Here is a 115,343-nt window from a genome sequence, read left to right on the forward strand (position 1 = left end):
TGCTACAGAGAACCGCATTAGCCCGGTGTCTGGTGTTAAGACCAACACTCCGGACCAAGTTCCTCAGGCGATGCCCCAAACCTTGAAAACAAATGCATATTCGAGTGCTACGTCACGCAATCCCTGGTATCGACCGCTCATCCCGCCATGCCCAGCGCCCAATTCGGTCTTGAGCAGGAGAGGGTGGGTGTCGGTTTTGGTCGCGCGTAATTTCGCCACCCACTTGGCCGCTTCCCAGTACTGCACGCGACTGTCGTTGTAGCCGGCGATCACCAACGTGGGCGGATACGCTTGCGCGGTGACGTTTTCGTACGGGGCGTAGGCCTTGATCCGATCATAAACGTCCGGCTCTTCAGGATTGCCCCACTCGTCGTATTCGGTGACGGTCAGCGGCAGGTCCGGGTCGAGCATGGTATTGAGCACGTCGACGAACGGCACTTCGGCTATCGCGGCGCCGAACAGCTCCGGCCGCATGTTGAGCACTGCGCCGATCAGCAGACCGCCGGCGCTACCGCCGCTGATCGCCAATTGCGACGGCGTGGTAAAGCCATTGGCAATCAGGTATTCGGCGCAGGCGATGAAATCGCTGAAGGTGTTGTGTTTGTGTTCCTGCTTGCCGGCGCGATACCAGGCTTCGCCCAGTTCACCACCGCCACGCACGTGAGCGATGGCAAACGCCACGCCGCGGTCGAGCAGGCTGAGGCGAGCGTGAGAGAACCACGGGTCGAGGCTTTCTCCGTAGGCGCCGTAGCCGTACAGATACAGCGGTACAGGTTTTCCGAGTGCTTCGCGTTTGACCACGAGGCTGATCGGCACTCGCGTACCGTCAGGCGCCGTCGCCCACAGGCGCTGGCTGACGTAGGCGTCGGCGTCGAAAGGACCGAGCACCGGGGTTTCCTTGAGGATTTTTTGCGCGCCGCTCCCCAGCTCAAGCTGGCGGATTTGCGCCGGACGGTTCAATGCCTCGTAGCGCAGACGGATTTTATCGCTGACAAATTCCAGGCTGTTCTGTACATGCAGGCTGTAAGCCGCATCTGGAAGTTGCACGCGGTAGCTCGGCAGGTCGTGAGGATGGACTTCGATGATGGGCAAGCCACCCTCGCGCAAACTCAGGGTCATGGCCCCGGCATTCAGGCTCATGCCGTCGATCATCACGGTGTCGCTGTGCGGGATCAGGTTCTGCCAGTCGGCTTCGGTTGGCGCCACGCCCGCGTCGATGGCGTGGTACAGCGCAAAGTTGATGCCGTCGCGGTTGGTCCGTATGAACCAGGCCCATTGGCCGTCGAGCGCGCCATGATCGACATCGTATTCATGGTCTTCAACGCGTGGCGCCAGGCAGGTAAAGACCTGCTGCGGCTGGTTCGCGTCGAGGACCCAGACTTCGCTGGTGGTCTTGCTGCCCAGGGACAGCAGCAATTGCTGCTCGGAGCTGGAGCGGTAGCAATGCAAGAAGAATCGACCGTCTGGCTCATGGAAGACTTCTTCGGCCGCGGTGCCGTCCAGTCGATAGCGCAACAGTTTGTGCGGGCGATGGGTATCGTCCAGCTCGCCGAAGAATAGCGTCAGGCTGTCGTTGGCCCAGGTCATGCTGCCGTCGCAGTCCTGAAACTCCAGTTCGCTGACGCGGCCGTCGGATAATTCCTTCACGAATAGCGTGTAAATCTCATCGCCGGTGGTGTCGAGGCTGTAGGCCAGGCGCTGATGATCGGGGCTGACGCTGAACGCGCCGAGGGAGAAGAAGCCGCCATTGGCCAGTACGTTCGGGTCCAGCAGCAGTTCTTCCCGACTTTCGTCGAGCTGCAGGCTGTCATCGGCTGGACGTGGGCAGCGGTAATGGCGGGCGTATTCGTCACCCGCCGTGGTGCGCGTGTAATACAGGTACGGGCCCCAAGGGGAGGGCAAGGACAAGTCCGTCTCGAGAATCCGGCCCTTGATCTCTTCGAACAGGGTTGCACGCAGCTTGGCCTGGTCGGCGGTTTGTGCCTCTTGATAGCTGTTTTCAGCCTTCAGGTAGTCGAGCACCGCATCGGTGTCACGCTCTTGCAGCCAGGCATACGGGTCATCGCCGTCGGCCTTTCGGGCAATCGGAGCGTCGGAAACATTGGCGGATAGGGGCATGGAGGGCTCTCGAACAATGTACTGAATAGGAAGTGATACTTGTGGGAGCGAGCCTGCTCGCGAAGGGGTCAGCACATTAAACAACACTGTTGACTGACACACCGCTTTCGCGAGCAGGCTCACTCCCACATGGATTGCGCTTAGGGCAAGCCTGATGTGCGAAAAGTCGTTACTATAAGCGCCTCTTTGCCTGCCTTGCCATGGACACCATGACCGAGAACGACTATCTGATCGCTTGGGGCCTCTACGCCTTTGCCGCTTTAGGCTGCTTGTTAGTGTGGATGCGGATGACCCGTTGGATGTGGCGCTGGCTGCGCGAGCCACTGCGGCTGCTGATGGCCGTGTTGCTGTTCAGCCCGACCATCATCGACCCGGTGAAGGATAAGGTCGCGCCGGCCATCGCCATCACCGCCCTGGACCTCGCCTTCAAGGTGGGTAACAACGTCTGGCGGGCGATTTCCGATCTGTTCATGTACGGCATGATCGTCTTCGGCATCTACCTGGTTTTCGTGGTGATCCGCTTCCCCATCGAACGCGCGTCCAAGGCTCGCAAGGAACGGGCGGCCGCCGCGCAAGCTGCGCAAAAGGCTGACGAGCCGGAAGATGACCAGCCTTTCGGCGGTGCCGGCGATGATCGTTACGGTCGTCCGCCCGTCCCGAGCAACCCTCAGCGGTTACGGGTCGAACCGCGTTTGTAACCTTGCCCCCGCCTTGAAGCGAGAGTCCGAGCATGTGTGAGTTATTGGGCATGAGCGCCAATGTGCCGACCGATATCGTGTTCAGCTTCACCGGGCTGATGCAACGTGGCGGCCGTACCGGGCCGCACCGTGACGGTTGGGGCATCGCTTTCTACGAAGGCCGTGGCCTGCGACTGTTCCAGGACCCGGCGGCAAGTTGCGAGTCCGAAGTGGCGAACCTTGTGCAGCGCTATCCCATCAAGAGCGAAGTGGTGATCGGGCATATTCGCCAGGCCAACGTCGGCAAGGTCTGCCTGTCCAACACCCATCCTTTTGTGCGCGAACTGTGGGGGCGCAACTGGTGTTTCGCCCACAACGGCCAGCTCGCGGACTTTCAACCGACCGCCAGTTTCTATCGCCCCGTTGGCGATACCGACAGCGAAGCGGCGTTCTGCGATTTGCTCAACCGCGTGCGGGCGGCGTTCCCGGAACCGGTCGAGGTCGAAGCACTGCTGCCGGACCTGGTGGCCGCCTGCGCCGAGTACCGCAGCAAGGGCGTGTTCAATTGCTTGCTCAGTGATGGCGACTGGTTGTTCTGTTACTGCTCGACCAAACTGGCGCAGATTACCCGTCGTGCACCCTTCGGCCCGGCACGTTTGAAGGATGTCGATGTGATCGTCGATTTCCAGGCCGAAACCACTCCCAACGACGTGGTTACGGTGATCGCCACCGAACCCCTGACCGAAAACGAAACCTGGACCCGCTATGAACCGGGCCAATGGAGCCTCTGGCGACGCGGCGAATGCGTCAGCCAAGGCAAGACCGAATAAGGATCTCTCCCCCATGTTGCTCAGTTATCTACGGCTGGTGTTGTTTGCGGCGGGCCTGTTGATTGGCGTCCAGGTGCCGGGGTTTCTCAGCGATTACACCAAGCGGGTTGAAGCGCATTTGATTGAGGCGCAGACCGCTTTAAGCGGTTTTCAGGGCACAGCCAATCAGTTTTTCAAGGGTGACATGCAGGATCTGGTTGCCCATTACCGCGCCAGCGAAGACCCGGTTTTCCGCAGCGATGCCGAGAGCCTGAGCACCTTGCTGTCCCGCCAGTTGGCACTGGATAAGCAGTTCCAGGCCATGCAGGGCCCATGGTACATCCGCGTGTTGCAAGTGGCGTTGGCGGCTGACCCGGACATTCGCAAGGAAACCTGGAATGGCTACAGCTACCAGATTCTGCTGACACCGGAAGCGATGATCTGGGGCATGAGTGGCGCGCTGCTGTTGTCGTTCGGGATCGAATGTCTGTTCCGGTTGATCGACTGGGTGGTGCTGGGCGGAAAACGCCTGCGCCAGAGCCGGCCGATTGAAGATCGGGATGTGCGGGGCCTCTAAGCCATTCACTGGCTCCTGTAGCCGCTGGCGAAGCCTGCGTCCGCCCCGGTAGGAGCGAGCTTGCTCCGGGCGGCGTTCCGACGATAAACCTGAAGGCGACGCATTTTCCTACAGCACGCTTCATCGTTCACGTCCATCGCGAGCAAGTTCGCTCCTACAGGGACGGACGCCAGCTACAAAAGCTTAGTCAGCCAGGACGATGTAATCGTCACCCACCTTGCGCGCATACGCCTCCAGCACCTGCTGACACAACGCAACAATCTCCTCGACCCATTCCACGCCAATCCGCCATGACACCACGACCGGCAAATTCGGTGGTCGTTGTTCAATGGCCAGCAACGTCAATTCCCCCCGCGCCAGTTCCTCGGTCACCAGTACAGGCGGCAGTGCGCCAATGCCAAATCCGTCGCGCAGCAACCGGGTAATCGCCGACACCGAATTCACGCAGTTCAGCCGTGGCGCCATGACGCCGTTGGCCTGCATCAGACTCAAGACATCCTGATGGGGATGGGAGTTTTTCGAGTAAGTAATGACCCGTTCCCGGGCCAGATCGGCGATGCCCGAATACTCGCGGTTGTAAATCGAGTTAGTGGCCACAATCCAGCCCATGGGGTGGCTGGCCAGCTCCAGGCTGCGCACGCTTTCCTGGCGCAGCAAGTCGGTTTGCAGGATCAGGTCGAGGAAGCCTTTTTGCAGCTGATCGCAGAGGTTGAGCGAGGTATCAGCCACCAGCTCGATTTCCACCAGTGGATAGTGATCCGTCATCTGCGCCACTAACGGGCTGAGCCAAGTATGGATGACCGTGTCCATGACGCCGATCCGCACGCGTCCGACCTTGCTCGAACGCGTCTCGATCGACTGCTTGAGGGCTTGCATGGTGTCCATCATCTGCTCGGCATATTCGAGCACTTTCAAACCTTCGGGTGTCAGGCTCACGCCGCGCGAATCACGCAAAAACAATTTCACCCCGAGCTCGCCTTCGAGCACGGCGATGCGGCTGGAAATCGACGCTTGGGTGGTAAAGAGCTTGTCAGCCGTCAGGCGGAAACTTTTGAGTCGGGCGACCCAGACGAAGGTCTCGAGAAACTTCAGGTTCATGGGGACAACTCGTGGATAAAGATTTCTTATGTCTAAGGCGGGGTTTTATTAGTTGGACTTGGCAGGGCCTGGCGCCCAAAAATCGGCGCATCCGGTTCCCACGATAGGCGTCGTCGGGGCTCAGAACAATACCAATAAAATTAGCGCGGAGATTTGCCATGAGTGCGCCCGACACGCTCGACATCCCCAAGGCGACGGCTCGACCGGGACCTTTCGACTGGTACCGCAACATCAATCAACAAGAGCGCCGCACTTTCTGGAGCTGCAAGATCGGCTACGGTCTGGACGGCATGGACACCCAGATGCTCAGCTTCGTGGTGCCGACCCTGATTGCGATGTGGGGCATCAGCACCGGGCAGGCCGGGCTGATTCACACCAGCACGCTCATCGCCTCGGCTATCGGCGGTTGGGTGGCGGGGATTCTGTCCGACCGCATCGGTCGCGTACGCACCTTGCAACTCACAGTGCTGTGGTTTGCCTTCTTTACTTTTCTCTGCGGCTTCGCCCAGAACTACGAACAACTGCTGATCAGCCGCACCTTGATGGGCTTCGGTTTCGGTGGTGAATGGACCGCCGGTGCAGTGCTGATGGGGGAAGTGATTCGCGCCAAGGACCGTGGTAAAGCGGTGGGCATGGTGCAATCGGGTTGGGCATTGGGTTGGGGACTGACGGCGATTCTGTATGCGCTACTGTTCTCGGTTTTGCCGCCGGAAGACGCCTGGCGCGCACTGTTTATCCTTGGCATAGTGCCAGCGATTTTCGTGATCTTTGTCCGCCGGCTGGTCAAGGACCCGGAGATTTATCGCCAAGCCAAAGCCAGGCAAGAGCCGAGCAACCCGGCGAAGTTCTACGAGATTTTCGCGCCAGGTATCCTCTTCACTACGATTCGCGCTTCCGTGCTGACCACCGGTGCACTGGGCGGTTACTACGCGATTACCTCCTGGCTGCCGACTTTTCTGAAGAACGAGCGCGGTTTGAGCGTACTCGGCACGGGTGGATATCTGGCGATGGTGATCGTCGGTTCCTACGTCGGTTATGTCATCAGCGCGTATTTGACTGACATCCTCGGTCGCAAAAAGAACTTCATTCTGTTCGCGGTCGGCTCGTTCACCATCGTTCTGCTCTATACCCAATTGCCCGTCAGTAACGGTGTGATGCTCTGGTTGGGTTTTCCGCTGGGGTTCTTCGCCTCAGGAATTTTCAGCGGCATGGGTGCGTTTTTGACCGAATTGTTTCCGACGCGGATTCGCGGTTCTGGGCAGGGCTTTTGCTACAACATTGGCCGGGCGCTGGCGGCGTTGTTCCCGTTGTTGATTGGATTGCTTAGCCAAACGGTGCCACTAAGTGTAGGCATCGGGGCTTTCGCGGCGGTGTCCTACGGGGTGGTGATACTCGCGGCACTAAGTTTGCCGGAAACCCGTGGCAAGCAACTGGATGCGCAGTAATCTGCCTACATCTGAAGAGAATAATACCTACAGGAGTGTTCACCGTGAGCCGCCTGCTATTGAACTGTGACATTGGCGAGAGTTTCGGCAACTGGACCATGGGTCTGGACGCCGAGGTCATGCCTTTCATTGATTGTGCCAACATCGCCTGCGGCTTCCACGCCGGCGACCCGAGCATCATGCGCAAAACGGTCAGCCTGGCCCTGAGCCACGGCGTGCAGATCGGTGCTCATCCGGCCTATCAGGATCTGGTGGGGTTCGGACGACGTTCCATGGCCTACACCGCCCAGGAACTTCAAGACATTCTGCATTATCAGATCGGCGCACTCGATGGCATCTGCCGGGCGCAGGGCGGGAGCCTGAGTTACGTCAAGCCCCATGGGGCGATGTACAACGACATGATGGCCAACCCGGCGCAATTGCGCGCGGTGCTTCAGGCTGTTGCGTCCTACGACCGGCAGTTGCCGCTGATGCTGATGGCCACTCGCGACAACAGCGCCGCCCGGCAAATGGGCGATGAATACGGCGTAACGCTGTGGTTCGAGGCCTTCGCCGATCGCGCTTACGACAGCGCGGGCATGCTGGTGTCGCGGCAATTGCCGGGGGCGGTGCATCACGATCCCGAGAAAATCATCGAACAGGCACTGATCATTGCCCGTGGCGGTGCCCTCACCGCCAGCGATGGCAGCGCCTTGCACCTGCAGGCCAACACCCTTTGCGTGCACGGCGACAACGCCAGTTCGGTAGCCGCCGTGCGGCGTATTCGTGCCGCCTTAGATCAGCAGAGCGCGCCATGAAACTTCGCGTGGAGGTGGTGGCGCTGGATTGCTTGATGGTGCGTCTGTTCGATGAAATCGCTGAAGCCAACATGCCGTGGATGCTCGCGGCCAGCGAAAGCCTGCGTTCGGCGTTCGGGGAGTGTTTGATCGATCTCGTGCCGTCCTATACCACAGTAATGGTGCATTACGACCTGACGGCGCTGAATCCATCTCAGGCCCGGGAACTGATCGCCGAAGCCTTGATCGACCTGTCGCCCAATGCTCACACCCGCGGCAAATGTCATGTGCTGCCGGTCTGGTATGACCTGAGCGTTGGCCCGGAATTGAATCTGTTGTCCAAGCGCAGCGGGTTGGCGGTGGCAGAGGTGATCCGCCGCCACAGCGAGCACGAGTATCAGGTGTTTGCGCTGGGCTTTGCACCGGGCTTCGCTTTCATGGGGCTGGTGGAGGAAGTGCTCGCCGCGCCGCGTCTGAACACTCCGCGCAAAAAGGTCGCCGCCGGCAGTGTCGGTATCGCCGAACGGCAAACCGCTGCTTATCCGGTGGTTTCTCCCGGCGGCTGGAACCTGATCGGCCGTACCTCGGCCAAATTGTTCGACCGTGAGCGCGACGGCTACAGCCTGATGCAACCGGGCGACACGGTGCGTTTCGAGGCGGTCGGCCATGCCGAGTTCATCAGCCTGGGCGGTGACGACACGCCGTTGGAGGCGCAGGCATGAGCCGTCTATCGATTGAAGCGAGTACACCACTGTGCCTGTTGCAGGACGCGGGCCGATTCGGCGTGCGACACCTGGGCGTTACTCAGGGCGGCGGGCTGGATTGGCGATCGATGTCCTGGGCCAATTGGCTGCTGGGCAATGGATTGGATGCACCGGTGATCGAAATCACCCTTGGCGGGTTCACCGTGGTGGCCGAAGAAGATTGCGTGCTGGCGTTGGCCGGGGCGGATCTGGGCGCACAGGTGGATGGCGAGGCGTTGGCGCCGTGGCGCAGTTTCAGGCTGAACAAAGGTCAGCGATTGCAGTTCACGCAACCGCTGCTTGGGGCGCGAGCCTATCTGGCGGCACCCGGCGGGTTTGATGCACCGAAGGTGTTGGGCAGCAGTGCGACGGTGGTCCGTGAGGCACTCGGTGGCCTGGATGGAATGGGCAGGGCGTTAGCCAAAGGCGCGCCGTTGAGTTACTCCGGGAGTGGCTTGTTACTGCTGCGGGAACTACCGGTAGAACATCGGCCGGACTTCAACGTCAATTTGCCGTTGGATTTGGTGCTGGGTGCACAGATCGGCAAATTCAGCGGACAAAGTACGTTCGACGCGTTCAACAGCGTCTGGACCCTCGATAGCCGTGCCGATCGCATGGGCATACGCCTGCTGGGAACGGCGTTGCAGTACGAGGGCAAACCGATGATTTCTGAAGGTATCCCGCTGGGTGCAGTCCAGGTGCCACCGGACGGGCAGCCGATCGTGCTGCTCAATGATCGGCAGACCATTGGCGGGTATCCGCGATTGGGGGCGTTGACGCCGTTGGCGTTGGCGCGGCTGGCGCAGTGTTTGCCGGGGGCTAAGGTGCGGTTGCGACCGGTGGTGCAGGAGGTGGCGCATCGGGAGCACATCGAATATCTACAGCGCTTTCTAAAGAGCTAAAAGCATCGCGAGCAAGCTCGCTCCCACATTGGATCGGTATTGCTCACACATTTTGTGAACGACACATACTCCTGTGGGAGCGAGCTTGCTCGCGATAGCGCCCGAACAGACAGTGAAGATTACTTGGAAAGAAACCGCATCCCTTCTTCAAGCCCCCGCAACGTCAGGGGGTACATCTGGTCATCAATCAAATCGCGCACGATATTGGTCGAAGATGTATAGCCCCACGTATCTTTTGGATACGGATTGATCCAGATGAGCTTCTTGAACTTCTCCTTGAAGCGCTGCATCCACACGTAACCTGCTTCTTCGTTCCAGTGCTCGACGCTGCCTCCGGCCTGGGTGATTTCATAAGGCGCCATGGCGGCATCGCCGATGAAGATCACTTTGTAGTCGGCGCCGTACTTGTGCAACAAATCCTGGGTCGACGTGCGCTCGGAGGTGCGGCGCATGTTGTTCTTCCACACTGATTCATAAATGAAGTTGTGGAAATAGTAGTACTCCAAATGCTTGAACTCGGTCTTGCAGGCCGAAAACAGCTCTTCGCAGATCTTCACATGGGCGTCCATCGAGCCGCCGATGTCAAACAACAGCAACAGCTTGACGGTGTTACGCCGCTCCGGACGCATCTGGATGTTCAGCAGGCCGGCATCGCGCGCGGTGTGGTCGATGGTGCCATCGATGTCGAGCTCTTCCGCCGCGCCTTGACGGGCGAATTTGCGCAACCGCCGCAGGGCAACCTTAATGTTGCGCGTGCCCAACTCCACCGAATCGTCGAGGTTCTTGTACTCGCGCTGATCCCAGACCTTGACCGCTTTGCCCTGGCGCTTGCCAGCATCACCGACCCGAATACCTTCCGGGTTGAAACCACCGGAACCGAAGGGGCTGGTGCCGCCGGTGCCGATCCATTTGTTGCCGCCGGCATGGCGTTCTTTCTGTTCTTCGAGGCGTTTCTTGAACTCTTCAATCAGCTTGTCCAGGCCGCCGAGGGACTGGATCGCTGCCCGCTCTTCGTCGGTCAGGGAACGTTCGAATTCCTTGCGCAGCCAGTCTTCAGGAATCAACGCCTGAAGGTGATCGTCGAGTTTTTCCAGGCCATTGAAGTAGGCGCCGAAGGCCCGGTCGAACTTGTCGAAATGCTTTTCGTCCTTCACCAGAATCGCCCGTGACAAGTAATAAAACTCGTCCATGTCGGCGAAGGTCACGCGCTGTTTCAGCGCGTTGATCAGGTCCAGCAGTTCGCGCACCGAGACCGGCACTTTGGCTGCACGCATTTCATTGAACAGGTTAAGCAGCATGGCTATTGCCCTCTATCTTGTTAAACAGAGGGATCAGCGAGTGCCGCGACGGCTCATGAACGCCAGGCGCTCAAGCAATTGCACGTCCTGTTCGTTCTTCACCAGCGCGCCGGCCAGCGGTGGAATGGCCTTGGTCGGGTCGCGCTCGCGCAGCACCGCTTCGCCGATGTTGTCCGCCATCAGCAGCTTCAGCCAGTCCACCAGTTCGGAGGTCGATGGCTTTTTCTTCAGGCCCGGTACCTTGCGCACGTCGAAGAACACGTCCAGCGCTTCGCTGACCAGGTCTTTCTTGATGTTGGGGTAGTGCACGTCAACGATCTTCTGCAGCGTGACGCGGTCGGGGAAGGCGATGTAGTGAAAGAAGCAGCGGCGCAGGAAGGCGTCCGGCAGTTCTTTCTCGTTGTTGGAGGTAATGATGATGATCGGGCGTTTCTTGGCCTTGATGGTTTCGTCGATCTCGTAAACGTAGAACTCCATCTTGTCGAGTTCTTGCAGCAGGTCGTTAGGGAACTCGATGTCGGCCTTGTCGATTTCGTCGATCAGCAGGATCACCCGCTCTTCGGATTCGAAGGCTTCCCAGAGCTTGCCCTTTTTCAGGTAGTTGCGAACGTCGTGGACCTTGTCGGTGCCCAGCTGCGAGTCCCGCAGGCGGCTGACCGCGTCGTACTCGTACAGGCCCTGATGTGCCTTGGTGGTGGACTTGATGTGCCAGGTGATCAGCTTGGCGCCGAAGGACTCGGCCAGTTGCTCGGCGAGCATGGTCTTGCCGGTGCCCGGTTCACCCTTGACCAGCAGCGGCCGCTCCAGGGTGATGGCGGCATTGACCGCGAGTTTCAGGTCATCGGTGGCGACATAGGCCTGGGTGCCTTCGAACTTCATCTGCTAATCCTCGATCAGTAATGCCGACCTGAACGAAGCAGGGCGGTGCGCAATAGTTGTAGTACCCGACTATAACGCGGCGCCCGGTCGACTGTGAACGCAGACGGCCTATTCAGTCTCTGAATAGAGCGTCACATCTTGACTCAGTCTCGGCGGCTGGCCAGTATTGTGCTATCGCCATCTTGGCGATAGCTTGCGGTGCATGTCTACTAAATATCGATTTCGCGATACGTACCGCATTCAGTTGCGGGAGAAGGATCACCCGCCACCCCATGTGCACCTGACGGGTGGTGGACTCGACGTGATGCTTAGCCTGCAAACCGTCGAAGTGATGGTCGGCAAGGCGCCGCCGCTGATAATCAAGGAAGCGCTGGAATGGGTCAGGGCCCATCAAGTGCAACTACTGGAGGATTGGAAACGATGTTACCCATGAAACGACCACGGCTGGCGTCGGTGAAGGCCTTGACGGATTACCGCCTGGCGCTGAGCTTTATCGACGGCCGGCAACTGACCCTCGATTTGAGCCGTGACCTGCGCACCTTTCCAGGTTTGCAGCCATTGCTGGAGGCGGGTGCATTCGAGCGTGCGACCCTGGGCGATGAGGGCTGGAGCGCCGAGTGGCCTGAGCAGGACATCCAGATTGGCGCCGATACGCTCTATCTGGACGCGCTCGCGCAAAACGCGTCCGACGAAAACACGCGGATCTTCATCGATTGGCGTGCCCGTAGTGGTTTGCCCCTGAATCAGGCGGCTGAAGCACTGGGGGTCAGTGCTCGCACCATCACTCGCTACAGCAGCGGTCGTGAAGCGGTGCCTCGATCGTTGGCACTGGCCTGTCTGGGCTGGGATTTCTTGCAGCAACAATCGAGGCCGGCGCGGGCCGCTGAAGAAAGCGGTCGCTACACCATCACTCGAAAACCTTAGCCTGCATCCGGCTTCGGTCGCTCATACTGGGCAGTGAATGCCTGAATGAAACCATTACGTAAAATCTGCAAAAACGCCTGGAACGCGCTGACATCTTGTCGATGTACACTGCCGCTGAGCTCAACGCGAGTCGCAAACTGATTCTTGGCCTGGTTTTTCAGCACCGTTTCGGAGCCCCCGACGATGGCCTCCCAAATCGATCGGAAAATCCCTTTGTCTTTGTTTTCAACGTCCTGATGCCAATTGAACACTTCTACGTCCTTCAGTAGCGGTTTGATGTAGCCGCTCAATTGGGCTTTTTTGGCCTGGGCTTCGATCACCACATCTCCGTGGCCGGCGTTGAAGTCGAATTTGCCGTAGGCCGAGGCGAAGTCGTTCAGGCGTTTGAGTTCGATGTTCTTGACCCGCAGGCGGAATTCGAAGTCTTCGAAGTTGCTCATCGGGTCGAACGTGGCGGTGGTTTCCAATGGCGCCTGCCCCAATAGCAGCGCCTTGCCTTCGAAGCGGGCATCTCGCTTGCCTTTGGTATCGACCACGTTGGTCAGGTTAAAAATGCTGGCATTGACCTGGGTGGCGTTCAGATTGACGGGGGGCTTGGAATTGAAGTTGCGGAAGCTGATCTTGCCGTCGTAGATGCGCACTTCGTTTAACGTGATAGGGAGCAACTTGCCCAGTTGAGCTCGCCAGTCGGTGCCCTGACCCGTTTGCGAGTTTTGCTTATTGGCGCCGCCATCGACGAAATTCACTTCAGGATTGAAGAACTGTACCTCGGCCATCACCGCGTGGTCGTACCAAAGTGAATGCCAGCTGACGGAGAGGTCAATCAGCGGCGCATTGACGAAGGGCACCGGGACTTTGCCGTCGACTTTTACGATCTTCAGTCCATTGATTTTATAAGCACCGCGCCACAGGGCCAGGTCGACGTCGGTGACCTGGCCTCGGTAGGCGTCCATGTCTGCCAATTTGTCGTTCAGGTAATTGCGCACCATGTAGGTCAAGGCGATGTGCAGGGCAATCAGCAGCACAACGACACCGGCGAGGGTCCACAGGGGCCAGCTGTATTGGCGTTTCATGATGGCAAATCTCTGGCGTTATAAAGCCATTGACTGTTGCGGTGCCCGGACGTTCGCCTGAACTGGACGACTACCGGCAAGAAGCATACCTTTGGCAGTTAATTCAACGCTGTACAAGGACCCAGCCATGAGCCGTATTTTCGCTGACAACGCCCATTCCATCGGCAATACGCCACTGGTGCAGATCAACCGCATCGCCCCGCGTGGCGTGACAATCCTGGCCAAGATCGAAGGGCGCAACCCTGGTTACTCCGTCAAATGCCGGATCGGTGCGAATATGATCTGGGATGCCGAAAGCACTGGCAAACTCAAGCCGGGCATGACCATTGTCGAACCGACCTCGGGTAACACTGGCATCGGCCTGGCGTTCGTTGCCGCTGCCCGTGGTTACAAATTGATGCTGACCATGCCGGCCTCCATGAGCATCGAGCGACGCAAGGTGCTCAAAGCACTCGGCGCTGATCTGGTGTTGACCGAGCCCGCCAAAGGCATGAAGGGTGCGATCGAAAAAGCAGGCGAAATCGTTGCCAGTGACCCGGCCAAGTACTTTATGCCTTCGCAGTTCGATAACCCTGCCAACCCCGCCATCCACGAAAAAACCACGGGTCCGGAAATCTGGAACGACACCGACGGTGCGGTCGATGTCCTGGTGGCAGGCGTTGGAACAGGTGGAACCATTACCGGGGTTTCGCGGTATATCAAGAATACCCAGGGCAAACCGATTATCTCGGTGGCGGTGGAGCCCGTATCGTCCCCGGTCATCACCCAAGCGTTGGCTGGTCAGGAAATCAAACCGAGCCCGCACAAGATCCAGGGCATCGGTGCCGGTTTTGTGCCGAAGAACCTTGATCTGTCGATCGTCGATCGGGTCGAGCTGGTGACTGACGACGAATCCAAGGCCATGGCGCTGCGCTTGATGCAAGAAGAAGGGATTTTGTGCGGGATCTCCTGCGGCGCCGCCATGGCAGTAGCGGTTCGCCTGGCGGAAACTCCGGAAATGCAAGGCAAAACCATCGTCGTGATCCTGCCGGACTCGGGTGAGCGCTACTTGTCGAGCATGTTGTTCAGCGATCTGTTCACCGAACAGGAGAATCAGCAGTAGAAGCGGCCGCAGGTTCGGGCCGCGTTCGGACTATCTTTTGACTTCTGGCAGGGCTGATTCAGATCAGCCCCCGTTCAGGAGCCATATGTTAATTAAGTGCTTTATTGCACAATCCTTAACACTGAATGTTGGCTTTTGCGGGTGTTTCCCGTTGCCGGGAATGTTTATCATGCCCGGCTGTCACGTCGGGTAAATGGCGTTGCGCAAAGTTGCCTATTTTTCAGGAGTTGTTGATGACCTTTTCTTTTGCCGCAAAGACTTCTGTGTTGCTGCTGTTTCTCGGCAGCATCCTCTATGTGCATTTGCGCGGTAAGGCGCGCCTGCCGGTCCTGCGTCAGTTCGTCAACCACTCGGCGCTGTTCGCGCCCTACAACGCCTTGATGTACTTGTTCTCCGGCGTTCCGTCCAAACCGTATCTGGATCGCAGCAAGTTCCCGGAACTGGATGTGCTCAAGGACAACTGGGAAGTCATTCGCGATGAAGCGATGCACCTGTTCGACGAGGGTTACATCCGTGCCGCCGAAAAGAACAACGATGCCGGTTTTGGCTCGTTCTTCAAGAAAGGCTGGAAGCGCTTCTACCTCAAGTGGTACGACAAACCCCTGCCATCCGCCGAAGCCCTGTGCCCGAAAACAGTGGCATTGGTCAGCAATATTCCGAACGTCAAAGGCGCCATGTTCGCGTTGCTGCCCGGTGGCAGTCACCTCAATCCGCACCGCGATCCGTTTGCCGGTTCCCTGCGCTATCACCTGGGGCTGTCGACACCGAACTCCGATGACTGCCGAATCTTTGTCGACGGTCAGGTCTACGCCTGGCGCGATGGCGAAGACGTGATGTTCGATGAGACCTACGTGCACTGGGTCAAAAACGAAACCGAGAAGACTCGCGTGATCCTGTTCTGCGACATTGAACGACCGCTGAGCAACCGTGTCATGACCCGCATCAACCGCTTCATCAGCGGCTGGCTGGGTCGCGCGACTGCGCCGCAGAACCTCGACGACGAACACGTGGGCGGTATCAATCGAGCCTATGCGTGGAGCAAGAACTCCAGTGACAAGTTCAGTGGTGTGGTCAAAAAGTGGAAGCGTCGCAATCCAAAGGCCTACCGCGTAATGCGGCCGGTGTTGGCGGTGGTGGTGCTGACGTTGTTGGGGTATTGGCTGTTTGGGTGATTCCGGTCCCGGAATGAAAAACTGCCCGTAACGCGGCCCGAACCGAACGCAGGCTTCGCCAGCTGCTACAGGTCGCGTAGGGAATTGAGCGAGCGGTCCCTACGGCTGCTTTGTCCAGGTCATTGCAATCCGTGCCGGCCGCTGGTTATAGTCGGCGCTCGGTGATTTCCAACTCACCGTCCACTTCATCAAAAAAGATCAGCCCATGCCTGCTTCCCTCATCAACGCGGTAGTCGATTCAGCGGTCAACGCTGGCGTCGTGCCGTGCGGGAATCAGCAGCCTGTGCAGATCAGTCATTACCCCCCACCTGTCCGTAGCACGCCGGTGTACGCAGTCGTATCACCGCCGGGCGTTGGCGTTTCGGGCTGATCAGCTGCTCTTTGCTGCTCCCATGCCCTTCTGAAAAACCCTCGCCTGAAAAACTATTGGATTTCAGCTTCGGCTGAGTTGGCTTTTTGCCTGACTACAGGTGGTATTCATGTTTGTCCTTTCGAAAAAGTCCGCGCTCGCGGCGGCGTCTACGAGCCTGTTCGTTTTGCTGTGGAGCAGCGGGGCGATCTTCTCCAAATGGGGGTTGGCCCACGCGTCGCCCTTTGCCTTTCTGCTGTCTCGTTTTGCCATTGCGCTGTGCGGTCTGGTGCTGCTGGTACCGTTGCTCAAGCTGAAACTGCCCAAGGGCGGCAAGCCGATGCTGTATGCCATGGCCACGGGCGTGGTGTTGCTGGGGGCTTATCAGATTTTCTATCTGCTGGCCCTGGACCTGAAAGTCACGCCGGGCGTGATGGCCACGATCATGGGGGTGCAGCCCATTCTCACGGTGGTGATCATCGAGCGTCAGCGATCAACCAGCAGAATGTTCGGCCTGACACTGGGGCTGGCCGGGTTGATCATGGTGGTGTATCAGGGGATCGGCTTGGCCGGCATGTCGCTGGCCGGCATGCTCTTCGGTTTGCTGGCGCTGGCGAGCATGACGTTCGGTTCGATCATGCAGAAGCGCATCACCGACAATCCGCTCGGTACGCTGCCCGTGCAGTACTTGGCGGGACTGTTGCTCTGCGGGATATTCGTGCCATTCCAGCCGTTTCATGTCGAACACAGCAGCGGTTTCATCGTGCCAGTGTTGTGGATGGGATTGGTGGTATCGGTACTGGCGACCTTGCTGTTGTACCGTTTGATCGCCCGGGGCAATCTGGTGAATGTCACCAGCCTGTTTTACCTGGTGCCGGCGGTGACGGCGATAATGGACTACCTGTTTTTCGGCAACAAACTGGCGACATTGAGCATGCTCGGCATGCTGCTGATCATTGTTGGACTGGTGTTTGTGTTCCGTAAAGACGCGTCAATCCGCTAGAACCCTAAAAGGCCTGGAGCATTGCTCCGGGCCTTTTTCAGTTGGCCAACGCGTGCGATGGGTGAATGGCGAAACGAGTGAAGCAGCATTGTAGTTTGCGCTGATCGAACCTGCGCCTTCGCGAGCAGGTTCGCTCCCACATATGACCTAAGTGTTCACAATGATTGTGCTCACAATCTATCCATTGTGGGAGCGAGCCTGCTCGCGAAGGCGTCACCGCAAAACTAACTGGAAGCCACCTCAACAGACTTCACCACCGCCGGCTTCAACACCAGCCACAACGCCGCTGCAATCAACACCCCGCCATAAATGTGCGCCATCGACAGCGGCTCATCCAGCAACATTGCCCCCCACAACACCCCGAACGGCGGAATCATGAACGTCACGGTCATCGACTTCACCGGCCCGATGGAGGTGAGCAAACGGAAGTAAATGATGTACGCAAACGCCGTGCAGCCCAGCCCCAACCCCAGCAACGATAGCCAGACACTCCAGCCGCCCCAGCTTGCTGGTGGCTGGCTGAGCACGCTGTACCCGAACAGCGGCAATAGAAACAGTGTCGCTCCGAGCATGCTGCCCAGTGCCGATAGACGACTGTCGAGACCGCCGGCCTGATCGAGCCAGCGGCGGGCGAGGAATCCGGCGAAACCGTAGCAGGTCGTGGCGAGCAGGCAGGCGAGGGCGCCCATCAGCAGTTCCATGTCGAATGCCACCGGGCCGGCACGGGTCAGGATGCCGACGCCGAACAGCCCGAGGAATACGCCGCCAAGCTTGGCGGCGGTGAGTCTTTCATTGAAGAACAAACCGCCGATCAACACGCCCATCAATGGCGTGGTGGCATTGAAAATGGCCGAGTAACCGGCCGGCAGTACTTGCGCGGCGACCGAATAAAGAGTCGCCGGAATCCCGGAGTTGATCACCCCGAGCAGCATCACAGTCTTGAGTTTGCCTTTGAAGTCCCAGCTGATACGCATCAATCCGAGGATCACCAACAGCCCGGCAGCGGCAATCGATACACGGAAAAACGCCGTCGGAACGGTGCCGATCACTGGGGCAATGATGCGCATGAACAAGAAGCTCGCGCCCCAAATGGCCGCCAGCGACAGCAAACGAAAAATATCGACGGGGCTCACGACGTACTCCTTCCTTGATGGGGGCGAGAGTGTTGCCGAGAGCCCTCCCTATGGCAACCGAAAAACGGGCATCAAATTACGAAGCGAAAATTACGCTTCTCCTGCACCCGGTTCACTGGCTAAGCTCAGCCCTTCCGAATTCCCGCAGAGGTCTCACCATGCCGCAGCAATGGCCAGCCGCCGACATCGCCCGAATGATCCTCGATGGCTTTGACGATTACCGCGAGCATTTCCGTCAGATCACCGACGGTGCCCGAGCCCGATTCGAACAGGCCAAGTGGCAGGAGACGCAATCGGCATCGGCAGCGCGGATCAATCTGTATGAAGAAAAAGTCGACGAAACGGTGGAGCGGTTGCGCATTGCGTTTGACGCTGACACGCTGGACGTTAGTTGCTGGCCGCTGGTCAAAAGCGCTTACATCACCTTGATCGACCTGCGTTTCGACGATGAGCTGTCCGAGACCTGGTACAACTCGATCTTCTGCGGGCTGTTCAGCCATGACCTGATCAGCGACGGCTGCATGTTCATCCACACCACGCGCCCAAGCCTGCGCCGGGCCCGCGCCGCACAAACCCGCACCTACAAACCTGAAGGTCAGTTGTCCGGCATGCTCTCGAGCATTTTTGCCGACTACCGCTTCAGCGAGGATTACGCTGACTTGGCCGGCGACCTGCGCCGTCTCGAAGCACAACTGCGCGAGAACCTGCCGGACTGGGTCTGCAAGGATCCCGAATTGAGTGTCGAACTGTTTTCCTCGGTGCTTTACCGCAACAAGGGTGCCTACCTGGTCGGGCGCATTTACACGCAGGACGAGCAATGGCCGCTGGTGATTCCGCTGCTTCACCGCGAAGGGCGTGGGATTCAGATCGATGCGTTGATCACCGATGAAGCGGACGTGTCGATCATCTTCTCGTTCACCCGGTCGTATTTCATGGTGGACGTGCCGGTGCCGGCGGAGTTCATCGGCTTCCTCAAGCGCATCCTGCCGGGCAAGCACATCGCTGAGCTGTACACCTCGATCGGTTTCTACAAACACGGCAAGTCCGAGTTCTACCGGGCACTGATCAACCACCTGGCCAACACCGATGACCAGTTCATCATGGCGCCCGGCGTGCGCGGCATGGTGATGAGCGTGTTTACCCTGCCGGGATTCAACACCGTATTCAAAATCATCAAGGACCGTTTTTCGCCGTCGAAAAACGTCGACCGCGCGACGGTGATCGAAAAGTATCGTTTGGTGAAAAGCGTCGATCGGGTCGGGCGCATGGCCGATACCCAGGAATTCGCCGACTTCCGTTTCCCGTTGAGCAAATTCGATCCGGCGTGCCTGGAAGAACTGCTGCAAGTGGCCGCGTCCACCGTGTCTATGGAGGGCGACACCGTGCTGATCCGCCACTGCTGGACCGAGCGGCGGATGACGCCGTTGAATCTTTACCTGGAAAACGCCAACGAAGCACAGGTGCGCGAGGCGCTGGAGGATTACGGTCTGGCGATCAAGCAACTGGCGGCGGCGAATATCTTTCCGGGTGACATGCTGCTGAAGAACTTCGGCGTCACGCGTCACGGTCGGGTGGTGTTTTATGATTACGACGAGATTTGCTTCTTGACGGAGGCCAACTTCAGGCATATCCCGCAACCGCGTACGCCGGAAGACGAGATGGCGTCGGAGCCCTGGTATTCGATTGGGCCGCTGGATGTGTTTCCTGAGGAGTTTCCACCGTTTTTGTTTGCTGATTCGGGGCAGCGCAAGTTGTTCGATCAACTACATGGCGAGTTGTACAACGCTGATTACTGGAAAAGCCTGCAGGAGGCGATTCGGGCGGGGAAGATCATCGATGTGTTCCCGTATCGGCGCAAAGGCTTCGATAACGAGTAGTTCTCTGCGATTGCTGCGCAATCGATCGCGAGCAGGCTCGCTCCCACATTTGACCGTGGTGCCCCCGATTTTGTGGTCGCTATAGATCCAATGTGGGAGCGAGCCTGCTCGCGATCGGCCGCGCAGCGGTCGTAAAATCTGCGACAATCGCCCCCCTGCGCCACTAGACAACTTATTGCGTACCTGATGACTGACGAATCGCCTTCCATCGACAAACTGCTGAAAAACCTCGATCACGCCATGCTCGCCGACCGCCACCGACTGCGGCGGCAGTTGCTTGAGCTGCGCAAGAAACCCGACGAAGCCAAACTGGCGCAGTGGGTAACGCGTACGCAGGCGTCTTGTGATCAGGTGTTGGCGCGACGTGCCAGCCTGCCGGTGATTCGTTACGACGACAGTCTGCCGATCGCCGCCAAGCGCGACGAAATCAAAGAGGCGCTGCTCAAGCATCAGGTGCTGATCATTGCCGGCGAAACCGGTTCGGGTAAAACCACCCAGTTGCCGAAAATCTGCCTGGAAATCGGTCGCGGCCAGCATGGCCTGATCGGTCACACCCAGCCGCGCCGAATCGCCGCTCGCAGCGTCGCCAGTCGCGTTGCCGAAGAACTGGCGACGCCGTTGGGTGCGCTGGTCGGTTATCAGGTGCGGTTCGAGGACCAGAGCGATTCCAACACCCTGATCAAACTGATGACCGACGGTATCCTGCTGGCGGAAACCCAGAACGACCGCTACCTGGAACGCTACGACACAATCATCGTCGACGAAGCCCACGAACGCAGCCTCAACATCGACTTCCTGCTGGGTTACCTGAAAACCCTGCTGCCCCGTCGTCCGGACCTGAAAGTCATCATTACCTCGGCGACCATCGACCTGGAACGCTTCTCCAAGCACTTCGACGATGCACCGATTGTCGAGGTGTCAGGTCGCACCTTTGCGGTAGAAACCTGGTATCGCCCGCTGACGCTGGAACAGGACGAAGAGGGCAACCGCGTCGAGGACGACTTGACCGTGGATCAGGCGATTCTCGCCACCCTCGACGAAATCGCCGCGTTCGAACGCAGCGAGCGCAAGAGCCCCGGTGACGTGCTGGTGTTCCTGCCCGGCGAGCGCGAGATTCGCGACGCCGCCGACATGCTGCGCAAGGCCCAGCTCAAACACACCGAAATCCTGCCGTTGTACGCGCGGCTTTCGCCGGCCGAGCAGCAGCGGATTTTCCAGTCGCACCCGGGCCGCCGCGTCGTTCTGGCAACCAACGTCGCCGAAACCTCGTTGACCGTGCCGGGCATTCGTTACGTGATCGACAGCGGCACCGCGCGCATCAGCCGCTACAGCTACCGCGCGAAGGTCCAGCGCCTGCCCATCGAAGCCATTTCCCAGGCCAGCGCCAACCAGCGTAAAGGCCGATGCGGCCGGGTCGAGCCGGGCATTTGCATCCGCCTCTACAGCGAAGAAGATTTCATTGGGCGACCGGAATTTACCGACCCGGAAATCCTGCGGACCAACCTCGCCGCCGTGATCCTGCAGATGCTGCATCTGCGCCTCGGCGAGATCACCGACTTCCCGTTTATCGAGCCGCCGGATGGCAAAGCCATCAGTGATGGTTTCAACCTGCTGCAAGAACTTTCGGCAGTGGACCGCAACAGCCAGCTGACCCCGCTCGGCCGCCAATTGGCGCGGCTGCCGGTGGACCCGCGCATGGGCCGCATGCTGCTCGAAGCGGCGAAACTCGGCAGCTTGCAAGAGGTGTTGATTGTCGCCAGCGCAATGTCGATTCAAGACCCGCGCGAGCGTCCGCCGGAGCGTCAACAAGCGGCGGATCAGGCCCATGCACAATGGAAGGACGTGGATTCGGACTTCGCCGGGTTGGTCAATCTGTGGCGTGGTTTTGAAGAACAACGCCAGGCGCTGACAGCGAGTCCGTTGCGTAACTGGTGCCGCAAAAATTTCCTGAATTACCTGCGCCTGCGCGAATGGCGCGACTCGCACCGTCAGTTGAGCCTGATCTGCCGCGACATGCAGTTGAGCATCAACAAAGAGCCAGCGGACTATCCGAAACTGCACAAAGCCGTGCTTTCAGGTCTGCTCAGTCAGATCGGTCAGAAAACCGATGAGGGCGATTACCTTGGTGCCCGCCAACGGCGCTTCTGGATTCATCCCTCATCCGGTCTGGGCAAGAAGCGTCCGCAATGGCTGATGACCGCCGAGCTGGTGGAAACCACCAAGCTTTACGCGCGGATGGTCGCCAAGATCGACGCCGACTGGATAGAACCGCTGGCCGGGCACTTGATCAAGAAAAACCACTTCGAACCCCATTGGGAGAAGAAGCGCGGGCAGGTTGTGGCGTTCGAGCAGATCACCTTGTTCGGGTTGATCGTGGTCGGTCGCCGGCCGGTGCATTACGGCCCAATCGACCCTGTCACGTCCCGTGAGCTGTTCATTCGTGAAGGCCTGGTGCGCGGCGAAATTCAATCCAGGGCCAAGTGTCTTACGGCCAATGCGCAACTGCTGGAACAGCTCGACGAACTGGAAGCCAAGGCTCGCCGTCGTGACATTCTGGCCGACGAGGAAACCCTGTTCGCCTTCTACGATGCGCGACTGCCGGCGGAGATCCACCAGACTGCGACCTTTGACAGCTGGTATCGCGTCAACAGCCAGAAAGATCCGCAGCTGCTGATCATGCGCGAGGAAGACGTGCTGGCTCGCGAGGCGAGCGAAGTCACGGCCCTGCATTACCCGGACACCTTGCACATCGGCGATCTGGAGCTGGCGCTGAATTATCACTTTGAGCCAAACCATCCGCGCGACGGTGTGACCCTGCGCGTGCCGGCGCCGCTGTTGCCGATGCTGCCGCCGGAGCGTCTGGAATGGCTGGTGCCGGGCGTGATCGAGGCCAAGTGCATTGCGCTGGTTCGCAACCTGCCCAAGGCGCTGCGCAAGAATTTCGTGCCGGTGCCGGACTTCGTCAAAGCCGCATTGCAGCGCATGAGCTTCGCTGAGGGCTCGCTGCCTCAGGCGTTGGGCCGAGAACTGCTGCGTATGACGGGGGCACGGGTCAGTGATGAGGCTTGGGCCGAAGCCGCGCAACAAGTCGAAAGTCATCTGCGAATGAACCTGGAAATCGTCGACGGCCAAGGCCAGTTCCTGGGCGAAGGGCGAGATCTGGCAGAACTGACCGCTCGTTTTGCCGAAGCGAGCCAGGCGGCATTGGCCGTGCCGCACACCGCGAAAAGCCAGCAACCCGTCGAGGCTAAAGTGTTCGCCGCGGTGGCGCAAAAGACTCAACAGAAAATTGCCGGGCTGTCGATGACGGTCTATCCGGCGCTGGTGGAAGAAGCCGGAACCGTGAAGGAAGGGCGTTTCTCGACGCCGGCCGAAGCCGAGTTCCAGCATCGCCGCGCCTTGCAGCGTTTGCTGATGCAGCAACTGGCGGAGCCTGCGAAATTTCTGCGTGGCAAGTTGCCGGGGTTGACCGAGTTGGGTCTGATGTACCGCGATATGGGGCGCATCGACAGCCTGGTCGAAGACATTCTGCTGGCCAGCCTCGACAGCTGCATTCTCGACGGCGAAGACCCATTGCCGCGTGATGGCGCAGGGCTCGCGGCGCTGGCCGAGCGCAAGCGCGGTGCGTGGACCGAGCACGCTGAGCGTTTGGCGAAGCTGACGCTGGAAATCCTTAAGCACTGGCACGGCCTGCAAAAGCGCTTCAAGGGCAAAATCGACCTGGCGCAAGCCGTGGCCCTGAACGACATCAAGCAGCAGCTCAGTCATCTGGTGTACCCGGGCTTTGTCCGTGAAACCCCGATGCAATGGCTCAAGGAATTGCCGCGCTACCTGAAAGCGGTCGAGCAGCGCTTCGAAAAAATCGGTGCTCAGGTGCAGAGGGATCGGGTCTGGAGCGGAGAGTTGTCCGGCCTCTGGGCTCAATACCAGACCCGCGCCAACAAGCACGTCCAGGAAGGCAAACGCGATCCGCAGCTGGAACTGTATCGCTGGTGGCTGGAAGAATATCGGGTTTCGCTGTTCGCTCAGCAACTGGGGACCAAGGTACCGATTTCCGACAAACGCCTGAACAAGCAATGGAGCCAGGTCGAGCCCTGACACCTGAACCCTGTGGGAGCGAGCCTGCTCGCGAAAGCGGTGTGTCAGTCAATGTAGAGGTTGAAACTGACGGCCTCTTCGCGAGCAGGCTCACTCCCACATGAGGTCGGTGCATCGTTCTGCAAAAAGGGGCCAAACCCCAGCGTTTATGGCAAACTTCGCGCCTATAAACGCCGGCCCCGCGGTTTCAAGCCTTCACCGGCACTGGCGGAGTGGAATAAAGCGATGCCAGGTTTGTTTCCCATGACGGGAACAGACTCTTTGTGTGTTGGTACGTTGGTGCCAACGCTTTCTGCCTGAACAGTATTAGAGAAACGACCATGCATAACGTCGTCATCAGCGGTACCGGCCTGTACACCCCTGCCAACAGCATCTCCAATGAAGAGCTGGTGCAGTCTTTCAACGCTTACGTCGCGCAGTTCAACGCCGACAACGCAGACGCCATCGCCCGTGGCGAAGTCGACGCCTTGACCGAATCCAGCGTAGCGTTTATCGAAAAAGCGTCCGGCATCAAGAGTCGCTTTGTCATGGACAAGGACGGCATCCTTGATCCGAATCGCATGGCCCCACGCTTGCCAGAGCGCTCGAATGACGAGTGGTCTGTGCTCTGTCAAATGGCCATCGGCGCCGCCGAACAGGCCTTGCAGCGCGCTGGCAAAACCGCCGCTGACATCGACGGCGTGATTGTCGCCTGCTCCAACCTGCAGCGGGCCTACCCGGCCATTGCCATCGAAGTTCAGGAAGCGTTGGGTATCCAGGGTTTCGGTTTCGACATGAACGTCGCCTGCTCCTCGGCGACCTTCGGTATTCAGGCCGCTGCCAACAGCGTGCAGCTGGGCCAGGCCCGGGCGATCCTGATGGTTAACCCGGAAGTCTGCACCGGTCACCTGAACTTTCGCGATCGCGACAGCCACTTTATCTTCGGTGACGCCGCCACAGCGGTGATCATCGAGCGTGCAGACCTTGCAACGTCCAAGCACCAGTTCGACGTGGTCAGCACCAAGCTTTTGACCAAGTTCTCCAATAACATCCGCAACAACTTCGGCTTCCTCAACCGCGCAGCGGAGGAGGGCATCGGTGCCAGGGACAAACTGTTCGTGCAGGAAGGCCGCAAGGTGTTCCGCGATGTGTGCCCGATGGTGGCTGAGCTGATCGCTACACACCTGGAAGAGAACACGCTGAACATCAGCGATGTGAAGCGTTTTTGGCTGCACCAGGCCAACCTCAGCATGAACCACTTGATCGTCAAGAAACTGCTGGGTCGCGAAGCCACTGAAGCAGAAGCGCCGGTGATTCTCGACACTTACGCCAACACCAGCTCTGCAGGCTCGGTGATTGCGTTTCACAAGTATCAGGATGATCTGGCAGCCGGTTCGCTGGCGGTCCTCAGCTCGTTCGGTGCCGGTTACTCAATTGGTAGCGTAATTCTGCGCAAACTGTAGGAGCGAGCTTGCTCGCGATAAACCTGAGAGCGCCGCGGGGTGTCAGGTTTGCAGCGTTATCGTTGATGACCATCGCGAGCAAGGGGTTAACAACAAAACAGCCTGGCGTTGGTGTATCGGACGGATGATGGGGCCGATACACCAACGCCAGGCTGTAACAGCAGCTCAGGCGTCCTTGCCTGCGCCGTGTTGCGGGAATCAGAACTTCGCTTCGGCATCCAGTTGCAGGGTGTTGATGTCGGAGTTTTTTTGTTGATGTTGGCATTGGCAGGCTGCCGATATCCAGCTGACCAAAGCCTTCGTACCGTTTGAGCACGTTCTATTCCGGGCTTTGTCGGCGAATCACGGGTGTGGATTGCGCCCCGATAAGCGATACTCGCGGGGCTCAGACGCAAAGAAGTGGAGAGGTGGTTGATGCCGTTGCAACGTCTGGAAAGTCTGTCCGAAATCGCGCCTCAGACGTGGGATGCCCTCGTGCCTGAGCGTCAGCCGTTTCTAAGGCATGCCTTTCTCGGGGCCTTGGAAGACAGCGGCAGCCTCGGCCCACATTCCGGCTGGCAACCCGAGCACTTGCTGCATATAGAAGGTGATCGGCTCATCGCCGCGCTGCCCAGTTACCGCAAATGGCACTCCTACGGCGAGTACGTGTTTGATCACGCCTGGGCCGATGCCTGCGAGCGTGCCGGCATCGATTATTACCCCAAGCTTTTAACTGCCGTGCCGTTCAGCCCGGTCAGCGGGCCACGGTTGTTGGCGGCTAATGTCGAGGATGGCTTCGAGTTACTGAAGAGCCTGCCGGGCTACCTTGAAATTGAAGAACTCTCCAGCGCCCACATCAACTTCACCGATCCGTTTACCGATGCCGCATTAGCCGAACAGCCGGGTTGGTTGCAGCGAATCGGCTGCCAGTACCACTGGCAGAACCGCGGGTATCGGGACTTTCAGGACTTCCTCGACGTGCTCAGTTCGCGCAAGCGCAAGCAGATGCGCAAGGAGCGCGAGCAAGTGGCGGGGCAGGGCATTGAGTTCGAATGGCTGGAAGGTCGGCAATTGGCCGAGGCACAGTGGGACTTTGTCTATGCCTGCTATGCCAATACCTACGCGGTGCGTCGGCAAACGCCGTACCTGACGCGGGAGTTTTTCAGTCTGTTGGCCGAGCGCATGCCGGAGTCGATTCGCGTGGTGTTGGCCAAACAAGGCTCACGCCCGGTCGCGATGGCGTTCAGCCTGGTGGGGGGCGACAGTTTTTATGGTCGTTACTGGGGATGCCTGGCGGAGTTCGACCGTCTGCATTTCGAGACCTGCTTTTACCAGGGCATGGATTACGCGATTGCCCATGGCTTTCAGCGTTTCGATGCCGGTGCTCAAGGTGAGCACAAGTTGATTCGCGGGTTTGAACCTGTGATCACGCATTCCTGGCATTACTTGCGCCATGCGGGGCTGAAGGCGGCAGTCAAGGCATTCCTTGAAGAGGAGCGAGCCGGCGTTTTGGTCTACGCCGAGCAAGCAAGTGCCGCATTACCCTATCGGCAGTCTTGAAAACTATGTTCATTAAAAAAGGCCCTTCACGGAAGAGCCTTTTTGATGGGAAGTCTATGTATTAGTCATTACCACCACGCTGCCTGACAGTTATGAAGTTTTTTACCCGTCTCTGAGTTTTTGAATCTTTCGAGCGTGGGTTCGTTCGACCAATATGGGTAAGTTATATTGTTGGAGAGTGGTATGTTTTTGTTTCCTGGGAGGAAACATGCATATTCATACTTTGGTCTTACACAACTTACGGGAGTGGGGCTGTCCAGAGCTTCAGTGAGTTCTTGGGCGACTTGTTGCGGGTCTCGGATTTTGGTAATGAAACCGCTTTCCTTGCCGTTGATCGTGCAGTTGTACTCGTACTCGATTTTCGCCGATTCGATTTTTATATGTTCATCGATGCTCATTGCGTTGGCATTCACTTGAAAAAGACCGAGTCCGAAGAAAGTAACAGTTACGAATAATTTTAGAGGCTTCATGCAGCAATCCTTTGCTGGTTGGGTTAGTTGTTTTGTTTGGTGTTCCGAGTTGCGTTGTTGCTCGGGAAGAGTAACTTTCTTTCTATTAAGGAGTAAGGGCGGGGTTGTATCTGTTTGTGCGTGTTTTAGGTATGTCCAATTAGCATATTCAGGTTGTCTTGTACCCTTTGTGGGAGCGAGCCTGCTCGCGAAGGCGGTGGGTCAGACACAATCATGTCGACTGACACACCGCTTTCGCGAGCAGGCTCGCTCCCACAGGGGAGGTTGGTGTTTCGTATTAGTCGATGCCGACAAACCCGCCCGTCTGGTGTTGCCACAACCGCGCATACAACCCGCCATGGGCCAGCAGTTCAGCATGGCTGCCGGTTTCGGCGATCTTGCCGTTTTCCAGCACCACCAAGCGGTCCATCCGGGCGATAGTCGAAAGCCGGTGGGCGATGGCGATCACGGTTTTGCCCTGCATCAGGGTTTCCAGGCTTTCCTGGATCGCCGCTTCAACTTCCGAATCCAGCGCCGAGGTGGCCTCGTCCATGATCAGTATCGGCGCGTCCTTGAGCAGCACCCGGGCGATGGCAATCCGCTGACGCTGGCCGCCGGAGAGTTTCACCCCGCGCTCACCTACATGGGCGTCAAAACCGGTACGACCTTCAGCGTCCGACAGCAACGGGATGAACTCGTCGGCACGGGCCTTGTGCGCCGCTTCCCAGAGTTCGGCGTCGCAGGCATCGGGTTTGCCGTACAGCAAATTGTCGCGAATCGAACGGTGTAGCAGGGACGTGTCCTGGGTAATCATGCCGATGCGCTCGCGCAGGCTTTCCTGACCGACCTCGGCGATGTTCTGGCCGTCGATGAGGATGCGCCCACCTTCCACGTCGTAGAGGCGCAGCAGCAGGTTGACCAGGGTCGACTTGCCTGCACCGGAGGGCCCGATCAGGCCGATTTTCTCGCCGGGTTTGATCGTCAGGTTAAGGCCGCCAATGATTCCGCTCTTCTTGCCATAGTGGAAATCCACGTGCTCGAAACGTACTTCACCACGGGCCACGCTCAGCGGTTTGGCCTGGTCGCGGTCGGTGACGCTGACCGGTTGAGCGATGGTCTGCAACCCGTCCTGAACCATGCCGATGTTTTCGAAGATGCCGTTGACGACCCACATGATCCAGCCGGACATATTGACGATGCGGATCACCAGGCCAGTGGCCAGGGCAATGGCCCCCACGGAGATCAGTGACTGTGTCCACAGCCACAGGGCGAGGCCGGTGGTGCCGACGATCAGCAAGCCGTTCATGCTGGTGATGACCACATCCATACTGGTGACCACGCGTCCGGCCAGTTGGGCTTTTTCAGTCTGCTCTTCGATGGCTTCCTTGGCGTATTGCTGTTCAAAGTTGGTGTGCGCGAACAGCTTCAGGGTGGTGATGTTGGTGTAGCCGTCGACAATCCGCCCCATGAGTTTGGAGCGCGCATCGGACGACACCACCGAGCGTTCCTTGACCCGCGGCACGAAGTAGCAGAGTGCGCCGATGTAGGCGGCGATCCAGGTCAGCAGCGGGATCATCAGGCGCCAGTCGGCTTCGGCGAACAGCACCAGCGAACTGATCGCGTAGATCAGCACATGCCACAGCGCGTCCACCGCCTGCACGGCCGAATCGCGCAGCGAATTGCCGGTCTGCATGATGCGTTGGGCGATGCGCCCGGCGAAGTCGTTCTGGAAAAAATTCAGGCTCTGTTTGAGCACGTAACTATGGTTTTGCCAGCGGATCATGCTGGTCATGCCGGGGCTCAGGGTCTGGTGCACCAGCAGGTCATGCAAGCCAACGAACACCGGGCGCAGAATCAGCGCAACCACGGCCATCCAGGCCAGTTCGACGCCGTGTTCCTGGAAAAAATTGACGTTGGGTGTGCCTTGGGCGAGATCGATGATGCGGCTCAGGTAGCTGAACAGCGCCACTTCGATCAGCGCGCCGAACAGGCCGACGATCAGCAGGGCGACGAAACTCGGCCAGACCTGCTTCAAGTAATAGGTATAAAAAGGGAGAACCCGATCCGGAGGAGCCGCCGTCGGTGCATCGCGAAAAATGTCGATCAGTTTTTCAAAACGGCGATAAAGCATCAGTTCTCCGCCCGCGCACGGGCTCTCCTTTGAACAGTACGAGCGGCGCACTCCGGCAGCCGCTCAAGACGTCCTGTGTAGCTTAGTCGATGCGCTTGGCCGACTTGATGTACACAGGGTCGGCCGGCACATCTTTCATGCCGCCGCGGGTGGTGGTTGGCGCGTTGACGATAATGTCCACCACGTCCATGCCTTTGACGACTTTACCGAAAACGGCGTAACCGTCGCCGTTGTCGAGGAAGTCGTTGTCTTTGACGTTGACGAAGAACTGGCTGGTGGCCGAATCAGGAGCGGAAGTGCGGGCCATCGACAAAGTGCCACGGACGTTTTTCAGGCCGTTGTTGTGCTCGTTCTTGATCGGCTCCTTGGTTTCTTTTTGCTGCATTTGTTGAGTGAAGCCGCCGCCCTGGATCATGAAGCCTGGGATCACCCGGTGGAAAATCGTGTTGTTATAGAAGCCGCTGTCCACGTACTTGAGGAAGTTCTCGGTGCTTTTCGGCGCCTTGACCGGGTCCAGTTCGATTTCGATCTGGCCGTTGGTGGTGTCCAGCAGCACATGCGGCGCCTTGGCGGGCGTTGCAGCCATCAGGTTGGCGGCAAACAGAACGGAGCCAGCGACGAGGGCGATTTTTTTCAACATGGGTCAGTGATCCTGAGTGAGGTGGTGTCGACTGCGGTGAGAAACTCGAGCAGGGTTTGGTTGAAGCGTTCGGGTTGATCCAGCGGGGTGGCATGGCGCGAATCGGCGATGACCACCAGCCGCGCATCGGGCAGCAATTTTACATAGGTCTCTTTCAGCGAGACCGGGGTGTAGTCGTGGTCGGCGCTGACGATGAGGGTTGGACAGGTAACCTTCGACAGTCGTTCCTGAACGCCCCAACCCACGATCGCGTCGAAGCTGGCGAGATAAGCATGTTTGTCGTTTTTTGCCCAGCGCTCGGCCATTTTTTGGCGTAAATCAGCCTGTTCCGCCTTGGGGAACAGCTTGCTGCCCAAGGCCTTGCCGATGGTGCCCAGACTGAGCGCACGCATCAGGCTCCAGCGTTTGAACCACTGCCAATAGTCGTCGCGGCTGCGCAGCTTGACCTCGGGCGCGCTGTTGACGATGCACAGGCTTTTGAGCAATTGCGGGTGATCAACCGCTAGTTGAAAGCCGATCATGCCCCCCATCGACAGGCCCACATAGTGCGTCGGGCCCAGGTTCAAGTGTTCGATCAGGGCGATCAGGTCGGCACTGAACCCGGCGATGCTGTAGCGCTCACGGGGTTTATCGGAGCGGCCATGGCCGCGCACGTCCGGGACGATCACTCGGTAGTGCGTGGCCAGGGCCGGGATCTGTTTTTCCCAGTCCAGCGTGCTCGACCCCAAACCGTGGACCAACAGCAACGGCGTGCCGTGGCCATATTCCTCGTAGTGCAGGTTGCAACCTTCGTGTTCGAAATAGGCCATGCAATCACTCCATGTCAGGCTTGTTCAGGGGCGGCGAAAGGCACATCCAGCGGCGCGGTGTCGAACGTGCGCAGCAGGTCGATGAGAATCTGCGTTGCCGGGCCCAGCGGTTTGTCCTTGTTCGAATACAGATAAAAGCTTGGGTTGCGACTGCCACCCTGATCCAACGGTAGCAGCTTGAGCGTGCCTTCCTTGAGTTCCCGCTCGATCATGTGCCTAGGCAACCAGGCAAAGCCCAGGCCGCTGCTGACGAATGTCGCGGCGGTGGCCAGGCTGCCGACGGTCCAGCGCTGTTCGGCGCCGAGCCAGCCAACATCCCGTGGCTGCTGCCGACCGGAGTCGCGGATCACCACTTGCATCTGGGATTCCAGATCCTGGAAGTTAAGTTCGCGGTTCAGACGATGCAAAGGGTGTTCGGGGTGGGCAACGGCCACAAACTCTACGTCGCTCAATTCTGCGCCAAGGTAACCGGGAATGCTGAGGCCGGTGATGGCCAGGTCGGCCACACCTTCGAGCAACACTTCTTCTACACCCGATAACACCTCTTCGCGCAGACGCACGCGACAACCACGGCTTTGCGGCATGAACGCGGTCAAGGCGCGGACGAGGCGGGCGCTGGGGTAAGCGGCATCGACCACCAACCGCACTTCCGCCTCCCAACCTTGTTCCATGTGATGGGCCAGGTCTTCCAGCTGACTGGCCTGCTTCACCAGTTGCCGGGAGCGGCGCAGCAGCACGCCGCCCGCTTCGGTCAGCACCGCTTTGCGACCGTCGATGCGCAACAGCGGCACACCCAGTTGGTCCTGCATGCGCGCCACGGTGTAGCTCACTGATGACTGCGAACGATGCAGCGCTTCGGCGGCCTGGGCGAAGCCGCCGTGGTCGACCACGGCCTGAAGCGTTCGCCATTGATCAAGGGTCACGCGGGGCGCTTTCATGTATAGCTCCTCTTGTCCTAAGCTGGCGGCCCTTATTGGAGACTGCCGAATGAAAAAAATCTGTTGTATGGTGTTGGCGATGTTGCCGCTGACGGCGTTTGCTTATTCGATCGACGTGCAAAAGCAGTTGAACGGGTTGAGCATCGACTACAACGCATCTGCCACCGACAACGACATGGCCTCCATTCAGGTGAACAACTTCGGCCACACCGATGCAGTCTGCAAGGTGGTGTTCAACAATGGCCCGGAGGCGCCGCGCACCCGTAAAATCGTAGTGCTCGCCGGCAAACACAGCTATGCCACCGCCAAGTTCACCCGCAGCATCATCAAAATGCGCATCGACCTGACCTGCACTCCGAAATAGCATCAAACCCCCACAGGATCTCCCACTAGGTATGCTCCGCTTATAAACGAATTTATTGATGGTTTATAGCAGTTATTTGCGCTTTTACATCGATATGACTCTGTTTAACCTTTACTCCATCGACCTACAGCATTCTCAGATGGAGCCTACATCCCATGTCACGCGTTCTGATCATCGAAAGCAGTGCCCGTCAGCAAGACTCGGTCTCCCGTCAACTGACCCAGACTTTTATCAGCCAGTGGAAAGCGGCTCACCCGAACGACCAAATCACCGTTCGTGACCTGGCCGTCAACCCGGTCCCGCACCTGGACATCAACCTGTTGGGCGGCTGGATGAAACCTGCCGAACAGCGTAACGACATCGAACAGGCTTCCCTGGAACGCTCCAATCAGTTGACCGACGAGCTGCTGGCCGCTGACGTGCTGGTCATGGCGGCGCCAATGTACAACTTCGCCATCCCTAGCACCCTCAAGGCCTGGCTCGACCATGTGCTGCGTGCCGGCGTGACGTTCAAATACACCGACACCGGTCCTCAAGGATTGCTCAGCGGCAAGCGCGCCTACGTGCTGACGGCTCGCGGCGGGATCTACGCCGGAAGTACTGCGGATCATCAGGAACCCTACCTGCGTCAGGTCATGGGCTTCATCGGGATTCACGATGTGACCTTCATCCATGCCGAGGGCATGAACCTGGGCGGCGACTTCCAGGAAAAGGGCTTGAACCAGGCCAATGCCAAGCTTGCCCAGGTGGCCTGAACCGTTAATCGCCAGATAATCGCTGGATGGTCTAGTGACCTGGCGCAACCGCTTAAAGCCTTACGCGCATCGAACCTCCCTTTGCACTTGTTGCTCCTGAGTGCTGTAGCCCGATTGAACGCATTGGCGAGATCGGGCTTTTTTTTGCCTGCGATTTAATGACCGAACACACAAAACCCAATGTAGGAGCGAGCTTGCTCGCGATGGAGTGTCATTCGACACAATGTTGCCTGACACTCCATCGCGAGCAAGCTCGCTCCTACACAGGGTTTTGTGTGTTGGCTGACTGTTCGCGATATCGAGTAAAAACCGCTATCGTCGCCGCCATTCGAAACGAGGCGAGCATGGGCTATCTACTTTTTGTCACGCTGATTCAAGCGTTTTCCTTCAGCCTGATCGGTGAATACCTGGCCGGTCATGTCGACAGTTACTTCGCGGTTCTGGTGCGGGTGGTGCTGGCGGGGCTGGTGTTTATTCCGCTGACGCGCTGGCGCCAGGTCGAACCGGCGTTCATGCGCGGCATGTTGTTGATCGGTGCGTTGCAGTTTGGCGTGACCTACGTCTGCCTGTACCTGAGCTTTCGGGTGCTGACGGTGCCGGAAGTGTTGCTTTTCACCATCCTCACACCGCTGCACGTGACGCTGATCGAAGACGCGCTGAATCGCCGCTTCAATCCGTGGGCATTGGTCGCAGCACTGGTGGCGGTCGCGGGCGCGGCGGTGATTCGCTACGACCGGATCAACCCGGACTTCTTCATGGGTTTCCTGCTGCTGCAACTGGCCAACTTCACCTATGCCGCCGGGCAGGTGCTTTATAAGCATTTGGTGGCGCGCCACCCAAGCGATCTGCCGCATTACCGGCGCTTCGGCTATTTCTACCTCGGCGCATTGGCGGTGGCATTGCCAGCGTTTTTGCTGTTCGGCAAACACAACTTTCTGCCTGACGCGCCGCTGCAATGGGGCGTGCTGGTGTTTCTGGGCCTGGTCTCGACCGCGCTTGGCCTGTACTGGTGGAACAAGGGGGCCTGCCTGGTGAATGGCGGGACGCTCGCGGTGATGAACAACCTGCATGTACCCGTGGGGTTGTTGATCAATTTGCTGATCTGGAATCAGCATGAGGAACTGGGGCGGTTGCTGCTCGGTGGGTCAGTGATTCTGATGGCGGTGTGGATCAGTCGGTTGGGTCTACGCCAATCAGCAGTCGCGCGCTGAACCTGTGGGAGATTCCATGTTTCAGGGAAAACTTGCAGGCTCAAATTGGGTTGATACTCACTCTGGTTTTTCATGAGGGTGAATGCCACCCGTCCGAGGACCAAAGCAATCACCAGCAACACCATCAACACCAGACTGGAATGCAGGAGCGGATGCTGATCTAAGGCACCCCATAGGTCTTGGGCGTTGAGCCAGAGCTGTTTGATATCCATGGGCGGAAATGATTCTTCTATAGGACGCGACAGGCCGATCAGAGCGTTTAAGACGCTTTGTATTACGCTCGAGGACAAATCAGGCAACAAAAACGCGACTGTTTATTGCCGATTGCATAAAGAAACTCGGCCTGAGCGCCCGAAACCGGTACCCTATGCAGCTGTTTTTTTGTATTTCTTCGAGGTAGCACCCGTGTTTTCCCAATTCGCCCTGCACGAACGCCTGCTCAAAGCCGTGGCCGAGCTTAAATTTGTCGAGCCAACGCCAGTGCAAGCAGCGGCTATTCCGCTGGCGCTCCAAGGGCGTGACCTGCGGGTGACAGCGCAAACCGGTAGCGGCAAAACCGCAGCCTTCGTTTTGCCGATCCTCAACCGTCTGATCGGCCCGGCAAAAGTCCGCGTCAGCATCAAGACCCTGATTCTGTTGCCGACCCGCGAGTTGGCCCAGCAGACCATCAAGGAAGTTGAACGCTTCGCCCAGTTCACGTTCATCAAGTCCGGCCTGATCACCGGCGGTGAAGACTTCAAGGTCCAGGCCGCCATGCTGCGCAAGGTGCCAGACATCCTGATCGGTACGCCGGGCCGGATGATCGAGCAACTGAACGCCGGCAACCTCGACTTGAAAGAAGTCGAAGTGCTGGTCCTCGACGAAGCGGATCGTATGCTCGACATGGGCTTTGCCGAAGACGTCCAGCGTCTGGTAGAAGAGTGCACCAATCGCCAGCAGACCATGCTGTTCTCCGCCACCACCGGCGGTTCGGGCCTGCGCGAGATGGTTGCCAAGGTGCTGAACAATCCAGAGCACCTGCAGCTCAACAACGTCAGCGACCTGAACGCGACGACCCGTCAGCAAATCATCACCGCTGACCACAACCAGCACAAAGAACAAATTGTGAACTGGCTGCTGGCCAACGAGACCTATCAGAAAGCCATCGTGTTCACCAACACCCGGGCCATGGCCGACCGTATCTACGGCCGCCTGGTGGCGCAGGACTACAAGGCGTTCGTTCTGCACGGTGACAAAGACCAGAAAGACCGCAAACTGGCGATCGATCGCCTGAAGCAGGGCGGCGTGAAGATCCTGGTCGCCACCGACGTCGCCGCTCGCGGCCTCGACGTGGAAGGCCTGGACCTGGTGATCAACTTCGACATGCCGCGCAGCGGCGACGAATACGTTCACCGCATCGGTCGCACCGGCCGTGCCGGTAACGATGGCCTTGCCATCTCGCTGATCTGCCACGGCGACTGGAACCTGATGTCGAGCGTCGAGCGCTACCTCAAGCAGAGCTTCGAGCGCCGCACCATCAAGGAAGTCAAAGGCACCTACGGCGGACCGAAAAAGGTCAAGGCCTCGGGCAAAGCCGTTGGCGTGAAGAAGAAAAAGGTCGACGCCAAAGGCGACAAGAAGAAAACCGGCGCCAAGGCCCCGACCAAGCGCAAAATCGCCAACCGCCCGAAGACCGACGCCCTGTCGCTGGTCAGCAAGGACGGCATGGCGCCGCTCAAGCGCCGCAAGCCGGAAGCGCCGGCTGCTGAATAAAGCTGTGTCGCGACCCATAAAAAAACCGGACTAATGTCCGGTTTTTTTACGTCGAGAGATCTGCTACTAACCCTCGGCTTTTTTATCTGCCGTCTTCAACTCCTTCATGCGCTGATCGATCAACTGGCACTTGTCCGGCAAATCCGCGCTGGCCGTCCTCAAATCCATTTTCTGCAACTCGTCGTTGATCTCCTTGGCCTTCGTTGGATTCTGCTCGGTGAGCGTGGCCACTTCCTTGGCCAATTGTTCGCGCTTGGCCGTGGCTTCCTCGGGCGTGCAGGCCCAGACGGGGAGGGAGCAGGCGAGAGTGGCGGCCAGGGTGATTTTTAGCAGGGTTTTCATGGGGTGGGCCTCAGTTCCGGTTTAAGGCGGGTTACCCGGTTGAGGGTTGAGATCAGGGGAAAGTTCAGCGAATTGTTTCCAAAACTTGAGTGACGGTGGGGGTGCGGTCTACAGAACAATACGGAACCTTGTAGGAGCGAGCTCGCTCGCGAAGGACTTGAAAGCAACGCGTTCATTCAGGACGAACGCGTTATCGTTAACGTCCTTCGCGAGCAAGCTCGCTCCCACAGGTTTTTTTGTGGTTTGGGCGAAGGGGTTATCAGCCTTTCACCGCTATACACATCTCCATTTCCATCACATCGGTCTTCTGGTCATAGGCAGCTTCCACCGGATAACGCTCGAAACCCGGACGCTGGTCGTAGGCCAATCCGCTTTCAGGCATCCACTTTTCGCAAAACTCACCCCACGCCGCAGGAATGTCACGGACCGGGCCTTTGAAGTGGGCGACAGCGTAGCGCCCGCCAGGCAGGTGAGTGACGGCGAACGGATAGTTGGGTTCGAAGTCGGCGGGCACTTCGACGCAGGCGTCGTAGCGGCAGTATTGCGGCGGTGTGATGCTCGGGTCGTCATGGCCGATGCCGTAGCGCACGCGGTTGAGCAGGTTGTTTTCGATCATCCATGGGGCGACGGTTTCGCGCCAGAAAGTGCCGATTTCCGGGCCGTAGGGGCCGGTGTAGCGCAGGTAGGCGATGCGGGCCGGGGGCAGGGTTTTCAGGGTAACGTTCATTGGGGATCCCTATGAGTGACAGCAGCTGGCCGGTTCCTTGTCTTCATACCGATCATGATGCCGTACCCATTCCATGATTTCTTGTTCATTACGCCCCTTGGGTGTGAGGTCGAGGTAGTTGTAGGCGCCGACCAGCAGGTCCAGGCCTCGGGCATAGGTGGAGTAGGTGTGGAAGATTTCGCCGGCGTCATTGCGATAAAACACGCTGAGTCCGGGGAGTTCTTCTTCGGCACCGTCGGATTTTTCGTAGTTGTAGGTGGCGGTTCCGGCGGCGACTTCTTCGGCTCGGGCCGAGACGCCGAAGTCGTAGTTGAAGTCGGAACCTTCCGACGACACCCAGTCGAATTTCCAGCCCATGCGCTGTTTGAAGGGCTGAAATTCGGCGAACGGTGCATGGGAAACCGCCACCACGGCCACGTCATGGTGAGCCAAGTGCTGGTTGGCGCCGTCGATGTGGTCGGACAGGAACGAGCAACCGGAGCAGCCTTCATCCCAGCCTTCGCCGAACATGAAGTGGTAGATGATTAACTGGCTACGGCCACCGAACAGGTCGGCGAGTTTCAGTTCGCCCTGGGGGCCCTGGAAGCGATAGTCCTTGTCGATTTTCACCCAGGGCAGGGCGCGCCGTTCGGCGCTGAGTTTGTCCCGCTCCCTGGTGAAGGCTTTTTCGTGGGCCAAGTGCCGACGGCGCGCGGAGACCCATTCTTCTCGGGATACGACCGCATGATTCTGAATCTTCATGGTGATTTCTCCTGCGCAATGCTGGGAGGTGATCTACACAGATTAGTCGTTTGGCCTACGCTCAATTCGACATGCCGCCGGTCGGTACACGTATGAAGCTCAGCCGAACGGCTGCGCCTGGCGCCGGTCACAACTATAAAGGACATCTCACTCTCGCTTTGGAGGTTGAATCAGGATGACGACTTATAACTGGGATTTGATTGAACGCCTGTTGCACGAAGCCCAGAACAGCGCCGGTCACAGCTTCACGCCACGCCCCTATGCCGAACAGTACGCAGCCGAGAAATCGGCGGCGGGAGAGCCGATTGAAAACCTCGATCACCTGAAAGCGGTAGCTGGCGAGTACGAAAAGTTACTGTTGCTGCGAGGTTATATCGAGCCCCGGCCGGAGGATCAGGGCGGTAATGGCTCGAACTACATTTTGACGATGCGAGGCTCGCGCTTATTGAGCCTGCTCGACAGCTGCATTCCGGGTAATGACCATCCGCGGCAGGTGCTGGATGAGCAGGAAGATCCGCTGGATGAGGCAACGTTTGAAAGAATTGCGTCCAACGCACAAATTGCCTGAAGAGTACTGGAAACCCTTGTGGGAGCGACGGTGCGGCGATCCGACCTGCTCGCGAAAGCAATGTGTCAGTTAACAATGATGTTGCTGGCATACCGCTTTCGCGAGCAGGCTCGCTCCCACATTGATTTACGTTGGGTTTAACTTTGTTTCGTTGCCTTCAGACACTTCAAATCGCTGAAGTCCTTCCTCACCCCATCTATCTTCTTCAACAACCGCTGGCGCTGAGTCGGCGTACTCTCGGTCATCAAATCCACCAGCAACCCACGCGTCTGCGCTTCAGTATTGGCGTAGGACTGACGGTAGGCTGGCGTCCATAAACTCTCGCGATTCACCAAAAGTGTTTCTATACGCTGTGGGAATTCAGGGCTCTGGCGCTGCGCTACCGCGTCACTGAACTGCTTCTGCCAATGGGCGCGGTTGGCGATCCTCTGTTGATTCTGATCACCCAACGCGTTCGCCCACGAAACGACCCGTTGGTGTTGGGTGGCATTGAGCGGTCCGAGCCAGTCATTCAGGCGTTTTTCCAGGCGCTCGCCACGCTCCTTGATCTGTTGGGCGAGAGGTGGTTTGAGGTATTTCTCCTGGTATTTGCGCAGGTCTTTGGCGAAGGCGTCGTTCATCTCCGCGACTTGCTTGTCGTCCAGCCCCTTTAACAACTCAATGGCTGACGGGGTGATTTTCCGGGCGGTCTCGGCGATTGCCTGTTTGGCTTCTTGTGTACGGGCTTGCAGCTCGGCGTCGGTGACCTGGTTGGTCTCGACCATGACCTGCAACCGGTTCAGCCAGTCGAGGTAGCCCGGCAACTGGGTGCTGCAATGCCAGCTCAGGTGCTCTTTGAGGCGTTCGTCAAGCCAGCCCTTCTGCTCGCTGTTCATGTCCAGGTAGTCGCTGAGCGTCCAGGGAATGATCACGTCGAGATTGCGGTAGGCCAGACCTATACGGCTGCACGCGCAGAGGACGACGCTCAGGGCGATGAGAGCGGCGAAATGCTTCAACCAGCGCGTCATGGGCGAGTCCTGCGTAAGCGTAGGTTCTCATGTGATCGCGGGATGAACCCTGCAGTTCAGCCAATCAGTAAAACGCACGTTCAGCCTTGAGTGTCACCTGGCCGTCGCACTGGCTGTTATGCCCTGAATAAGCCGAGCAGTCGCTGCCGCTCAAGCTGGAGTCGCTGTAGATCAGGTCCAGGTCGATCCCCATGAACGGTCGCGAGAGTTGCACCGACCAATCGGTAAAACTGGCGACGTATCCCCCGTCGACGGACACCGGTGAATTGAGCTGGTGCGTGGTGTACTTAAGGCTGATCCCGATGCCAAACGGTTGATTGCCGCCGAGGTCGGCGAATACGGTGCTGTTCCGTTTGTCCGGGTCGTTGCTTAAGGCTGCGCCGAAACGGCTACCGAGCAGGGTCAGGCCACCGAACAGCTCCTGGCTGTCGAGGGTGTCCACTTTCGGATAGCTGTAGTGGATCATGCCGACTTCGTAGCCAAGGGTACGATCGAAAGGTTGTTTGAAGCCCATGTAGGAATCGACTTCCAGGTTGTTCCCCGGACTCAACCCGACGCTCGGTGACCATTGGCCCGCATAGAATCCGCTGTCGTGGCTCAGGTCGAGCCCGCCGTGGAACGAGCCGGTGCTGGAAGGTTTGACCAATCCCTGAGCCATGCTGCGGCTGGGAGTGGTGCCGAGTTTGAGATCGAAGTCGCCCAGTTCACGCTGAAAGATTTGCGCGTGGGCAACTGAACACGACAGCAAGGTGCCGAGCAATATGAGTGAGGGCTTGAGCATGCGTCATTCCATGAGCAGCGCGCAGCAGGCACCGTAAACCTACTGAAACGCTTGATCTAGACGGGTGCAAGCATACCGGCGAATGCTCGGCATCGAAGGCCGTTCGTCGATTTTTGAAATATTGATGTGTTGGCGGGGTGTTGCGGGGAGGGTTCCAGTCCAAGCGCTTCGAAGCTCAAAGCGCTTTGGGACCAGTTAAAGCAGGGTGTTACTTCTTGCCGAGTGTAATCTGCTTGGACGGGCCGAATGTCTGGCCGCTGACGCCTTTGGCAATTTGCTGGATTTCGCCGCCGGACTTGAGGAACGCAGCAATCTGGTTGTTGATCGATTCGCTGGTTTCAACGGCTGGAGCTGGCTTTGCTTTGCTGTTGGATGCTTTTACACGCATGGCGGCCATTAACCTGTAGAAAATTAACTTGGCCAGGCATCGTACAGGAAATACTTGACAATTGCTTGGTAAATATCCCCCTGAAATAATCGGGGCCGACGCTTGATTATTCACCGGTAATTGTTCGAGTTGTCCGGCTAAGCTGCTGTTTTAAATAAGAACATTGTGTGTGGAAAAACCGATTCGGTTCGACAGGTGCTGGCCAATGCTGCCGGATCGGTCTGACGAGCGGCCGCGAGCTCGCTGACAAAACCCCGGAAAATTAAGGGGTTCAGAGGAATTTCTGCCGCCACCGGGCTGGCCGCCAAACACCGCCCGTAAAACCGGGTAGAATGCCGCCCACGCAATGAGGGTATTGGAAATGGCTTTAGTCGGGCGTTACAACAGTTTGCAAGTGGTTAAACACACTAACTTCGGTTTATATCTGGACGGTGGCGCGGAGGGCGAAATCCTTCTGCCTAATCGTTATATTCCCAAAGATATTCCCAGCGAAGATGAAGATTGGCTCAACGTTTTTATTTATCTGGACAGCGATGACAAACTCATCGCAACTACCGAAAAGCCGAAAGTTCAAGTCGGTGAATTCGCCAGTTTGAAAGTCGTTGAAGTCAACAGCATCGGTGTATTCCTGGATTGGGGCCTGCCGAAGGATCTGTTGCTGCCATACTCCGAAGAAAAGCGTCAGATGACCGCTGGCGAGTATTGCGTGGTGCACGTCTACCTCGACAAGCATACCCGCCGCATCACCGCGACGGCGCGTCTGGATCGCTACCTGGACAAGACTCCGGCCAACTACACCCCGGGCCAGGAAGTTGACTTGCTGGTGGCTGAAGCCACGGACATGGGCTTCAAGGCGATCATCAACAACAAGCACTGGGGCCTGATTCACAAGAACGAAATCTTCAAGTTCATGCGCGCCGGTAAAGAAGAGAAGGGCTTTATCAAGGAAGTCCGTGCCGACGGCAAAATCAGCTTGAGCCTGCAACCGGTCGGTGAAGAAGCTGCCACCAGCCTGAACTCGAAGATTCTCGCCAAGTTACGTGAAAACAACGGCAGCCTGCCGGTCAGCGACAAGAGTGACCCGACGGTGATCAGCAGCCTGTTTGGCGTCAGCAAAGGCAACTTCAAAAAAGCCATCGGTGCGTTGTACAAGAACGGCCAGATCGTCATTCATGCTGATCGCATTGAACTAAGCTGACCTCGCGTCAGGCGCCATCGGCGCTGTTTGTGCGATCCGCAGGTTGGGGGTTTTGCTTTAACTGTCGAGTCATTGCCATGGATATTGTCGAGGTGTTCCAGTGAGCGCCACCCGTCGTAACGCCGATGGGTTTGCGCTGCAAGTGATGGTTGGCTTGTGCCTGATCTGGGGCGTTCAACAGGTCATGATCAAGTGGGCGGCGCCTGATATCGCACCTGTGATGCAGGCCGCGGCGCGATCGGGTATTTCCGCGTTGCTCGTAGGATTGCTGATCTGCTGGAAGGGCGGTTGGGATCAGGTCGGCCGCACCTGGCGTGGCGGATTGTTGGCCGGTGCTTTATTTGGCCTGGAGTTCTTCTTCATTTCCGAAGGATTGCAGCTGACCACGGCCGCACACATGTCGGTGTTTCTCTATACCGCACCGATTTTCACCGCGTTGGGCGTTCATTGGTTGTTGCCCAGTGAACGTTTAAGGCCCGTCCAATGGCTGGGAATCTTCCTCGCCTTCGTCGGGATCGCCGTCGCGTTTGCCGGCGGGGTGTCCTGGGACAACCTCGATCACCGCATGTTGATGGGCGATGCATTAGGCATACTGGCCGGGGCCTCGTGGGGCGCGACCACGGTGGTGGTGCGTGCTTCGCGCCTGTCGGAAGCACCCGTGACCCTGACGCTGTTCTATCAATTGATTGTGGGGTTCGTCGGTCTGTTGTTGATCGCGATCCTCAGCGGCCAGGTCACCCACGTCAACCTGACCACTGTCGCGGTGGCCAGTGTCCTGTTTCAGGGGCTGGTGGTGTCGTTCTTCAGTTACCTGACCTGGTTCTGGCTGCTGCGCCGTTATCTGGCGGCGAACCTGGCGGTTTTTTCATTCATGACACCGTTGTTCGGTGTCACGTTCGGCGTGGTGTTGCTGGGTGAAAAATTGAGCCTCAACTTCATCATCGGCGCCGTGCTGGTGCTATTGGGCATCACGTTTGTCAGCGCTGAGCAGTGGGTTCGCCGTCGTTTACGCAAAGCCCTCGGGCAATACTGACCGGGCGCAGTAACAACCCGCCGGCGATGAACAAACCACTGCCGGCGACCACTAACGCTGGCTGTAACCCTCCACTGAAATGGCTACTTACCGCGGCCAGCAACGGTCCGGTGAGTTGGCCCACGGCGAAGCACGCCGTCAGCAATCCCGCATTGCGCTGGGTGGCATGGGGCGCCAACTCCCGGGAGCGTTGCATCACCAACTGCATGCAGGCCAGGAACGGCGTGCCACACAGGATCACCCCCAACGCCAGGCCCGGCCCGCTGCCCAACAGGCAGGCGAACACGCCGGCGGCTTGCAGCCATAACGTCGCCATCAGCCAATAACGAGTGCCATTCGGGCGTTGTCGACGCAGGCTGACCAGCACCACGCCGATAGCCGACGCCAGCCCGAAGCACGGCCAGAACAGATCGGCCTGCCATTGACCATGGAACTGCGCGTTAGCCATTTGCGAGAGGAAAGTGGCCGGAATGATGTAGCCCAAACCGTATAACCCATAGATCACGCCTAAACGGGCAATGCCTTGATTGCCGGAAGTCGTGGCGGTGGGGACGACAGTCGCAGTCGTGGCAGGTTGGGGCAGCAATGGCAGAATCCCCAGCAGCATCACCAGACCGACGCCGGCATACACCAGCCACAAGGTGGCGGAAGTCTGACCCAACAGGTTCGAACCCAAGGCCAGCAGTCCTGTCAGAAAAATACCTAAACCGGGTCCGGCAAACACCAGGGCGCCCAGCCGCGGACGACCGGCCGCTACGGCCAGTGGTTGGCTCAGCGCCGTGATCATCACCAACACCCAGGCGCTGGCCACTCCGGTCCCGAAACGCAGCATTAGATGCGACCAGAAACCATTGGCCCAGAACGATGCCAAGGTCAGCAAGACGCAGAGCCACAAACCACCCAGCAAACGCCGGCGGACTTGCTCGGGGCGCCGGGAAAACATCGCGTCAACCGCGCCAACGAAGTAGCCGAGGTAGTTGGCGGCTGCGATCAGACCGGCGGCGGTCAGGTCGATCTGACCTTCGCTGAGCAAGTGCGGCAATTGCGGCGTGAGCGCGAAACGCCCGATGCCCATGGCCATCATCAGGGCGATAAAACTGGCGAGTAAGCGAATCAGAGGGGACATGATCTGAGCTCCTTCAGGGGATCAATGACCGTCAGGCTAGGACTGATTGACTTTCTTTAAAAATGAATAATAGTGAGTAACTTGTTCTGATTTGGAGAATGCCGTGGAATTCAGCCAATTGCGGATCTTCCAGGCCGTGGCGCAGGAGGGTTCGATCACGCGTGCTGCCGAACGGTTGCATCGGGTGCCGTCGAACCTGTCGACGCGGCTCAAACAACTTGAAGAACAGCTTGGAGTAGAACTCTTCGTTCGTGAGCGTCAGCGTTTGCAGTTATCACCAGCGGGAAAAGTCTTGCTGGATTACACCGCCAAGCTCTTCGCCTTGCATGACGAAGCCAGTGCGGCCGTGCAGGGCGGGCAACCGGCTGGCGACTTCGTGCTCGGCACCATGTACAGCACGGCTGCCATTCACCTGCCAGGGCTGTTGGCGCGCTATCACCGCACTTACCCGGCGGTGAACCTGCAGGTGCAGTCCGGACCCAGCGGCGAATTGCTGGAAGGTTTGCTCACCGGTCGGCTCGACGCGGCATTGGTGGACGGCCCGTTGGAACTGGCCGGGCTCGATGGCGTGCCATTGTGCGACGAACGGCTGGTGCTGATCAGCGAGGCCGATCACCCGCCGGTGCGCAGCGCCTTGGATGTGGAAGGTCGGTCGGTGTTCACCTTTCGGCAGGGTTGTTCTTACCGGATGCGCCTGGAAGCCTGGTTTGCTCACGATCACGCGGCCATGGGGCGTGCGATGGAGATTGAATCCTATCCGGGGATGCTTGCCTGTGTGATTGCCGGCTCGGGCGTGGCGCTGATGTCGGAGTCGATGCTCGCCAGCCTGCCGGGCCGTGAAAGCGTGGCGGTGCATCCCTTGGCTGAGCCGTTTGCCAGTGCCACAACCTGGCTGATGTGGCGCAAGGGCATGGTCGGGGCCAATCTGAATGCTTGGATCGAACAGCAACAAGCGGTTTATCCGTGCGCAGCGATTCAGGCTCAGGCGATTGCTTGAACTAACGGTCAGGAATTTGGATTGATTCAGTAACAGATCATTGAGGATTTTGGCGAGCATTGCGTAGGACTTCGGACTATTATCAGTGCGAAGCGGCTACAGAATTCCGGCCGCTCGGCACTACCCAAAAGGGGGCACCATGAAAGAGAAAATCCAAAACTGGCTGCACGACCTGGGTGTCGCACTCGGTTTAATCGAACCGCCTCTGCAACCTGTGCCTATTCGCACTGACGACGAACAACGCCGACGCCAGCAGCGCCGCCGGTAATCACGCGCAGCCGTTGTTGTAGCAGCTGCCGAGCCTGCGTTCGACCGTGTAGGAGCGAGCTTGCTCGCGAGAAATGTAAGAGCAACTCGGTTATCCAGATCGCACGCGTGATCGTTGACGTCCATCGCGAGCAAGCTCGCTCCTACACAGTCGGACGCAGAGCTGCTACAGGGCGCATCGGCGAAATTAAGCGGTGGCAGACTTAATGCCGCGCAATCTCCAGCAAAAACCGACTCAAGTCATTGGCCGTCGTCGCGGTCTTGAGCATTTGATCTTCTTCTGCCGTAAACGCCGTCAACCCTAGCTCATCCTCCAGATGGAAGATCAGCTCTTCGATATCTTCTTTATCCAATCCCAACTGCGCGAGGCTCGCGTTGTCGTCGAAGTCATCCTGACTTTCCAGCAAACGGCTGATAAAGCGATGCACGGCGGCACGAACGGCGGCTCTTTTCATGGTCGATCTTCGAGGGCGTTATTGTTGTTGTCCCTGCATCTGAATCGTTATTGTCCCTGCGTCTGAGTACAGCAGGCTTCAGCCGTGCTGGTGCTGCCACTGGTCAAACTGATGATGTTCAAAAGCACTTTCCTTCAGGCGAAAAAAAACGGGTGTGGCAACCGACGCCACACCCGCCGAAGAAAACATCAAATTGTTATGGTCAGCTTAGGCGGCGCTAGTCACCAGCGCCGGGCGGCGGGACAGCAGGCTGACGAGCACGAAGCTCACCAGGCCTACGCCGAGGCTGTAATAGATCGGGGTGTTGGCATCCAGGCCATCCTTGAACATGAACAGCAGCGCCGTGGCAAAGCCCATGCCCATGCTGGCGATAGCACCGGCGGTGGTTGCGCGTTTCCAGAAAATCGCACCGATCAGCGGGATCAGCATGCCGCCCACCAGCAGGTTGTAGGCCAGGGTCAGGGCGCTGATGACGTCATTCACGACCAGAGCGATGCCCAGTACGACGATGCCGGTCAACAGGGTGAACAGGCGGTTCATGCCCAGGCTCGACTGTTTACCGCCACGCAGTTTCGGCAGCAGGTCTTCGGTCAGGGTGGTAGCAGCGGCGAGCAGGCCGGCGCTGGCGGTGGACATCATGGCCGCCAGGGCAGCCGCGATCACCAGACCACGGATACCGTCCGGCAGGGACAGTTTGACGATGGCGGCGAAGGCGTTGTTGACGTTGTCCAGGTCCGGGATCAGCACATGAGCGGCCATGCCGATCAGGGCGCAGGCCAGGCCGTAAAGGATGCAGTAGAAGCCTGCGAATGTACCGGCGACCTGAGCAACCTTGGCGCTCTTGACGGTGAACACGCGCTGCCAGATGTCCTGGCCGATCAGGATCCCGAAGAAGTAGATCATGAAGTAGGTGATGATGGTGTCCCAACCAATCGTGGTGAAGCTGAAGGCGGTGGCCGGCAGTTTCAACACCAACTGATCCCAGCCACCAACGCGGTACAGGCAGATTGGCAACAGGATGAACATCAGGCCCACGGTCTTGATCACGAACTGGACGATGTCGGTCAGGGTCAGGGACCACATGCCGCCGATCGCGGAGTAGATCACCACCACGCCACCGCCGAGCAATACCGACAGCCAGAACGGCAGGCCGAACAGCACTTGCAGCACGGTGCCAATGGCCAGGATCGAGACCACGCCGATCATCAGCGCATAGGCCAGCATGATCACCGCGCTCGCGGAGCGGGCCATCGGGTTGTAGCGTTTTTCCAGGACCTGGGTAACGGTGTAGATCTTCAGCTTCAGCAGCGGTTTGGCGAGGAACAGGTTCAGCGCCACGATCCCGCAACCGAGGGCCGCGCAGAGCCAGAAACCGGAGATGCCATGGACGTAGCCCAAGCGTACGGTGCCGACGGTGGACGCGCCGCCCAGAACGGTGGCGGCCATGGTGCCCATGTACAGGCTCGGGCCGAGGTTACGACCTGCGACCAAAAAGTCTTCGTTGGTCTTGGCCTTGCGCATGCCGTAGTAGCCGAGCATCAGCATCGCGGCTGCGTAGATGAGAACGACGAATAAATCCAATGCCATGATGGCGTAACTCCGATTGTCTTTTTTATGGTGAGGCTAAATTTCAATGAGGCAATGAAACCGTTTTTTGTAGCGAGGGAGCTTGCTCCCACTGGCTGCGAAGCAGCCCAAAAACCTGCAGTCGAGTTTCCTCAGGAGAATCTCACTGGCCTGTTTTTCAACTGCCGGGCAGCCGAACGGGAGCAAGCTTCCTCGCCACAGAGGTTCCGTTTATCACTGTGCTTTTTGAATAATGCGACGTGTCACAGCGCCGGCTTGCCGAGAGAACCCGTGCCGTTACTGCGTGCATCGTCAGGGGTGAATACTCGCGGTGCGTTTGCTGTCCGGGATCTGATCGACTAAACGAAGCCCGCATCGGCGCTGAAGGCGCCGAAGCAGGCTTCGCGATCGTTACATGCAAAGGCTGCCACCAGACAGGCGGCAGCTTGCAAGACCTGATCACGTTCGCTCATGGCCGATTTTCAGCGATGGACAACACCAGGCAGTACGCAGAGCATTTCGTACAGCAGGTTGGCCGCCAGCAGCGAGGTGTTGCCGGTGGTGTCATAAGCGGGCGAGACTTCTACCAGGTCGCAGCCGACCAGGTCGAGGCCTTGGCAGCCGCGAACGATTTCAATCGCCTGGATGGTCGTCAGACCGCCGATTTCCGGGGTGCCGGTACCTGGCGCCCAGGCTGGGTCGATGCCGTCGATGTCGAAGCTCAGGTACACCGGGCCGCCACCGACTTTCTCGCGAACTTCAGCCATCAATGGCTCGAGGGATTTGTGCCAGCACTCTTCGGCCTGAACCACACGGAAACCCTGATTGCGGCTCCAGTTGAAGTCGTCAGCGGTGTAACCCTGGGCGCGCAGACCGATTTGCACAACGCGGTCCGGGTCCAGAAGACCTTCTTCGACAGCACGACGGAACGTGGTGCCGTGGGCGATTTTCTCGCCGAACATGTGATCGTTCACATCAGCGTGAGCATCGATGTGCACCAGGCCGACTTTGCCGTGCTTCTTATGGATGGCACGCAGGATCGGCAGGGTGATGGTGTGGTCGCCGCCCAGCGTCAGCGGGATCACATCGTGTTCGAGGATATTGTCGTAGGATTCTTCGATGATCCGTACGGCATCCAGCAGGTTGAAGGTGTTGATCGCCACGTCGCCGATATCGGCAACCGACAGCGAGTCGAACGGGGCGGCGCCGGTGGCCATGTTGTACGGGCGAATCATCACGGATTCAGCGCGGATTTCGCGAGGCCCGAAACGGGTGCCCGGACGCAGCGAGGTGCCGATGTCGAGCGGAACGCCAACAAAGGCAGCATCCAGGCCGGCAGCGGTTGGCAGGTGGGGCAGTCGCATCATGGTGGCGATGCCGCCGAAGCGCGGCATCTCATTGCCGCCCAGTGGTTGGTGAAGAATCTTGTCCACGGGTAGGGCCTCATCGTCGTTGTTTTATTTGTGTCGGTTACGCCGGTCGCAGAGACACGGGCACCATTGGGGTCAATTCTGCGAAATGTTGTGCCCGGGAAGAATCGCTACGGGCAAATACTTAGTTCAGATTTTTCTAAACTAATGGCACGAGCAGAGATAGACTGGCAGGGTTTCCTGTAGCAGCTGCCGAGCCAGCGAGGCTGCGTCAGGCGCGGGCCGCGTTCGGACGAAGCCGTCGTAAAACTTGAACGCGAGGTTTTCCTGAAACACCGCGTCGCCTGATTTCACGACGGCTTCGTCCGAACGCGGCCCGCGCCTGACGCAGCCTCGCAGGCTCGGCAGCTGCTACATGACTCAACACCTGAATGTGTTTTTGTTGGAGACCCCCAATGGCCAACGCTTTACCCGACCTGAAACTATTGCGCATCTTCGTCAGCGTAGTGCGCCATCAAGGGTTCGCCAACGCCCAGCAAGAGCTCAACCTCTCGACCTCGGCTATCAGCACCTACATGAGCCAGCTCGAATCGGCGCTCGGCCTGGTGCTCTGCCATCGTGGCCGGGGCGGTTTCAGCCTGACCAGCAAGGGCGAGTTGTTCCATCAGGAGACCTTGCGCCTGCTGGGTGAACTCGAAGGCTTCGAGCAATACGCCGCCGCCCTCAAGGGCGAGTTGCGCGGCACGCTGAACCTGGGCGTGATCGACTCCACCGTCAGCGACAAGGCCCTGCCGTTCGCCGAGGCCATCGGTGCCTACAGCCAGGAGCACCCGGCCGTGCATTTGCACTTGTCGGTCATGAGCCCTTACGAACTGCAACTCGGCGTGCAGGACAATCGCCTCGACCTGGCCATCGGTGCGTTTTCCACGCGCATGAGTGGTCTGGTTTACATGCCGCTGTACCGCGAACAACACTGGCTGTATTGCAGCAGTCGCCATCCGTTGTTCACCGAACGGCGCATTCCCGAGCAAGTCATCACCCAGCAGCGCATGGTTGGCCGTGGTTACTGGAGTCAGGCCGAACTGGCACGGCACGGTTTCAAGCATAGCGCTGCGACGGTGGAAAGTATGGAGGCGCAGCTGATTCTGGTGCTGTCCGGTGCTTACATCGGATATCTGCCAGAGCACTACGCTCAGGCTTGGGCGGACAGGGGTGATTTGCGCGTGCTACTGCCGGCGACCTTTGGTTATCAAGCGCCGTTTTCGATGATCGTGCGCCGTGGCCGCAGCCGCGAACCGCTGATCCAGACCTTCCGCGACCTGCTTAAAGCACAACTGAATCAGGCGGCTTAAAGGAAAAGGAAGCGATGTCTCGAATTCAATGTTCCCGGTGTCTGCGCCCGCAATCCCATTGCCTGTGCCCGCTGATCCCGAGCCTCGACAGTCGCACCCGGGTGTTGCTGTTGCAGCATCCGAGCGAAGTGAGCCATGCGCTGAACACCGCGCGGTTGGCGGCCTTGGGGTTGAAAAATGCCGAGTTGATCGTTGGCGAAGTGTTCGAGGAACTGCCGGCGCTGTTGAATCAGGCGGGCTATCAGGCGCGGCTGCTGTTTCCTGCCGATGAGGCTCTACCGTTGCAGGCCTATACCGCCACCGATGAGCCGCTGCTGCTGGTCGTTCCAGACGGCACATGGCGCAAGGCGCGTAAAATGCTACACCTTAATCCGCTGCTGGCAGCGTTGCCCAGAGTGACGCTGGCCGAGGGCGCGGTGTCGCGTTATCGATTGCGTAAGGCGCCCGGGCCCGGTGCGCTGTCGACGGTGGAGGCGGTTGTTCAGGCGTTGCAGACGCTTGAAGCACCGATGACCTTTGAACCCTTGCTAAAACCCTTCGAAGCATTGATCGAAGGGCAGATTGCGGCGATGGGGGAGGAGACCTTTCTGCGTAATCATGGGCCGAAGTAGTCGGTGTTTGTGTTGGCCTCATCGCGAGCAGGCTCGCTCCCACAGTTGATTTCCAGTGAGCACAGCATTTGTGAACACCGCAGATCCCCAGTGGGAGCGAGCCTGCTCGCGATTGCAGTGGAACCATCACAGCAAACGCCAGGCACAGACTACCGTTCCCGCATCGCCTCGGTCCGGGCTTTCAGCACCGGTTTCAACAGGTAATCCAATACGCTTTTCTCGCCAGTGATGATATCTACGGTCGCCACCATCCCCGGAATGATCAGCAACGGTTTCACATCCCCACCCAAGTGGTTTTTATCAGTGCGAACCTGAATCAGATAAAAGCTGTTGCCCTTGTCATCCGTAATCGTGTCCGCCCCGATCAACTCAAGCTTGGCACTCAACCCACCATAAATCGTGTAGTCATAAGCACTGAACTTGACCATCGCTTTCTGCCCCGGATGCAGGAACGCTACATCCTGTGGCCGCACCTTGGCCTCGATCAGCAAATTGTCTTCCAGGGGCACGATTTCCACCATGTCGCTGCCTGGCTGAACCACGCCGCCGATGGTATTGACCTTGAGCACCTTGATAATGCCGTGCACCGGCGAGATCACCGTGGTGCGAGTCACGCGGTCGTCGATGGCGATGCTCGATGCGGTGATTTTCGACAGGTCCGTGCGTTTCTCGTTCAGCTCTTTCGCCGCGTCCGAGCGGAAGGATTGTTCTGACTCGTCAATCTTGCTTTTGATCTCGTTAATCGCCGATTCGGCCCGGGGAATCGCCAGCGTCGTGGCATCCAGCGAGCCGCGAATCTCCACGGCGCTGCGCTTGAGGCGCAGGATTTCCACCGGTGAAACCGCCCCGGTGCTCACCAGCGGCGTGGACATGTTCATCTCCTGCTGCAGGAGTGCCAGGCTGGAACTGAACTGACCCTGTTTGGAGCGGAATTCCGCCAGTTCCTGGGTTTTTTGCCGAAGTTGTTCACTCAGTGTGCGCTGCTCACTGGCTAATCGACGCTGGCGTTGGTCGTACAGCGAGCGTTCGTCTTCAGCCACTTGTGGGGCTTTGGCGATGACTTCAGTCGATAACTTGAAGGGGCGCCCCTCTGCTTCGGCCGACAAGCGTTCGACCTGGGCCGTCAGCGCGTAACGATCCGCCTCGCTTTCGCCTTTATTTGACAGGAAGCGCGTGTCATCCAGGCGCAGCAACGTATCGCCCTTATTCACCATTTGCCCTTCGCGCACGAAGATTTCGGTGACAATGCCGCCCTCCAGGTTCTGGATCACCTGAACCTTGCTCGACGGAATCGCCTTGCCTTCGCCCATGGTGACTTCCTGCAGCACGGCGAACTTGGCCCAGACCAGTGCGCTGATAATCAGCCCGGCAGCGAGCCACACGGTGATCCGCGACCAGCGCGGGGAATCCTGCAACGCCGCGCCGGCGGTTTCCGGCATGAATTCGCTTTCGGCGCTTTTTCTGAAACTGCCGAAATAGCCTCGTTTCTTCGAATTAGAGTTCGAGGCGTCGGATGATGAACGGGCCATGGGTAACTCCTAGACAGCCGCAGAGCCGACCCGGCCCTTGCGCAGTGCATCGATGACCGCTTCTTTCGGACCGTCGGCGACGATCCGTCCGTTGTCCAGCACCACCAGACGATCCACCAGGCTGAGCATCGACGTACGGTGAGTGACCAGCAGCACGGTTTTGCCCTGGACCCAGCTGTGCAGTTTTTGCCGCAGAACGTCTTCGCTGCTGTTGTCCATGGCGCTGGTCGGTTCGTCGAGCAGCAGGATCGGCGGGTCCAGCAGCATGGCCCGGGCCAGCAATACAGCCTGGCGTTGGCCTCCGGAGAGCAATTGTCCGCGTTCGCCGACGGGCCGATCAAAACCTTGCGGGTGTTGGCGGGCCAGCTCGGTGACACCGGTCAGTTCCGCGACTTCGAGCATGCGCGAATCGCTGATGTAGCGCGCACCGAGGGTCAGGTTGTCGCGCAGGCTGCCGGCCAGCAGTGGCAGGTCGTGAGCGACGTAGCCGATTTGCTGGCGCAGGTCGGCGACATCGAGCTGACGCAGATCCAGGCCATCGAGCAACAGCTGACCTTCTTCCGGCGCATAGAAACCCATCACCAGTCGCGCCAAGGTGCTTTTGCCCGAGCCGCTGCGACCGATAATGCCGATCCGTTCCCCGGGTTTTACGCTGAAGCTGACATTAGCCAGGGCCGGCGCGTTCTGGCCGTTGTAGTGGAACGTCACGCCGCTGACGTCCAGCGCGCCTTGCAGTTGCGTGCGCTCCAGTGGCCGTTGCCTGGCGTCGCGTTCTTGCGGCAACCCCATCAAGGCATCGGTGCTTTTCATGGTCAGTTGCGCTTGCTGGTAGCGGGTGATCAGCCCGGCAATCTGCCCCAGCGGTGCGAGCACGCGGCTGCCGAGCATGTAAGTCGCCACCAGTGCACCGACGCTGAGATTGCCGGCGATGATGCTGTAGACCCCGGCGACAATGGTCGCCATGCCCGAAAATTGCTGGATGAACAGCGTGCCGTTGGTGGCCACTGCCGAGAGGTTACGCGCGTGGCTGTCGAGGCGGGTAAGCGCGCCGTGGGTGCTCTCCCATTTGTGCTGACGTTCACTTTCGGCGCTGCACGCCTTGAGGGTTTCCAGGCCGCCGAGGGTTTCGATCAGCAGGGCCTGGCGTTCGGCGCCGAGGCTGAGGCTTTTCTGCACGGTGTCGCGCAGGCGAACCTGAATCACCATCGCAAAGATAATCGTGATTGGAAACGCCAACAGCGGAATCACCACCAGCCAACCGCCGAGCAGGCCGATCACCAGTAGCATCAGTACGGCGAAGGGCAGGTCGATCAGGCTGGTCAGGGTCACGGCGGTGAGGAACTCGCGCAGGCCCTGGAAGTCGTGAATGCTCTGGGCGAAACCGCCGATGGTTGCCGGCCGTGCTTTCATGGCCATGCCAGTGATGCGTTCGAACAACGTGGCGGAAAGAATGACATCGGTCTTCTTCCCGGCGGTGTCCAGCAAGTGCGCACGCACGACCCGCAGCGCCAGTTCGAACCCGGTGCCAATCAGCAAGCCGATGGACAGCACCCACAAGGTCGATGTGGCCTGGTTCGGCACCACCCGGTCATAGGTCTGCATCACAAACAGAGGCACCATCAGCCCCAGCAGGTTGATCAGGAAACTCGCCAGGATCGCATCGCCATATAGCCATTTCGACAGCTTCAGGGTGTCGCGGAACCAGGCCTCTACGCGCGGCACCAGCGGCGAGCGCAAGTCTTCGAGTTCGTGGCGCGGCCGGGCGAACAAGGCCTGACCGCTATAGTTTTCGGCCAACTCTGCACGGCTGACCCATTGTTCGCCGCCATCGGCTTCGCTGGGCAGAATCTGCAACTGATCGTCATCGCCAAAGCGTCGCAGGACGGCGGTCCGACCGTTGTTGAGGATCAGCAAAACGGGCAGGTTGAGGGCGGAAATGTCCGCCAGTTCACGGCGCAGCAATCGCGCCTGCAAGCTCGCACGGGCCGCTGCGCGCGGCAGCAAGTCCAGGCTCAAACGTTGTTTGTTCAGGGGCAGGCCGGCACTCAGGCTGGCGCGACTGACCGTCGCGCCGTGGAGTTTGCAGAGGATCAACAGACCGTCCAGAAGCGGGTCGTCGAAGCTCAGGCGCGGGTCGACACCGATGTTGCCGGGTTCCATGCTGGTCAAATTGGTCACTCCATTGCGCTACTTCAGTTCCGGCAACCGGGCTTCGTTTTTCACTTCGGTCTGGGCGATCGCATCGGCGGGCAGCACTACTCGTTGTTTGCTCAGCAACTGTCCCATGTTTGCCAGCACGCGGTACATCGAGTATTCCTCGGTGTAGAGCACTTCGGTGTAGCGGCGGTTGGCATTATAGAGTTCGTTTTCACTGTCCAGCAGGTCGAGAAGGGTTCGTTGGCCAAGGCCGAACTGATCCTGATACGCCGCCCTTACGCGTTTACTGGTCTCTGCGTATTCGCGGGCGGTCGGGGTTTGTTTTTTCGCATTGACCATGGCGTTCCAGGCCAGGTGGATATTCTCGTTGAGTTGGCGCAGGGCGTTGTTGCGGATGTCCATCGCCTGGTTGATCTGGTGTGCATCGGAGGCCAGGCGTGCCTTGTCGCTGCCACCGCGGAACAGGTTGTAGTTCAACACGACGCCGACCCGCCATTCGTTGTCGCGGCCTATGTCACCCTGCACGTTGTTGTTCGCCCCCACCGCGGCTTCGCCGTCGAGACGCGGGTAGAACGGCGACTTGGCGACCTCGTACTGGCTCTCGGCCGATTGCACATCAGCCTGGGCGGATTTCAGGTACGGATTGTTATCCACCATGCTTTGCTGGGCTTCTTGCAGGGTGGCAGGCACTTCGCCGCGGGTCGAAGGCGGTGTTTCGAGTTCATCGGGCAGGCGCCCCACGACGGCGGAGAAATTCGATTCGGCGTCGGCCAGATCGACTTCGGCGGTGTCGAGGTTGTTCTGCGCCAGTGCCCGGCGAGCAGCCGACTGATCGGCGTCGGCGTGGCTGCCGATGCCACGTTGTGTACGCAGGCCGATCTGGTCGTTGACTCGCAGGTGAGCTTGCAGGTTGTTCTTGGCCAGGGTCACGAGTTCACGGCGCTTGAGCACTTCGAGATAGACCTCAATGGTGCGCAGGGCCAGGTCCTGAGCGGTGCCCTGAGCGTAATAGGCCCGGGAGTTGACCACGCCTTTGGTGCGTTCGACTTCGTTGGACGTATGGAAACCATCGAAGAGCATCTGCCGCAGGCGCAATTCCGATAGGGTGTAGTTCAGGGTTTCGGTGTGGTTATTGCCTAGGGCACGGGTATTGGTGTTATCGCTGTACCCGCGCCCGTAAGAGGCATTGAGATCAACCGACGGATAGAAGCCCCCCTTGGCGACTTTCACTTCCTCATCGGCCGAGAGGCGGCTGTCCACGCGCGACGCCAGCTCCGGGTGCGTCGCGATGGTGCTCTGGATCGCCTCTGTCAAAGACATGGCTTGAACCGGAGACGCACAGGCCATGGCCAGCAGAATCGCACTGCATAGGGGGGTCAAATGCCGCATGGGTGTATCTCCCTGAAATCCTAAAGGTACATTATAAGTCGCCAATTATTTGACGGCATTTATAGGTAAAATCGTTTCAAGCTTGTAACAACAGAGCTAAGAACATTCTAGAGAAAACCTAAGAACTAATATTCATAAGCTTATTTCAAAAAAAACTTATGCGCTCTACAATTTCCAGCACATTGTTCAATTCGAAAGCCCTTGATTTACGAGCCTTAGGGAGCTCCTGAGGGGTTAAGGAAAGTTCCATCTACTTATCGACATAGGGCGGAGAAGTGCTGGAGGGGAGGGAAGCGGAACGGGTTTTGAGTGACGGTTTTCTGTCACGGTGGTGCTTCAGAACCGTTACGCATTGCTCGCAGGGCAAGTTGTTTTGGAAAGTGGATCCCGATGCCATTGATTGCGTAGGGTTTTATCCCAACCGGACAAGCAGTCCGCGAGTGACACGTTTGGCGAGGACGTCGCCAGGGTTGCGGTTGACTTCAAAAAACTGCGCCCCTGGGGGAAGACGACTTGCCGGGCAACCTGCTTGAGCCATGAGCACGATCTTCGCAAAAAACAGGACGCCGACAGCAGTTGGCAGCGGAGGAAATGCACATGGCAACGCTCATCGGTATCGTCAGTAAGGTCATTGGTCAGGTGTTCGCAGTCGCGAGCGATGGCACCCGCCGCGCCTTGATCGAGGGGGACCGGTTGTTCGCCAGCGATCAACTGGTTACCGGGGCTGAAGGCGCAGTGGCGGTGCATCTGCAAAATGGCCAGGAACTGACGCTCGGGCGCGACAGCAATCTGCAAATGAATTCGCAGCTGCTTGCGCATCAGACGCCACACGCAGACGCAACTGAAGCGGTCACGCCGAGCGAAGCGCAACTGACCGATGTCCAGCAACTGCAAAAAGCCATCGCAGCGGGCGCCGACCCGACCCAGACCGGCGAAGCCACGGCGGCGGGGCCTGATGCGACCGGGGCCCCCGGTGGCGCATTGGGCGGCGGTCACAGTTTTGTGATGCTGGAAGAAGTGGGTGGGCACATCGATCCTACGATCGGTTTTCCTACGGCCGGGTTTGGCGGCATTCCTGAATTCCCTGTAGAGCACCACAACGCCGATATCAACGGCAACACCCCGGCGGCGGTCGTGGTTGCAGGCGCGGTGCCAGAAGTGGTGCCAGGTGTGGTACCAGAAGTGGTGCCAGGTGTGATACCAGAAGTGGTGCCAAGCGTGGTGCCACCGGTTGTGGTCAACCATCCGGTCACCCTCGGCGGTCTCGGCGATGAGTTGACCCTCAACGAGGCCAATCTGCCCAATGGCTCGGCCAGCAATCCTTCGGCCCTGACCCAAAGCGGCACCTTCACCGTGGCGGCCCCTGACGGTTTGCTGACCCTCAACATCGGCGGCATCAGTGTGATCAGCGGCGGTGTGTCCGCAGGCTTCCCACATTCGATCACAACTCAGTTGGGCAATACCCTGACCGTCACCGGCTACAACCCGGCGACCGGGGTGGTGAGTTACAGCTACACGCTCAACGGCAACGAAACCCATTCGGCCGGTGACGGCGCGAACAACCTCAGCGAACAATTCAGCGTGGTGGCCGGAGATCGCAACGGTGATACTGCCACCGGGTCGCTGGATATCAACATCACCGACGACGTGCCCAAAGCGGTCGATGACAGCAACGCAGGCATCGCCACGCCAACGGCCCTGACGCTCGAAGGCAATGTGTTGACCAACGACGTGCAAGGCGCAGATCGCGTCCCGACCGGGCCGGACTCCGGACCGATTACGGCGGGCACCTTCACCGGCACTTACGGCACCCTGGTGCTCAATGCCAACGGCACGTACACCTACACCCTGAACACCAGCAGTGCGGACTTTCAAGCGTTGCACGACGGCGGCAACGGCACCGAGAAATTCACCTACACCCTGACCGATGCCGACGGCGACACCAGCACCGCTACCTTGCAGCTGAACGTCCATAACAGCCCGGTGACCCTCAACGGCCTCGACGTCCAGGGCGGCGAGCTGACCGTCTACGAGAAAAACCTCACCTACGGCAGCGAGCCCAACGCACCGGCCCTGACCCAGACCGGCACCTTCACCGTCAGCGCGCCGGATGGCCTGCAAACCCTGACCATAGGCGGCGTGGCGGTGATCAGTGGCGGCGTGGCAGCCGGCTTCCCGCAATCGGGTGCCACCGACCACGGTGCCACCTTCACGGTCACCGGTTACAACCCGGTCACGGGCGTGGTGAGCTACAGCTACACCCTGAACTACAGCGACACGCATCCGACTGGCAACGGTGCCAACAGCATCACCGAGAACTTCGACGTCGTCGCCACCGATAAGGACGGCAGTACCGCGCACGGGCAAATCAACGTCAACATCGTCGATGACGTGCCGACCGCCCATGCCGATGTGGCCTCGGTCGCGGAAGGCGGGGTCGTCACGGGCAACGTGCTGTGGAACGACGTCGGCGGCGCCGACGGCCTTGCGGCCGGTGGTGGGGTGGTCGGCGTGCGCGCCGGCTCGGACACCTCGACCTCGGTCATTGGCGGGCTGAACAGCCAGATCAACGGCACCTACGGTTACCTGACGCTGGATGCCCACGGCAATGCCGAGTATCACAGCAACCCGAACGCGGTGAGCGGCCCGGGTGCGAGCGACACGTTCACCTACACCTTGCGCGACGCCGACGGTGACGAAAGCACCACCACCGTCACCATCGACGTCCACAACAGCTGCATCAAAGCGGTCGGCGACAGCGAAGTGACGGTCTTCGAAAAAGCCCTGGACCTGAACAAGGACGGCCAGGACCTCGCCGCCGGCACGGTCACCGGTAGCGATCCGAACAGCACCGGCGAAACCGCCACCGGCACCCTGGTCGGTACCGTCACCGGCGCCAGCGGCGCGATCACCTACACCCTGGTTGGCAGCGCCATTGGCCACTACGGCGAGATCCTGCTCAACCCCAACGGCACCTACACCTACACCCTGACCTCGCCGGCCAGCACCACGCCGCACGCGAACGACGGGGCCAACACCCTGAACGAAACCTTCACCTACCACGCCACCGATTCGCTGGGTAACGTGGTCACCAGTACCATCGTGGTGAACATCGTCGATGACGTGCCGACTGCCCATGCCGATTCGACCTCGGTCGCGGAGGGTGGCATCGTTACTGGCAACGTGCTGTGGAACGACGTCAGCGGCGCCGATGGCCTTGCGGCCGGTGGTGGGGTGGTCGGCGTGCGCGCCGGCTCAGACACTTCGACCCCGGTCACTGGCGGCCTGAACAGCCAGATCAACGGCACCTACGGTTACCTGACGCTGGATGCCCACGGCAACGCCGAGTATCACAGCAATCCGAACGCGGTGAGCGGCCCGGGTGCGAGCGACACGTTCACCTACACCTTGCGCGATGGTGACGGTGACGAAAGCACCACCACCATCACCATCGACGTCAACAACAGCTGCATCAAAGCGGTCGGCGACAGCGAAGTGACGGTCTTCGAAAAAGCCCTCGACCTGAACAAGGACGGCCAGGACCTCGCCGCCGGCACGGTCACCGGTAGCGATCCGAACAGCACCGGCGAAACCGCCACCGGCACCCTGGTCGGTACCGTCACCGGCGCCAGCGGCGCGATCACCTACACCCTGGTTGGCAGCGCCATTGGCCACTACGGCGAGATCCTGCTCAACCCCAACGGCACCTACACCTACACCCTGACCTCGCCGGCCAGCACCACGCCGCACGCGAACGACGGGGCCAACACCCTGAACGAAACCTTCACCTACCACGCCACCGATTCGCTGGGTAACGTGGTCACCAGCACTATCGTGGTGAACATCACCGACGACGTGCCCAAAGCGGTCGATGACAGCAACGCAGGCATCGCCACGCCAACGGCCCTGACGCTCGAAGGCAATGTGTTGACCAACGACGTGCAAGGCGCAGATCGCGTCCCGACCGGGCCGGACTCCGGACCGATTACGGCGGGCACCTTCACCGGCACTTACGGCACCCTGGTGCTCAATGCCAACGGCACGTACACCTACACCCTGAACACCAGCAGTGCGGACTTTCAAGCGTTGCACGACGGCGGCAACGGCACCGAGAAATTCACCTACACCCTGACCGATGCCGACGGCGACACCAGCACCGCTACCTTGCAGCTGAACGTCCATAACAGCCCGGTGACCCTCAACGGCCTCGACGTCCAGGGCGGCGAGCTGACCGTCTACGAGAAAAACCTCACCTACGGCAGCGAGCCCAACGCACCGGCCCTGACCCAGACCGGCACCTTCACCGTCAGCGCGCCGGATGGCCTGCAAACCCTGACCATAGGCGGCGTGGCGGTGATCAGTGGCGGCGTGGCAGCCGGCTTCCCGCAATCGGGTGCCACCGACCACGGTGCCACCTTCACGGTCACCGGTTACAACCCGGTCACGGGCGTGGTGAGCTACAGCTACACCCTGAACTACAGCGACACGCATCCGACTGGCAACGGTGCCAACAGCATCACCGAGAACTTCGACGTCGTCGCCACCGATAAGGACGGCAGTACCGCGCACGGGCAAATCAACGTCAACATCGTCGATGACGTGCCGACCGCCCATGCCGATGTGGCCTCGGTCGCGGAAGGCGGGGTCGTCACGGGCAACGTGCTGTGGAACGACGTCGGCGGCGCCGACGGCCTTGCGGCCGGTGGTGGGGTGGTCGGCGTGCGCGCCGGCTCGGACACCTCGACCTCGGTCATTGGCGGGCTGAACAGCCAGATCAACGGCACCTACGGTTACCTGACGCTGGATGCCCACGGCAATGCCGAGTATCACAGCAACCCGAACGCGGTGAGCGGCCCGGGTGCGAGCGACACGTTCACCTACACCTTGCGCGACGCCGACGGTGACGAAAGCACCACCACCGTCACCATCGACGTCCACAACAGCTGCATCAAAGCGGTCGGCGACAGCGAAGTGACGGTCTTCGAAAAAGCCCTGGACCTGAACAAGGACGGCCAGGACCTCGCCGCCGGCACGGTCACCGGTAGCGATCCGAACAGCACCGGCGAAACCGCCACCGGCACCCTGGTCGGTACCGTCACCGGCGCCAGCGGCGCGATCACCTACACCCTGGTTGGCAGCGCCATTGGCCACTACGGCGAGATCCTGCTCAACCCCAACGGCACCTACACCTACACCCTGACCTCGCCGGCCAGCACCACGCCGCACGCGAACGACGGGGCCAATACCCTGAACGAAACCTTCACCTACCACGCCACCGATTCGCTGGGTAACGTGGTCACCAGTACCATCGTGGTGAACATCGTCGATGACGTGCCGACTGCCCATGCCGATTCGACCTCGGTCGCGGAGGGTGGCATCGTTACTGGCAACGTGCTGTGGAACGACGTCAGCGGCGCCGATGGCCTTGCGGCCGGTGGTGGGGTGGTCGGCGTGCGCGCCGGCTCAGACACTTCGACCCCGGTCACTGGCGGCCTGAACAGCCAGATCAACGGCACCTACGGTTACCTGACGCTGGATGCCCACGGCAACGCCGAGTATCACAGCAATCCGAACGCGGTGAGCGGCCCGGGTGCGAGCGACACGTTCACCTACACCTTGCGCGATGGTGACGGTGACGAAAGCACCACCACCATCACCATCGACGTCAACAACAGCTGCATCAAAGCGGTCGGCGACAGCGAAGTGACGGTCTTCGAAAAAGCCCTCGACCTGAACAAGGACGGCCAGGACCTCGCCGCCGGCACGGTCACCGGTAGCGATCCGAACAGCACCGGCGAAACCGCCACCGGCACCCTGGTCGGTACCGTCACCGGCGCCAGCGGCGCGATCACCTACACCCTGGTTGGCAGCGCCATTGGCCACTACGGCGAGATCCTGCTCAACCCCAACGGCACCTACACCTACACCCTGACCTCGCCGGCCAGCACCACGCCGCACGCGAACGACGGGGCCAACACCCTGAACGAAACCTTCACCTACCACGCCACCGATTCGCTGGGTAACGTGGTCACCAGCACTATCGTGGTGAACATCGTCGACGACGTGCCCAAAGCGGTCGATGACAGCAACGCAGGCATCGCCACGCCAACGGCCCTGACGCTCGAAGGCAATGTGTTGACCAACGACGTGCAAGGCGCAGATCGCGTCCCGACCGGGCCGGACTCCGGACCGATTACGGCGGGCACCTTCACCGGCACTTACGGCACCCTGGTGCTCAATGCCAACGGCACGTACACCTACACCCTGAACACCAGCAGTGCGGACTTTCAAGCGTTGCACGACGGCGGCAACGGCACCGAGAAATTCACCTACACCCTGACCGATGCCGACGGCGACACCAGCACCGCTACCTTGCAGCTGAACGTCCATAACAGCCCGGTGACCCTCAACGGCCTCGACGTCCAGGGCGGCGAGCTGACCGTCTACGAGAAAAACCTCACCTACGGCAGCGAGCCCAACGCACCGGCCCTGACCCAGACCGGCACCTTCACCGTCAGCGCGCCGGATGGCCTGCAAACCCTGACCATAGGCGGCGTGGCGGTGATCAGTGGCGGCGTGGCAGCCGGCTTCCCGCAATCGGGTGCCACCGACCACGGTGCCACCTTCACGGTCACCGGTTACAACCCGGTCACGGGCGTGGTGAGCTACAGCTACACCCTGAACTACAGCGACACGCATCCGACTGGCAACGGTGCCAACAGCATCACCGAGAACTTCGACGTCGTCGCCACCGATAAGGACGGCAGTACCGCGCACGGGCAAATCAACGTCAACATCGTCGATGACGTGCCGACCGCCCATGCCGATGTGGCCTCGGTCGCGGAAGGCGGGGTCGTCACGGGCAACGTGCTGTGGAACGACGTCGGCGGCGCCGACGGCCTTGCGGCCGGTGGTGGGGTGGTCGGCGTGCGCGCCGGCTCGGACACCTCGACCTCGGTCATTGGCGGGCTGAACAGCCAGATCAACGGCACCTACGGTTACCTGACGCTGGATGCCCACGGCAATGCCGAGTATCACAGCAACCCGAACGCGGTGAGCGGCCCGGGTGCGAGCGACACGTTCACCTACACCTTGCGCGACGCCGACGGTGACGAAAGCACCACCACCGTCACCATCGACGTCCACAACAGCTGCATCAAAGCGGTCGGCGACAGCGAAGTGACGGTCTTCGAAAAAGCCCTGGACCTGAACAAGGACGGCCAGGACCTCGCCGCCGGCACGGTCACCGGTAGCGATCCGAACAGCACCGGCGAAACCGCCACCGGCACCCTGGTCGGTACCGTCACCGGCGCCAGCGGCGCGATCACCTACACCCTGGTTGGCAGCGCCATTGGCCACTACGGCGAGATCCTGCTCAACCCCAACGGCACCTACACCTACACCCTGACCTCGCCGGCCAGCACCACGCCGCACGCGAACGACGGGGCCAATACCCTGAACGAAACCTTCACCTACCACGCCACCGATTCGCTGGGTAACGTGGTCACCAGTACCATCGTGGTGAACATCGTCGATGACGTGCCGACTGCCCATGCCGATTCGACCTCGGTCGCGGAGGGTGGCATCGTTACTGGCAACGTGCTGTGGAACGACGTCAGCGGCGCCGACGGCCTTGCGGCCGATGGTGGGGTGGTCGGCGTGCGCGCCGGCTCAGACACTTCGACCCCGGTCACTGGCGGCCTGAACAGCCAGATCAACGGCACCTACGGTTACCTGACGCTGGATGCCCACGGCAATGCCGAGTATCACAGCAACCCGAACGCGGTGAGCGGCCCGGGGGCGAGCGACACGTTCACCTACACCTTGCGCGATGGTGACGGTGACGAAAGCACCACCACCATCACCATCGACGTCAACAACAGCTGCATCAAAGCGGTCGGCGACCACGACGTTAATTGCGATCCGCCGACAGCGACGCCGACCACGTGCGACACCGGTTTGGTAGCCAAAGGCGCGGACTTCGTCGGTTGCGGCGCGATCAATTTCGCCGGCAACGACAATACCGCCGCCAACCAGGCACTGGCCGATGTGCGCAACTTGTTTGCTGCCAATACGGCAGCGATGACGGCGGTGCTGGTGGTCAGTGGCTACCTGGGCGCGGTCACTCATGCGAACGCCAACGATGAAGACCTCATCACCGTAAAACTGAAACAAGGTGAAACCCTCAATCTGGACCACGACCTGGGGGCCGGTCACATCAGCATGGAGTACTCGCTCAACGGCGGTGCGTTCGTCACCATCCCAGACGGGGGGACCATCACGGCGGCGGCCGACGGCACCTACCAGATCCACGTCACCAACATCACCGACACCAGTGGCAAAAACACCACGGGCGCCGAGAACTACCAACTGACCATGACCGTCAACTACGCCGGGGCACACGACCTTACCCCGGACAACCACAGCACCTACACTGCCAACGACAACCATGGCGGTAGCGAGAGTGCGGGTGTGACCATCAGCCATCAGGAGGGCCATACTCTGACCCGCACCTCGGGTGATCACACTCTGGTGGCAGGCGCCGGCCACAACGTCATCAATGCCGGCGACGACAACCACGTGCTCACTGCCGGCTCAGGCAACAACGAAATGCACGGTGGCGCCGGCCATGACCTACTGTTCAGTGGTTCGGCCAACGATCCGCTCGATGGCAGGGGCGGTCACGACACGGCAAGTTACGCGCATGCCACGGCCGGCGTCACCGCCGACCTGAGTATGCTCACTGCGCATAACACCCTCGGCGCCGGCACCGATACCTTGACCGGGATTGAAAACCTCACAGGTTCCCACTTCAACGACACCCTCACCGGTGATAACAACAACAACATCATCGATGGTGGTTTGGGCAACGACATACTCAAGGGCGGGGGCGGCGATGATCTCCTGATAGGCGGTCTGGGCAACAACACCCTCACCGGCGGCAGTGGCGCCGACACTTTCCTGTGGCGCCAAGGCAACTGCGGTCACGACGTGGTCACCGACTTCACCCCGGGCACTGACAAACTCGACCTCTCGCAACTGCTGCAAGGAGAGAACAACACCGCAGCTTCGCTGGATGACTACTTGCATTTCAAAGTCACCGGCAGCGGCCCGACGCTGGTCACCAGCATCGACGTCAGCAGTATGGCCGGTGCCGCGCCCAATCAGACTATCGACCTTGCGGGTGTGAACCTGGCCAGCCATTACGGCGTCACGCCAGGGGCTGGCGGGGTGATTGCGGGGGGGCATGACACGGCGACGATCATCACCGGGATGCTCAATGACCATTCGTTGAAGGTGGATACGGTGTGATCTGAAACGAAAAAACCCGCCATCCCGATGAAAGGGGATGGCGGGTTTTTTGTTTCGGTTTTGAACGTCAAAAGATCGCAGCCTGCGATCTTTTGATCGATGACGACGCTGTTCATTCGACAAAATCACATCGGCTCAGGTGGCCCGATCAAACTGCCCATCACCCCAAACAATCCCAATGCCTTAATCACCTCCAGCTCCCCTTTGGTCTCGACCATCTCCGCAATCAGCGGCAAATCAATGCTGTTGGTCGCCCTGTAGATCGCGTCGATGAACAGCCGTTTGTCACTGAACTGGTCGATGGCACGGATATAAGTGCCGTCGATTTTCAAGTACGCCAGCCCCAGCTGAGTCAGGTTGCCGATTTGGCTGAAGCTGCCGCCAAAATGTTGCAGGCCAATGTGGTAGCCCGTTTTAAGCAGGCTGTGGCTCAGGCGCTGAAGTTCTTCAGGGGGTGGCAGTTGGCGTTCGTCTATTTCCAGTGTCAGCAGGGGCCCCAGTTCGGGCAGTGATTGGAGCAGCTCGAAGATGTGTTGCAGCTGTGCGTGATCGCGCAGGGTGCTGCCCGACAGGCTCAACGCCAGCGGCCAACGATTGACGACGAGGTAATCGAGGGTGGCTTCGAGCATGGCCCGGTCGAATCGCGCCGACCAACCCAGGCGCTCGATCCATGGCAGGAAATGCCCGGCGGCAATCGCTTCGCCCTGAGGATCGAGCAAGCGCGCGAGGACTTTATGATGCAGCACCTGACTGGTGTCGGCGCACTGCACGACGGGTTGGAAATACAGCTTTATTTTGCCGTGGGTCAGCGCGTCGTCGATCCAGTTACTCCAGTCGTGTTGGGCCGAGGTTGACGTGGTGTCGAAATGTTCCAGATGTATCCAAGGTCGCTCAGAGTGTTGCCGGGCCTGGGTCAGTGCCTGATCGAGGCGCAGTAGCACATGACTGGCCGGTTCGCCGGGGTGGTAGGCGACGATGCCCAGATGTGCCACCGGCATGCAATCGCTGGCGCCGGTCAGGCGCAGGTTTTCCAGTGTCGCGCTGATTTCGCACGCCAGGCGCACGGCATCTTCGCTGTCCAGGCCTGGTGTCAGCAGGCTGAATTCGCCGCCGCGATTGCGCGCCGGCAGCCAGGTGCGCCGCTCCGGCAGTTGGGTCAGGCGCTTGAGCAGTTCGCCCACGGTCCTGATCAGCGCATCGGTGCGCTGGCCGCCCATTCGCTGGTTGAGGCCGATCAGATCGTTGATCCGCAGCATCAGCACATGGCCATCGCTGCTTTGTTCGCTGATCAGCAGTTGATCGGCCAGTTGCTCATCCAGCAAGCGCCGATTGGCCAGACCCGTGAGACTGTCCTGATAGGACTCGGCGCGTAGTTTTTCACTGCGTGCCGCCTCTTCGGTGTACAGCGCTTTGAGTTTCTCGACCATTTGGTTCATCGCCAGCACTACCCGCCTCAATTCGGGTGTACGAGGCAGTTTAGGCACGCTCAAAAACTCGCGTTTGCTGATGGCTTCAGCCTGTTTGACCATCCTGTCGAGCGGGCGCAGCTGCCGGCGCAACAGCCAGCCGCCGAACGCTGCGCTGAGAAATCCGCACAGCAATAACCAGATCAGACTGCCCAGGGTGCTGTCCCAAAGTTTGGCCAGTGCGAATTGCGGATTGCTCAACACTTCGACCCGTGCGACTTGTTCCCAGCCACGCGTGATCAACGCATCGCCACCTACCGGGCGCAGGTTGACGAGACTCTCGAACCAGCCGGGGACAGCTTCCAGTCGCGTCGGTGCGGTGCGCTCCACCAGCACTTGGTCATCCACGATGTTGACGACGCGGATACTGTTGAAATACCCGCTGTCGAAAATCGAGCTGACCATCAACTCGATCATCGCCGGGTCGTCGATTTGTGCGGTCAACGACAAACCCAGGGCGGTGGCGGCGTCCTGGGCGTGCGAGCGGAGTTGGCCGACCGTCTGGTCGCGGGTACTTTCCAGGCTGATAAAAAAACTGCCGCTGAACGCCACCAGCAAGAACAGGCAAATAGCGAGAAACAATTGTTTGCGCAGTGACATACATGCTCCTTGCCGTGATGCTAGCCATCGCCTACGGGGAATCCTTCGGCCTGCATCTTTTTCAGTACGTCTTGCCAGCGCGACAGTTTTTTCAAGTCGCTGCTGCGTTTTTTGCCATGGGCGCCTGGCATGTACAGGTCTTCAGCGTTGAAGGCGTACACCGGTAACAGGTCTTTGCGTTGGGAGGCGGGGCGGATTTCGCCGAACAAGTTGTCCAGCACCAGCGGATCGGCCGTTGGGCTGCTGTAGAAGGTCAGTACCATGTGCGCCTGGTTCTGGGACAGGGCTTTGACGTAGGTGAAGCGCAGTTTTTCGCTGGGAATCCCGAGGTGGCGCAAGCTGAAATATTTCGCCAGGGCGAAGTTCTCGCAATCGGCAGCCCCCTTGATCAAGGTCTCGACGGGCGTGGCCCAGTATTCGGTCTGATACCAGATGCGGATGTCATCCTCAAACCTCAACTGCTGGTTGAAGAAGCGATTGACCGCGTTCAGTTGCTCGCGCTCAGGCGCGTTGACTTCGCCTTGCAGCATGTGATTCCAGGCCTCGATTCGCCCCCGTCCCGGACCGAGAGAGCCGTAGCGTTGTTCGGCGGTTTGCAGAATCTGCGTAAAGGACCAGCTAGCCCAGGCACTGCTTGCCCCGGACAACAGCAAACTTGTCAGCAGCAGCCATCCGCCGAACTGAAGTCGGGACCTTGACCATCCTGGACTATGCAGGCGGCGGGGCATGTTTGGTTGCTCGGGTACAGAGTTTGAAGTCTAGGCGGTGTTTTCAGGGAGGGAGGGTTGGTCGTCGGTTTGGTACGCGGACTGATCGCCGTCTATAACAGCCAGCTGCTACAGGGAATGGGGTGTTTTCAGGGTCTTTTGTCGAAGGATGTAGATCGTCACCAGCACGGCGCTGGTCAACATGAACCCGCGTGCCCAGGGCAGGGGTACCAGGTAGCAGGAGAACAGGATGCTCGCCCACATCAGCCCAATGGCGTAGACCTTGCCCCTGAGCGGGATGCCGTTGCCGTCGAGGTAATCGCCAATCCACGGGCCCAGCCTTGGATGCTCTACCAGCCACTGATAAAACCGCGGCGAACTGCGGGCGAAGCAGGCAGCCGCCAGCAGCAGGAAAGGCGTGGTGGGCAACACCGGCAGGAAAATCCCGATCACCCCCAACGCTACGCTCAGCCAGCCGATGGCCAGTAGCACGTAACGCAACATCAGGGAGCGGTTGCCTATGGGGTTATCCATAGGCAAATCTTAGTGGTGACGTGGTTTGAGGATCGCCGGCTTTTCGTCTGGTGCGTTGCACAGCAAGTACAGCGCGGTCAGGGCTTCCGGGATCTGCACGATCATGTCGTCCATCAAGTTGGCATCGGCCGCGATGTCGGAGAACTCAGGCTGTTCGTCGAACAGGCCCGAACCGACCATGATCGGCAGCAGCATTTCGCTGACTTCGTCTTCGGCGGTTTCAAACCAGGCCTCTTCGCGCAGGAACACGCCTTCCATGAAACCGATGCACCAGCCGCGCAGGTCGGAGTCATCCGGCTCTTCGCCCAGGTCCAGGTCGCAGGGCAGCTCGAACTCTTCATCGGACGCCAGTTGGCGAGCGATGTGAGCCTTGAGGGCCAAAAGGGTGGATTCAATCGCTTCACGCTCGGTGTCGTCGGCGTAATGCGGCTCTTCAGCGAAGAGGGCGTCGATCCATTCGCGGTCGGGAACGATTTCGGAACAGATCGACAGCGCAGTGAGGTAGCCGTGGGCGGCCACGTAGTCCAGCGCCTCGTCATGCAGCTCGTCGGCGTCGAGGAAGACTTGCAGGCGGGTTAGTTGCTCAGCGAAGGACATTAAAGGGCTACCTTGGGAATTAAACAGATGCGCGAATTCTAGGCCTTCTTGAGCGCTCAGGCCAGCCGCGCGGGATATTTGCACCCTTGTGGCCTTGCGGAACACCTCAATCCCTGTGGGAGCGAGCCTGCTCGCGATGGCTGAGTGTCAGTCAACATGAATGTTGAATGTGCCGCCGCCATCGCGAGCAAGCTCACTCCCACAGGTTCTCTATTGCCTTGACATACGTGTGTCTTCTCAGTGGCGCCCTTTGCCGGACGGCGCTCGGGTATACTCCCGCGTTTTGTGATGCCCTGCTGGCGTCGCGGCTGAAATGTGAAGCGTCATGCAATGCGCACTTACGATTTGTCAGTGCAGCCTGCGTGGTTCTGAACCAGCCTTGCAGGGATGTTTCGGTGATTTTTGGAGTTTTTATGCTCGAACAGGCTCAACGCGTCCTCAAGGACATCTTCGGCTACGACAGTTTCCGTGGCCGTCAGGGTGCAATCATTGAGCGCGTGGCCAGTGGCGGCGACGCCCTGGTGTTGATGCCTACCGGTGGCGGCAAGTCATTGTGCTTCCAGGTGCCGGCGCTGTTGCGCGAAGGCCTGGCGGTGGTGGTGTCGCCGCTGATCGCCTTGATGGACGACCAGGTTGCCACCCTCGAAGAGCTGGGCGTCGCTGCGGCTGCGTTGAACTCCACGCTGAGCGCCGAGCAGCAACGCGACCTCGCTGCGCGGATCAAGCGTGGCGAAGTGAAAATGCTCTATCTGGCTCCTGAGCGTCTGGTGCAGCCACGGATGCTGGCTTTCCTGCAAAGCCTTGAAATTGCCCTGTTCGCCATCGACGAAGCGCATTGCGTATCCCAATGGGGCCACGACTTCCGCCGCGAATACCTGCAATTGGGTCAGTTGGCGCAATTGTTCCCCAACGTGCCGCGTATCGCCCTGACCGCCACCGCCGACAAGCGCACCCGCGAAGAAATCGTCGATCGCCTGCATTTGCAGGACGCCGAACGCTTCCTCTCGAGTTTCGACCGGCCGAATATTTTTTATCGCATCGTGCCCAAAGAGCAGCCGCGCAAGCAGTTGCTGGCGTTCCTCGCGGAGCGTCGCAGCGATGCCGGCATCGTCTATTGCCTGTCGCGCAAGAAAGTCGACGAAGTTGCGGTATTCCTCAGCGAGCAAGGTTTCCCGGCGCTGCCGTACCACGCGGGCTTGCCCAACGACACCCGCGCCCATCACCAGAAGCGCTTCCTCAACGAGGAAGGGCTGATCATGGTCGCCACCGTGGCGTTCGGCATGGGCATCGACAAACCTAACGTGCGTTTTGTCGCGCACCTGGATTTGCCGAAATCCCTTGAGGCCTATTACCAGGAAACCGGTCGCGGCGGCCGTGACGGTCTGCCGGCGGATGCCTGGATGGCCTACGGCCTGCAAGACGTGGTGATGCTCAAGCAAATGCTGCAAAACTCCGAAGGCGACGAGCGCCACAAACGTCTGGAACAGCACAAGCTCGACGCCATGCTCTCGCTCTGCGAAGAGACCCGCTGCCGTCGTCAGACGCTGCTGGCCTACTTCGACGAAGACATGCCCGAGCCGTGCGGCCACTGCGACAACTGTGTCGATGGCGTACAGACCTGGGACGCCACCGAGCCGGCCCGTCAGGCGCTCTCGGCGATCTACCGCACCGGCCAGCGTTATGGCGTGGGGCATTTGGTAGACGTGCTGCTGGGCAAGGACAACGAAAAAGTCCGCAATTTTGGTCATCAGCATCTATCGGTCTTCGGCGTCGGCAAGGCGATGGGGGAGAGCGAATGGAGGTCCCTGTTCCGACAGCTGGTGGCTCGTGGTCTGGCGGATATCGACCTTGAAGGCTACGGCGGCCTGCGTCTGAGCGATACGTGCCGCCCGCTGCTCAAGGGCGAAGTGACCCTGGAGCTGCGCCGCGATCTCAAGCCGCAAACCACGGCAAAAAGCAGCAAGAGCCAGGCGAGTCAGTTGGTCCGTGGCGAAGAGCGCGAACAATGGGAAGCCTTGCGTGCGCTACGTCGCAAGCTGGCCGAAGAGCATGGGGTGCCGCCCTATGTCATCTTCCCCGACTCGACATTGCTGGAAATGCTCCGCAGCCAGCCGACCTCGCTGGCGGAAATGGCCACGGTCAGCGGCGTCGGCGCACGCAAGCTGGAGCGTTACGGCGAGGCCTTCCTCGAAGTGCTTGGCGGCCAGGTCGAGGCGCCAAAAGTGGTGGCCGATGTGCGCCACGAACTGATTACTCTGGCGCGGGCTGGCATGACGCCGCTGCAAATCGCCGGTCAGCTGCAATGCTCGGAAAAGAACGTTTACACGATGCTGGCCGAGGCGATTGGCAAGCAGCAATTGTCGTTGGAACAGGCACTGGACCTGCCCGAAGACTTGATGGGGGAAATCCAGGACGCATTCCTCGACGGTGAGGGCGAGTTGCCGCCGGTTGCGGAGATTGCCTCACTGTTCGTCGGTCGAGTGCCGGAGGGTGTTTTGTACTGTGTTCGGGCGGCGCTGCAGTCCGAATTCGAGATCTGAGTCATCTGTTTCATTGATGTAACGATTCATCACAGGGCAAACCTTGCCTCCAGCCGACGGCCATGCTTAGCTGACTAATAATTAGTTTTTCTCTATTTCAGTCTAACCATGAGTTTTTTATGCCGTTAACCGATCAACACCGCTTTGGCATGCAACTGGCCCAGATGTCGCGCGGCTGGCGTGCCGAACTGGACCGCCGACTGGCCGGCCTCGGGCTGTCCCAGGCACGCTGGCTGGTACTGCTGCACCTGGCGCGATTCGACGAAGCTCCGACCCAACGTGAACTGGCGCAAAGCGTTGGCGTTGAAGGGCCGACCCTGGCCCGCCTGCTCGACAGCCTTGAAGCCCAAGGCCTGGTGCAACGCCAATCGGTGCTGGAAGACCGCCGCGCAAAAAAAATCGTTCTCTGTGCCCCGGCACGTCCCCTGATCGAACAAATTGAAACCATTGCCCACCAACTGCGCCATGAGCTGTTCGAAGGCGTTGATGAGGCGGACTTGAAGACCTGCATGCGGGTTCACGGGCACATCCTGGCCAACCTGGAAAAGTCTTGAGGCATAACCGCACGCCAGGTTTTTAGAGGCACCCCGTTGGGCAGACTATAAAGAACTACCAGGCAATACCGTGTTCGTAACGGATGTGCGAACACGCACAGGTTGGTTCTGGTTATCTAAAGGGATGCTCATGCTTGAGAGTTGGCACGTTGTATTGCGGTGTTGCGCCAGGCTGCTGCTGGTCGGTGGTGCTGGCACTTACTCGGCATTGACACCCGCGTTGGGCCTGGGTGATATCACCGTGCATTCCGCGCTGAATCAGCCGTTACGTGCCGACATCGCCCTGGTCGATACGGCGGGACTGGAGGAGGGCGAACTGTCAGTCAAACTGGCGACGGCGCAGGAGTTCAGCCGCGCTGGCGTCGACCGGATGTTCTTCCTCAACGACCTGAAGTTCACACCGATCCTGCGGGGTAACCGCAGCCTGATCCGGGTGAGTTCCAACAAACCGGTCAATGAACCATTCCTGAATTTCCTCGTGCAGCTCAACCAGCCCAATGGGCGTTTGCTGCGTGAGTACACAGTGCTTATCGATCTGCCAGGGGCGCCGGGGATTGATCCGGTCGCTGACGAGCCGATTGCCCGTTCCCAGTCTTCTGCATTCCCGACGGTCGAACCGGCCGTTGCGCTGGTTCCTGCGCCGAAGAGCAAGAAGCCGGTAATCCCACGGGTCGACGAGCCTGCCCCCGTGCCGGTGGTTGATCCCCTTGTCGAGCAACTGGCGGCCAGCGTGCTGCAGAACCAGCAGCTACAAACAACCATTGATGAGCTGAAGGCGACGGTTCAGGGTCAGGACGAGCAGATCGCCGGCCAGAAAAAACAGGTCACCGACCTGCACACTCAATTGGCAGAGATTAAACAGGCGCCAGCAGTGACGCCGGTCGCCGTTGCGTCAGTGCCCGCTCCCGTTGTCGAAGAGGCCGAAGCGAGCCACTGGCCGCTGATTTTCGGGTTGTTGGCGCTGGTATGTTTATTATTGCCGGGGCTGTTTATTCGTCGCCACCGACAGCAGGTTCAGACGGTGCCCGACCCTGCACTCGAACTGTCGGCGCGGCATCAGCCGGAACTGCCGACATTGAGCATTGTGTTGCCTTTGGCCGCCACAGCGACCTTCGCGCCCCCTGGCGCTGCGACAAACGAACCGGCGCCCATCGATGAATTCCGGTTGAACCTGGATGACCTGTCGATGGATTCGGGTTGGGACCAGATCAGCCCCTTTGAAAACACCTTTTCCGCCGCCCTGGACGATCACTTTCTCAACGAATTCACCGATCCCGGCGAGTCGCTGGCGCTTGAACCATTGAGCCTGGCGCCGGCGGAGCCCTGCAGCACCGGCAAACTGGAACAAACGCAGAACTGCATCGATGACGGCAACCTGGACAGCGCCATCGAGTTGCTCAACGAGTTACTCAAGGAGGGTAACGAACCGCTCAAGCAGACGGCCCGGAACCTGTTGACCGGGCTATCATAGCGACGCCCTCGGACTCAGGAGCTTCGCCGATCATGACTGCACGCAAACCGGAAATCGTCATCACCTATTGCACGCAATGCCAGTGGCTGTTGCGTGCGGCCTGGCTGGCCCAGGAACTGCTCAGCACTTTCGGTGACGATTTGGGCAAGGTCTCCCTGGTGCCCGGCACCGGTGGGGTCTTTCACATTTTCTGTGACGATGTGCAGCTCTGGGAGCGCAAGGCAGACGGTGGTTTTCCCGAGGCCAAGGTACTCAAGCAGCGGGTCCGTGATCAGATCGATCCGGACCGCGACCTTGGACACAACGACCGCACTCAATGAGACGCGGCTTCTGCGGCGACGATCTTCTTGCTGGAGCCACCCGACAGCCTGCTGGACACTACGATTGCCACGATGATCAACGCGCCGCCCATCAGCATGCGTAGCGTCGGGTTTTCGTTGAACAGCAGCCAGGCCACGGTAATGCCATACACCGGCTCCAGGGCGAACACCACGGCGGCGGTCCGCGCCTTGATCACTGCCAGGCTGGCGACGAACAGGCTGTGAGCGACGGCCGTGCAGAACACCCCGAGCAGACCAATCCACAGCCAGTCGAGGGCGTGCACTTCGTTCAGCTGTGGTGCCGCCACCGGCAGTAGGCACAGTGCGACGACTACGTTCTGACACAGCGCGGCCTGTACCGGCGCAACTCGCCCGGAGCTGGCTCGGTTGGTCAGCGATAGCAGGGCGAACAGCAAACCTGATCCCACCGCCCAAAGCAGACCGGTGGTGGCGCTGCTGGCCATGTCGAAGTCAGGCGTCACCAGCACCAGCCCAACGGTCACCAGCACCACCAGCAGGATTTCGTTGGCGCGAATGCGCTCGCGGAAGATCAGCCCTTCGAGGATCACGGTAAACGCCGGGAAACTGGCAAAACCCAAGGTTGCGATCGCCACGCCGGCGACTTTCACGGCAATGAAAAAGCTCACCCAATGTCCGGCTAGCAGCAAGCCGCTGAGTAATAGCCGGCGCCAGTCCACGGCTTCGAGTTTCTGCCAGCGTGTATGTCCGGCGAACCGCGCGAAAACCGCCAGCGCCAGCACCGCGAACGCGGCGCGACCGAAGACGATGACGGCGGGTGAGGCGGCAGCGAGTTTGCCGAACACTCCGGTCAGGCCGAACATCAGTGCGCCGATATGCAGGGCGCCAAGGGCGGTACGGGGAGTCATTGCAATCCTTGATAAACGTATAGAGCCAGGCGGACTGATACTGCCGCCCCTGTAGGAGCGAGCTTGCTCGCGAAAGACTTGAGAACACCGCGTTTATTCAGAAAGAGCGCGTTATCGTTAACATCCTTCGTCGGAACGCCGCCCGGAGCAAGCTCGCTCCTACATTGAACCGTGTGAAGCCAGCTACGTCTGTCGCCAGGCTATCGTCTTTTGTCGTGAGCCTCGCGGCGCAATTTTCCGGGCGACGCACCAAACTCCCGCAACACCGCCGCAGCGAAGGCACTTTGAGAGCTGTAACCGACCCGATTGGCAATCTCGCCAATGGGCAGTGCCGAATCCCGCAACAGCCCGACTGCCCGGTGCAATCGTCGACTGCGAATGTAATCCATCGGTGTCTGTCCACACTCGGCCACGAACCTGGCATGCAATCGAGCGCTGGACAGGCCGGCCACGCGAGCCAGATCCGCCACTTGCAGCGGATAGGCCGCGTACTGATCGATGTGCGCATTCAGTGCGGCATAGGGCAGGCGCCGACCGCCCACGACTTCAGGTTGAGCATTATTGAGACTGGCCAACAACAGCACCGCACCTTGCTGCGCGATCAACGGGTCGCTGACCTGGCTTGCGGCCAGCCAACTCACCAATTGGCTTTGCCCGGCATCCAGCGGCAGGCGCCCGGCGTTGTCGAGCAATCGACGGCTGGCGTCGGCGTGATCCCCCAACGACTGAGAAATCCATTGATCGCTCGGCACATCCAGCACCAGGCAGCGGCTGCCATTGCTGCTGCCGCAGGCGTGATGGAATCCTGCGGGCACGACCACGAAACTCTGCTGAATCACCTGGCTGCCACGGCCATCGACCTCGAAATCCAGCGCGCCCGAGAGCCCGAACACCAGTTGGGCATGGTCATGGCTGTGGACGATCAGGTCTTGGGTGTACTGGCGTAGCGTGAGGATCGGTCTCATCGCAGGTCTCCTGGTCAAGATGCGGCCAGTCTACACCGGCCGGGAACTGTCACAGGATTGACTCGCCACTGTCATGGGCAATTAACCCGATCGGCGCACGCTTGCCAAAACTTGATAAGAGGGTTGTCCATGACCAGCGCCGAGTTCGCCAAACCCAGCCGTAAGCAACGAGTGCGCACTTTGTGGATTTCCGACGTGCATCTGGGGACTCGTGATTGTCAGGCCGACCACCTGTCGCGGTTTCTCAAGGGTTACCACGCGGACAAGATCTACCTGGTCGGTGACATCATCGATGGCTGGAAACTGCGCGGCGGCATGTACTGGCCTCAGGCGCACACCAATGTGATTCGCCGCTTGTTGACCATGAGCAAGCGCGGCACCGAAGTGATCTATGTCACCGGCAATCACGACGAGTTTCTGCGCCGTTATTCGAAGCTGATACTGGGTAACATCCAATTGGTGGATGAAGCCGTGCACGTGACGGCCGATGGCCGTCACTTGCTGGTGATCCATGGCGACCAGTTCGATGTGATCACCCGCTATCACCGCTGGCTGGCCTTTCTTGGCGACTCGGCCTACGAATTCACCCTGACCCTAAACCGCTGGCTCAACCATTGGCGCGCCCGTTATGGCTACGGTTACTGGTCACTGTCGGCCTATCTCAAGCACAAGGTGAAGACGGCGGTCAGCTTCATCAGCGACTTCGAAGAAGCCATCGCCCATGAGTGCGTCAAACGCGAGTTGCATGGGGTGGTGTGCGGGCACATTCACCATGCCGAGATTCGCAAGGTTGGCGGGGTGGACTATCTCAATTGCGGGGATTGGGTGGAGTCGTGCACAGCCTTGATCGAGCATTGGGATGGCTCGATCGAGTTGTATCGGTTGGCGGACGCCCAGGCGCGTGAGGCTGAGTTGAAGGCGGTGAAGGTTGCAGAACCGACCTAAAAGTCAGGTGCCTGGTCTGGCCCATCGCGAGCAAGCTCGCTCCCACATTGAGCCGTGTCTAACGAGAGAGTTCGGTCAACTGTGGGAGCGAGCCTGCTCGCGATGGATCGCGCAGCGGTCCCGCTGGATTGATCAGGCTGGCGAATATTCTTCCATCGCCGCTATGTAAATTGAATGCTTGGGCCGCGCAAACAACCGCTCCATCATCGGCTCAAAGAAGCTCAGCGGCAGCGGCTCGTAAGCCGGATCAAACGCCGCCGCATCGTATTTGGCGCAGAATTCGATGGTCGCCTGATACTGCGGATGTCCACTGAATTGCTCGCGCAAATGCCGGTCCATGCCCAAATGATGGAAGAAGTAATACCCCTGGAAAATCCCGTGTTTCTCCACCATCCACAGGTTTTCGGCACTGACGAACGGTTTCAAAATGGCCGCTGCGATGTCCGGGTGGTTATAGGAACCCAGGGTGTCACCGATGTCATGAAGCAGCGCGCAAACCACATATTCCTCGTCGCGGCCATCGCGCCAGGCACGGCTGGCGGTTTGCAGGGAATGGGTCAGGCGATCCACCGGGAAGCCACCAAAGTCACCCTCAAGCAATTTCAGGTGCGCCACAATCCGGGTCGGCAATTGTCGGGCGTAGGCACTGAAATCTGCAGCAATGATCGCCCAGTCTTCCTGCGTGCCGTCCTGCATATGGGTAAAACGGGCATTGGCATTCATCGGCTTTCCTCGGGCGACTGATTGCACCTAGAACGGCACGCGACCCAGAATCATGTCGCGGTACATGACGAAATCGCCGATCAGGCTGTAAAGCGGGTGTTGGAAGGTTGCAGGACGGTTCTTCTCGAAGAAGAAATGACCGACCCAGGCGAAGCTGTAACCGGCCAACGGCAGGGCCCATAAGAACAGCCACGCGCCTTTGCCGACCGTCAGGGCCAAAATGAAGATGACCAGCGTCGTGCCGATGAAGTGCAATCGTCGGCAGGCGCTGTTGCTGTGTTCGCTGAGGTAATACGGGTAGAACTCAGCGAAGCTGTTGAAGCGCTTGATGTTTTCCACGACTGCCATCTCTGTGGTTACTGTTATGACTGCAACTTGTTCTGCGGGGTGCTTATTTGAGTCTAGAGTGAACAGTGGCATCAGCCAGTGACAATAGGCGCCACTTTAGTATCCTTCGCAAATTTGCCGCGGTAGACGGCTCATCAAGACAGTAAACGCCATGAGCGAACGAACGACTTCTGCAAGCTGGGCGATGGGGATTGTCAAAGCACTGGAGATGGACGGCCTGGATTGCCGGGTTCTGTTCAATCAACTGGGGCTCGACTACGCGTCACTGGATGATCCGGACGCGCGCTTCCCTCAAGATTCCATGACACGACTCTGGCAGCGCGCGGTCGAGCTGTCCGGCAATCCGGCGATTGGCCTGAACATGGGCAAAGTGGTGCGACCGGCCTCTTTTCATGTGGCGGGTTACGCCTTGATGTCCAGCCAGACCCTGGCTGAAGGCTTTCAGCGACTGGTGCGTTATCAACGGATCATTGCCGAAAGTGCTGACCTGAGTTTCCGGCTATTGGAGGAGGGCTATGCGCTGATTTTGACCGTGCATGGCGATCACCTGCCGCCGACCCGGCAGAGTGCCGAGGCCTCACTGGCCTGTGCGCTGGCGCTGTGCGGCTGGTTGACCGGGCGCACCCTGCAACCGCGCAAGGTGCTGGTGCAGGGCGATGAGCCCGCCAATCTCGAACCCTACAAGCAAGCGTTCCATGCGCCGTTGGTGTTCAACGCGCCTTACGATGCGCTGATTTTCGAACGCGCGGACATGGAAGCGCCGCTGCCGACCGCCAACGAGGCGATGGCACTGCTGCATGACCGCTTCGCAGGCGAATACCTGGCCCGGTTTTCCGAGTCCCGCGTGACCCACAAGGCGCGCCAGGTGCTATGCCGGTTGCTGCCCCAGGGCGAGCCCAAACGCGATACCGTGGCGCAGACGCTGCACCTGTCACAACGCACCTTGCAAAGGCGTTTGCAGGAGGAGGGCACGAGTTTCCAGACGTTGCTGGACGACACCCGACGGGAATTGGCTGAGCAATACCTGGCGCAACCGAACATGACGCTGCTGGAAATTGCCTACCTGTTGGGGTTCGCCGATCCGAGCAACTTTTTCCGCGCCTTCCGACGCTGGTTCGACGTCACTCCCGGCGAATACCGGATGCGGCTAATGGCAGCGCCTGCGCTGCTCAATGACGCCAGAACGCCGGAATACACAGCACAAACACCGTAATGATCTCCAGTCTGCCCAGCAACATGCCGAACGACAGAATCCACTTGGCGGCATCCGGCAGGGTGGCGAAGTTACCGGCCGGGCCAATGGTCTCGCCCAGTCCCGGACCGACGCCGGACACGGTACTGGCCGCGCCCGTGAGGGCGGTCATCCAGTCCACGCCGAGCAGCGACAGCAGCAACGCGATCACGCAGATGGTGATGGCGAAGAAAAACGAAAACGTCAGGATCGAACGCACAATTTCTTCATCGAGACGGTGACCGTTGTACTTCTGCTTGATCACCGCGCGCGGGTGAATCAACTGGTTAAGGTTGGCCTTGAGCAGAATGTAAGCGACCTGGAAGCGGAAAATCTTGATCCCGCCGGCGGTCGAACCCGAGCACCCCCCTACAAAGCCCAGATAGAAGAACAGCATCAGTGAGAAGTTGCCCCACAGGCTGTAGTCCCCCAGTGCGAAACCTGTGGTCGTGACGACCGAAGTCACGTTCAGCGCCACGTGTCGCAACGCGTCCAGCCAGTGCATCTTGGTCGTCCACCAGTACCAGGTGCCCAGCACCAGCCACGTCACCAGTAACATGCCGAGAAAGCCTTGAACCTGCTGGTCCTTGATCAATGCTCGACGGTTGCCGCGCAAGGTCGCTACGTACAAGGTGAAGGGCAGGCTGCCGAGAATCATGATGACAATCGCCACCCAGTGCACCGCCGGTTGTGTCCACTTGGCCAGGGACTGGTCGGAAGTGGAAAAACCGCCGGTGGAAATCGCTGACATCGCGTGGTTGATCGCATCGAACGGGCTCATGCCCGCCCACCACAGTGCGAGACTGCCCAAAATGGTAATGCCGACGTAGGCCGCCGCGATCAAACGCGCCACCATGTGCGAACGGGGCATGACCTTTTCGGAGCGGTCCGACGACTCGGTCTGAAACAGCCGCATGCCACCGATACGCAGCATTGGCAGAATGGCGACCGCCATGCCGATAAAGCCGATGCCTCCGATCCAGTGCAACAAGGAGCGCCACATCAGGATGCCGGGAGACATGGTGTCCAGGCCGCTGAGCACGGTGGAACCGGTGGCCGTGATGCCGGACATGCTTTCGAAGAACGAGTCGGTGTAGCTCATGCGCTGGGTCAAGAGGAACGGCAGCGCGGCGAAAATGCACACCACCAGCCAGCTGCTGACGGTCAGCAGGTACATGTCTCGCGGGCGCAGGTGAATGTGTTCGGGGCGCCCGGGGATGACCAGGGCCAGACCGGCGACAAACGTGATGATGCTGGCCCAGAGAAACGATGGCAGGTCGCTGGTGCGATCGAAGATCACCAGTGTGGCCATGGGCACGACCATGGCGATGGCCAGGGTTATCAGGAAGATGCCGATGATGAAACCAATGATCCGTAAGGTCGGCAACGCCATGAGGTCCGCTCGGGCTGTAGGGAAGGGCGCCATTCTACCTGCGGGGCGGGGCATGTAAACCGGCATGCCGGTGCGGGATACCGCTAGAATAGCCGGACAATTTTTTCAGGAGGTAGCCGATGCAGGCTCTCGACGCTTTGCTCAACCGTGTTTCCGTCCCGCGACTGCTGGAGCCAGCACCGACCGCAGAACAACGTGAGGTGCTGTTTGCCGCCGCGATGCGTGCGCCCGACCACGGCCACCTGCAGCCATGGCGGTTTTTGACAGTCGAAGGCGCGGCGCGTGAGCAAATGGGCGAGTTGCTGGCCGAAGCTGCGAAATTGCAAGACAACGAGGTGTCCGAAGCGGCGCTGGACAAGGCTCGCAATGGTCCACTGCGCGCGCCGCTGGTTGTGGTGGTGATCGCGCGTTTGCAGGATCACGTCAAATACCCGAAGTCCGAGCAATTGCTGGCGGCTGGCTGTGCGGCCCACGGGATTTTGCTGGCGGCTTACGCGCAAGGCATTGGCGCGGTATGGCGCACGGGTGAGCTGGCTTATTCGGCACATGTCGCCAAAGGGTTGGGGCTGGAGGCAGGCGAGGAGGTGATTGCGTTCCTTTACCTGGGCACGCCGCAGAAAGAACCGCGAGTGCCGGAGAAAGTCGATCTCGCTGAGTTCGTCAGCGCCTGGCCCGGTAAAGCCTGAAGCCGTCGATCAAAATAATGTGGGAGCGAGCCTGCTCGCGAAAGCGCCGGAACATTCACTGTCTTTATTTGATGGTGTAAACCGCTTTCGCGAGCAGGCTCGCTCCCACAGGGGGTCACGGTTGAACCACCGCCCCCGGCACCAACGGTAATTCCAGGCTGGCAACAAACCCGCCTTGCGGATGATTGGCCAACACCAGGCTCCCGCCATGCCGCTCCGCTGCACGACGTGCAATTGCCAATCCCAGGCCATGCCCGGCCGCCGTCTGCCCAGGCGCCCGAAAAAACGGTTCGCCCAGCTGATTCAAGTGCGCGGTATCTACCCCCGGCCCATGATCACGCACACTGACCACAATCCGCTCGCCCTGATGCACCGCCTGCAACTCGATCGATTGCCCCACCGGGTTGAACCGTTGGGCATTGCGTAGCAGGTTGTCCACGGCGCGCTCGATCATTGTCGGCCAGCCTTTAAGGTTCAGGTGCGGTTCTGCATCAAGATGAACGTTTTGCTCTGGCGAACCTAACTGGGCATCCTTTTGCAGCGTGTTGAGCAACGCATTCAGATCAACGTCTTCGGCGCTGGCATTGTCGGCGTCGACCCGCGCCAGAACCAGGATTTCGCTGATCAATGCTTCGAGCCTGTCACACTCGCGGGTGAGGCGCGGCCAGAGTTTTTCCCGTTCCTCAGGATTGGCCCGTTCGGCCAATGCCAGCGCGATGCGCAGCCGAGCGAGGGGTGAGCGCAATTCGTGAGACACATCCCGCAGCAACTGCCGCTGACTGCCAATCAGGCTTTGCAGGCGTGCGCCCATACGGTTGAAATCGTTGGCCAGCACGCCGAACTCATCGCGGCGGTTCGCCAGTTTGACCAGACTGTTCTGCTGATAGGTGGTTTGCCCCAGATCGTGCACCGCACCGCGTAAACGGCTGAGGGGACGCGTGATGGAAAGGGTCACGAGCAAGCTGAACAGGGTCAGTACCACCAATGCGATACCCAGCGCACTCAATGGCCAGAGCAAGCTTTCGCGATGCCATGCATCCAGTTCAGGGTGCGGGATGCGATAAATAAGAAGGTAGGTTTCGCCGGTTTTTTCGCTGGTGTACTCGGCGGTCAGACGACGCCATGGCAGGCGACGGTCGTCGTTGTTCTGGCGCGCTTCGAAGGCGGCCGCACGGCGCGGAAAGGTACCGCGTACCACCGGATCGCCGCTCTCGTTGAGGACTTGAACGTCGATGTGATACTGGCGTTTGCGCTGCTCGAGAATGTCCTGGGCGGCTTCCTCGCCTCGGGCTTCGTAGGTTTGCGTCCATTCTTGGGCCAGGGTGTTGAGGCCAGGGTGGCGACTGAGAATCCACGCGTCCTGGTTGAGCATGTGCCCGAGCAGAATAGAGAGCCCTGCCACCAGGGCGATGGCCAGCCAGAAGCTGGCCAGAATACGCCAGAACAATGAGCGCACAGAAAATCCTCAAACAAACACAAACCAATGTGGGAGCGAGCCTGCTCGCGAATGCGGTGTGTCAGTTAACACATGCTTTTCCTGACAAACCGTATTCGCGAGCAGGCTCGCTCCCACATTGAACTGAATGGCAACAGACCCAACGGGGTTTAGCCGTTGGGTCTGGACTTAGCGCATTATTGCGCTTTTTGCGCCTGTTGAGCTTTCCAGGCCTTGAACTCGGCCCACTCGGCACGACGCTCTGCCTGTTTTTTCTGAATCTCGTCGAATTTCTTCTGTTGATCCGGTTTCAGCACGGCGCGTACATCGGCTACGGCTTTCTGATGCTTGGCGGTCATTTCGTCTTTCATGGCTTTCTGGTCTGCCGGGGAGAGTTTCTCCAGGTATTTTTCGACCAGTTGTTTGCGATCATGCATCTGCTCGCCCATGATTTTGCGGATCTGCTCACGCTGTTCGCGGCTCAGGTCCAGCTGGCTGTACGGGCCGCCTCTACCGTGCTCGTGCATCTGACCGCCGTGGCGCGAGCCGTCCATCGAACCGTCCATAGGGCCGGAACCTTCAGGCATTGCCATGGCAACGGTTGGCAGAGCGGCAGCGAACATCAGAGCGATAAGAGTCTTGCGCATGGTGAATCTCCTTGTCTCGTTCCCGGTACGTTCCGGATGAGTACAGATTATCGAGATCAAGGTCAGCGGCGGTCAGCGGAGCGTAAAGCTTGGGTAAAGACGATTTTATAGCGACCTGACAAATCCAACATTTTGCCGCCCAAACGCGACCTCCGTAGCAGCTGTCCAGCCCCAGCGAACTGCGTTTGACTCTGTAGCAGCTGTCGAGCCCCAGCGAGGCTGCGTTCGGCTGCGCAGCAGTCGTGAAATCAGACGCTGCGGTTCGTCAGGAAAACCGCGTACTTTGGGTTTACGACTGCTGCGCAGCCGAACGCAGCCTCGCCGGGGCTCGACAGCTGCTACAGAGCCTCGCCGGGGCTCGACAGCTGCTACAGAGCCTCGCCGGGGCTCGACAGCTGCTACAGAGCTGACGGATCGTGGGCTTCAGAGGCTGTAGTAATAGCCGCGACTACGCAGGGCAACGATGCGTGGGCGGCCGTCGGGGTGCGGGCCGATTTTTTTGCGCAGGTTGCTGACGTGCATGTCCAGGCTGCGGTCGTACAGGGTCAGCTTGCGGCCGAGGGCGATCTGCGCCAGTTCCTGTTTGTCCAGCGGCTCGCCGGGTTGCTTGAGCAAGGCTTCGAGCAGTCGGCTTTCGGAGACGGTGAGGGTGAATTCCTGTTCATCGATACTGACCACGCCGCGCATCGGGCTGAAGCACAGGTCGCCCAGTTCCATCTGGCTGGACACCGCCGCCGGATGGCTGCGGCGCAATACCGCGCGCAGGCGGGCGGTCAGTTCCCGTGGGTCGCACGGTTTGGCCAGGTAGTCGTCGGCGCCGAGCTCCAGGCCGAGGATTCGATCCAGCGGTTCGCCGCGGGCCGACAGCATCAGCACGGGCAAGTCCGGGTGATCGCTACGCAGTTGCTTGAGCAGCTCCAGGCCGCTGCCGTCAGGCAACATCACATCCAGCACCACGGCCGCCGGCGCAGTTTGCGCCAGTGCGCGACGGGCGCTCTGGCCATCATGGCAGGCGCGAACCTGGAAACCTTCCTGGCTCAACCAACTGCTCAGGAGCTCACACAGCTCCTGGTCATCATCAATTAATAACAGCTCGCTCATTACTCACTCAATTTAACCATTGCCGACGTTTTCGACTTGCACCACTGGCGAAGATACCGCAGAGCAGGGCCAATAGCGCTACCCCGCCACCGATGACGAACCATTGCTGCTGATCCGTCAACAGGCGTGGCAGAGCACTGCTGGCCTGGATTTCCTTGAGTTGCAGCTTGAGGCGCTGATTCTCTTGGCGCAACCCGCTCAGTTGGGCGCTTTCGCGTTCAGTATCGGTATTTTGCAGTTGTTTGCTCAGTTCTTCTCGTTGCTGTTCGCTTACCTTCAAGCGCTGTTGCAACTCGGTGATCTGGCTGCCTGCGCTCAAGGACAACGGTGTCGAACCACCGCCATTGGCGCTTTCTTCACCGTGAGCGGGAGCCACGATCGACAACGTCACCCACATCAGACACAACGGACCCTTGCGCATCGCGACTCCTGATTCCAATCGAATTATTGGGCAGGTTGTCGGCAGGCAAACGGGAATGATGAGTGATTGAGCGCACGATGAACCGATAAGGTTCATCGTGCGCAACGACTTTACGGCAGGACTTGCTTGAAAGGCTTGACCGAAACGTTGGCGTAGACGCCTGCGGCGATGTACGGATCGGCGTCGGCCCATGCCTGGGCGGCGCTCAGGGAATCGAATTCGGCGACGATCAGGCTGCCGGTGAAGCCGGCAGCACCCGGATCATTGCTGTCGATCGCCGGGTGTGGGCCGGCCAACACGATGCGACCTTCGCCTTTGAGCACTTGCAGACGCTCAAGGTGCGCAGGCCGGGCGGCCAGGCGGGCTTCCAGGGAGTTGGCGACGTCTGTGGCAATGATTGCGTAAAGCATGTCAGTCCTCGGTTTTTGGCGTAGTGGTATCGGCGTCGTGCAGGTGGCGGGACAGGTAAATGCCCTGGCCGACCAGGAACAGCAACGTCATGCCCAGGCTGCCGAAGACTTTGAAGTCGACCCAGTAGCTCTGGAACGTGAACGCGACGAACAGGTTGGCGGCACCGCAAAACAGGAAAAACGCAATCCAGGCGATGTTCAAGCGAGTCCAGACCCCGTCTGGCAGGGTCAGTGCGTGGCCCATGATGCGCTTGATCAGCAGTTGATCACCGACGAAGTGGCTGCCGATGAAAGCCAGTGCGAACAGCCAGTTGACCACGGGGGCTTTCCACTTGAGGAAGGTCTCGCTGTGGAACGCCAGCGTCAGGCTGCCGAAGACCAGGCAGGCGACGAGGGTCAGCCATTGGCTCTTTTCCAGCTTGCGCTGTTTGATGAAGATCGTGCCGTACACCACGAGGGAGCTGATGATCAGCATCGCGGTGGCACTGTAAATGCCACCCACCGTCAACTCATGACCGGCGACGTCAACGACCCGTGGATCGAGCTTGTAGACAATGAAAAACAGCAGAAGCGGGATGAAATCGATGAATTGTTTCACAGTGGCAGCCAGAAGCAGGATGTGGCGGCATAATAACAAACATATGGGCGCGCGATAGCGCCAGCTGATTTGAGGTAACACATCCCCGTGAATGTTGATTTGCACTGCCATAGCACGGCCTCCGATGGCGCTCTCGCGCCTGCAGTTCTGGTTGCGCGTGCGTTCGAGAAAGGCGTGCAAGTCCTGGCCTTGACCGATCACGACACCCTCGAAGGCCTCGATGAGGCCCGCTGCGCTGCGACGGCGCTGGGTATGCAACTGGTCAACGGCGTCGAGTTGTCCTGTACCTGGGGCGGCGCGACCATTCATGTGTTGGGCTACGGATTTGATGTCAATGCCGCACCGTTGGTCGAGGCGATTGCAAAATTACACGATGGCCGCTGGCTACGGTCCGAAGAAATAAGCCGCAAGCTGGCGTTGAAAGGCATGCCGGGGGCGCTCGACGGCGCACGCAAAATCCAGCAGGAGCTGGGTGACAGCGGCAACGCGCCGGCCCGCCCGCATTTCGCCGACTGGATGGTGCGCGAAGGTTTCGTCAAGGATCGCGCCGAAGCGTTCCGCAAATGGCTGGGCGCCGGCAAGTTGGGTGACGTCAAGCAACATTGGCCAACCCTGGAAGACACGGTTGAAACCCTGCGGGCCGCGAAGGCCTGGGTCAGCCTGGCGCATCCGTGGCATTACGATTTCACTCGCAGCAAGCGTCGTCGCCTGATTTCTGACTATATTCAAGCGGGAGGCCACGCGATCGAAGTAGTCAATGGCCATCAGCCTGCCGAACAGGTGGGCAGCCTCGCGATTCTTGCCCGCGAGTTCGGTCTGCTGGTCAGCGCCGGCAGTGATTTTCATGGCCCTGGAGGCTGGTCCGAGATCGGTGAATACCGCCCGCTCCCGGAGGATCTGCCGCCACTGTGGTGTCGATTCAAACATGACCCAATTATTGCCGCCGTCTGAACAGGTAGAAAATGTGAGTCAATTTTTCCAGATTCATCCGGAAAACCCGCAAGCGCGCCTGATCAAACAGGCTGTCGAGATCATCCGCAGCGGCGGGGTGGTGATTTATCCCACAGACTCGTCCTACGCCATTGGTTGCCAGATCGGCGACAAGAATGCCGTGGAGCGCGTGCGCCGGTTGAGACAGCTGGATGAAAAGCACAACTTCGCGCTGATTTGCAGCGACCTGTCGCAATTGGGGCTGTTTGCCAAGATCGACACCGGCACCTTCCGCCTGCTCAAGGCGCACCTGCCGGGGCCTTACACCTTCATCCTCAACGCCACCCGTGAAGTCCCTCGGCTGTTATTGCACCCGAAAAAACGCACCATCGGCCTGCGCGTGCCCAGCCATCCGATTGCGTTGGCGCTGCTGGAAGAACTCGGCGAGCCGTTGATGAGCGTAACGCTGATCATGCCCGGCGACACCGACCCGTTGACTGACCCTTTCGAAATGCGTCAGTTGCTCGAGCATCAGGTCGAGCTGATCATCGACGGCGGTTTCGGCGGGATCAAGGCGTCCACCGTGATCAACCTCGCCGACGGCGAGCCGGAAGTCATCCGTGTCGGTTGCGGTGACCCGACGCCGTTCATGGCCGAGGCCTAGATGTCTGCAGTAGAACCCGTCGACAGTCAGGCCGGAGCCCAGCAAGAGCTGCCCTTCGCCATGGTCTATGGCCAGGCGGTCATGGAAATGCCGCTGGACCTGTACATCCCGCCAGATGCCCTTGAGGTCTTTCTCGAAGCGTTCGAAGGCCCCCTCGACTTGCTGCTGTACCTGATCCGCAAACAGAACATCAACATCCTCGACATTCCGGTGGCGGAAATTACTCGTCAGTACATGGGGTATGTCGAGTTGATGCAGTCGGTACGCCTGGAGTTGGCCGCCGAATACCTGGTGATGGCCGCGATGCTGGCCGAGATCAAATCGCGGATGCTGCTGCCGCGAGCCGAAACCATCGAAGCCGAAGAGGACGACCCGCGCGCCGAGTTGATCCGCCGCTTGCAGGAATACGAACGCTTCAAGGCGGCCGCCGAAGGCATCGATGGCCTGAGCCGGGTGGGCCGTGACGTGGTAGTGCCCAAGCTGGATGCCCCCGAAGCGAGGGCGCGCAAGCTGTTGCCGGACGTGAGCCTGGACGAATTGTTGATGTCCATGGCCGAGGTCCTGCGCCGTGGCGACATGTTTGAAAGTCACCAGGTCAGTCGCGAGGCGCTGTCCACGCGTGAGCGCATGAGCGATGTGCTGGAACGGCTCAAGGGCGGCGGCTTCGTGCCCTTCATTGAACTGTTCACCGCTGAAGAAGGACGTCTGGGGGTCGTGGTGACCTTTATGGCAGTCCTCGAACTGGTCAAGGAATCTTTGGTCGAGCTGGTGCAGAATGAGCCGTTCGCGGCGATCCACGTGCGAGCCCGAGCCGAATAACGAGTTGAATCATGAACCTGACTGAACCCCGCGAGCTGGCGCCCCTGCTTGAAGCCTTTCTGTTGGCCTCGGGAAAACCGCAATCCCTGGAGCGCCTGTTCGAACTCTTCGAAGAGGGCGAACGGCCAGAACCGCCAGTTTTCAAGAAAGCGCTGACGATTCTCGCCAAGTCCTGCGATGGCCGTGCCTTTGAACTGAAGGAAGTCGCTTCCGGCTATCGCCTGCAAATCCGCGAAAAGTTCTCGCCGTGGGTAGGACGTCTGTGGGAAGAGCGTCCGCAGCGTTACTCGCGTGCCATGCTCGAAACCATGGCGCTGATCGCTTATCGCCAGCCGATCACCCGTGGCGAAATCGAAGATGTGCGTGGCGTGGCGGTTAACAGTCACATTGTCAAAACCCTGCTGGAGCGCGAGTGGATTCGCATCGTCGGTTATCGCGACGTGCCTGGTAAGCCGGCGATGTTTGCGACCACCAAGGCCTTTCTCGATCACTTCAACCTGAAAAATCTCGACGACCTGCCTCCGCTGGCCGATCTGCGCGAACTGGAGCCTGATCCGGTGCTCGACTTCGACGACGCGCCCGTGCCGGCCGGGCTGCAGGAGCTGGCCGATGCGAGTGCCGAGCCCGAGGAACCCAAGGAGGAGACCAGTTTCCATACGCTGTTGCTGGAACTGGACACCATGGAGGAGGGGCTCAAGACCGACTTTGATGATTTGTTGCGTGATGGCGAGTTGACCCAGACCGACGAGGTTTTGCTGCAGCCGGAGCCGGAGCCGGAGCCGGAGCCGGAGCCGGAGCCGGAAATCGAAGTTGAGCATCAGGTCGAGCCCGAAGCCGACATCGAACAGGATCAGGAAGACGACGTGCTGGGTGTCGCCGAAGCACGCGAAAAGCTCCTGGCCGCTGTCGCCGCCCTTGAACAACACACACCTGAGCCCGAGCTCAGTGACGAAGAAGCCGAAGCCCGGGCCCTGGCCGAAGCGATCGAGGCCGAACGCCGCGAATTCGATGACTAACCCCAACCCTGCGGACACTTGAAACCCACTGTAGGAGCGAGCTTGCTCGCGATGGTGTGTCAGGCAACGTTGTAGTCGACTGAAATACCATCGCGAGCGAGCTCGCTCCTACAATGGATCATGAGTCAACGGGAGTATTCGATGACCTCAACCAAAGACCCCTGCATCAGCCTCTGCAAATTCACCGACGACATTTGCCTCGGCTGCGGTCGCAGCAAGCGCGAGATCAGGGCCTGGAGGAAACTCGACAAGGACGACAAACGCACGGTGCTCGCCGAAGCCGCGCTGCGCTTGATCAAACTCGACGCCACCGGTCGGCGGAAATCCAGGTAAGTCTTCATTCATCAACTAGTCTCTGATGCGCGAACGCTCCCATGAGCGTATGATTCGCGACCCTCCGGCGATCCCTTCGCCCGAGATCCAGCTTTCAACGCTTCAGGACCCTCACTTCAGAGCTGCCTGAACAGACCACACCGGGAGGTGCCCAGATGAGTATCAACGACCAGAAAGACGACCAGGAAATCGGCCCAGCAGGCGAAAAACTGCAGAAAGTCCTCGCCCGTATCGGCGTCGGCTCGCGCCGTGACGTAGAAGCCTGGATCAGCCACGGCCGCATCAAGGTCAATGGCAAAGACGCCACCCTCGGGCAGCGCGTCGACATGCACGACGCCATCACCATTGATGGCAAGGTGATCAAGCGCGAAGAAGCCGCCGAGTCGGTACGCCGCGTGATCATGTACAACAAGCCCGACGGCGAAATCTGCACCCGTCTTGATCCGGAAGGCCGTCCGACCGTTTTCGACAAGATGCCGCGCCCGAAAGAAGGTCGCTGGATCAACATCGGTCGTCTCGACATCAACACCACCGGTTTGCTGATGTTCACCACCGACGGTGAGTTGGCTAACCGCCTGATGCACCCTTCCTATGAAATGGACCGTGAATACGCGGTACGTGTCCGTGGCGAAGTTGACGACGAGATGATCGAGCGTCTGAAGGCAGGCGTCGTCCTCGAAGACGGCCCGGCCAAGTTCACCGACATCAAGCAAGCACCCGGTGGCGAAGGTTTCAACCACTGGTACCACTGCGTGGTGATGGAAGGTCGCAACCGGGAAGTTCGTCGTCTGTGGGAATCCCAGGGCCTGGTGGTCAGCCGTCTGAAACGTGTGCGTTTCGGTCCGGTGTTCCTCAACTCCGACCTGCCGATGGGCCGCTGGCGCGAAATGAGCCAGTACGAAGTCGACATTCTGAGTGCTGAAGTGGGCCTGACCCCAGTGGCCATGCCGCAGATGAACGCCAAGAGCAAAGACAAGCTTGATCGCATGCAGCGTAAATCGTCGCGTCCGATGGGCAAGACCGAGCGCGTGCGTTCGTTGCGTCCAGCCATCGGTAACCAGACCGCTGCTACACCGCGTGACTCCCGTGAACCGCAAATCGAAGGCGAGCGTCCAGCCCGCAAACCAGCAGCGCCACGCGCTGATGGCGAGCGCGGTCCACGCACGCCACGTCCGGCCAACGGTCGCACCGAGCGCGGCGAAAGCCGTGGTGCTCCGTCTGGTGGTCGTAGCGATCGCGGTGCTCCAGCCGGTCGCAGTGAATCTCGTGGTGACTCGAGTCGCGGTACGCCAGTGGCAGATCGTCCGTCCGACACCAAGCGCCCGGCCAAGCCAGCGCCGAAGAAACGTCCTGGTATTGTCCTGGTCGACAAGGATGCACCATCAGGCAAACGCCGTGGTGCGCCAGCCGGTTCGGGCCAGCGTCCGGGCTTTGGCCGTCGCAAGCCTGAGTAATCGGTAAGCGGTACCTGAAAAACGCCAACCTTCGTGTTGGCGTTTTTTTTTGGCTCTGGATTTATCTCTGAGGTGTTTTTGAGGGCCCCATCGCGAGCAGGCTCGCTCCCACATTGGATCGCGTTTTTTCTGAAAGGATTCGGTCCCCTGTGGGAGCGAGCCTGCTCGCGAAGGCGTCAGCCGCGGCGCTGATATATCCAGGTCGGAATGCTGGCGTTACGGCGTGTAACGAAAATCTGACGAAATCCGCTGATCGCCCCCGTGGAATCGTCATCCCCCAGACGCTGTAAGAAAATACTTACGCCCATTACCTTTCCGGACTCTCTCCAACGCTCTGGTCCGCTTGTTTCATCGCCCCGCGCAGGGTGTTATGCGCGCCATGCCTGTCGTGCAGGTGAATAACAACAAGGAGGCGCTATGAACGCCGTGACTCATTTCCTCTTCTCAGTGTGGGGCGATCTTTGCGTCGTCCCCGTCGAAGACCCGCAAAGGTCTGACTCTATTTTTGCAGCCGCCCGAGAACTTCGAGGCGGACACAGGCAATCCCGGCTTCCAGCGCGCTAATCAGTGATGTCTGGCAGCAGGGGGTTACAGGTGTACAATGCGCCGCGTTTTCCCTGTGACCTCCTGCGCATCTGCGCAAACCTCAAGGCTATCCGCCTTGTTCACTCCGGCGCGTCACGAGCGTGTCGGGTTCGATTTCGTCACAGATAAAAACAAACAGGTGACGCATGACCGTTGTAAATACGCTGAACGTGAGACCCTTTTCATGAGTGGACAAAACTCGCATTCAGGCGAGCTGAAGCGCGGCCTGAAAAATCGCCATATTCAACTGATAGCCCTCGGTGGCGCGATTGGCACCGGGTTGTTCCTGGGCTCGGCCGGGGTCCTGAAATCCGCTGGCCCGTCGATGATCCTCGGCTACGCCATTTGCGGCTTCATTGCCTTCATGATCATGCGCCAGTTGGGCGAAATGATCGTCGAAGAGCCGGTGGCCGGTTCCTTCAGCCACTTCGCGCATAAATACTGGGGCGGTTTCGCCGGCTTCCTGTCAGGCTGGAACTGCTGGATCCTGTACATTCTGGTGGGCATGTCGGAGCTGACTGCGGTCGGCAAATACATCCACTACTGGGCGCCGGACATTCCGACCTGGGTCTCGGCAGCCGGGTTCTTCGTCCTGATCAACCTGATCAACCTGGCCAACGTCAAAGTCTTTGGTGAGGCCGAGTTCTGGTTCGCGATCATCAAGGTCGTGGCGATCGTCGGCATGATTGCCCTTGGCAGCTACCTGCTGGTGAGCGGTCACGGCGGCCCGCAAGCGTCGGTCACCAACCTGTGGTCCCACGGCGGCTTCTTCCCGAACGGGGTCAGCGGTCTGGTGATGGCCATGGCGATCATCATGTTCTCCTTTGGCGGCCTGGAAATGCTCGGCTTCACTGCCGCTGAAGCCGATTCGCCGAAAACCGTGATCCCGAAAGCCATCAATCAAGTGATTTACCGGATCCTGATTTTCTACATCGGTGCGCTGGTCATTCTGCTTTCGCTGACGCCCTGGGACAGCCTGCTGGCCACCCTGAATGCAACAGGCGATTCCTACAGCGGCAGCCCGTTCGTACAAGTGTTCTCAATGCTCGGCAGTAACACCGCTGCGCACATCCTCAACTTCGTGGTCCTGACCGCGGCGTTGTCGGTGTACAACAGTGGCACCTACTGCAACGCCCGTATGCTGCTGGGCATGGCCGAGCAGGGCGATGCGCCGAAAGCCTTGTCGAAGATCGACAAGCGCGGCGTGCCGGTGCGTTCGATCCTCGCCTCGGCGGCAGTGACGCTGATCGCGGTGTTGCTGAACTACCTGATCCCGCAAAACGCGCTGGAACTGTTGATGTCGCTGGTGGTGGCTACCCTGGTGATCAACTGGGCGATGATCAGCTTCTCCCACTTCAAGTTCCGCCAGCACATGAACAAGACCAAACAGACGCCACTGTTCAAGGCGCTGTGGTACCCGTACGGGAACTACATCTGCCTGGCGTTCGTGGTGTTCATCCTTTGCGTGATGCTGCTGATTCCGGGGATCCAGATCTCGGTGTACGCGATTCCGGTGTGGGTGGCGTTCATGTGGGTTTGCTACGGCATCAAGAACAAACGCAGCGCGCAGCAGGTGTTGCCTGCTGCAGGTTCAGCTGCGAAGTAACACTTCACTCAAAAACAACAAACCCGGCCATGTGCCGGGTTTGTTGTTTTTGATGCCTGATTTTACGATTGCTCTGAAGTCCTGTTCCTACATGATGGTCGCTGTCTCCTACAGCAATTTCGGAACTTTGTAAAAAATAAAGGGTGGTTCGTAAGTTCGGAAACGGCCTACAACCTGGCTATTGAGTTTTGTCATAGTCTGGCGCTCCGATTAAATTAAGGAGCGGCATGTATGGCCAGTCACAGCTACATGAGTATTACCGGGAAACGGCAAGGGTTAATATCTGCTGGTTGCTCCGGTCATAGTTCTATTGGTAACAAATGCCAAACCGGCCACCAGGATGAAATCATGGTATTGGCATACTCGCACGATATGTTGGCAGGTATTGATGGCAGCATGGCAGGAGGTCGCGGCAAGCACATGCCAGTCACGATCACCAAGGCTGTCGATAAATCATCGCCCCTGCTAGCGAGCGCATTGCATGAGCGTGAAGAAGTGGAGTGCATAATAAATTTCTACCGAACAGCCTCTGCTGGAGGGCAAGAACGATATTATTCAATACATCTCACTGGTGCGCGTATAGCGTATATCAGCCTGCAAGTCCCCCACACTATTCGTATGAACGATGCTGAACCCCAAGAGCAGGTGGCTATTCGTTATAGGGATATTGCATGGGCGCATGTTCCTGGGGCAACGAGTGCATACAGTACGTGGGCAAATGAGGATGAATGAAACATCGTGCGATATTCATGATGTGACCAGGGCGGCTTCTGATCTGGTAGCGGTAGGATGCAATATTGGCATGACACATTTGCCGGACGGTGTTGCTCGGTTGCGGTTCAGTTCGGTTATTTCATCCTATGCCGATGAGGTGATCCAGGCTGTTGATGAAGGACTCATCAGTGCGTGGCAAGGGGTTCAGGAGTTAAGGGCAGAACACGAAGAATTATTATCGAAGGCTCGATTTTACCTTCAGAACGGTATCGGGGTTGTTGCGGGAGCGATGCAGGTTGAGGCTGGCCTGGCCATTACTGCAATTCCGGGAGGAGTTGGAGCTGTCCCGGGTGTGCTTTTAATTGGTCATGGAGCTAATAACATCGCCGAGGGTGTTGCTAATATTTATAATGGTCCCGATATACCTAGTACTCAAGGACCTATTCGGCGTGGCTACCAAGCTATTTTTAATGATAGCTATAAAGGTAGTGTTGCATATTATTCTACCGACTTAATTCTGTCGGGGTACGGAATGTTCAGGATAGTGCGCAAGCCCGATTCTGTGCAGCTATTTAGATATGATCCCGTAAGTAATGAAAGGGCTTATCAGCAAGCAGGAGTGCTGGCCTTGTTTTTTGAGGGGTTAGCTGATTCTTTAACTTTGAACTCTATCGCTAAAGATGTGAGATCAAATGAGTAATAGTGGCGATATGGTTTTGCCTGGTCATAGTTATGTCCAGCCACGTAGTCTTGGGAGGTAGAATTTCAAGCCAAATAGTGCGACAGGGATATACGTTGCTACGTAGGCAATATTTAAGTAACAGCCATTTAGTGGGAAAATCTCGGTGATCAGCCAGACAATCATTCCCATAATCGGAATTGAACAGCCCAAAACCAAACAGGTTACCGCCAAATGGTATCGGATGTTTTCAAGGTTCATAAGCTAATTTATAATCCGCTGAGGTGAAGCCTTAGATTAGTATTGCCCTTCGAAACAAAGCAACTCCCTTGGTGCAAATCCGAGAAGGCTGTAAGAAAATTCTGGCATGGCCTTCCTGATCTCGCCTGCTCCAGTATTCACGTGCTATTCAGAATGTTATTCGCGGTATCCTACGCGTTCTGAATACGGACCCCTTTCCATGCTGGTGATTTCCAACAACGTGCATCTGCCGGATGCCGAGATCGAATTGACGGCCATCCGCGCCCAAGGCGCCGGCGGGCAGAACGTCAACAAGGTCTCCAGCGCCGTGCACCTGCGTTTCGACATTCCGGCCTCGTCGTTGCCGGAGTTCTACAAGGAACGGCTGCTGGCGCTGCGGGACAGTCGCATCACCAGCGAAGGCGTGTTGATCATCAAGGCCCAACAATACCGGACGCAGGAACAGAATCGGGCCGATGCGCTGGAGCGGCTGACCGAGTTGATTCTCAGCGCCACCAAGGTCGAAAAGAAACGCCGACCGACCAAGCCGACCCTCGGTTCGAAGAAGCGTCGGCTGGAATCCAAGACCAAGCGGGGCAGCATCAAGGCCGGGCGCGGCAAGGTCGATTTCTAACGGGCGTCTCGCTCTTCCCGGTACTTGGGCGCCTGCCGGTACAGGTAAATGCTCAGCATCAATCCGCCTATAGCGGCGAGGGCGGCGAACAGGAAAATCGAGGCAAAGCCGAAACCTGCTGCAATCGCACCTGCCACCGGCCCGGTAATCCCCAGCGACAAATCGATAAACAGCGAATAGGCCCCGACCGCCGCACCACGACTGGAGGCCGGTACAAGGTTGACCGCTTCGACGCCCAGTGCCGGGAACACCAGCGAGAAACCGAAGCCGCTCAGTGCTGCACCTGCCAGCGCCCAATGGGCATCCGGCGCCAACCACAACAGCAAGAGCCCCAGCGTTTCCACTGACAGGCACGCAATCGCCACACGAAAACCGCCGAGGCGGTTGATCAGGTTGCCGAACAACAATCGCGCACCAATGAAGCAGGCACCGAACAGGCTCAGGCACAGCACCGCGTTGGACCAATGCTGAGTGGCGTAATACAGCGTGATGAAGGTGGCGATGGTGCCAAATCCAATGGAGCCCAGCGCCAGTCCACATCCATGCGGCAGCACTCGCCCGAGCACGTGCATGAACGGCAAGCGTTCGCCGACCACAATCGGCGCGGCAGTTTTAGGCCAGGCCAGCGTCAGCCCGAGAACGGCCAGCAGCACAATGCTCACGCCCATGCTCCACAAACCCAGTTGGCTGACCAGCAGCACCCCCAACGGTGCGCCGATGGCCAGTGCGCCATAACTGGCGATGCCGTTCCACGAGATCACTTTGGCGGTGTTCGCCGCGCCGACCCGGCCGATGCCCCAGCCGATCGAGCCCGAACCCACCAGGCTTTCTGCACTGCCGAGCACCAAGCGACCGATCAACAGGCTGATCAGGCTCAAGGTTGGCAGGCTCTGAGTCCAGGCCGACATCAACATGAACACACCGCTCAAGCCACAGCCGGCGAGGCCATACATCACTGCCAGTTTGCTGCCCTTGTTGTCGATTATTTTCCCGGCATAGGGACGGCTGAGCAGGGTGGCCAGGTATTGCACGCTGATCACTAGCCCGGCGATAACCGCGCCGAAACCCAGGTCGCTGTGGACGTAGCCCGGCAATACGGCGAGGGGAATGCCGATATTCAGGTAGCCGATAAAAGTGAACAGAACGATGGATACGACTTGCAGCGTGACCGCCAAGGGGCGCTGGTTTTCGGGCATGGGTAAAGGTCCACGGGGAAGCAGGATAGATAGGCTGCTTATGATAGCGGCGCGAGCGGCCGCGGGTCGTGGAAAAGTAAAACTATTTGCCGGGCGGCGGTGATTCAGGGCTTGGCGGGGGCGACCAGGTGCGTTGTGACCAGGGCGGCCAAGGCGTTTTCTTCGCTGCCGAAACGGGCCAGCAGGGCGGCTTGTTTCTCGGGGGAAAGGCGATTCCAGAGCTCGATCATCTTTTCGGCGGTGCCGATCAGGACGCTGGCCTGGGTGTCGCTGAAATCATCGGTCATGGGGCGGGGCTCGGGTTTCAGGCGGTGTGGAAAGCGCATGTTAGCGCTTTCCACACGGTCTGGCATTGCAGGTGTTTCAGTCTTCGCTGTCAGCCTTGCGACTGTCAGTGGCTTCTTTCGGCCGGGGCTGTTGGGCACCGGCTTGGTGCGTGGTTGTCTGCTCAGTTTCGTGCAGGCTTGGGAAGGGGAGATTAGGGATCTCGTGCATGTTCGCGCTCCTCGCAAAGTCTGTTGATAGATCTGGTAGATCCGCGCTTTTACAAAGCCTGGGCAGGATACAGCAGGAGAAATGACAAATAGACTTTTAAATCCATTTGTTACGACGGAAGGGCTTGTCTAGACAGGTCTGGAAGAGGGTGTGGCACAAAACAAATGTGGGAGCGAGCCTGCTCGCGAATGCGGTGGATCAGTCAATATTGATGTCGACTGACACTCCGCATCGCGAGCAGGCTCACTCCCACAGGGGAATTGCAGTGGCTGATGGTTACTTGCAGACCGCGGCGATGGCCTCGGCCAATAGATCCAGACGCGTCGCATCAATGCCCGCCACGTTCGCCCGCCCAGTGCCCACCATGTAAACACTGTGATGATCACGCAGCTGCTTGACCTGCTCCGGCGTCAAGCCAGTGTAGGAAAACATCCCGCGTTGCACGCCAATGTGCGCAAAGCGCCCGCGCAAACCGTGAGGCTCAAGGGCTTCCACCAAGCCACTGCGCAGTTGGGCGATGCGCAAGCGCATGGCTTCCACTTCATCCGCCCAGAGGCTTTTCAGCTGCGGATCGCCCAGGATGGTCGCTACCACGGCAGCCCCATGGTCCGGTGGCGTCGACCACAGATTGCGCGCAATGTTGGCCAGTTGACTGCGGATATCCACCAGTTTGTCGGCGGTTTTCGCGCAGACAATCAGCGCGCCAGTGCGGTCCCGGTACAGCCCGAAGTTCTTCGAGCAGGAGCTGGTGATCAACACTTCCGGCAGTTCGGCGGCGAACAGCCGGGTCGACCAGGCGTCCTGTTCCAGACCGTCACCGAAGCCCTGATAAGCGAAGTCGATCAGCGGCAGCAGATCACGGCGACGTACCACCTCCAGCACTCGGCGCCAGTCGTCATGGGACAGATCGAAACCGGTCGGGTTATGACAGCAGGCGTGCAGCAGCACCACATCGCCCGTTGGCACTTCATTGAGCACCGCCAGCATCGCGTCGACGTCGAGACGGTTGTCGCTGCCGACATACGGGTAATGACTGACCTTGACCCCGGCTGCCGCGAAGATGGTTTCGTGAATCGGCCAGGTCGGGTTGCTCAGCCACACGCCGCGGCCGGGCAGGCATTGCGCGATGAAATCCGCGCTCAAGCGCAGCGCGCCAGTGCCGCCTGGGGTTTGGGTGGCGCCGGCGCGTTGTTCGGTAATCAGCGTCGAATCGGCGCCCAGCACCAGCTCATTGATGACCTTGCCGAACGCCGGTTCGCCGTGACCGCCAATGTAGGTTTTGGTGGTCTGACGATCCACCAGGCGCGCCTCGGCGAGTTTCACCGCTTGAGGAATCGGTGTCAGGCCTTGGGCGTCTTTGTAGACGCCCACGCCGAGGTCAAACTTGCGCGGGTTTGGGTCCTGCGCATAGGCCTCCATCAGACCGAGGATCGGGTCGCCGGGCACCCGGCCGATGGCGTCGAAATGCATTATTTGCGGCCCTCGGCATCCTTGGCCACTTCGTCAGTGCGCGCGGCCATGATGAAGTCGTTGCGGTGCAGGCCCTTGATGGAGTGGCTCCACCAGGTCACGGTAACTTTGCCCCACTCAGTCAGCAGGCCAGGGTGATGACCTTCGGCCTCGGAGATTTCACCGACGGCGTTGGTGAACGCCAGGGCGTGTTTGAAGTTTTTGAACAGGAAAATTTTTTCCAGCTGCATCACGCCGTCGCGAACTTCGATGTTCCAGTCGGGGATCTGCTTGATCAGTACCGGCAGTTCTTCGTCGCTGACTTGAGGGGCGCCGGCCTGGCAGGCTTCGCAGTGGGCTTGGTTCAATGTGGACATGATGTATTCCTGAAATCGAATGATTGAAAATCGGCCGTCAGAGTCACCACGCTAAAGCAAAGCGTCGGTTCCGGACAGACTCACTTGATCGTAAAAGTCGCGGATCACGCAGCTTTTGGTTTTGGCGGAAATTTGGGTGTGTGCAACCCCAGCTGCATACCTTGTTTGACCATGCCCATGATGTCTTCGTGCGCCAGGTCGAACAGACGCTTGAGGTTCGGCAAGACAAAGTAAAGCGGTTGCAGGATGTCGATGCGGTAGGGCGTACGCATGCATTCCAGCGGATCGAAGGGCTGGTGTTCCGGTTCGTCCGACAAGCAATAAACGGTTTCTTTCGGTGAGGACAAGATACCTCCACCGTAAATGCGCTGGCCTTGCGGGGTATCCACCAGGCCGAATTCGATGGTCATCCAGTACAGGCGCGCCAGGTACACGCGTTCTTCCTTGGAAGCCTGCAGGCCAAGTTTGCCGTAGGTGTGGGTGAATTCGGCAAACCAGGGATTGGTCAGCAACGGACAGTGGCCAAAGATCTCGTGGAAAATGTCCGGCTCTTGCAGGTAATCCAGCTCTTCGCGGGTACGAATAAACGTCGCCACAGGAAACTGCTTATTGGCGAGCAATTCAAAAAAGGTCTGGAAGGGAATCAGTGCCGGGACTCGGGCAACTTGCCAGCCGGTGGTTTCACCGAGGACTTTGTTGATTTCACCGAGTTGCGGAATGCGGTCGTGGGGCAGACCGAGTTTTTCGATACCGTCCAGGTACTCCTGGCACGCACGCCCTTCGATCACTTTCAGTTGGCGAGTGATCAGCGTGTTCCACACCGCGTGTTCTTCGGCGGGGTAGTCGATAAAACCTTGCGCATCGGGCTCGCGAGCCACGTATTGCGTCTGCTTCATGCTGCTCTCCTGCTAGGGGATTTCATTCTTGTTATGTCCTGCTATGGACCTAGAAATACCTCAAGCATGGCGGGGTTGCAGCAGGTGTTCCTCATTGCGCGTAGGAAAAATCTTCGCTTTTCGTAAAGTTATCGTTACGGTTCGTCGGTTGTCGCGTAGGTGTTGGGATTTTCGGGTTTGAAAACGCCCATCGCTGTCACATAATCTTGACGACTAACTGAGCGCTTCAGCAGAAAAATATCCTGTGGGAGCGAGCCTGCTCGCGAAAGGGTCGGCACATCCAGCATTGATGTATCAGGCAGACCGCTTTCGCGAGCAGGCTCGCTCCCACGGGTTTCGTGTCTGGCATTAACCTTACTCACCGTTTTTTCGGGCCTTTTATATGCGTATCAAAGTCCACTGCCAGAACCGCATCGGCATCCTGCGCGACATTCTCAACTTGCTGGTGGAGTACGGGATCAACGTTGCTCGCGGCGAAGTAGGGGGCGAGCAGGGCAACGCGATTTACCTGCATTGCCCGAACCTGATCAACATTCAGTTTCAGGCGCTGCGTCCGAAGTTCGAAGCCATTGCGGGCGTTTTTGGCGTCAAGCGCGTAGGGCTTATGCCCAGTGAACGTCGGCACATGGAGCTCAATGCCCTGCTCGGCGCATTGGAGTTCCCGGTGCTATCGATCGACATGGGCGGTTCCATCGTCGCGGCTAACCGCGCGGCGGCGCAGTTGCTCGGCGTGCGAGTGGACGAGGTGCCGGGGATTCCGATGTCGCGGTACGCCGAGGATTTCGACCTGCCGGAGTTGGTGCGTGCCAATAAATCGCGGATCAACGGGTTGCGGGTCAAGGTCAAGGGTGACGTGTTTCTCGCCGATATCGCGCCGCTGCAGTCGGAGCATGACGACAGCGAGGCCATGGCCGGCGCGGTCCTGACGCTGCACCGTGCCGACCGGGTAGGGGAGCGCATCTATAACGTGCGCAAGCAGGAACTGCGCGGGTTCGACAGCATTTTTCAAAGCTCTAAAGTGATGGCCGCCGTGGTGCGCGAAGCCCGACGCATGGCGCCACTGGATGCGCCGCTATTGATAGAAGGTGAAACCGGTACCGGCAAAGAGTTGCTGGCGCGGGCCTGCCACCTGGCCAGTCCGCGCGGGCAGTCGCCGTTGATGGCGCTTAATTGCGCCGGCTTGCCGGAATCCATGGCCGAGACCGAGTTGTTTGGCTACGGCCCCGGCGCCTTCGAAGGGGCGCGGGCCGAGGGCAAGCTCGGGCTGCTGGAGCTGACGGCCGGCGGTACGCTATTTCTCGATGGCGTTGGGGAAATGAGCCCGCGCTTGCAGGTAAAACTGCTGCGCTTCCTGCAGGACGGATGCTTCCGTCGCGTGGGCAGTGATGAAGAGGTTTATCTGGATGTTCGAGTGATCTGCGCAACGCAGGTCGATCTTTCCGAGTTGTGCGCGCGCGGGGAGTTTCGCCAGGATTTGTATCACCGCTTGAACGTGCTGTCGTTGCACATTCCGCCATTGCGTGAATGCCTCGACGGTTTGACACCGCTGGTGGAGCACTTCCTCGACCAGGCCAGTCGGCAGATCGGTTGTCCGCTGCCAAAACTGGCGCCGGCGGCGATGGAGCGGCTCAGTCACTACCACTGGCCGGGCAACGTACGGCAGCTGGAAAACGTACTGTTCCAGGCGGTTTCCCTGTGCGACGGCGGGACTGTCAAGGCGGAGCATATTCGTTTGCCGGACTACGGCGTGCGTCAGCCGCTTGGCGATTTTTCGCTCGAGGGCGGGCTGGACGCGATCGTCGGGCGGTTCGAGAAGGCGGTGTTGGAGCGCTTGTATTCGGAGCACCCCAGCAGTCGCCAATTGGGTAAGCGGTTGGGGGTTTCACATACCACCATTGCCAACAAGTTGCGCGAATATGCAGTCGGCAAAGAACCCGGCACCCCATAGCCTGTAGCAGCTGCCGAGCACCGCGAGGCTGCGTTCGGCTGCGCAGCAGTCGTGGATTCAGGTGCCGCGATTCTTCCGGTAAACCACATGTACTGGATTCACGACTGCTGCGCAGCCGAACGCAGCCTCGCAGGCTCGGCAGCTGCTACGGGGTGTGAGGTCGAAAGGCCGACACTTGCCGTTACCGGCATAACACCGCCGGTTTTTCGTCTTTGACACAATCCGCAATTCCGTCCTGAGCGCAGTAAGTCCTTTGTTTGCCGGGCCCCGTGCCGCCAAAAAAAAGTTGGTCTGCAAATTGCTTGTGGCTGAGCAGTACAGCAGTGGGCGGCAAACGTCCGGCATGCAGAGGAAAGAGTGTGGACAAGTACCTTTATGTGGCAATGACCGGCGCCAGCCAGAATGCACTGGCGCAGAAGGCACATGCCAACAACCTCGCGAACATCTCCACTAACGGCTTCCAGAAAGACCTGGAGCAGGCGCGTTCGATGCCGGTGTTTGGTGACAGCTTTCCGGCGCGTGCGTTTGCCATGTCCGAACGTCCAGCCACCGACTTCTCCCCGGGCGCCTTGGTGCAAACCGGTCGTGACCTTGATGTCGCCGTTCAAGGCAGTGGCTGGCTGGCGGTGCAGAACCCCGACGGCGGCGAAAGCTACGTGCGCACCGGCAGCCTTAACGTTGACGCCCTGGGCGTGTTGCGCGCCGGCAACGGCATGCCGGTCATGGGCAACAGCGGTCCGATTGCCGTGCCGCCCGAGCAGAAAATCGAAGTGGGTCAGGATGGCTCCATCAGCATTCGGGCGATGGGCGAAGGCCCGGGTGTCATCGCCGAGGTTGATCGCATCAAGCTGGTCAATCCAGACATCAAGAACATGACCAAGAGCCTGGACGGCACGATCAAAACCGCGGACGGCAAGCCGGCACCGGCCGATGCCAACGTCCAGCTGGTGTCGGGTTTCCTTGAGTCGAGCAACGTCAACGCCGTTGAAGAGATGACCTCGGTGTTGGCCTTGTCCAAGCAATTCGAGCTGCACATCAAGATGATGAATACCGCCAAAGAAGACGACCAGGCCATGGCTCGGGTCTTGCAGAACAGCTAATTATCAGAACGTCGCGCCGTAAAAACGGCGCACGAGGAGAATCGAATGCTTCCGGCTCTATGGGTTGCCAAAACAGGTCTGTCCGCCCAGGACACCAACCTGACGACTATTTCCAACAACCTGGCAAACGTCTCGACCACGGGTTTCAAGCGTGACCGTGCCGAGTTCCAGGACTTGTTGTACCAGATCAAACGTCAGCCAGGCGCCCAGTCGACTCAGGACAGCTCACTGCCGTCGGGCCTGCAATTGGGTACCGGTGTGCGGATTGTCGGGACTCAGAAAAACTTCACCGCCGGTAGTCTGCAAACCACCGATCAACCGCTGGACATGGCGGTCGATGGTAATGGCTTCTTCCAGATTCTGCAGCCTGATGGCACTACCGCCTACACCCGTGACGGGACTTTCCACCTGAGCTCCACGGGCCAGATCGTCACTGCCAACGGCTTCCCCCTGGAGCCGGCTCTCGTGATTCCGAACAATGCCCAGTCCTTCACGGTCGGTCGTGACGGTACGGTATCGATCACCATCCCTGGCAACGCGACCGCGCAAGTGATCGGCAACCTGCAAACCGCCGACTTCATCAACCCGGCCGGCCTGCAGGCCGCGGGTAACAACATGTTCCTGGAAACCGCCGCCAGCGGCGCGCCGCAAATTGGCACGCCGGGTCTGAACGGTTTTGGTTCCACGCTGCAGAACACCCTGGAAACGTCCAACGTCAGCACGGTCGAAGAGATGGTCAACATGATCACCACTCAACGCGCTTACGAGATGAACTCCAAGGTGATCTCAACTGCCGACCAGATGCTCTCGTTCGTAACGCAAAATCTGTAATCAAGTCTATGAGGTGGCATGGCGCCGCCTGCAACACCGTGAGGTAGGGTCATGCATCGCTTTGTATCTGTTCTGGCACTGAGTGGAGTCGTCACGCTGGCGGGTTGTGTCCCTCCGACGCCCAAGCCCAATGACCCTTACTACGCCCCGGTGTTGCCGCGAACGCCGTTGCCGGCTGGCGCGAACAATGGCTCGATCTACCAGGCCGGTTTCGAACAGAACCTGTATGGCGACCGCAAGGCGTTCCGGGTCGGTGACATCATCACCATTACCCTGAACGAGAAGATCCAGGCCAGCAAGAACGCCAACTCCCAGATCGACAAGACCAGCAAGACCAGCATTGGCCTGACCTCGTTGTTCGGAAGTACGCCCAACGTAAACAACCCGGTCGGCAGCGGCGACCTGACCCTGAATGCCGCCTACAATGGCGACCGCGCGACCAAGGGCGACAGCCAGGCCGGGCAGAGTAACAGTCTCATTGGCTCGATCACCGTGACCGTGGCGGACGTGTTGCCCAACGGCATCATCGCCGTGCGCGGCGAGAAGTGGATGACCCTCAATACGGGTGACGAACTGGTACGCATTGCCGGCCTGGTTCGGGCCGATGACATCGCCACCGATAATACGGTTTCGTCGACGCGCATTGCCGATGCTCGCATCACCTACTCGGGCACCGGTTCGTTTGCCGATGCGAGTCAGCCAGGCTGGTTCGACCGTTTCTTCCTCAGCCCGCTGTTCCCTTTCTAAGTGGGGAGGCGGGTCATCTCTTATTTCCTGGGCTGCGCCGGGTCTGCTTTTACGCAGGGTAAGGCGCGAGGAGTGCAGTTTGGTTGTTCCAAATAAACGACGAGTAACGCGGCCCTGCGTAAAAGCAGGCCCGGCCCTCCGGGTTGTGCCTGAGCGCAGCCCAGGAAATAAGAGATGACCCGCCCCATGTTGACTTTCAAACACCTGATGGTGGCTGCGTTTCTGATGTCCGCAGCCTTCGGCGCTCAAGCCGAGCGGCTGAAGGATATCGCCAGTATTTCCGGCGTGCGTTCCAACCAATTGATCGGTTACGGCCTGGTGGTCGGGCTTAACGGTTCCGGTGACCAGACGACGCAGACACCGTTCACCCTGCAAACCTTCAACAACATGCTCTCGCAGTTCGGCATCAAGGTGCCGCCGGGTTCGGGCAACGTGCAGTTGAAGAACGTTGCGGCGGTGTCGATCAGTGCCGATTTGCCGGCGTTCGCCAAGCCGGGTCAGCAAATCGACATCACCGTATCGTCCATCGGTAACTCCAAGAGCCTGCGCGGTGGCACCTTGTTGCTGACGCCGCTCAAAGGTATCGACGGCAACGTCTATGCGGTCGCCCAAGGCAATCTGGTGGTCGGCGGCTTCGATGCTGAAGGTCGCGACGGTTCGAAGATTACCGTCAACGTTCCGTCGGCCGGTCGTATTCCGGGCGGTGCCTCGGTGGAGCGCGCGGTGCCGAGCGGTTTCAATCAGGGCAACAGCCTGACCCTGAATCTCAACCGTTCTGACTTCACTACCGCCAAGCGCATCGTCGACAAGATCAACAACATGCTCGGCCCTGGTGTGGCTCAGGCCATTGACGGTGGTTCGGTCCGAGTCTCGGCGCCGCTCGATCCGAACCAGCGTGTCGAGTACCTGTCGATGTTGGAAAATCTCGAGGTCGATCCGGGGCAGGCGGTGGCCAAGGTCATCATCAACTCGCGGACCGGCACTATCGTGATCGGTCAGAACGTCAAGGTTTCGCCGGCCGCCGTCACTCACGGCAGCCTGACCGTGACCATCACCGAAGACCCGATCGTCAGCCAGCCGGGGCCCTTGTCCAATGGCACGACGGCTGTTGTGCCACGCTCCCGGGTCAATGCTCAGCAGGAAGCCAAGCCCATGTTCAAGTTTGGCCCGGGCACCACGCTGGACGAGATTGTCCGTGCGGTGAATCAGGTCGGCGCAGCGCCGGGTGACTTGATGGCGATCCTCGAAGCACTGAAGCAGGCGGGTGCCCTGCAAGCTGACCTGATCGTGATCTGATATGGCGAATATGGATTTTCACAAGAGTGGGTTGGTCAGCAGCAGCGATTCGGGTTCGTATTCGGACCTGAACCGGCTTAACCAGCTCAAGGTCGGTGACAAGAACAGCGATTCGAACATGCGCAAAGTGGCGCAGGAATTCGAATCGCTGTTCCTCGGTGAGATGCTCAAGTCGATGCGTTCGGCCACCGAAGCGCTGGGCAAGGACAATCCGCTCAACACGCCGGCGGCCAAGCAGTACCAGGAAATGTACGACCAGCAACTGGCGGTTTCCATGTCTCGTCAGGGGCATGGTATCGGTCTGGCCGACGTACTGATGCGCCAGATGTCGAAAAACAAACCGCTGGCTCCGGGCGAGGCGGCGGCGATGTCTGCTGCCAAGCAGGAGGCGGCGAAAGCGGCGGTGACAACGCCGGTGGCTGCCGGCACGGTGGGTACCAATGGACCCCTGTCGAGACTGAGCGGCGAGCGCCCGCTATGGGCTTCGCGGTCGGTCAAGGCGCCGCAGTCATTAGCCGATCACCGTAATGACGTGGCGATGCTCAACCAGCGTCGTCTGGCGTTGCCGCCGAAACTCGCGGACCGCTTGCTCGCCGGTCTGGTGCCATCGGCATCGACGACCGCTACGGCTGCTACGACCACAGCCGCAGCCGCAGCGACGGCACTCAACGAAGTCCGATTGCCTCAGGGCGCCAAGACCGCTTCCGATCCCCTGTTCAATGGCGATTGGCTGGCCTCGCAAACGGATTCGGCAACGGGCGGGGGTATGCAGGTTTATGGTCGTGCCATGGTTCAAATACCACTGTCACCGGCGAAGAAAGCCTTCAGCTCTGCCGACGAATTCGTCAATACCATGATGCCGTTGGCCAAAGAAGCCGCCGACCGCATTGGCGTCGATCCGCGTTATCTGGTGGCCCAGGCGGCCCTGGAAACCGGTTGGGGCAAGTCGGTCATGCGCGCCCAGGATGGCAGCAGCAGTCACAACCTGTTCGGCATCAAGGCCGGCAGCAGTTGGGAGGGCGGTTCGGCGCGGGCAATCACCAGCGAATTCAGGAATGGCGCGATGGTCAAGGAGACGGCCGAGTTCCGTTCCTATGACTCTTACAAGGACAGCTTCCATGACCTGGTGACGTTGTTGCAAAGCAACAATCGCTATCAAGATGTGCTGAAGTCGGCCGATAACCCAGAACAGTTTGTACGTGAGTTGCAAAAGGCCGGGTATGCCACCGACCCGGGCTACGCCAGCAAGATTTCGCAGATTGCCAAACAGATGAAGAGTTACCAGGACTACGCTGCGGCGGGCTCTTCCACGACGCCTTTATAGGCATAAGGTATAAGGTCTGAACCATGAGTTTGCTCAATATCGGGATGTCTGGGCTGAATGCGGCCTCATCGTCTTTGTCGGTGACCGGCAACAACATTGCCAACGTTGATACGGCCGGCTATTCGCGCCAGCAAACCGTGCAGACCACCAGTCCCTCCCAGCAGTACGGCAACGTGTTCATCGGGTCCGGCACGACCCTGGCGGATGTGCGCCGGGTGTACAACGCCTACCTCGACTCCCAGCTGCAGACCGCGACTTCGCTCAATAGCCAGGCGACCGCTTATGCGGGGCAGGCGACCCCGCTCGACTCGACGCTGTCCGACGCCAATTCCGGTTTGACCGGTGTGCTGCAAGGCTTCTTCACCTCAATGCAGGGCGTGACGTCGTCGTCGACTGATAGTACGTCCCGTCAGTCAGTGCTGACCGGCGCCCAGGCCTTGAGCAATCACTTCAACGCCCTTGCCAAGCAGTTGAGCGACCAGAACACCACCATCAACGGCAATCTGTCGGACATGGCGACGAGTGTGAACAAACTGGCGACCTCGATCGCCCAGCTCAACCAGAAGATATCCGAAGCAACGGGCAGTGGCGGGCAGCCGAACGATCTGCTCGATAGCCGAAACCAGGCAGTACTCCAGCTGTCCGACCTGATCGGTGCGCAAGTCGTCACGCGTGGCACCAACTACGATGTCTACATCGGTAGCGGCCAGCCATTGGTGATGGGCAACACCACCAATACCCTGCAAACGGTGCCGAGCAAGACAGACCCTACACAATCCGCGCTGCAGATGAACCGTAGCTCCAGCGTCATCGACATTACGTCGGTGGTCAGTGGCGGCCAAATCGGCGGTTTGCTCAGTTACCGCTCGGATGTGCTAACCCCGTCGCAGAACGAACTGGGGCGCGTAGCGTTGGTGATGGCGGATCAGGTCAACAGTCAGCAGGCGCAGGGCATCGACAATAACGGTAACTTTGGTGCGCCGATTTTCAGCAACATCAACAGCGCCGCACTGGTCAGCCAGCGCAGCATCGCCCAGGCGGGTAATAGCGCCGGCTCAGGCAATCTGGATGTCACCATCGCAGACACCGGTAAGCTGACTACCAGCGATTATCAGGTGACCTTCAGCAGTCCGACGAATTACAGCGTCCAGCGTTCCGATGGCACCGCCATGGGGACCTTCAGCACCACGACCACTCCGCCGCCGGTGATCGACGGCTTCAGCCTGGCCCTCAATGGCGGTGCCCTGAGCGCCGGCGACAGCTTCAAGGTGACGCCGACCCGCAGTGGCGCCAGTGATATTCAGACGGTCATGACCGATCCGAAAGCCATTGCCGCAGCGGCGCCGTTGGCCGGTGTCACCAGCGCCAACAACACGGGCAACTACACGCAGCCGACGCTGGTCACGCCCATGAATATCTATAACCCCGCCTCCCAGGCGCAGATGCAGACCGCGCTGCAGAATTCCACGCCGGTCAAGCTGGTATTCAGCGCGGCCAGCGGCGGGACCCAAACGTATAATCTGCTCGATGCCAAAGGCAACAACATGGGCTCCGGGAGTATTGTGCCGGGCCAGGCCAATACCCTGAACCTGAACGTGAACATGGTCGATGCCAGCGGCAACCCGATCCTGGATGCCTTCGGGGTCCAGCAGACGTTCGCCGTCCAGACCACTGTGAGTGGATCGCCGAGTAACCAGGAGAGCTATACGATCTCGCTGACAGGCGCCTCTTCCTCGGATAACCGCAACGCTCAGTCCCTCGTAAACCTGCAAACCGCGCAGACGGTGGGCACCGGTGCGGCGAGCAAGGGCATCAGTCTGACCGATGCCTACAACACGTTAGTCACCAATGTGGGTGGCAAGGCTGCCAGTGGCAAGACCGACACTGACGCCACGACAGCGATCCTGACTCAGGCCACGGCTGCTCGCGCTTCTGTCTCCGGCGTCAACCTGGATGAAGAGTCCGCTAACCTGGTCAAATACCAGCAGTACTACACCGCCTCTTCGCAGATCATCAAAGCTGCACAAGATACTTTCACCACGCTGATCAACAGCCTTTAAGGAGTCGTAATTCATGCGCATTTCTACCGCCCAGTATTACGATCAAGCCGCAGCCGACTATCAGCGCAACTTCAATAACACGGTCCAGACCAGTAACGAGGCCAGCAGTCTGGTGCGCATCAATACCGCGGCCGATGATCCGATCGGCGCCGGGCATTTGCTGAAGTTGGGCCAGCAGAGCGCGATGCTTGATCAGTACAACAGCAATATCAGTTCGCTCAAAAGCTCTCTGAGCCTGTCCGAAACCACCTTGACCTCCATCGGTACGGCCCTGCAACGCGCCAAGGAAATCACCCTCAGTGCCACCAACGGCACCGTCACCGATGCTGATCGAAAAGCCTATGGCGCCGAACTGAGCCAGATCCAGCAGCAGGTCGTGGGCCTGATGAACTCCAAGGACTCGGCCGGCAATTACCTGTTCTCCGGTTCGAAATCCAGTACTGCGCCGTATACGCAGAATTCCGATGGCACCTACACCTACAACGGTGACCAGTCCAGCATCAACCTGGGCGTTGGTGATGGTTTGTCGATGGCCAGCAACACGACCGGTTGGGACGCGTTCCAGCAGTCGATCAACACCAGCCGTACGCAGGTCAACATGACCGCGCCGGCCGTGGACGATGGTCGGGTGACGTTATCTAACGGTCAGGTCAACAACAGTCCAACCTACAACGCCAAATTTACTGGTGGTGAGCCGTACACGGTAAGCTTCATGAGCAGCACTCAGCTGAAAATCACCGATGCGTTGGGCAACGACGTCACGGCTGAAGCCAGCCAGGGGGGGGCCGTCAGCAACAGCAGCAGTGCGAACCAGACGGTCAGCTTCCGTGGTGTCGACTTGAGCCTGAACATGAACCTGAGTGCCGCTGACGCTGCCAACCCGGATGCGGTCATTGCCGGTCACAGTTTCCAGTTGTCGGCCACGCCGGATACCTTCAACACCTCGCGTAGCCCGGGTAACCCGTCGACGGCGGTCATTACCGGAACCGCGGTGAGTAATACAACGGCCTATAACGGTGCTTTCCCGGCCGGCGGGGCGATTCTCAAGTTCACCAGCGCCACGAACTACGACCTCTATGCGTCACCGATTACCGCCAACAGCAAACCGGTGTCTTCGGGCACCATGGCCGGCAGTAACGCGACAGCCGCCGGCGTGACCTTTACCCTGGGCGGCACACCGGCAGCGGGCGACCAGTTCATGGTTCAGTCCAATAATCATCAGACCCAGAACGTCCTGGACACTCTGGGCAAGATGATTACGGCGATGAACGTGCCGATTGATGGTAATACAGTGGCCAAGCAGCAGTTTCAGGCGGCGATGGATTCGGGCAACAGTAACCTGACCAGTGCCACCGATCAGTTGGGCACCGCGATTACCTCGATTGGTGCTCGCGGTCAGTCGCTGGATGATCAATCAGCGACCAACCAGAGTCTGGGTCTGGCCAACACCACGACCCAATCGTCGATTCGTGACGCTGACCCCGCCGAAGTCATGACTCGCTTGACCCTGCAGCAGACCATGTTGCAGGCCGCTCAGTTGGCATTCAGCAAAATCTCTCAGCTTGGCCTGTTCAACAAGATTTAAAGGCAGGCGCGCAGGCGCTCGTTTGCTCTAACCATCGAATACCAACCGCCTATTTTCAGCGGTTTCAAAGGGCTCGCTCTGTTGGGCGGGCCCCGCCGCTTGCGAGCCCGCCGTGAACCTACTTCCTCTTGTCAGCGTTGTCATCCCCGCATTCAATCCGCGCTTTTTCAGCCGGGCGCTGCGCGGTGCAGTGAGCCAGAACTACGGCAATCTTGAGTTTATTGTCTGCGATGACAGTCGCGGGGATGAAATTCGCGGCATTGTCGACTCGATGGTCGAGCAGACCGGCGTTGCCGTGCGCTATGTGCGAAATCCACAGACACTGGGCCTGGTCGGTAACCTGCAGGCATGCCTCGAGCAGGCTAAAGGCGAGTTCATCAAGTTTCTCTGTGATGATGACCAGCTGTTCGCGACGTGTATCGAGCGACAGGCGCAGGTGTTGATCGACCGGGCGGAGGTCAATCTGGTGCTTGCCCAGCGATTGTTCTGGGACGCCGATGATCTTCAGTTGCCGTCACGGCTCGAGAACACACCGCTTTCACCGCTGTGCGGACTGTTCAAGGGTGAGGACCTGCTGGCGATCTTCGAGACCTTCCCGGCCAACATTCTGGGGGGATTCAGCAACGCATTGTTCCGTCGCGCGGATGTGCTGGAGTTGTTTCCAGTCTTGACCCAGGCGGGGCATGGTTTTGTCGCGACGCTCGACTTTGCCTTGTACGTTTGTTTGCTTCGGCGCGGCAATATGGTGGTGTTGAATCATGTGCTCAGTGTCGAGCGCTTGTACCCGGAACGATTGAGCAGCCAGCAACCGATGAAGGACGCGGTGGAGGCCGAAAGGCAATGGTTGTTGCAAATGCTCAAGGCGCGCAGCGGCGAGTCCGCGCCGGCACCGGGCTGGGTTCGTTATCTGCCGATAACGCGTGCCGATGAATCGCCTCGGGTCTGGGAAGAGCTGCCCCTGAGCCGAACCCTGGGGACCAAGCAGACCACCCAGCATTGGCATGTCGGTATCTCCAGTGTGAGTTTTTCCGAGCTCTACGCTCAGTGGCTGGCGTGTCGCACACTGACCGACGCGCAGCGATTGCTGCTGCCGGATACACTGGAGAATTGGCCAAGACGGCCGAAAATCGTTCCGATCATTATCGATGAGCACGGCAGCCGCGCGGGTCTGGAGCTCACTCTGCAGAGTCTGGCCGGGCAACTCTATGCGCCCGAGCTGACACTGGTGCTGTCCAGCGCCTGCACCGAGGCCTCGCTCGATGAGCGGGTTTTCCGTTTGCCTCTGCAGGAGGATTGGCAGCAGCAGATCAACGAGCTGTTGCTGCAACTGGACGGTGCCGACTGGTTCTATCTGCTGCGTACCGGAGATCGCCTGGTGGCGCCCGCGTTGCTGGTCATGGCAGAGCGTATTGCGTTTTCGCGCAACGTGTTGTGCTTCTACAGCGATGAAGGCGGTTTGTCTCAGGGCGAATCGGCGGAACCTGCATTCAAGCCCGACTTCAATCTGGACCTCATGCGCAGCTACCCCTACGTCGGGCGAGCCCTGGCGTTCGAGCGCGAAGGTTTCCTGGCGCAGGGCGGTTTCAATCCGCTCTTCGGTGAGCTCGCCCCTCACGATGTGCTCTGGCGCATGGTCGAACACGACGGCACGCGGGTGGTCGGGCATATTGCCGAGGTTTTGCTGGAATCGGCGTTCGATCTTGCCAAGTGGCTCTCGTTGCCTGAGGTGGCAGAGAACAACTCACAGCTGCTCCAGGCGCACTTGCAGCGTCTGGGTGTTGCCCATGAGATTCAGAGCGGTAATCCTGCGCTGCTCAATCGTGTTGATTATCTGCATGCGGATCGGCCGCTGGTATCGATCATCATCGTCAGCAAGGATCAGACGGCAGCCTTGCAGCGCTGTGTCGAGAGCTTGCTGGAGAAGACGCTCTACAGTGAATACGAGCTGTTGCTGGTCGACAATGGCAGCGAGAGCGTCGAGGCTCGGCTGTGGCTGGCGAGTATGGCGCAGCTGGGCAGCGACAGAGTCCGGGTGCTGGAGTGTCCGCAACAGGACAATAGCGCCGCGGTGCGTAATTTTGCGGTTCGCCAGGCCACTGGCGAGTACGTGCTGATGCTCAACCCCTACACCGTGATCACCCACGGGAACTGGCTGGATGAGATGCTCAATCATGCCCAGCGGCCGGAAGTCGGCGTGGTGGGTGCCAAGCTGTTCAATCCGGACGGTTGTGTGTTGCACGCCGGTTTGATCCTCGGTTTGCAAGGACCTGTCGGCGTACCATTTTATGGCGAGTCCTTGCACGCGGCCGGTTATATGTATCGGTTGCAGGTAGCGCACGACTTGAGTGCCGTCGGCGACGATTGCCTGATGGTGCGCAAAGAAATTTTCGACAGTGTCGGCGGCCTGGATGAGCAGGCGCTTGCGCAGAGCCTCAATGAAGTGGACCTGTGCTTGCGAGTGGGGCAGAGCGGATACCTGGTGGTATGGACACCCTATGCCCAAATGGCTCTGGGGGCGCAGCCGACCGTGGTGGCAGAGCCTGCCGATCAGCAATTGCGCAACAAGGAACAGGAGGTGTTCTACAAGCGTTGGCTGCCAGTCGTTGCTCGCGACCCGGCGTACAACACCAACCTGGCACTGCACGGTCTTGGCGGTTCAAGCTTCAGTCTGGAGCCCGGCCTGCGGGCAGGCTGGAGCCCGTTTTCCACGCAGCAGTTGCCGAAAATCCTGGCGTTGCCGGTCAACGCCTCGGCCATCGGGCATTATCGCGTGACCCAGCCGTTGATTGAGCTGGAAGCGGCGGGCAGGGCGCAAGGGCGCATTTACTACAACTTGCCGACGATCATTGAAATCGAGCGTCAGTCGCCTGACGTTATCGTCTTGCAGGGGCGCTACGCCGAAGGGCCGATCAATGAGATTCCGAGCCTGCAAACCTACTCCAATGCCCGGCGGATCTACGAGCTGGATGACTACGTCATCAACGTCCCTCATCGCAATGCGCATATCCGCAATATGCCGGGCAAGGACGAGATGGAGAAGCTGGTCCGGCGTGCCATCGGCATGTGTGATCGCGTGGTGGTCTCGACCGAGCCGCTGGGCAATGCATTGTCGGACATGCACCACGACATTCGGGTCGTACCGAACATGCTGGCGAGCCACTTGTGGAGCGATCTGCGCAGCCAGCGCCGGACCTCGAAAAAGCCTCGTGTAGGCTGGGGCGGTGGCACCAGTCACCACGGTGACCTGGCTGTCATTGCCGATGTCGTCCGGGAGCTGGCCAATGAAGTGGATTGGGTGTTCTTCGGCATGTGTCCGGATGACCTGCGCCCGTACATGCATGAGTTCCATGGTGTGATCGGCCTGGATGTCTATCCGGCGAAGCTGGCCAGCCTGAACCTGGATCTGGCCTTGGCGCCTCTGGAGTTCCACATCTTCAACGACTGCAAGAGCAATCTGCGTCTGCTGGAGTATGGCGCGTGTGGTTACCCGGTGATCTGTACCGACACCGAAGCCTATCGCGGCTACTTGCCTTGCACCCGGGTCAAGACCAACACCACCGATGAGTGGCTGCAAGCCATCCGCATGCACCTTGCCGACCCGGACGCCAGCTATCGCATGGGCGACGAGTTACGCGAGACGGTGCTGCGTGACTACGTGTTGCGCGGTGACAACCTGCGCTATTGGGAGAACGGCTGGCTGGCGGACTGACGCCTGCGTCGCATTCGCAGGCTACGATTTTTCCAAAGATCGCAGCCTGTGCCAGCTCCCGTGCCAGTGCTAGCTGGCGCGTTTCCTGCAGGTCCCCCTCATATCGCCATAAAACGAGCACTTGCGGCATGCCTGCAAGTGTTTTGAAAGGCGTTGAGCGTTTTATCCAGAAGGCCAGCAAAAGCTTGAAACAGCTTGGTTGAGCCCTGTGACGAACAAGAGGGGGAAGAGGATGAAGGCAGTTATTCTGGCGGGTGGCCTGGGCACGCGAATCAGTGAAGAGTCGCATCTCAAGCCCAAGCCAATGATCGAGATCGGTGGCAAGCCAATTCTCTGGCACATCATGAAGCAATATTCCGCACACGGAATTCACGACTTCGTGATTTGCCTCGGCTACAAGGGCTACGCGATCAAGGACTTCTTCGCCAACTACTTCCTGCACACCTCTGACGTCACGTTCGACATGTCCAACAACCGCATGGACGTTCACCAGAACTACAGTGAACCTTGGCGTGTCACCCTGATCGACACCGGCGAAGAGACCATGACCGGAGGCCGTTTGCGCCGCGCCAGCCGCTACCTGGAAGACCAGGAAGCATTCTGCTTTACCTATGGCGACGGCGTCTCTGACCTGAATATCGGTGCGCTGGTGGATTTCCACTTGAGCAGCGGCAAGCTGGCCACGGTCACCGCAGTGCAGCCACCCGGACGTTACGGCGCGCTGGAGCGGGACGGTAATCTGGTGCGCGGTTTCATCGAAAAACCTCGCGGCGATGGCGGCTGGATAAACGGCGGCTTCTTTGTCCTGTCGCCCAAAGTACTGCCACTGATTACCTCTGACGAGACGGTCTGGGAATCCGAGCCGTTGATGACCCTGGCGGCCGAGGGGCAGCTGAACGCGTTCCAGCACGATGGTTTCTGGCACCCGATGGATACCCTGCGTGACAAGAACCACCTGGAGCACCTGTGGCAGAGCGGGGAGGCCCCATGGAAACAGTGGGACTGAGCCCGGAATTCTGGCGCGGCAAGCGGGTACTCGTCACCGGTCACACCGGTTTCAAAGGCAGTTGGCTGACGT

General features: G+C 59.3%; 102 protein-coding genes and 2 pseudogenes (1 of these 104 running past the window's edge). 57 read left to right on the forward strand and 47 right to left on the reverse strand.

Annotated elements, in window-relative coordinates:
- Positions 1-63: 63 nt before the first annotated feature.
- Complete coding sequence (locus AC1MDT_RS00005; RefSeq protein ID WP_480420121.1) at positions 64-2,118, reverse strand: S9 family peptidase; 2,055 nt, start codon at positions 2,116-2,118, stop codon at positions 64-66.
- A gap of 200 nt (positions 2,119-2,318) precedes the next feature.
- Here AC1MDT_RS00005 and AC1MDT_RS00010 point away from each other — a divergent pair, with 200 nt between their 5' ends.
- The 3 genes from AC1MDT_RS00010 to AC1MDT_RS00020 are packed head-to-tail and all read left to right on the forward strand — an operon-like array spanning position 2,319 to position 4,181.
- Positions 2,319-2,816, forward strand: a complete 498-nt coding sequence (locus tag AC1MDT_RS00010; RefSeq protein ID WP_480420122.1) for an MFS transporter — start codon at positions 2,319-2,321, stop codon at positions 2,814-2,816.
- Positions 2,817-2,848: 32 nt separating this feature from the next.
- Complete coding sequence (locus AC1MDT_RS00015) at positions 2,849-3,625, forward strand: class II glutamine amidotransferase (protein ID WP_480420123.1); 777 nt, start codon at positions 2,849-2,851, stop codon at positions 3,623-3,625.
- Positions 3,626-3,638: 13 nt separating this feature from the next.
- Positions 3,639-4,181 (forward strand): DUF2937 family protein, encoded by a 543-nt coding sequence (locus AC1MDT_RS00020; protein WP_480420124.1) that lies wholly within the window; start codon positions 3,639-3,641, stop codon positions 4,179-4,181.
- 183 nt (positions 4,182-4,364) lie between these two features.
- Here the strand turns inward: AC1MDT_RS00020 and AC1MDT_RS00025 are convergent, their stop codons facing one another.
- Positions 4,365-5,279, reverse strand: coding sequence for a LysR family transcriptional regulator (locus AC1MDT_RS00025; protein WP_480420125.1), 915 nt, complete (start codon positions 5,277-5,279; stop codon positions 4,365-4,367).
- Positions 5,280-5,437: 158 nt separating this feature from the next.
- On the opposite strand from AC1MDT_RS00025, the gene AC1MDT_RS00030 reads away from it, so the two are divergent.
- Genes AC1MDT_RS00030 through AC1MDT_RS00045 form a run of 4 tightly spaced genes read left to right on the forward strand, consistent with a single transcriptional unit; the run spans position 5,438 to position 9,145 of the window.
- Positions 5,438-6,724, forward strand: a complete 1,287-nt coding sequence (locus AC1MDT_RS00030) for an MFS transporter (RefSeq protein WP_480420126.1) — start codon at positions 5,438-5,440, stop codon at positions 6,722-6,724.
- Between the two features lie 44 nt (positions 6,725-6,768).
- Entirely contained in the window at positions 6,769-7,521 is a 753-nt protein-coding gene (locus AC1MDT_RS00035) for a 5-oxoprolinase subunit PxpA (RefSeq protein ID WP_480420127.1), read from the forward strand.
- Complete coding sequence (locus AC1MDT_RS00040; protein ID WP_480420128.1) at positions 7,518-8,222, forward strand: 5-oxoprolinase subunit B family protein; 705 nt, start codon at positions 7,518-7,520, stop codon at positions 8,220-8,222. The genes AC1MDT_RS00035 and AC1MDT_RS00040 overlap by 4 nt, the downstream gene beginning before the upstream one ends.
- Positions 8,219-9,145: a 5-oxoprolinase subunit C family protein gene (locus AC1MDT_RS00045; RefSeq protein WP_480420129.1), complete on the forward strand. Its 927-nt coding sequence runs from the start codon at positions 8,219-8,221 to the stop codon at positions 9,143-9,145. The genes AC1MDT_RS00040 and AC1MDT_RS00045 overlap by 4 nt, the downstream gene beginning before the upstream one ends.
- A gap of 119 nt (positions 9,146-9,264) precedes the next feature.
- Here AC1MDT_RS00045 and AC1MDT_RS00050 read toward each other — a convergent pair whose 3' ends face one another.
- Positions 9,265-10,443: a vWA domain-containing protein gene (locus tag AC1MDT_RS00050; protein ID WP_480420130.1), complete on the reverse strand. Its 1,179-nt coding sequence runs from the start codon at positions 10,441-10,443 to the stop codon at positions 9,265-9,267.
- A gap of 33 nt (positions 10,444-10,476) precedes the next feature.
- A complete protein-coding gene (locus tag AC1MDT_RS00055) occupies positions 10,477-11,322 on the reverse strand; it encodes an AAA family ATPase (RefSeq protein ID WP_480420131.1) in 846 nt (281 codons plus the stop codon).
- Positions 11,323-11,524: 202 nt separating this feature from the next.
- On the opposite strand from AC1MDT_RS00055, the gene AC1MDT_RS00060 reads away from it, so the two are divergent.
- Positions 11,525-11,755, forward strand: a complete 231-nt coding sequence (locus AC1MDT_RS00060; RefSeq protein ID WP_480420132.1) for a DUF4160 domain-containing protein — start codon at positions 11,525-11,527, stop codon at positions 11,753-11,755.
- Positions 11,743-12,246, forward strand: coding sequence for a DUF2442 domain-containing protein (locus tag AC1MDT_RS00065; RefSeq protein ID WP_480420133.1), 504 nt, complete (start codon positions 11,743-11,745; stop codon positions 12,244-12,246). Before AC1MDT_RS00060 ends, AC1MDT_RS00065 begins: the two co-directional genes overlap by 13 nt.
- Here AC1MDT_RS00065 and AC1MDT_RS00070 read toward each other — a convergent pair.
- Complete coding sequence (locus AC1MDT_RS00070; RefSeq protein ID WP_480420134.1) at positions 12,243-13,319, reverse strand: AsmA family protein; 1,077 nt, start codon at positions 13,317-13,319, stop codon at positions 12,243-12,245. The genes AC1MDT_RS00065 and AC1MDT_RS00070 overlap by 4 nt on opposite strands.
- 127 nt (positions 13,320-13,446) lie before the next feature.
- Here AC1MDT_RS00070 and cysK point away from each other — a divergent pair, with 127 nt between their 5' ends.
- From cysK to AC1MDT_RS00090, 4 genes are all read left to right on the forward strand, one after another.
- On the forward strand, positions 13,447-14,421 hold the full coding sequence (cysK, locus tag AC1MDT_RS00075; RefSeq protein WP_480420135.1) for a cysteine synthase A: 975 nt from the start codon (positions 13,447-13,449) through the stop codon (positions 14,419-14,421).
- Between the two features lie 233 nt (positions 14,422-14,654).
- On the forward strand, positions 14,655-15,593 hold the full coding sequence (locus AC1MDT_RS00080; RefSeq protein WP_480420136.1) for an aspartyl/asparaginyl beta-hydroxylase domain-containing protein: 939 nt from the start codon (positions 14,655-14,657) through the stop codon (positions 15,591-15,593).
- Positions 15,594-15,798: 205 nt separating this feature from the next.
- Positions 15,799-15,963, forward strand: coding sequence for a hypothetical protein (locus AC1MDT_RS00085; protein ID WP_480420137.1), 165 nt, complete (start codon positions 15,799-15,801; stop codon positions 15,961-15,963).
- 109 nt (positions 15,964-16,072) lie between these two features.
- Positions 16,073-16,945, forward strand: coding sequence for a DMT family transporter (locus tag AC1MDT_RS00090; RefSeq protein WP_480420138.1), 873 nt, complete (start codon positions 16,073-16,075; stop codon positions 16,943-16,945).
- 224 nt (positions 16,946-17,169) lie between these two features.
- On the opposite strand, the gene AC1MDT_RS00095 is transcribed toward AC1MDT_RS00090, so the two are convergent.
- On the reverse strand, positions 17,170-18,078 hold the full coding sequence (locus AC1MDT_RS00095) for a DMT family transporter (protein WP_480420139.1): 909 nt from the start codon (positions 18,076-18,078) through the stop codon (positions 17,170-17,172).
- 158 nt (positions 18,079-18,236) lie between these two features.
- Between AC1MDT_RS00095 and aceK the strand changes: the two genes are divergently transcribed.
- The 4 genes from aceK (at position 18,237) to AC1MDT_RS00115 (ending at position 27,034) form a co-directional block, all read left to right on the forward strand.
- A complete protein-coding gene (gene aceK, locus AC1MDT_RS00100) occupies positions 18,237-19,955 on the forward strand; it encodes a bifunctional isocitrate dehydrogenase kinase/phosphatase (protein WP_480420140.1) in 1,719 nt (572 codons plus the stop codon).
- A gap of 186 nt (positions 19,956-20,141) precedes the next feature.
- On the forward strand, positions 20,142-24,053 hold the full coding sequence (gene hrpA, locus AC1MDT_RS00105; protein ID WP_480420141.1) for an ATP-dependent RNA helicase HrpA: 3,912 nt from the start codon (positions 20,142-20,144) through the stop codon (positions 24,051-24,053).
- Positions 24,054-24,373: 320 nt separating this feature from the next.
- Positions 24,374-25,495: a beta-ketoacyl-ACP synthase III gene (locus tag AC1MDT_RS00110; protein WP_480420142.1), complete on the forward strand. Its 1,122-nt coding sequence runs from the start codon at positions 24,374-24,376 to the stop codon at positions 25,493-25,495.
- Between the two features lie 414 nt (positions 25,496-25,909).
- Positions 25,910-27,034 carry a GNAT family N-acetyltransferase gene (locus AC1MDT_RS00115; RefSeq protein WP_480420143.1) on the forward strand — a complete coding sequence of 375 codons (1,125 nt, stop codon included), beginning with the start codon at positions 25,910-25,912 and terminating at the stop codon, positions 27,032-27,034.
- Between the two features lie 68 nt (positions 27,035-27,102).
- Here AC1MDT_RS00115 and AC1MDT_RS00120 read toward each other — a convergent pair whose 3' ends face one another.
- The 5 genes from AC1MDT_RS00120 to AC1MDT_RS00140 form a co-directional block, all read right to left on the reverse strand.
- Positions 27,103-27,504, reverse strand: coding sequence for a rhodanese-like domain-containing protein (locus AC1MDT_RS00120; RefSeq protein WP_480420144.1), 402 nt, complete (start codon positions 27,502-27,504; stop codon positions 27,103-27,105).
- A gap of 277 nt (positions 27,505-27,781) precedes the next feature.
- Positions 27,782-29,614 (reverse strand): ABC transporter ATP-binding protein, encoded by a 1,833-nt coding sequence (locus AC1MDT_RS00125; protein ID WP_480420145.1) that lies wholly within the window; start codon positions 29,612-29,614, stop codon positions 27,782-27,784.
- Between the two features lie 82 nt (positions 29,615-29,696).
- A complete protein-coding gene (locus tag AC1MDT_RS00130) occupies positions 29,697-30,254 on the reverse strand; it encodes a peptidylprolyl isomerase (protein ID WP_480420146.1) in 558 nt (185 codons plus the stop codon).
- Complete coding sequence (locus AC1MDT_RS00135; RefSeq protein ID WP_480420147.1) at positions 30,248-31,063, reverse strand: alpha/beta fold hydrolase; 816 nt, start codon at positions 31,061-31,063, stop codon at positions 30,248-30,250. Before AC1MDT_RS00135 ends, AC1MDT_RS00130 begins: the two co-directional genes overlap by 7 nt.
- Before the next feature lie 14 nt (positions 31,064-31,077).
- The gene (locus AC1MDT_RS00140) at positions 31,078-32,001 is read right to left on the reverse strand and encodes a PA3225 family LysR-type transcriptional regulator (RefSeq protein WP_480420148.1); all 924 of its coding nucleotides are present in this window, start codon (positions 31,999-32,001) and stop codon (positions 31,078-31,080) included.
- A 49-nt stretch (positions 32,002-32,050) separates the two neighbouring features.
- On the opposite strand from AC1MDT_RS00140, the gene AC1MDT_RS00145 reads away from it, so the two are divergent.
- The 3 genes from AC1MDT_RS00145 (at position 32,051) to AC1MDT_RS00155 (ending at position 34,331) form a co-directional block, all read left to right on the forward strand.
- The gene (locus tag AC1MDT_RS00145; protein WP_480420149.1) at positions 32,051-32,365 is read left to right on the forward strand and encodes a 3-phosphoglycerate kinase; all 315 of its coding nucleotides are present in this window, start codon (positions 32,051-32,053) and stop codon (positions 32,363-32,365) included.
- A 155-nt stretch (positions 32,366-32,520) separates the two neighbouring features.
- Positions 32,521-33,120 carry an FMN-dependent NADH-azoreductase gene (locus tag AC1MDT_RS00150; protein WP_480420150.1) on the forward strand — a complete coding sequence of 200 codons (600 nt, stop codon included), beginning with the start codon at positions 32,521-32,523 and terminating at the stop codon, positions 33,118-33,120.
- Between the two features lie 344 nt (positions 33,121-33,464).
- Positions 33,465-34,331 (forward strand): carboxylate/amino acid/amine transporter, encoded by an 867-nt coding sequence (locus AC1MDT_RS00155; RefSeq protein ID WP_480420151.1) that lies wholly within the window; start codon positions 33,465-33,467, stop codon positions 34,329-34,331.
- An 83-nt stretch (positions 34,332-34,414) separates the two neighbouring features.
- On the opposite strand, the pseudogene AC1MDT_RS00160 reads toward AC1MDT_RS00155, so the two are convergent.
- Positions 34,415-34,543: pseudogene (locus AC1MDT_RS00160) on the reverse strand (mechanosensitive ion channel family protein); the annotation flags it as partial.
- 193 nt (positions 34,544-34,736) lie between these two features.
- On the opposite strand from AC1MDT_RS00160, the gene AC1MDT_RS00165 reads away from it, so the two are divergent.
- Complete coding sequence (locus AC1MDT_RS00165; protein WP_090181378.1) at positions 34,737-36,083, forward strand: DEAD/DEAH box helicase; 1,347 nt, start codon at positions 34,737-34,739, stop codon at positions 36,081-36,083.
- Positions 36,084-36,149: 66 nt separating this feature from the next.
- Here AC1MDT_RS00165 and AC1MDT_RS00170 read toward each other — a convergent pair whose 3' ends face one another.
- The 3 genes from AC1MDT_RS00170 to AC1MDT_RS00180 all read right to left on the reverse strand — a co-directional run bounded on the left by AC1MDT_RS00170 (position 36,150) and on the right by AC1MDT_RS00180 (position 37,893).
- Positions 36,150-36,425, reverse strand: coding sequence for a hypothetical protein (locus AC1MDT_RS00170; RefSeq protein ID WP_480420152.1), 276 nt, complete (start codon positions 36,423-36,425; stop codon positions 36,150-36,152).
- A gap of 259 nt (positions 36,426-36,684) precedes the next feature.
- A complete protein-coding gene (locus AC1MDT_RS00175; RefSeq protein WP_480420153.1) occupies positions 36,685-37,152 on the reverse strand; it encodes an AraC family transcriptional regulator in 468 nt (155 codons plus the stop codon).
- Between the two features lie 9 nt (positions 37,153-37,161).
- The gene (locus AC1MDT_RS00180; protein WP_480420154.1) at positions 37,162-37,893 is read right to left on the reverse strand and encodes a DUF899 domain-containing protein; all 732 of its coding nucleotides are present in this window, start codon (positions 37,891-37,893) and stop codon (positions 37,162-37,164) included.
- Between the two features lie 175 nt (positions 37,894-38,068).
- On the opposite strand from AC1MDT_RS00180, the gene AC1MDT_RS00185 reads away from it, so the two are divergent.
- On the forward strand, positions 38,069-38,461 hold the full coding sequence (locus AC1MDT_RS00185; protein ID WP_480420155.1) for a transcriptional regulator: 393 nt from the start codon (positions 38,069-38,071) through the stop codon (positions 38,459-38,461).
- 137 nt (positions 38,462-38,598) lie between these two features.
- Here AC1MDT_RS00185 and AC1MDT_RS00190 read toward each other — a convergent pair whose 3' ends face one another.
- The 3 genes from AC1MDT_RS00190 to AC1MDT_RS00200 form a co-directional block, all read right to left on the reverse strand.
- Positions 38,599-39,468 (reverse strand): DUF6279 family lipoprotein, encoded by an 870-nt coding sequence (locus tag AC1MDT_RS00190; protein ID WP_480420156.1) that lies wholly within the window; start codon positions 39,466-39,468, stop codon positions 38,599-38,601.
- A 64-nt stretch (positions 39,469-39,532) separates the two neighbouring features.
- The gene (locus AC1MDT_RS00195) at positions 39,533-40,249 is read right to left on the reverse strand and encodes a TorF family putative porin (RefSeq protein ID WP_480420157.1); all 717 of its coding nucleotides are present in this window, start codon (positions 40,247-40,249) and stop codon (positions 39,533-39,535) included.
- 208 nt (positions 40,250-40,457) lie between these two features.
- On the reverse strand, positions 40,458-40,646 hold the full coding sequence (locus tag AC1MDT_RS00200; RefSeq protein ID WP_017337097.1) for a hypothetical protein: 189 nt from the start codon (positions 40,644-40,646) through the stop codon (positions 40,458-40,460).
- Positions 40,647-40,998: 352 nt separating this feature from the next.
- Between AC1MDT_RS00200 and AC1MDT_RS00205 the strand changes: the two genes are divergently transcribed.
- The gene (locus tag AC1MDT_RS00205) at positions 40,999-41,835 is read left to right on the forward strand and encodes a CvfB family protein (RefSeq protein WP_480420158.1); all 837 of its coding nucleotides are present in this window, start codon (positions 40,999-41,001) and stop codon (positions 41,833-41,835) included.
- A gap of 100 nt (positions 41,836-41,935) precedes the next feature.
- A complete protein-coding gene (locus AC1MDT_RS00210; protein WP_480420159.1) occupies positions 41,936-42,868 on the forward strand; it encodes a DMT family transporter in 933 nt (310 codons plus the stop codon).
- On the opposite strand, the gene AC1MDT_RS00215 is transcribed toward AC1MDT_RS00210, so the two are convergent.
- Complete coding sequence (locus tag AC1MDT_RS00215; RefSeq protein ID WP_480420160.1) at positions 42,813-43,994, reverse strand: MFS transporter; 1,182 nt, start codon at positions 43,992-43,994, stop codon at positions 42,813-42,815. The two genes, AC1MDT_RS00210 and AC1MDT_RS00215, sit on opposite strands and share 56 nt — an antisense overlap.
- A gap of 103 nt (positions 43,995-44,097) precedes the next feature.
- On the opposite strand from AC1MDT_RS00215, the gene ptrR reads away from it, so the two are divergent.
- Both ptrR and AC1MDT_RS00225 read left to right on the forward strand, forming a co-directional pair.
- The gene (ptrR, locus tag AC1MDT_RS00220) at positions 44,098-44,991 is read left to right on the forward strand and encodes a putrescine utilization regulator PtrR (RefSeq protein WP_480420161.1); all 894 of its coding nucleotides are present in this window, start codon (positions 44,098-44,100) and stop codon (positions 44,989-44,991) included.
- Positions 44,992-45,130: 139 nt separating this feature from the next.
- On the forward strand, positions 45,131-45,259 hold the full coding sequence (locus tag AC1MDT_RS00225; RefSeq protein WP_007914492.1) for a PA1414 family protein: 129 nt from the start codon (positions 45,131-45,133) through the stop codon (positions 45,257-45,259).
- Between the two features lie 202 nt (positions 45,260-45,461).
- On the opposite strand, the gene AC1MDT_RS00230 is transcribed toward AC1MDT_RS00225, so the two are convergent.
- The 4 genes and pseudogenes from AC1MDT_RS00230 to speB all read right to left on the reverse strand — a co-directional run bounded on the left by AC1MDT_RS00230 (position 45,462) and on the right by speB (position 48,712).
- On the reverse strand, positions 45,462-45,713 hold the full coding sequence (locus tag AC1MDT_RS00230) for an acyl carrier protein (RefSeq protein ID WP_480420162.1): 252 nt from the start codon (positions 45,711-45,713) through the stop codon (positions 45,462-45,464).
- A gap of 207 nt (positions 45,714-45,920) precedes the next feature.
- Complete coding sequence (locus AC1MDT_RS00235) at positions 45,921-47,300, reverse strand: sodium:solute symporter family protein (RefSeq protein WP_480420163.1); 1,380 nt, start codon at positions 47,298-47,300, stop codon at positions 45,921-45,923.
- Positions 47,301-47,641: 341 nt separating this feature from the next.
- Positions 47,642-47,752: pseudogene (locus AC1MDT_RS00240) on the reverse strand (DUF4440 domain-containing protein); the annotation flags it as partial.
- 9 nt (positions 47,753-47,761) lie between these two features.
- Positions 47,762-48,712: an agmatinase gene (gene speB, locus AC1MDT_RS00245; RefSeq protein ID WP_480420164.1), complete on the reverse strand. Its 951-nt coding sequence runs from the start codon at positions 48,710-48,712 to the stop codon at positions 47,762-47,764.
- 392 nt (positions 48,713-49,104) lie between these two features.
- Between speB and AC1MDT_RS00250 the strand changes: the two genes are divergently transcribed.
- Entirely contained in the window at positions 49,105-50,001 is an 897-nt protein-coding gene (locus AC1MDT_RS00250; RefSeq protein ID WP_480420165.1) for a LysR family transcriptional regulator, read from the forward strand.
- Between the two features lie 14 nt (positions 50,002-50,015).
- Entirely contained in the window at positions 50,016-50,612 is a 597-nt protein-coding gene (locus tag AC1MDT_RS00255; protein WP_480420166.1) for a tRNA-uridine aminocarboxypropyltransferase, read from the forward strand.
- A gap of 149 nt (positions 50,613-50,761) precedes the next feature.
- Here the strand turns inward: AC1MDT_RS00255 and AC1MDT_RS00260 are convergent, their stop codons facing one another.
- The 3 genes from AC1MDT_RS00260 to AC1MDT_RS00270 are packed head-to-tail and all read right to left on the reverse strand — an operon-like array spanning position 50,762 to position 55,687.
- On the reverse strand, positions 50,762-52,141 hold the full coding sequence (locus AC1MDT_RS00260; RefSeq protein ID WP_480420167.1) for an HlyD family type I secretion periplasmic adaptor subunit: 1,380 nt from the start codon (positions 52,139-52,141) through the stop codon (positions 50,762-50,764).
- A 9-nt stretch (positions 52,142-52,150) separates the two neighbouring features.
- Positions 52,151-54,310, reverse strand: a complete 2,160-nt coding sequence (locus AC1MDT_RS00265) for a type I secretion system permease/ATPase (RefSeq protein WP_480420168.1) — start codon at positions 54,308-54,310, stop codon at positions 52,151-52,153.
- An 18-nt stretch (positions 54,311-54,328) separates the two neighbouring features.
- Positions 54,329-55,687 carry a TolC family outer membrane protein gene (locus AC1MDT_RS00270; protein WP_480420169.1) on the reverse strand — a complete coding sequence of 453 codons (1,359 nt, stop codon included), beginning with the start codon at positions 55,685-55,687 and terminating at the stop codon, positions 54,329-54,331.
- Positions 55,688-56,284: 597 nt separating this feature from the next.
- On the opposite strand from AC1MDT_RS00270, the gene AC1MDT_RS00275 reads away from it, so the two are divergent.
- Positions 56,285-64,999, forward strand: a complete 8,715-nt coding sequence (locus AC1MDT_RS00275) for a retention module-containing protein (protein ID WP_480420170.1) — start codon at positions 56,285-56,287, stop codon at positions 64,997-64,999.
- Between the two features lie 125 nt (positions 65,000-65,124).
- Here AC1MDT_RS00275 and lapD read toward each other — a convergent pair whose 3' ends face one another.
- The 4 genes from lapD to AC1MDT_RS00295 form a co-directional block, all read right to left on the reverse strand.
- On the reverse strand, positions 65,125-67,065 hold the full coding sequence (lapD, locus tag AC1MDT_RS00280; RefSeq protein ID WP_480420171.1) for a cyclic di-GMP receptor LapD: 1,941 nt from the start codon (positions 67,063-67,065) through the stop codon (positions 65,125-65,127).
- A gap of 20 nt (positions 67,066-67,085) precedes the next feature.
- A complete protein-coding gene (lapG, locus tag AC1MDT_RS00285) occupies positions 67,086-67,793 on the reverse strand; it encodes a cysteine protease LapG (RefSeq protein WP_480420172.1) in 708 nt (235 codons plus the stop codon).
- A gap of 108 nt (positions 67,794-67,901) precedes the next feature.
- Complete coding sequence (locus AC1MDT_RS00290; RefSeq protein WP_480420173.1) at positions 67,902-68,306, reverse strand: YbaN family protein; 405 nt, start codon at positions 68,304-68,306, stop codon at positions 67,902-67,904.
- Positions 68,307-68,315: 9 nt separating this feature from the next.
- Positions 68,316-68,903, reverse strand: coding sequence for a UPF0149 family protein (locus tag AC1MDT_RS00295; RefSeq protein WP_480420174.1), 588 nt, complete (start codon positions 68,901-68,903; stop codon positions 68,316-68,318).
- Between the two features lie 413 nt (positions 68,904-69,316).
- On the opposite strand from AC1MDT_RS00295, the gene recQ reads away from it, so the two are divergent.
- The 4 genes from recQ (at position 69,317) to AC1MDT_RS00315 (ending at position 73,788) form a co-directional block, all read left to right on the forward strand.
- Entirely contained in the window at positions 69,317-71,443 is a 2,127-nt protein-coding gene (recQ, locus tag AC1MDT_RS00300) for a DNA helicase RecQ (RefSeq protein ID WP_480420175.1), read from the forward strand.
- Positions 71,444-71,562: 119 nt separating this feature from the next.
- A complete protein-coding gene (locus AC1MDT_RS00305) occupies positions 71,563-71,997 on the forward strand; it encodes a MarR family transcriptional regulator (RefSeq protein ID WP_480420176.1) in 435 nt (144 codons plus the stop codon).
- 130 nt (positions 71,998-72,127) lie between these two features.
- Positions 72,128-73,468, forward strand: coding sequence for a motility hub landmark protein FimV (locus tag AC1MDT_RS00310; RefSeq protein WP_480420177.1), 1,341 nt, complete (start codon positions 72,128-72,130; stop codon positions 73,466-73,468).
- Between the two features lie 32 nt (positions 73,469-73,500).
- Positions 73,501-73,788, forward strand: coding sequence for an Rdx family protein (locus tag AC1MDT_RS00315; protein WP_007895010.1), 288 nt, complete (start codon positions 73,501-73,503; stop codon positions 73,786-73,788).
- On the opposite strand, the gene AC1MDT_RS00320 is transcribed toward AC1MDT_RS00315, so the two are convergent.
- Positions 73,782-74,675, reverse strand: coding sequence for a DMT family transporter (locus AC1MDT_RS00320; RefSeq protein WP_480420178.1), 894 nt, complete (start codon positions 74,673-74,675; stop codon positions 73,782-73,784). The two genes, AC1MDT_RS00315 and AC1MDT_RS00320, sit on opposite strands and share 7 nt — an antisense overlap.
- Before the next feature lie 200 nt (positions 74,676-74,875).
- Positions 74,876-75,640 (reverse strand): helix-turn-helix transcriptional regulator, encoded by a 765-nt coding sequence (locus AC1MDT_RS00325; RefSeq protein ID WP_480420179.1) that lies wholly within the window; start codon positions 75,638-75,640, stop codon positions 74,876-74,878.
- Between the two features lie 129 nt (positions 75,641-75,769).
- Between AC1MDT_RS00325 and AC1MDT_RS00330 the strand changes: the two genes are divergently transcribed.
- On the forward strand, positions 75,770-76,585 hold the full coding sequence (locus AC1MDT_RS00330) for a UDP-2,3-diacylglucosamine diphosphatase (protein WP_480420180.1): 816 nt from the start codon (positions 75,770-75,772) through the stop codon (positions 76,583-76,585).
- Between the two features lie 132 nt (positions 76,586-76,717).
- On the opposite strand, the gene AC1MDT_RS00335 is transcribed toward AC1MDT_RS00330, so the two are convergent.
- Both AC1MDT_RS00335 and AC1MDT_RS00340 read right to left on the reverse strand, forming a co-directional pair.
- Positions 76,718-77,308, reverse strand: coding sequence for an HD domain-containing protein (locus AC1MDT_RS00335; protein ID WP_480420181.1), 591 nt, complete (start codon positions 77,306-77,308; stop codon positions 76,718-76,720).
- Positions 77,309-77,335: 27 nt separating this feature from the next.
- Positions 77,336-77,647: an Mpo1-like protein gene (locus AC1MDT_RS00340; protein WP_480420182.1), complete on the reverse strand. Its 312-nt coding sequence runs from the start codon at positions 77,645-77,647 to the stop codon at positions 77,336-77,338.
- Between the two features lie 160 nt (positions 77,648-77,807).
- Here AC1MDT_RS00340 and AC1MDT_RS00345 point away from each other — a divergent pair, with 160 nt between their 5' ends.
- On the forward strand, positions 77,808-78,869 hold the full coding sequence (locus AC1MDT_RS00345) for an AraC family transcriptional regulator (protein ID WP_480420183.1): 1,062 nt from the start codon (positions 77,808-77,810) through the stop codon (positions 78,867-78,869).
- Here the strand turns inward: AC1MDT_RS00345 and AC1MDT_RS00350 are convergent.
- Positions 78,826-80,280 (reverse strand): TrkH family potassium uptake protein, encoded by a 1,455-nt coding sequence (locus tag AC1MDT_RS00350; protein WP_480420184.1) that lies wholly within the window; start codon positions 80,278-80,280, stop codon positions 78,826-78,828. The genes AC1MDT_RS00345 and AC1MDT_RS00350 overlap by 44 nt on opposite strands.
- A 119-nt stretch (positions 80,281-80,399) precedes the next feature.
- Here AC1MDT_RS00350 and AC1MDT_RS00355 point away from each other — a divergent pair, with 119 nt between their 5' ends.
- Positions 80,400-80,966 carry a nitroreductase family protein gene (locus AC1MDT_RS00355; RefSeq protein ID WP_480420185.1) on the forward strand — a complete coding sequence of 189 codons (567 nt, stop codon included), beginning with the start codon at positions 80,400-80,402 and terminating at the stop codon, positions 80,964-80,966.
- Positions 80,967-81,081: 115 nt separating this feature from the next.
- On the opposite strand, the gene AC1MDT_RS00360 is transcribed toward AC1MDT_RS00355, so the two are convergent.
- From AC1MDT_RS00360 to AC1MDT_RS00385, 6 genes are all read right to left on the reverse strand, one after another.
- Complete coding sequence (locus AC1MDT_RS00360; RefSeq protein ID WP_480420186.1) at positions 81,082-82,422, reverse strand: sensor histidine kinase; 1,341 nt, start codon at positions 82,420-82,422, stop codon at positions 81,082-81,084.
- A 176-nt stretch (positions 82,423-82,598) separates the two neighbouring features.
- Positions 82,599-83,048 (reverse strand): Spy/CpxP family protein refolding chaperone, encoded by a 450-nt coding sequence (locus AC1MDT_RS00365; protein WP_480420187.1) that lies wholly within the window; start codon positions 83,046-83,048, stop codon positions 82,599-82,601.
- 423 nt (positions 83,049-83,471) lie between these two features.
- Positions 83,472-84,149, reverse strand: a complete 678-nt coding sequence (locus AC1MDT_RS00370) for a response regulator transcription factor (protein WP_480420188.1) — start codon at positions 84,147-84,149, stop codon at positions 83,472-83,474.
- A gap of 7 nt (positions 84,150-84,156) precedes the next feature.
- Positions 84,157-84,570: an SH3 domain-containing protein gene (locus AC1MDT_RS00375; protein WP_480420189.1), complete on the reverse strand. Its 414-nt coding sequence runs from the start codon at positions 84,568-84,570 to the stop codon at positions 84,157-84,159.
- Positions 84,571-84,680: 110 nt separating this feature from the next.
- The gene (locus AC1MDT_RS00380) at positions 84,681-84,980 is read right to left on the reverse strand and encodes a YciI family protein (protein WP_110967016.1); all 300 of its coding nucleotides are present in this window, start codon (positions 84,978-84,980) and stop codon (positions 84,681-84,683) included.
- A gap of 1 nt (position 84,981) precedes the next feature.
- Positions 84,982-85,578, reverse strand: a complete 597-nt coding sequence (locus AC1MDT_RS00385) for a septation protein A (protein WP_480420190.1) — start codon at positions 85,576-85,578, stop codon at positions 84,982-84,984.
- An 87-nt stretch (positions 85,579-85,665) separates the two neighbouring features.
- On the opposite strand from AC1MDT_RS00385, the gene AC1MDT_RS00390 reads away from it, so the two are divergent.
- From AC1MDT_RS00390 to arfB, 10 genes are all read left to right on the forward strand, one after another.
- Positions 85,666-86,529 (forward strand): PHP domain-containing protein, encoded by an 864-nt coding sequence (locus AC1MDT_RS00390; RefSeq protein ID WP_480420191.1) that lies wholly within the window; start codon positions 85,666-85,668, stop codon positions 86,527-86,529.
- Between the two features lie 13 nt (positions 86,530-86,542).
- Entirely contained in the window at positions 86,543-87,172 is a 630-nt protein-coding gene (locus AC1MDT_RS00395; protein ID WP_414906164.1) for an L-threonylcarbamoyladenylate synthase, read from the forward strand.
- 60 nt (positions 87,173-87,232) lie between these two features.
- Entirely contained in the window at positions 87,233-87,991 is a 759-nt protein-coding gene (locus AC1MDT_RS00400; protein WP_480422884.1) for a segregation and condensation protein A, read from the forward strand.
- Between the two features lie 11 nt (positions 87,992-88,002).
- Positions 88,003-89,007, forward strand: a complete 1,005-nt coding sequence (gene scpB / locus AC1MDT_RS00405; protein WP_480420192.1) for an SMC-Scp complex subunit ScpB — start codon at positions 88,003-88,005, stop codon at positions 89,005-89,007.
- Between the two features lie 141 nt (positions 89,008-89,148).
- Positions 89,149-89,340, forward strand: a complete 192-nt coding sequence (locus tag AC1MDT_RS00410; RefSeq protein WP_480420193.1) for a DUF1289 domain-containing protein — start codon at positions 89,149-89,151, stop codon at positions 89,338-89,340.
- A gap of 155 nt (positions 89,341-89,495) precedes the next feature.
- Complete coding sequence (gene rluB / locus AC1MDT_RS00415; protein WP_480420194.1) at positions 89,496-90,794, forward strand: 23S rRNA pseudouridine(2605) synthase RluB; 1,299 nt, start codon at positions 89,496-89,498, stop codon at positions 90,792-90,794.
- 769 nt (positions 90,795-91,563) lie between these two features.
- Positions 91,564-92,985, forward strand: a complete 1,422-nt coding sequence (locus tag AC1MDT_RS00420) for an amino acid permease (RefSeq protein ID WP_480420195.1) — start codon at positions 91,564-91,566, stop codon at positions 92,983-92,985.
- Between the two features lie 231 nt (positions 92,986-93,216).
- Complete coding sequence (locus tag AC1MDT_RS00425; protein ID WP_480420196.1) at positions 93,217-93,717, forward strand: Hcp family type VI secretion system effector; 501 nt, start codon at positions 93,217-93,219, stop codon at positions 93,715-93,717.
- Positions 93,710-94,399 carry a DUF4225 domain-containing protein gene (locus tag AC1MDT_RS00430; RefSeq protein ID WP_480420197.1) on the forward strand — a complete coding sequence of 230 codons (690 nt, stop codon included), beginning with the start codon at positions 93,710-93,712 and terminating at the stop codon, positions 94,397-94,399. The genes AC1MDT_RS00425 and AC1MDT_RS00430 overlap by 8 nt, the downstream gene beginning before the upstream one ends.
- A gap of 439 nt (positions 94,400-94,838) precedes the next feature.
- Complete coding sequence (arfB, locus tag AC1MDT_RS00435) at positions 94,839-95,252, forward strand: alternative ribosome rescue aminoacyl-tRNA hydrolase ArfB (RefSeq protein WP_007938537.1); 414 nt, start codon at positions 94,839-94,841, stop codon at positions 95,250-95,252.
- On the opposite strand, the gene AC1MDT_RS00440 is transcribed toward arfB, so the two are convergent.
- The 6 genes from AC1MDT_RS00440 to phhA form a co-directional block, all read right to left on the reverse strand.
- Positions 95,249-96,448: an MFS transporter gene (locus AC1MDT_RS00440; RefSeq protein ID WP_480420198.1), complete on the reverse strand. Its 1,200-nt coding sequence runs from the start codon at positions 96,446-96,448 to the stop codon at positions 95,249-95,251. The two genes, arfB and AC1MDT_RS00440, sit on opposite strands and share 4 nt — an antisense overlap.
- Positions 96,449-96,552: 104 nt before the next feature.
- The gene (locus AC1MDT_RS00445; RefSeq protein ID WP_480422885.1) at positions 96,553-96,735 is read right to left on the reverse strand and encodes a hypothetical protein; all 183 of its coding nucleotides are present in this window, start codon (positions 96,733-96,735) and stop codon (positions 96,553-96,555) included.
- Positions 96,736-96,811: 76 nt separating this feature from the next.
- Positions 96,812-96,943 (reverse strand): hypothetical protein, encoded by a 132-nt coding sequence (locus AC1MDT_RS00450; RefSeq protein WP_414906170.1) that lies wholly within the window; start codon positions 96,941-96,943, stop codon positions 96,812-96,814.
- A gap of 276 nt (positions 96,944-97,219) precedes the next feature.
- Positions 97,220-98,413, reverse strand: a complete 1,194-nt coding sequence (locus tag AC1MDT_RS00455; RefSeq protein ID WP_480420199.1) for an amino acid aminotransferase — start codon at positions 98,411-98,413, stop codon at positions 97,220-97,222.
- Complete coding sequence (locus AC1MDT_RS00460; RefSeq protein WP_150785005.1) at positions 98,413-98,769, reverse strand: 4a-hydroxytetrahydrobiopterin dehydratase; 357 nt, start codon at positions 98,767-98,769, stop codon at positions 98,413-98,415. Before AC1MDT_RS00460 ends, AC1MDT_RS00455 begins: the two co-directional genes overlap by 1 nt.
- 104 nt (positions 98,770-98,873) lie before the next feature.
- Entirely contained in the window at positions 98,874-99,665 is a 792-nt protein-coding gene (gene phhA / locus AC1MDT_RS00465) for a phenylalanine 4-monooxygenase (RefSeq protein ID WP_480420200.1), read from the reverse strand.
- Positions 99,666-100,047: 382 nt separating this feature from the next.
- On the opposite strand from phhA, the gene AC1MDT_RS00470 reads away from it, so the two are divergent.
- The 11 genes from AC1MDT_RS00470 to rfbG all read left to right on the forward strand — a co-directional run.
- Positions 100,048-101,613 carry a sigma-54-dependent transcriptional regulator gene (locus AC1MDT_RS00470; protein WP_480420201.1) on the forward strand — a complete coding sequence of 522 codons (1,566 nt, stop codon included), beginning with the start codon at positions 100,048-100,050 and terminating at the stop codon, positions 101,611-101,613.
- Positions 101,614-101,972: 359 nt separating this feature from the next.
- On the forward strand, positions 101,973-102,713 hold the full coding sequence (locus tag AC1MDT_RS00475) for a flagellar basal body rod protein FlgF (protein WP_480420202.1): 741 nt from the start codon (positions 101,973-101,975) through the stop codon (positions 102,711-102,713).
- A 45-nt stretch (positions 102,714-102,758) separates the two neighbouring features.
- Entirely contained in the window at positions 102,759-103,544 is a 786-nt protein-coding gene (gene flgG, locus AC1MDT_RS00480; RefSeq protein WP_480420203.1) for a flagellar basal-body rod protein FlgG, read from the forward strand.
- A 51-nt stretch (positions 103,545-103,595) separates the two neighbouring features.
- A complete protein-coding gene (gene flgH / locus AC1MDT_RS00485) occupies positions 103,596-104,291 on the forward strand; it encodes a flagellar basal body L-ring protein FlgH (protein ID WP_480420204.1) in 696 nt (231 codons plus the stop codon).
- A gap of 186 nt (positions 104,292-104,477) precedes the next feature.
- Entirely contained in the window at positions 104,478-105,587 is a 1,110-nt protein-coding gene (locus AC1MDT_RS00490) for a flagellar basal body P-ring protein FlgI (protein WP_480422886.1), read from the forward strand.
- Between the two features lie 10 nt (positions 105,588-105,597).
- On the forward strand, positions 105,598-106,911 hold the full coding sequence (gene flgJ, locus AC1MDT_RS00495) for a flagellar assembly peptidoglycan hydrolase FlgJ (RefSeq protein ID WP_480420205.1): 1,314 nt from the start codon (positions 105,598-105,600) through the stop codon (positions 106,909-106,911).
- Positions 106,912-106,934: 23 nt separating this feature from the next.
- Positions 106,935-108,971, forward strand: a complete 2,037-nt coding sequence (flgK, locus tag AC1MDT_RS00500; RefSeq protein WP_480420206.1) for a flagellar hook-associated protein FlgK — start codon at positions 106,935-106,937, stop codon at positions 108,969-108,971.
- A gap of 13 nt (positions 108,972-108,984) precedes the next feature.
- Entirely contained in the window at positions 108,985-110,556 is a 1,572-nt protein-coding gene (locus tag AC1MDT_RS00505; RefSeq protein ID WP_480420207.1) for a flagellar hook-associated protein 3, read from the forward strand.
- 112 nt (positions 110,557-110,668) lie between these two features.
- Positions 110,669-114,265: a glycosyltransferase gene (locus AC1MDT_RS00510; protein WP_480420208.1), complete on the forward strand. Its 3,597-nt coding sequence runs from the start codon at positions 110,669-110,671 to the stop codon at positions 114,263-114,265.
- A 232-nt stretch (positions 114,266-114,497) separates the two neighbouring features.
- Positions 114,498-115,271: a glucose-1-phosphate cytidylyltransferase gene (rfbF, locus tag AC1MDT_RS00515; protein ID WP_480420209.1), complete on the forward strand. Its 774-nt coding sequence runs from the start codon at positions 114,498-114,500 to the stop codon at positions 115,269-115,271.
- Positions 115,253-115,343: the 5' portion of a CDP-glucose 4,6-dehydratase gene (gene rfbG / locus AC1MDT_RS00520; protein ID WP_480420210.1), read on the forward strand. Its footprint extends 992 nt past the window's final position; 91 of the gene's 1,083 nt are visible here — the first part of the coding sequence; it begins with the start codon at positions 115,253-115,255; its stop codon lies off the right edge, out of view. Before rfbF ends, rfbG begins: the two co-directional genes overlap by 19 nt.

Source organism: Pseudomonas sp. ASL7, from assembly GCF_056680375.1.

What these genes read in the sequence shown, in the direction of transcription:
- AC1MDT_RS00250 (WP_480420165.1), top strand. Translation starts at nt 49,105, where the DNA reads ATGGCCAACGCTTTACCCGACCTGAAACTATTGCGCATCTTCGTCAGC.
- AC1MDT_RS00065 (WP_480420133.1), top strand. Translation starts at nt 11,743, where the DNA reads ATGTTACCCATGAAACGACCACGGCTGGCGTCGGTGAAGGCCTTGACG.
- AC1MDT_RS00180 (WP_480420154.1), bottom strand. Translation starts at nt 37,893, where the DNA reads ATGAAGATTCAGAATCATGCGGTCGTATCCCGAGAAGAATGGGTCTCC.
- AC1MDT_RS00025 (WP_480420125.1), bottom strand. Translation starts at nt 5,279, where the DNA reads ATGAACCTGAAGTTTCTCGAGACCTTCGTCTGGGTCGCCCGACTCAAA.
- flgJ (WP_480420205.1), top strand. Translation starts at nt 105,598, where the DNA reads ATGGATTTTCACAAGAGTGGGTTGGTCAGCAGCAGCGATTCGGGTTCG.
- AC1MDT_RS00450 (WP_414906170.1), bottom strand. Translation starts at nt 96,943, where the DNA reads ATGCACGAGATCCCTAATCTCCCCTTCCCAAGCCTGCACGAAACTGAG.
- AC1MDT_RS00455 (WP_480420199.1), bottom strand. Translation starts at nt 98,413, where the DNA reads ATGCATTTCGACGCCATCGGCCGGGTGCCCGGCGACCCGATCCTCGGT.
- AC1MDT_RS00060 (WP_480420132.1), top strand. Translation starts at nt 11,525, where the DNA reads ATGTCTACTAAATATCGATTTCGCGATACGTACCGCATTCAGTTGCGG.
- AC1MDT_RS00200 (WP_017337097.1), bottom strand. Translation starts at nt 40,646, where the DNA reads ATGGCCGCCATGCGTGTAAAAGCATCCAACAGCAAAGCAAAGCCAGCT.
- AC1MDT_RS00050 (WP_480420130.1), bottom strand. Translation starts at nt 10,443, where the DNA reads ATGCTGCTTAACCTGTTCAATGAAATGCGTGCAGCCAAAGTGCCGGTC.
- AC1MDT_RS00235 (WP_480420163.1), bottom strand. Translation starts at nt 47,300, where the DNA reads ATGGCATTGGATTTATTCGTCGTTCTCATCTACGCAGCCGCGATGCTG.
- AC1MDT_RS00040 (WP_480420128.1), top strand. Translation starts at nt 7,518, where the DNA reads ATGAAACTTCGCGTGGAGGTGGTGGCGCTGGATTGCTTGATGGTGCGT.
- AC1MDT_RS00155 (WP_480420151.1), top strand. Translation starts at nt 33,465, where the DNA reads ATGGGCTATCTACTTTTTGTCACGCTGATTCAAGCGTTTTCCTTCAGC.
- AC1MDT_RS00305 (WP_480420176.1), top strand. Translation starts at nt 71,563, where the DNA reads ATGCCGTTAACCGATCAACACCGCTTTGGCATGCAACTGGCCCAGATG.
- AC1MDT_RS00445 (WP_480422885.1), bottom strand. Translation starts at nt 96,735, where the DNA reads ATGACCGATGATTTCAGCGACACCCAGGCCAGCGTCCTGATCGGCACC.
- AC1MDT_RS00375 (WP_480420189.1), bottom strand. Translation starts at nt 84,570, where the DNA reads ATGCGCAAGGGTCCGTTGTGTCTGATGTGGGTGACGTTGTCGATCGTG.
- AC1MDT_RS00330 (WP_480420180.1), top strand. Translation starts at nt 75,770, where the DNA reads ATGACCAGCGCCGAGTTCGCCAAACCCAGCCGTAAGCAACGAGTGCGC.
- AC1MDT_RS00140 (WP_480420148.1), bottom strand. Translation starts at nt 32,001, where the DNA reads ATGAAAGCGCCCCGCGTGACCCTTGATCAATGGCGAACGCTTCAGGCC.
- recQ (WP_480420175.1), top strand. Translation starts at nt 69,317, where the DNA reads ATGCTCGAACAGGCTCAACGCGTCCTCAAGGACATCTTCGGCTACGAC.
- scpB (WP_480420192.1), top strand. Translation starts at nt 88,003, where the DNA reads ATGAACCTGACTGAACCCCGCGAGCTGGCGCCCCTGCTTGAAGCCTTT.
- AC1MDT_RS00260 (WP_480420167.1), bottom strand. Translation starts at nt 52,141, where the DNA reads ATGGCCCGTTCATCATCCGACGCCTCGAACTCTAATTCGAAGAAACGA.
- AC1MDT_RS00225 (WP_007914492.1), top strand. Translation starts at nt 45,131, where the DNA reads ATGAAAGAGAAAATCCAAAACTGGCTGCACGACCTGGGTGTCGCACTC.
- cysK (WP_480420135.1), top strand. Translation starts at nt 13,447, where the DNA reads ATGAGCCGTATTTTCGCTGACAACGCCCATTCCATCGGCAATACGCCA.
- AC1MDT_RS00230 (WP_480420162.1), bottom strand. Translation starts at nt 45,713, where the DNA reads ATGAAAAGAGCCGCCGTTCGTGCCGCCGTGCATCGCTTTATCAGCCGT.
- flgK (WP_480420206.1), top strand. Translation starts at nt 106,935, where the DNA reads ATGAGTTTGCTCAATATCGGGATGTCTGGGCTGAATGCGGCCTCATCG.
- AC1MDT_RS00015 (WP_480420123.1), top strand. Translation starts at nt 2,849, where the DNA reads ATGTGTGAGTTATTGGGCATGAGCGCCAATGTGCCGACCGATATCGTG.
- lapG (WP_480420172.1), bottom strand. Translation starts at nt 67,793, where the DNA reads ATGCCCCGCCGCCTGCATAGTCCAGGATGGTCAAGGTCCCGACTTCAG.
- rfbF (WP_480420209.1), top strand. Translation starts at nt 114,498, where the DNA reads ATGAAGGCAGTTATTCTGGCGGGTGGCCTGGGCACGCGAATCAGTGAA.
- AC1MDT_RS00440 (WP_480420198.1), bottom strand. Translation starts at nt 96,448, where the DNA reads ATGCCCGAAAACCAGCGCCCCTTGGCGGTCACGCTGCAAGTCGTATCC.
- AC1MDT_RS00130 (WP_480420146.1), bottom strand. Translation starts at nt 30,254, where the DNA reads ATGTTGAAAAAAATCGCCCTCGTCGCTGGCTCCGTTCTGTTTGCCGCC.
- AC1MDT_RS00420 (WP_480420195.1), top strand. Translation starts at nt 91,564, where the DNA reads ATGAGTGGACAAAACTCGCATTCAGGCGAGCTGAAGCGCGGCCTGAAA.
- AC1MDT_RS00320 (WP_480420178.1), bottom strand. Translation starts at nt 74,675, where the DNA reads ATGACTCCCCGTACCGCCCTTGGCGCCCTGCATATCGGCGCACTGATG.
- AC1MDT_RS00425 (WP_480420196.1), top strand. Translation starts at nt 93,217, where the DNA reads ATGGCCAGTCACAGCTACATGAGTATTACCGGGAAACGGCAAGGGTTA.
- AC1MDT_RS00150 (WP_480420150.1), top strand. Translation starts at nt 32,521, where the DNA reads ATGTCACGCGTTCTGATCATCGAAAGCAGTGCCCGTCAGCAAGACTCG.
- AC1MDT_RS00400 (WP_480422884.1), top strand. Translation starts at nt 87,233, where the DNA reads ATGGTCTATGGCCAGGCGGTCATGGAAATGCCGCTGGACCTGTACATC.
- AC1MDT_RS00295 (WP_480420174.1), bottom strand. Translation starts at nt 68,903, where the DNA reads ATGTCCTTCGCTGAGCAACTAACCCGCCTGCAAGTCTTCCTCGACGCC.
- AC1MDT_RS00145 (WP_480420149.1), top strand. Translation starts at nt 32,051, where the DNA reads ATGAAAAAAATCTGTTGTATGGTGTTGGCGATGTTGCCGCTGACGGCG.
- AC1MDT_RS00090 (WP_480420138.1), top strand. Translation starts at nt 16,073, where the DNA reads ATGTTTGTCCTTTCGAAAAAGTCCGCGCTCGCGGCGGCGTCTACGAGC.
- flgG (WP_480420203.1), top strand. Translation starts at nt 102,759, where the DNA reads ATGCTTCCGGCTCTATGGGTTGCCAAAACAGGTCTGTCCGCCCAGGAC.
- AC1MDT_RS00310 (WP_480420177.1), top strand. Translation starts at nt 72,128, where the DNA reads ATGCTTGAGAGTTGGCACGTTGTATTGCGGTGTTGCGCCAGGCTGCTG.
- AC1MDT_RS00170 (WP_480420152.1), bottom strand. Translation starts at nt 36,425, where the DNA reads ATGAAAACCCTGCTAAAAATCACCCTGGCCGCCACTCTCGCCTGCTCC.
- AC1MDT_RS00355 (WP_480420185.1), top strand. Translation starts at nt 80,400, where the DNA reads ATGCAGGCTCTCGACGCTTTGCTCAACCGTGTTTCCGTCCCGCGACTG.
- AC1MDT_RS00120 (WP_480420144.1), bottom strand. Translation starts at nt 27,504, where the DNA reads ATGAAGCCTCTAAAATTATTCGTAACTGTTACTTTCTTCGGACTCGGT.
- AC1MDT_RS00185 (WP_480420155.1), top strand. Translation starts at nt 38,069, where the DNA reads ATGACGACTTATAACTGGGATTTGATTGAACGCCTGTTGCACGAAGCC.
- AC1MDT_RS00125 (WP_480420145.1), bottom strand. Translation starts at nt 29,614, where the DNA reads ATGCTTTATCGCCGTTTTGAAAAACTGATCGACATTTTTCGCGATGCA.
- AC1MDT_RS00380 (WP_110967016.1), bottom strand. Translation starts at nt 84,980, where the DNA reads ATGCTTTACGCAATCATTGCCACAGACGTCGCCAACTCCCTGGAAGCC.
- flgH (WP_480420204.1), top strand. Translation starts at nt 103,596, where the DNA reads ATGCATCGCTTTGTATCTGTTCTGGCACTGAGTGGAGTCGTCACGCTG.
- AC1MDT_RS00315 (WP_007895010.1), top strand. Translation starts at nt 73,501, where the DNA reads ATGACTGCACGCAAACCGGAAATCGTCATCACCTATTGCACGCAATGC.
- AC1MDT_RS00190 (WP_480420156.1), bottom strand. Translation starts at nt 39,468, where the DNA reads ATGACGCGCTGGTTGAAGCATTTCGCCGCTCTCATCGCCCTGAGCGTC.
- AC1MDT_RS00345 (WP_480420183.1), top strand. Translation starts at nt 77,808, where the DNA reads ATGAGCGAACGAACGACTTCTGCAAGCTGGGCGATGGGGATTGTCAAA.
- AC1MDT_RS00005 (WP_480420121.1), bottom strand. Translation starts at nt 2,118, where the DNA reads ATGCCCCTATCCGCCAATGTTTCCGACGCTCCGATTGCCCGAAAGGCC.
- AC1MDT_RS00325 (WP_480420179.1), bottom strand. Translation starts at nt 75,640, where the DNA reads ATGAGACCGATCCTCACGCTACGCCAGTACACCCAAGACCTGATCGTC.
- AC1MDT_RS00350 (WP_480420184.1), bottom strand. Translation starts at nt 80,280, where the DNA reads ATGGCGTTGCCGACCTTACGGATCATTGGTTTCATCATCGGCATCTTC.
- AC1MDT_RS00490 (WP_480422886.1), top strand. Translation starts at nt 104,478, where the DNA reads ATGTTGACTTTCAAACACCTGATGGTGGCTGCGTTTCTGATGTCCGCA.
- AC1MDT_RS00275 (WP_480420170.1), top strand. Translation starts at nt 56,285, where the DNA reads ATGGCAACGCTCATCGGTATCGTCAGTAAGGTCATTGGTCAGGTGTTC.
- AC1MDT_RS00215 (WP_480420160.1), bottom strand. Translation starts at nt 43,994, where the DNA reads ATGTCCCCTCTGATTCGCTTACTCGCCAGTTTTATCGCCCTGATGATG.
- AC1MDT_RS00270 (WP_480420169.1), bottom strand. Translation starts at nt 55,687, where the DNA reads ATGCGGCATTTGACCCCCCTATGCAGTGCGATTCTGCTGGCCATGGCC.
- AC1MDT_RS00255 (WP_480420166.1), top strand. Translation starts at nt 50,016, where the DNA reads ATGTCTCGAATTCAATGTTCCCGGTGTCTGCGCCCGCAATCCCATTGC.
- AC1MDT_RS00110 (WP_480420142.1), top strand. Translation starts at nt 24,374, where the DNA reads ATGCATAACGTCGTCATCAGCGGTACCGGCCTGTACACCCCTGCCAAC.
- AC1MDT_RS00365 (WP_480420187.1), bottom strand. Translation starts at nt 83,048, where the DNA reads ATGCGCAAGACTCTTATCGCTCTGATGTTCGCTGCCGCTCTGCCAACC.
- AC1MDT_RS00080 (WP_480420136.1), top strand. Translation starts at nt 14,655, where the DNA reads ATGACCTTTTCTTTTGCCGCAAAGACTTCTGTGTTGCTGCTGTTTCTC.
- AC1MDT_RS00115 (WP_480420143.1), top strand. Translation starts at nt 25,910, where the DNA reads ATGCCGTTGCAACGTCTGGAAAGTCTGTCCGAAATCGCGCCTCAGACG.
- AC1MDT_RS00030 (WP_480420126.1), top strand. Translation starts at nt 5,438, where the DNA reads ATGAGTGCGCCCGACACGCTCGACATCCCCAAGGCGACGGCTCGACCG.
- AC1MDT_RS00020 (WP_480420124.1), top strand. Translation starts at nt 3,639, where the DNA reads ATGTTGCTCAGTTATCTACGGCTGGTGTTGTTTGCGGCGGGCCTGTTG.
- AC1MDT_RS00195 (WP_480420157.1), bottom strand. Translation starts at nt 40,249, where the DNA reads ATGCTCAAGCCCTCACTCATATTGCTCGGCACCTTGCTGTCGTGTTCA.
- AC1MDT_RS00370 (WP_480420188.1), bottom strand. Translation starts at nt 84,149, where the DNA reads ATGAGCGAGCTGTTATTAATTGATGATGACCAGGAGCTGTGTGAGCTC.
- AC1MDT_RS00290 (WP_480420173.1), bottom strand. Translation starts at nt 68,306, where the DNA reads ATGGATAACCCCATAGGCAACCGCTCCCTGATGTTGCGTTACGTGCTA.
- AC1MDT_RS00410 (WP_480420193.1), top strand. Translation starts at nt 89,149, where the DNA reads ATGACCTCAACCAAAGACCCCTGCATCAGCCTCTGCAAATTCACCGAC.
- AC1MDT_RS00010 (WP_480420122.1), top strand. Translation starts at nt 2,319, where the DNA reads ATGGACACCATGACCGAGAACGACTATCTGATCGCTTGGGGCCTCTAC.
- arfB (WP_007938537.1), top strand. Translation starts at nt 94,839, where the DNA reads ATGCTGGTGATTTCCAACAACGTGCATCTGCCGGATGCCGAGATCGAA.
- AC1MDT_RS00055 (WP_480420131.1), bottom strand. Translation starts at nt 11,322, where the DNA reads ATGAAGTTCGAAGGCACCCAGGCCTATGTCGCCACCGATGACCTGAAA.
- AC1MDT_RS00505 (WP_480420207.1), top strand. Translation starts at nt 108,985, where the DNA reads ATGCGCATTTCTACCGCCCAGTATTACGATCAAGCCGCAGCCGACTAT.
- lapD (WP_480420171.1), bottom strand. Translation starts at nt 67,065, where the DNA reads ATGTCACTGCGCAAACAATTGTTTCTCGCTATTTGCCTGTTCTTGCTG.
- phhA (WP_480420200.1), bottom strand. Translation starts at nt 99,665, where the DNA reads ATGAAGCAGACGCAATACGTGGCTCGCGAGCCCGATGCGCAAGGTTTT.
- AC1MDT_RS00045 (WP_480420129.1), top strand. Translation starts at nt 8,219, where the DNA reads ATGAGCCGTCTATCGATTGAAGCGAGTACACCACTGTGCCTGTTGCAG.
- AC1MDT_RS00335 (WP_480420181.1), bottom strand. Translation starts at nt 77,308, where the DNA reads ATGAATGCCAATGCCCGTTTTACCCATATGCAGGACGGCACGCAGGAA.
- AC1MDT_RS00205 (WP_480420158.1), top strand. Translation starts at nt 40,999, where the DNA reads ATGGCTTTAGTCGGGCGTTACAACAGTTTGCAAGTGGTTAAACACACT.
- AC1MDT_RS00135 (WP_480420147.1), bottom strand. Translation starts at nt 31,063, where the DNA reads ATGGCCTATTTCGAACACGAAGGTTGCAACCTGCACTACGAGGAATAT.
- hrpA (WP_480420141.1), top strand. Translation starts at nt 20,142, where the DNA reads ATGACTGACGAATCGCCTTCCATCGACAAACTGCTGAAAAACCTCGAT.
- AC1MDT_RS00085 (WP_480420137.1), top strand. Translation starts at nt 15,799, where the DNA reads ATGCCTGCTTCCCTCATCAACGCGGTAGTCGATTCAGCGGTCAACGCT.
- AC1MDT_RS00430 (WP_480420197.1), top strand. Translation starts at nt 93,710, where the DNA reads ATGAATGAAACATCGTGCGATATTCATGATGTGACCAGGGCGGCTTCT.
- AC1MDT_RS00470 (WP_480420201.1), top strand. Translation starts at nt 100,048, where the DNA reads ATGCGTATCAAAGTCCACTGCCAGAACCGCATCGGCATCCTGCGCGAC.
- aceK (WP_480420140.1), top strand. Translation starts at nt 18,237, where the DNA reads ATGCCGCAGCAATGGCCAGCCGCCGACATCGCCCGAATGATCCTCGAT.
- AC1MDT_RS00070 (WP_480420134.1), bottom strand. Translation starts at nt 13,319, where the DNA reads ATGAAACGCCAATACAGCTGGCCCCTGTGGACCCTCGCCGGTGTCGTT.
- AC1MDT_RS00460 (WP_150785005.1), bottom strand. Translation starts at nt 98,769, where the DNA reads ATGTCCACATTGAACCAAGCCCACTGCGAAGCCTGCCAGGCCGGCGCC.
- AC1MDT_RS00175 (WP_480420153.1), bottom strand. Translation starts at nt 37,152, where the DNA reads ATGAACGTTACCCTGAAAACCCTGCCCCCGGCCCGCATCGCCTACCTG.
- rluB (WP_480420194.1), top strand. Translation starts at nt 89,496, where the DNA reads ATGAGTATCAACGACCAGAAAGACGACCAGGAAATCGGCCCAGCAGGC.